The organism is Ruegeria sp. CG11 (assembly GCF_056537245.1).
On the sequence record NZ_JBQFRE010000006.1, the window covers coordinates 55,053 to 170,395 of the forward strand.

98 protein-coding genes and 5 pseudogenes (2 of these 103 cut by a window edge) are annotated in these 115,343 nt (G+C 55.2%); 68 read left to right on the top strand and 35 right to left on the bottom strand.

Features of this window, described 5'->3' with window-relative positions:
• The 18 genes from ACR0KW_RS14745 to ACR0KW_RS14830 all read left to right on the top strand — a co-directional run.
• On the top strand, nt 1-146 hold the final stretch of the coding sequence (locus ACR0KW_RS14745) for a helix-turn-helix domain-containing protein (RefSeq protein ID WP_480805662.1). Its footprint begins 769 nt before the window's first position; only the last 146 of its 915 coding nucleotides appear in the window; its start codon lies off the left edge, out of view; the stop codon is at nt 144-146.
• Nucleotides 146-796: a hypothetical protein gene (locus tag ACR0KW_RS14750; RefSeq protein WP_480805663.1), complete on the top strand. Its 651-nt coding sequence runs from the start codon at nt 146-148 to the stop codon at nt 794-796. The genes ACR0KW_RS14745 and ACR0KW_RS14750 overlap by 1 nt, the downstream gene beginning before the upstream one ends.
• Nucleotides 796-1,011, top strand: coding sequence for a hypothetical protein (locus tag ACR0KW_RS14755; protein ID WP_480805664.1), 216 nt, complete (start codon nt 796-798; stop codon nt 1,009-1,011). Before ACR0KW_RS14750 ends, ACR0KW_RS14755 begins: the two co-directional genes overlap by 1 nt.
• A complete protein-coding gene (locus ACR0KW_RS14760) occupies nt 1,008-1,682 on the top strand; it encodes a hypothetical protein (RefSeq protein WP_480805665.1) in 675 nt (224 codons plus the stop codon). The genes ACR0KW_RS14755 and ACR0KW_RS14760 overlap by 4 nt, the downstream gene beginning before the upstream one ends.
• A 2-nt stretch (nt 1,683-1,684) precedes the next feature.
• On the top strand, nt 1,685-2,056 hold the full coding sequence (locus ACR0KW_RS14765) for a helix-turn-helix domain-containing protein (RefSeq protein ID WP_480805666.1): 372 nt from the start codon (nt 1,685-1,687) through the stop codon (nt 2,054-2,056).
• Between the two features lie 360 nt (nt 2,057-2,416).
• A complete protein-coding gene (locus tag ACR0KW_RS14770; protein ID WP_480805667.1) occupies nt 2,417-2,812 on the top strand; it encodes a hypothetical protein in 396 nt (131 codons plus the stop codon).
• Nucleotides 2,813-3,831: 1,019 nt separating this feature from the next.
• A complete protein-coding gene (locus ACR0KW_RS14775; RefSeq protein ID WP_480805668.1) occupies nt 3,832-4,314 on the top strand; it encodes a hypothetical protein in 483 nt (160 codons plus the stop codon).
• 28 nt (nt 4,315-4,342) lie between these two features.
• Entirely contained in the window at nt 4,343-5,680 is a 1,338-nt protein-coding gene (gene terL, locus ACR0KW_RS14780) for a phage terminase large subunit (protein WP_480805669.1), read from the top strand.
• A 3-nt stretch (nt 5,681-5,683) separates the two neighbouring features.
• Nucleotides 5,684-7,144, top strand: coding sequence for a DUF4055 domain-containing protein (locus tag ACR0KW_RS14785; RefSeq protein ID WP_480805670.1), 1,461 nt, complete (start codon nt 5,684-5,686; stop codon nt 7,142-7,144).
• Between the two features lie 86 nt (nt 7,145-7,230).
• Complete coding sequence (locus ACR0KW_RS14790; RefSeq protein WP_480805671.1) at nt 7,231-8,007, top strand: DUF6651 domain-containing protein; 777 nt, start codon at nt 7,231-7,233, stop codon at nt 8,005-8,007.
• A 101-nt stretch (nt 8,008-8,108) separates the two neighbouring features.
• A complete protein-coding gene (locus ACR0KW_RS14795; protein ID WP_480805672.1) occupies nt 8,109-9,251 on the top strand; it encodes a major capsid protein in 1,143 nt (380 codons plus the stop codon).
• A gap of 68 nt (nt 9,252-9,319) precedes the next feature.
• Nucleotides 9,320-9,586, top strand: coding sequence for a hypothetical protein (locus ACR0KW_RS14800; protein ID WP_480805673.1), 267 nt, complete (start codon nt 9,320-9,322; stop codon nt 9,584-9,586).
• Between the two features lies 1 nt (nt 9,587).
• Nucleotides 9,588-10,115: a DnaT-like ssDNA-binding protein gene (locus ACR0KW_RS14805; RefSeq protein WP_480805674.1), complete on the top strand. Its 528-nt coding sequence runs from the start codon at nt 9,588-9,590 to the stop codon at nt 10,113-10,115.
• The gene (locus tag ACR0KW_RS14810; RefSeq protein WP_480805675.1) at nt 10,112-10,489 is read left to right on the top strand and encodes a hypothetical protein; all 378 of its coding nucleotides are present in this window, start codon (nt 10,112-10,114) and stop codon (nt 10,487-10,489) included. The genes ACR0KW_RS14805 and ACR0KW_RS14810 overlap by 4 nt, the downstream gene beginning before the upstream one ends.
• Nucleotides 10,482-10,856 (top strand): hypothetical protein, encoded by a 375-nt coding sequence (locus ACR0KW_RS14815; RefSeq protein ID WP_480805676.1) that lies wholly within the window; start codon nt 10,482-10,484, stop codon nt 10,854-10,856. Before ACR0KW_RS14810 ends, ACR0KW_RS14815 begins: the two co-directional genes overlap by 8 nt.
• Before the next feature lie 2 nt (nt 10,857-10,858).
• Nucleotides 10,859-11,890 carry a phage minor head protein gene (locus tag ACR0KW_RS14820; protein WP_480805677.1) on the top strand — a complete coding sequence of 344 codons (1,032 nt, stop codon included), beginning with the start codon at nt 10,859-10,861 and terminating at the stop codon, nt 11,888-11,890.
• Nucleotides 11,890-12,330, top strand: coding sequence for a hypothetical protein (locus ACR0KW_RS14825; RefSeq protein WP_480805678.1), 441 nt, complete (start codon nt 11,890-11,892; stop codon nt 12,328-12,330). Before ACR0KW_RS14820 ends, ACR0KW_RS14825 begins: the two co-directional genes overlap by 1 nt.
• Nucleotide 12,331: 1 nt before the next feature.
• Entirely contained in the window at nt 12,332-12,718 is a 387-nt protein-coding gene (locus ACR0KW_RS14830; RefSeq protein ID WP_480805679.1) for a hypothetical protein, read from the top strand.
• A gap of 72 nt (nt 12,719-12,790) precedes the next feature.
• Here the strand turns inward: ACR0KW_RS14830 and ACR0KW_RS14835 are convergent, their stop codons facing one another.
• Nucleotides 12,791-13,333 carry a PASTA domain-containing protein gene (locus ACR0KW_RS14835; protein ID WP_480805680.1) on the bottom strand — a complete coding sequence of 181 codons (543 nt, stop codon included), beginning with the start codon at nt 13,331-13,333 and terminating at the stop codon, nt 12,791-12,793.
• A 230-nt stretch (nt 13,334-13,563) separates the two neighbouring features.
• Nucleotides 13,564-14,061: a hypothetical protein gene (locus ACR0KW_RS14840; protein WP_480805681.1), complete on the bottom strand. Its 498-nt coding sequence runs from the start codon at nt 14,059-14,061 to the stop codon at nt 13,564-13,566.
• A gap of 75 nt (nt 14,062-14,136) precedes the next feature.
• Here ACR0KW_RS14840 and ACR0KW_RS14845 point away from each other — a divergent pair, with 75 nt between their 5' ends.
• The 16 genes from ACR0KW_RS14845 (at nt 14,137) to ACR0KW_RS14920 (ending at nt 26,843) form a co-directional block, all read left to right on the top strand.
• Nucleotides 14,137-14,595, top strand: coding sequence for a hypothetical protein (locus ACR0KW_RS14845; RefSeq protein WP_480805682.1), 459 nt, complete (start codon nt 14,137-14,139; stop codon nt 14,593-14,595).
• A gap of 2 nt (nt 14,596-14,597) precedes the next feature.
• Nucleotides 14,598-15,002: a hypothetical protein gene (locus ACR0KW_RS14850; protein WP_480805683.1), complete on the top strand. Its 405-nt coding sequence runs from the start codon at nt 14,598-14,600 to the stop codon at nt 15,000-15,002.
• 342 nt (nt 15,003-15,344) lie between these two features.
• Nucleotides 15,345-17,159, top strand: coding sequence for a hypothetical protein (locus tag ACR0KW_RS14855; RefSeq protein WP_480805684.1), 1,815 nt, complete (start codon nt 15,345-15,347; stop codon nt 17,157-17,159).
• Between the two features lie 25 nt (nt 17,160-17,184).
• A complete protein-coding gene (locus tag ACR0KW_RS14860) occupies nt 17,185-17,997 on the top strand; it encodes a hypothetical protein (RefSeq protein ID WP_480805685.1) in 813 nt (270 codons plus the stop codon).
• Nucleotides 17,998-18,191: 194 nt separating this feature from the next.
• Nucleotides 18,192-19,946, top strand: a complete 1,755-nt coding sequence (locus ACR0KW_RS14865; RefSeq protein WP_480805686.1) for a hypothetical protein — start codon at nt 18,192-18,194, stop codon at nt 19,944-19,946.
• Nucleotides 19,943-20,344 (top strand): hypothetical protein, encoded by a 402-nt coding sequence (locus tag ACR0KW_RS14870; protein WP_480805687.1) that lies wholly within the window; start codon nt 19,943-19,945, stop codon nt 20,342-20,344. The genes ACR0KW_RS14865 and ACR0KW_RS14870 overlap by 4 nt, the downstream gene beginning before the upstream one ends.
• Nucleotides 20,344-20,949, top strand: a complete 606-nt coding sequence (locus tag ACR0KW_RS14875; protein ID WP_480805688.1) for a hypothetical protein — start codon at nt 20,344-20,346, stop codon at nt 20,947-20,949. The genes ACR0KW_RS14870 and ACR0KW_RS14875 overlap by 1 nt, the downstream gene beginning before the upstream one ends.
• A gap of 304 nt (nt 20,950-21,253) precedes the next feature.
• Nucleotides 21,254-21,544: a thermonuclease family protein gene (locus ACR0KW_RS14880; RefSeq protein WP_480805689.1), complete on the top strand. Its 291-nt coding sequence runs from the start codon at nt 21,254-21,256 to the stop codon at nt 21,542-21,544.
• A gap of 27 nt (nt 21,545-21,571) precedes the next feature.
• Complete coding sequence (locus ACR0KW_RS14885; RefSeq protein ID WP_480805690.1) at nt 21,572-21,910, top strand: hypothetical protein; 339 nt, start codon at nt 21,572-21,574, stop codon at nt 21,908-21,910.
• A 61-nt stretch (nt 21,911-21,971) separates the two neighbouring features.
• A complete protein-coding gene (locus ACR0KW_RS14890) occupies nt 21,972-22,646 on the top strand; it encodes a glycoside hydrolase family 108 protein (protein WP_480805691.1) in 675 nt (224 codons plus the stop codon).
• Nucleotides 22,639-22,830, top strand: a complete 192-nt coding sequence (locus ACR0KW_RS14895; protein ID WP_480805692.1) for a hypothetical protein — start codon at nt 22,639-22,641, stop codon at nt 22,828-22,830. The genes ACR0KW_RS14890 and ACR0KW_RS14895 overlap by 8 nt, the downstream gene beginning before the upstream one ends.
• Complete coding sequence (locus ACR0KW_RS14900; protein WP_480805693.1) at nt 22,830-23,201, top strand: hypothetical protein; 372 nt, start codon at nt 22,830-22,832, stop codon at nt 23,199-23,201. Before ACR0KW_RS14895 ends, ACR0KW_RS14900 begins: the two co-directional genes overlap by 1 nt.
• Complete coding sequence (locus ACR0KW_RS14905; RefSeq protein ID WP_480805694.1) at nt 23,198-23,503, top strand: hypothetical protein; 306 nt, start codon at nt 23,198-23,200, stop codon at nt 23,501-23,503. The genes ACR0KW_RS14900 and ACR0KW_RS14905 overlap by 4 nt, the downstream gene beginning before the upstream one ends.
• A gap of 48 nt (nt 23,504-23,551) precedes the next feature.
• Entirely contained in the window at nt 23,552-23,794 is a 243-nt protein-coding gene (locus ACR0KW_RS14910) for a hypothetical protein (RefSeq protein WP_480805695.1), read from the top strand.
• Nucleotides 23,794-25,554, top strand: coding sequence for a SwmB domain-containing protein (locus tag ACR0KW_RS14915; RefSeq protein ID WP_480805696.1), 1,761 nt, complete (start codon nt 23,794-23,796; stop codon nt 25,552-25,554). The genes ACR0KW_RS14910 and ACR0KW_RS14915 overlap by 1 nt, the downstream gene beginning before the upstream one ends.
• Nucleotides 25,554-26,843 carry a right-handed parallel beta-helix repeat-containing protein gene (locus ACR0KW_RS14920; RefSeq protein ID WP_480805697.1) on the top strand — a complete coding sequence of 430 codons (1,290 nt, stop codon included), beginning with the start codon at nt 25,554-25,556 and terminating at the stop codon, nt 26,841-26,843. Before ACR0KW_RS14915 ends, ACR0KW_RS14920 begins: the two co-directional genes overlap by 1 nt.
• Nucleotides 26,844-27,597: 754 nt before the next feature.
• On the opposite strand, the gene ACR0KW_RS14925 is transcribed toward ACR0KW_RS14920, so the two are convergent.
• Nucleotides 27,598-28,185 (bottom strand): Arc family DNA-binding protein, encoded by a 588-nt coding sequence (locus ACR0KW_RS14925; protein WP_480805698.1) that lies wholly within the window; start codon nt 28,183-28,185, stop codon nt 27,598-27,600.
• Nucleotides 28,186-28,282: 97 nt separating this feature from the next.
• Here ACR0KW_RS14925 and ACR0KW_RS14930 point away from each other — a divergent pair, with 97 nt between their 5' ends.
• From ACR0KW_RS14930 to ACR0KW_RS14960, 7 genes are all read left to right on the top strand, one after another.
• Nucleotides 28,283-28,471 carry a hypothetical protein gene (locus ACR0KW_RS14930; RefSeq protein ID WP_480805699.1) on the top strand — a complete coding sequence of 63 codons (189 nt, stop codon included), beginning with the start codon at nt 28,283-28,285 and terminating at the stop codon, nt 28,469-28,471.
• A 197-nt stretch (nt 28,472-28,668) separates the two neighbouring features.
• On the top strand, nt 28,669-29,037 hold the full coding sequence (locus ACR0KW_RS14935; protein WP_480805700.1) for a hypothetical protein: 369 nt from the start codon (nt 28,669-28,671) through the stop codon (nt 29,035-29,037).
• Nucleotides 29,034-29,996, top strand: coding sequence for a ParB/RepB/Spo0J family partition protein (locus ACR0KW_RS14940; RefSeq protein ID WP_480805701.1), 963 nt, complete (start codon nt 29,034-29,036; stop codon nt 29,994-29,996). Before ACR0KW_RS14935 ends, ACR0KW_RS14940 begins: the two co-directional genes overlap by 4 nt.
• Entirely contained in the window at nt 29,980-30,462 is a 483-nt protein-coding gene (locus tag ACR0KW_RS14945; RefSeq protein ID WP_480805702.1) for a hypothetical protein, read from the top strand. Before ACR0KW_RS14940 ends, ACR0KW_RS14945 begins: the two co-directional genes overlap by 17 nt.
• A 307-nt stretch (nt 30,463-30,769) precedes the next feature.
• On the top strand, nt 30,770-31,087 hold the full coding sequence (locus tag ACR0KW_RS14950) for a hypothetical protein (protein WP_480805703.1): 318 nt from the start codon (nt 30,770-30,772) through the stop codon (nt 31,085-31,087).
• A 20-nt stretch (nt 31,088-31,107) separates the two neighbouring features.
• Complete coding sequence (locus tag ACR0KW_RS14955; protein ID WP_480805704.1) at nt 31,108-31,629, top strand: hypothetical protein; 522 nt, start codon at nt 31,108-31,110, stop codon at nt 31,627-31,629.
• Nucleotides 31,630-31,641: 12 nt separating this feature from the next.
• Nucleotides 31,642-32,049 carry a hypothetical protein gene (locus tag ACR0KW_RS14960; RefSeq protein WP_480805705.1) on the top strand — a complete coding sequence of 136 codons (408 nt, stop codon included), beginning with the start codon at nt 31,642-31,644 and terminating at the stop codon, nt 32,047-32,049.
• Between the two features lie 250 nt (nt 32,050-32,299).
• Here the strand turns inward: ACR0KW_RS14960 and ACR0KW_RS14965 are convergent, their stop codons facing one another.
• Nucleotides 32,300-32,995, bottom strand: coding sequence for a hypothetical protein (locus ACR0KW_RS14965; RefSeq protein WP_480805706.1), 696 nt, complete (start codon nt 32,993-32,995; stop codon nt 32,300-32,302).
• Nucleotides 32,996-33,196: 201 nt separating this feature from the next.
• Between ACR0KW_RS14965 and radC the strand changes: the two genes are divergently transcribed.
• Together radC and ACR0KW_RS14975 are read left to right on the top strand one after the other, a co-directional pair.
• Entirely contained in the window at nt 33,197-34,138 is a 942-nt protein-coding gene (gene radC / locus ACR0KW_RS14970) for a RadC family protein (RefSeq protein WP_480805707.1), read from the top strand.
• A gap of 48 nt (nt 34,139-34,186) precedes the next feature.
• On the top strand, nt 34,187-34,582 hold the full coding sequence (locus ACR0KW_RS14975) for a thermonuclease family protein (RefSeq protein ID WP_480805708.1): 396 nt from the start codon (nt 34,187-34,189) through the stop codon (nt 34,580-34,582).
• A 764-nt stretch (nt 34,583-35,346) separates the two neighbouring features.
• On the opposite strand, the gene ACR0KW_RS14980 is transcribed toward ACR0KW_RS14975, so the two are convergent.
• A complete protein-coding gene (locus tag ACR0KW_RS14980) occupies nt 35,347-36,549 on the bottom strand; it encodes a tyrosine-type recombinase/integrase (RefSeq protein ID WP_480805709.1) in 1,203 nt (400 codons plus the stop codon).
• A gap of 322 nt (nt 36,550-36,871) precedes the next feature.
• On the opposite strand from ACR0KW_RS14980, the gene ACR0KW_RS14985 reads away from it, so the two are divergent.
• Nucleotides 36,872-37,069: a hypothetical protein gene (locus ACR0KW_RS14985; RefSeq protein ID WP_170330484.1), complete on the top strand. Its 198-nt coding sequence runs from the start codon at nt 36,872-36,874 to the stop codon at nt 37,067-37,069.
• A gap of 52 nt (nt 37,070-37,121) precedes the next feature.
• On the opposite strand, the gene betI is transcribed toward ACR0KW_RS14985, so the two are convergent.
• Nucleotides 37,122-37,775 (bottom strand): transcriptional regulator BetI, encoded by a 654-nt coding sequence (gene betI / locus ACR0KW_RS14990; RefSeq protein WP_480805710.1) that lies wholly within the window; start codon nt 37,773-37,775, stop codon nt 37,122-37,124.
• 175 nt (nt 37,776-37,950) lie between these two features.
• On the opposite strand from betI, the gene ACR0KW_RS14995 reads away from it, so the two are divergent.
• The 4 genes from ACR0KW_RS14995 to ACR0KW_RS15010 are packed head-to-tail and all read left to right on the top strand — an operon-like array spanning nt 37,951 to nt 43,567.
• On the top strand, nt 37,951-38,886 hold the full coding sequence (locus tag ACR0KW_RS14995; RefSeq protein ID WP_170326519.1) for an ABC transporter substrate-binding protein: 936 nt from the start codon (nt 37,951-37,953) through the stop codon (nt 38,884-38,886).
• 59 nt (nt 38,887-38,945) lie between these two features.
• A complete protein-coding gene (locus ACR0KW_RS15000) occupies nt 38,946-40,025 on the top strand; it encodes a quaternary amine ABC transporter ATP-binding protein (RefSeq protein ID WP_480805711.1) in 1,080 nt (359 codons plus the stop codon).
• Nucleotides 40,026-40,029: 4 nt separating this feature from the next.
• Nucleotides 40,030-42,093 (top strand): ABC transporter permease, encoded by a 2,064-nt coding sequence (locus ACR0KW_RS15005; RefSeq protein ID WP_480805712.1) that lies wholly within the window; start codon nt 40,030-40,032, stop codon nt 42,091-42,093.
• A 16-nt stretch (nt 42,094-42,109) separates the two neighbouring features.
• A complete protein-coding gene (locus tag ACR0KW_RS15010) occupies nt 42,110-43,567 on the top strand; it encodes an amidase (RefSeq protein ID WP_480805713.1) in 1,458 nt (485 codons plus the stop codon).
• A gap of 280 nt (nt 43,568-43,847) precedes the next feature.
• On the opposite strand, the gene ACR0KW_RS15015 is transcribed toward ACR0KW_RS15010, so the two are convergent.
• Nucleotides 43,848-44,219 (bottom strand): very short patch repair endonuclease, encoded by a 372-nt coding sequence (locus ACR0KW_RS15015; protein WP_480805714.1) that lies wholly within the window; start codon nt 44,217-44,219, stop codon nt 43,848-43,850.
• 163 nt (nt 44,220-44,382) lie between these two features.
• Between ACR0KW_RS15015 and ACR0KW_RS15020 the strand changes: the two genes are divergently transcribed.
• Nucleotides 44,383-44,967, top strand: a complete 585-nt coding sequence (locus ACR0KW_RS15020; RefSeq protein ID WP_480805715.1) for a hypothetical protein — start codon at nt 44,383-44,385, stop codon at nt 44,965-44,967.
• 70 nt (nt 44,968-45,037) lie between these two features.
• Entirely contained in the window at nt 45,038-45,256 is a 219-nt protein-coding gene (locus ACR0KW_RS15025; protein WP_480805716.1) for a hypothetical protein, read from the top strand.
• Nucleotides 45,257-45,280: 24 nt separating this feature from the next.
• On the opposite strand, the gene ACR0KW_RS15030 is transcribed toward ACR0KW_RS15025, so the two are convergent.
• Nucleotides 45,281-46,195 (bottom strand): LysR family transcriptional regulator, encoded by a 915-nt coding sequence (locus ACR0KW_RS15030; protein ID WP_480805717.1) that lies wholly within the window; start codon nt 46,193-46,195, stop codon nt 45,281-45,283.
• A 110-nt stretch (nt 46,196-46,305) separates the two neighbouring features.
• Between ACR0KW_RS15030 and ACR0KW_RS15035 the strand changes: the two genes are divergently transcribed.
• From ACR0KW_RS15035 to ACR0KW_RS15050, 4 genes are all read left to right on the top strand, one after another.
• Nucleotides 46,306-47,001: an NAD(P)H-dependent oxidoreductase gene (locus ACR0KW_RS15035; protein ID WP_480805718.1), complete on the top strand. Its 696-nt coding sequence runs from the start codon at nt 46,306-46,308 to the stop codon at nt 46,999-47,001.
• Between the two features lie 134 nt (nt 47,002-47,135).
• Complete coding sequence (locus tag ACR0KW_RS15040) at nt 47,136-48,101, top strand: LLM class oxidoreductase (RefSeq protein ID WP_480805719.1); 966 nt, start codon at nt 47,136-47,138, stop codon at nt 48,099-48,101.
• A gap of 12 nt (nt 48,102-48,113) precedes the next feature.
• Nucleotides 48,114-48,902, top strand: coding sequence for an SDR family NAD(P)-dependent oxidoreductase (locus ACR0KW_RS15045; RefSeq protein ID WP_480805720.1), 789 nt, complete (start codon nt 48,114-48,116; stop codon nt 48,900-48,902).
• Nucleotides 48,903-48,978: 76 nt separating this feature from the next.
• Nucleotides 48,979-49,824 carry an enoyl-CoA hydratase/isomerase family protein gene (locus ACR0KW_RS15050; RefSeq protein ID WP_480805721.1) on the top strand — a complete coding sequence of 282 codons (846 nt, stop codon included), beginning with the start codon at nt 48,979-48,981 and terminating at the stop codon, nt 49,822-49,824.
• A gap of 589 nt (nt 49,825-50,413) precedes the next feature.
• Here the strand turns inward: ACR0KW_RS15050 and lpdA are convergent.
• The 5 genes from lpdA to ACR0KW_RS15075 are packed head-to-tail and all read right to left on the bottom strand — an operon-like array spanning nt 50,414 to nt 56,409.
• A complete protein-coding gene (lpdA, locus tag ACR0KW_RS15055; RefSeq protein WP_480805722.1) occupies nt 50,414-51,775 on the bottom strand; it encodes a dihydrolipoyl dehydrogenase in 1,362 nt (453 codons plus the stop codon).
• Entirely contained in the window at nt 51,776-53,026 is a 1,251-nt protein-coding gene (locus tag ACR0KW_RS15060) for a dihydrolipoamide acetyltransferase family protein (RefSeq protein WP_480805723.1), read from the bottom strand.
• A gap of 3 nt (nt 53,027-53,029) precedes the next feature.
• Nucleotides 53,030-54,043 carry an alpha-ketoacid dehydrogenase subunit beta gene (locus ACR0KW_RS15065; protein WP_480805724.1) on the bottom strand — a complete coding sequence of 338 codons (1,014 nt, stop codon included), beginning with the start codon at nt 54,041-54,043 and terminating at the stop codon, nt 53,030-53,032.
• A gap of 3 nt (nt 54,044-54,046) precedes the next feature.
• Nucleotides 54,047-55,282 (bottom strand): thiamine pyrophosphate-dependent enzyme, encoded by a 1,236-nt coding sequence (locus tag ACR0KW_RS15070; protein ID WP_480805725.1) that lies wholly within the window; start codon nt 55,280-55,282, stop codon nt 54,047-54,049.
• Nucleotides 55,279-56,409 carry a Leu/Phe/Val dehydrogenase gene (locus ACR0KW_RS15075; protein WP_480805726.1) on the bottom strand — a complete coding sequence of 377 codons (1,131 nt, stop codon included), beginning with the start codon at nt 56,407-56,409 and terminating at the stop codon, nt 55,279-55,281. Before ACR0KW_RS15075 ends, ACR0KW_RS15070 begins: the two co-directional genes overlap by 4 nt.
• Nucleotides 56,410-56,505: 96 nt before the next feature.
• Between ACR0KW_RS15075 and ACR0KW_RS15080 the strand changes: the two genes are divergently transcribed.
• The gene (locus ACR0KW_RS15080) at nt 56,506-56,973 is read left to right on the top strand and encodes an Lrp/AsnC family transcriptional regulator (RefSeq protein ID WP_480805769.1); all 468 of its coding nucleotides are present in this window, start codon (nt 56,506-56,508) and stop codon (nt 56,971-56,973) included.
• On the opposite strand, the gene ACR0KW_RS15085 is transcribed toward ACR0KW_RS15080, so the two are convergent.
• The 9 genes and pseudogenes from ACR0KW_RS15085 to aptA all read right to left on the bottom strand — a co-directional run bounded on the left by ACR0KW_RS15085 (nt 56,948) and on the right by aptA (nt 65,282).
• A complete protein-coding gene (locus ACR0KW_RS15085) occupies nt 56,948-57,121 on the bottom strand; it encodes an ATP-binding protein (protein WP_480805727.1) in 174 nt (57 codons plus the stop codon). The genes ACR0KW_RS15080 and ACR0KW_RS15085 overlap by 26 nt on opposite strands.
• Before the next feature lie 100 nt (nt 57,122-57,221).
• A pseudogene (locus ACR0KW_RS15090) lies at nt 57,222-57,332 on the bottom strand (integrase); the annotation flags it as partial.
• Between the two features lie 336 nt (nt 57,333-57,668).
• On the bottom strand, nt 57,669-58,079 hold the full coding sequence (locus ACR0KW_RS15095) for a universal stress protein (RefSeq protein WP_480805728.1): 411 nt from the start codon (nt 58,077-58,079) through the stop codon (nt 57,669-57,671).
• Nucleotides 58,080-58,222: 143 nt separating this feature from the next.
• Nucleotides 58,223-59,515 carry a TRAP transporter large permease gene (locus tag ACR0KW_RS15100; protein WP_480805729.1) on the bottom strand — a complete coding sequence of 431 codons (1,293 nt, stop codon included), beginning with the start codon at nt 59,513-59,515 and terminating at the stop codon, nt 58,223-58,225.
• Nucleotides 59,512-60,126, bottom strand: a complete 615-nt coding sequence (locus ACR0KW_RS15105; protein WP_480805730.1) for a TRAP transporter small permease — start codon at nt 60,124-60,126, stop codon at nt 59,512-59,514. The genes ACR0KW_RS15100 and ACR0KW_RS15105 overlap by 4 nt, the downstream gene beginning before the upstream one ends.
• A gap of 70 nt (nt 60,127-60,196) precedes the next feature.
• Nucleotides 60,197-61,207 (bottom strand): TRAP transporter substrate-binding protein DctP, encoded by a 1,011-nt coding sequence (dctP, locus tag ACR0KW_RS15110; protein WP_480805731.1) that lies wholly within the window; start codon nt 61,205-61,207, stop codon nt 60,197-60,199.
• A gap of 71 nt (nt 61,208-61,278) precedes the next feature.
• Nucleotides 61,279-62,388, bottom strand: coding sequence for an alanine dehydrogenase (gene ald, locus ACR0KW_RS15115; protein ID WP_480805732.1), 1,110 nt, complete (start codon nt 62,386-62,388; stop codon nt 61,279-61,281).
• Nucleotides 62,389-62,413: 25 nt separating this feature from the next.
• Nucleotides 62,414-63,925 carry a CoA-acylating methylmalonate-semialdehyde dehydrogenase gene (locus ACR0KW_RS15120; protein ID WP_480805733.1) on the bottom strand — a complete coding sequence of 504 codons (1,512 nt, stop codon included), beginning with the start codon at nt 63,923-63,925 and terminating at the stop codon, nt 62,414-62,416.
• A 34-nt stretch (nt 63,926-63,959) separates the two neighbouring features.
• Nucleotides 63,960-65,282: an omega-aminotransferase AptA gene (gene aptA, locus ACR0KW_RS15125; RefSeq protein WP_480805734.1), complete on the bottom strand. Its 1,323-nt coding sequence runs from the start codon at nt 65,280-65,282 to the stop codon at nt 63,960-63,962.
• Between the two features lie 144 nt (nt 65,283-65,426).
• On the opposite strand from aptA, the gene ACR0KW_RS15130 reads away from it, so the two are divergent.
• The 4 genes and pseudogenes from ACR0KW_RS15130 (at nt 65,427) to ACR0KW_RS15145 (ending at nt 68,327) form a co-directional block, all read left to right on the top strand.
• The gene (locus tag ACR0KW_RS15130; RefSeq protein WP_480805735.1) at nt 65,427-65,993 is read left to right on the top strand and encodes a cupin domain-containing protein; all 567 of its coding nucleotides are present in this window, start codon (nt 65,427-65,429) and stop codon (nt 65,991-65,993) included.
• A gap of 312 nt (nt 65,994-66,305) precedes the next feature.
• Nucleotides 66,306-66,560: pseudogene (locus tag ACR0KW_RS15135) on the top strand (integrase core domain-containing protein); the annotation flags it as partial.
• A gap of 127 nt (nt 66,561-66,687) precedes the next feature.
• Nucleotides 66,688-67,491 carry a hypothetical protein gene (locus ACR0KW_RS15140; RefSeq protein WP_480805736.1) on the top strand — a complete coding sequence of 268 codons (804 nt, stop codon included), beginning with the start codon at nt 66,688-66,690 and terminating at the stop codon, nt 67,489-67,491.
• 120 nt (nt 67,492-67,611) lie between these two features.
• Nucleotides 67,612-68,327: pseudogene (locus tag ACR0KW_RS15145) on the top strand (IS5 family transposase).
• Between the two features lie 9 nt (nt 68,328-68,336).
• On the opposite strand, the gene ACR0KW_RS15150 reads toward ACR0KW_RS15145, so the two are convergent.
• From ACR0KW_RS15150 to ACR0KW_RS15165, 4 genes and pseudogenes are all read right to left on the bottom strand, one after another.
• On the bottom strand, nt 68,337-69,077 hold the full coding sequence (locus ACR0KW_RS15150; protein WP_480805737.1) for a glycosyltransferase family 2 protein: 741 nt from the start codon (nt 69,075-69,077) through the stop codon (nt 68,337-68,339).
• Nucleotides 69,074-70,687 carry a phosphotransferase gene (locus tag ACR0KW_RS15155; RefSeq protein WP_480805738.1) on the bottom strand — a complete coding sequence of 538 codons (1,614 nt, stop codon included), beginning with the start codon at nt 70,685-70,687 and terminating at the stop codon, nt 69,074-69,076. Before ACR0KW_RS15155 ends, ACR0KW_RS15150 begins: the two co-directional genes overlap by 4 nt.
• Nucleotides 70,688-70,712: 25 nt before the next feature.
• Entirely contained in the window at nt 70,713-71,090 is a 378-nt protein-coding gene (locus tag ACR0KW_RS15160) for an HAD family hydrolase (protein ID WP_480805739.1), read from the bottom strand.
• Nucleotides 71,091-71,422: 332 nt separating this feature from the next.
• Nucleotides 71,423-71,888, bottom strand: a pseudogene (locus ACR0KW_RS15165) (integrase core domain-containing protein); the annotation flags it as partial.
• Nucleotides 71,889-71,987: 99 nt separating this feature from the next.
• Here ACR0KW_RS15165 and ACR0KW_RS15170 point away from each other — a divergent pair.
• Nucleotides 71,988-72,676: pseudogene (locus tag ACR0KW_RS15170) on the top strand (IS6 family transposase).
• A gap of 169 nt (nt 72,677-72,845) precedes the next feature.
• Here the strand turns inward: ACR0KW_RS15170 and ACR0KW_RS15175 are convergent.
• Both ACR0KW_RS15175 and ACR0KW_RS15180 read right to left on the bottom strand, forming a co-directional pair.
• A complete protein-coding gene (locus ACR0KW_RS15175; RefSeq protein WP_480805740.1) occupies nt 72,846-74,873 on the bottom strand; it encodes an oxidoreductase in 2,028 nt (675 codons plus the stop codon).
• Nucleotides 74,874-75,138: 265 nt separating this feature from the next.
• Nucleotides 75,139-76,086, bottom strand: coding sequence for a DMT family transporter (locus ACR0KW_RS15180; RefSeq protein WP_480805770.1), 948 nt, complete (start codon nt 76,084-76,086; stop codon nt 75,139-75,141).
• A gap of 1,044 nt (nt 76,087-77,130) precedes the next feature.
• On the opposite strand from ACR0KW_RS15180, the gene ACR0KW_RS15185 reads away from it, so the two are divergent.
• The 6 genes from ACR0KW_RS15185 to ACR0KW_RS15210 all read left to right on the top strand — a co-directional run bounded on the left by ACR0KW_RS15185 (nt 77,131) and on the right by ACR0KW_RS15210 (nt 107,347).
• The gene (locus tag ACR0KW_RS15185) at nt 77,131-77,721 is read left to right on the top strand and encodes a toxin-activating lysine-acyltransferase (RefSeq protein ID WP_480805741.1); all 591 of its coding nucleotides are present in this window, start codon (nt 77,131-77,133) and stop codon (nt 77,719-77,721) included.
• Between the two features lie 67 nt (nt 77,722-77,788).
• Nucleotides 77,789-78,457: a hypothetical protein gene (locus ACR0KW_RS15190; RefSeq protein ID WP_480805742.1), complete on the top strand. Its 669-nt coding sequence runs from the start codon at nt 77,789-77,791 to the stop codon at nt 78,455-78,457.
• Nucleotides 78,454-103,794, top strand: coding sequence for a tandem-95 repeat protein (locus ACR0KW_RS15195; RefSeq protein WP_480805743.1), 25,341 nt, complete (start codon nt 78,454-78,456; stop codon nt 103,792-103,794). Before ACR0KW_RS15190 ends, ACR0KW_RS15195 begins: the two co-directional genes overlap by 4 nt.
• Nucleotides 103,795-103,826: 32 nt before the next feature.
• A complete protein-coding gene (locus ACR0KW_RS15200) occupies nt 103,827-105,554 on the top strand; it encodes a type I secretion system permease/ATPase (protein WP_480805744.1) in 1,728 nt (575 codons plus the stop codon).
• 69 nt (nt 105,555-105,623) lie between these two features.
• The gene (locus ACR0KW_RS15205; protein WP_480805745.1) at nt 105,624-106,871 is read left to right on the top strand and encodes an HlyD family type I secretion periplasmic adaptor subunit; all 1,248 of its coding nucleotides are present in this window, start codon (nt 105,624-105,626) and stop codon (nt 106,869-106,871) included.
• Nucleotides 106,872-106,882: 11 nt separating this feature from the next.
• A complete protein-coding gene (locus ACR0KW_RS15210) occupies nt 106,883-107,347 on the top strand; it encodes a helix-turn-helix domain-containing protein (protein ID WP_480805746.1) in 465 nt (154 codons plus the stop codon).
• A 711-nt stretch (nt 107,348-108,058) separates the two neighbouring features.
• Here ACR0KW_RS15210 and ACR0KW_RS15215 read toward each other — a convergent pair.
• Nucleotides 108,059-108,238, bottom strand: coding sequence for a hypothetical protein (locus ACR0KW_RS15215; RefSeq protein ID WP_480805747.1), 180 nt, complete (start codon nt 108,236-108,238; stop codon nt 108,059-108,061).
• 170 nt (nt 108,239-108,408) lie between these two features.
• Between ACR0KW_RS15215 and ACR0KW_RS15220 the strand changes: the two genes are divergently transcribed.
• Nucleotides 108,409-108,843 (top strand): hypothetical protein, encoded by a 435-nt coding sequence (locus tag ACR0KW_RS15220; RefSeq protein WP_480805748.1) that lies wholly within the window; start codon nt 108,409-108,411, stop codon nt 108,841-108,843.
• Nucleotides 108,844-108,957: 114 nt separating this feature from the next.
• Here the strand turns inward: ACR0KW_RS15220 and ACR0KW_RS15225 are convergent, their stop codons facing one another.
• Together ACR0KW_RS15225 and ACR0KW_RS15230 are read right to left on the bottom strand one after the other, a co-directional pair.
• Complete coding sequence (locus tag ACR0KW_RS15225) at nt 108,958-109,254, bottom strand: DUF433 domain-containing protein (RefSeq protein ID WP_480805749.1); 297 nt, start codon at nt 109,252-109,254, stop codon at nt 108,958-108,960.
• Between the two features lie 39 nt (nt 109,255-109,293).
• Complete coding sequence (locus ACR0KW_RS15230) at nt 109,294-109,584, bottom strand: antitoxin VbhA family protein (RefSeq protein ID WP_480805750.1); 291 nt, start codon at nt 109,582-109,584, stop codon at nt 109,294-109,296.
• 36 nt (nt 109,585-109,620) lie between these two features.
• On the opposite strand from ACR0KW_RS15230, the gene ACR0KW_RS15235 reads away from it, so the two are divergent.
• Entirely contained in the window at nt 109,621-110,148 is a 528-nt protein-coding gene (locus tag ACR0KW_RS15235; RefSeq protein WP_480805751.1) for an RNA 2'-phosphotransferase, read from the top strand.
• A gap of 1,399 nt (nt 110,149-111,547) precedes the next feature.
• Here ACR0KW_RS15235 and ACR0KW_RS15240 read toward each other — a convergent pair.
• The 4 genes in view from ACR0KW_RS15240 to ACR0KW_RS15255 are tightly spaced (at most 54 nt apart) and all read right to left on the bottom strand, a layout consistent with a single transcriptional unit that may run on beyond the window.
• The gene (locus ACR0KW_RS15240; protein ID WP_480805752.1) at nt 111,548-112,288 is read right to left on the bottom strand and encodes an amino acid ABC transporter ATP-binding protein; all 741 of its coding nucleotides are present in this window, start codon (nt 112,286-112,288) and stop codon (nt 111,548-111,550) included.
• A gap of 11 nt (nt 112,289-112,299) precedes the next feature.
• Entirely contained in the window at nt 112,300-113,271 is a 972-nt protein-coding gene (locus ACR0KW_RS15245) for an amino acid ABC transporter permease (RefSeq protein ID WP_480805753.1), read from the bottom strand.
• A gap of 54 nt (nt 113,272-113,325) precedes the next feature.
• Nucleotides 113,326-114,159 carry a transporter substrate-binding domain-containing protein gene (locus ACR0KW_RS15250; protein ID WP_480805754.1) on the bottom strand — a complete coding sequence of 278 codons (834 nt, stop codon included), beginning with the start codon at nt 114,157-114,159 and terminating at the stop codon, nt 113,326-113,328.
• A gap of 23 nt (nt 114,160-114,182) precedes the next feature.
• Nucleotides 114,183-115,343, bottom strand: partial view of an oxidoreductase gene (locus tag ACR0KW_RS15255; RefSeq protein WP_480805755.1) — the 3' portion only. It continues 876 nt past the right edge of the window; only the last 1,161 of its 2,037 coding nucleotides appear in the window; the start codon falls outside the window, past its right edge; it ends in the stop codon at nt 114,183-114,185.

Below are 115,343 nucleotides of genomic sequence, written 5' to 3' on the forward strand. Positions count from 1 at the left end.
GCAACGCCGCGATGACCACGGACCAGCGTCTCGACAGTCTCATGCAGGGCGGGGACGCACCGCAAGTCACTTCCGACGATCGACTGAACAACCTGTTCCCACAGGGCAGTCAATCCTTCCTCGAACACCAGAAAGGGGGCGCGTGATGGCCTTGAAATGTGAAGACCGCGAAGCCCGGATTTTCAATTTCCTGTACAACGACGTCGACGGCATGCTGCGACAGTACGAGGTGCCGACGCATCTGTCCGACGTTCGGGTTCGGGATGAAATCAATCTGATGGTTGGCGATGTGAACCGGGAAATCCCGTCCTCGATCGGGGATGCCACCTTCGACATTCTGCTCACCCACATCGGCCAGCAGGTGCGCCGGCGACACGGGGCCCGGTCCTGGCCTTCGATCAAGATCCTGCTCACTGCCACCGGTGCGGCGCTGGAAGAGGTGAAGCTTGAGGACGAGGACATCATCACGCAGCCGCGGACGCCGCACAAAGTCAACGCCGATCGTATCAAGGATGGTGAGGCGGTCCCTGAGTTCTGGATTTACGGCCAGAACGCGGCCGAGCTTTTGCATCGTGGCCTGATCCGGGAAGTTGATCTGAACCGATATCGCGTCGGTTTGTTCGAGGCGGAGAAACGTCAATACGGCGAAGATTTCGCGCTCAAGCAAAGGGCCCGCAGAGAACGCATCCATGATGACGCTGCGCGCCGCCTGTCCGGGCAAGACGACTTGATCGACAGCGACAAGGCCAAGGCGGCTTCCGCCGGGTTCGATTTCGAAGAGAAGAAGGCCAGCTGATGCGCGGAGAACCCCGGATAAGCTCGGTCTACGGGATGGCGAACGCTGAGCCCCCAACGGGTGCCGAGGCGGATCGGCGCAATCAGGAAGCCTACAGGCAGGCATGGCAAAAGCTCGGGCTCATCGTGATCGACCCGGAAACCGTTCTGGATGACTGGACGCGTCAGGCCTTCATCAACGAGGCGAAGAAGCAGTACGGGGAGCGGCGGCGGTGACCAAAAAGCCAGGCAAACGAGAGGCAGAGTTCATGCGGCGGATGGCGGCCGGCGGCGCGCGTCGGTCTCTCGTGCCTGGTCAAGTGATCTATGAGCGCAAGCCCACCGCCAATGGCGACAAGGAAGAGCGTTTGACCTGGCTGGATCACGCCAATGACGCCCGGTTCCTCATGTCCTCCAAGCTGGTCATCAAGGATGAACTCCGTGCCGTGGGAAATCTCTACGGCGGGAGTGTTCAGTTGGCCGAACATGGCCACGGCAACAGCTTCGCGCAGGAATCCGTCGACGGGGGAAAGCACGGGGCAGGGGGCGGCGTCACCCCGGCGATGATCGAGGCCCGCCAGATCGCCAATGTTGCTCAACGCTGCATGAAAGACTTGCCCATCATCCGGCACCGCGCCAACAGTCGGAAATTCAGGGTCGGGGAGCATCGCAACCTCGCGGCACAGCAGCTGGTTGATCCGATCTGTGTCTACGGGTTCGATGTCACTGAGGTGGCCATGCGCTTCGGATGGTGGGCGCGGCGCAGCGACACCGGAACTCAATTTATCCCCAAGCAGCAGTCCCAGAAGCTGAAAGCGGCTCTGGTCGACGCGCTTGAAGCCATAGACGAAGCCTTTCAGGAGTACGGATTAGATGCCCAACGGATTGGCATCGTGAGAGTGAGGTAACGATGAACAAGAATCCCCTGACCACATGCGAAGCCATCCAAATGGCCACGTGCCTGGAATTCGACATTTCCTTGGATGATCTCACCGGGCCGGGTCGAACGCGCGACCAAACCCGCCCGCGCTTCATCGCCGTGAAGGTCATCCGGGACCGGACCGGAATGAGCCTTCCGGAGATCGGCCGCAGGTTCGGCAACCGCGACCACACCACCATCAAGTCAGCGATCGAGCGGGCCGATTATCTGATTTGCGTCGATGAGGAATTCCACCGCAGCTATGACATCGTCAAGCGCGCGGCAGATGAATACGTCTCACCGATCATGGTAAGTCGACGGGAACTGCTCGGGCACTTCAAAAGCTGGAGGACTGCCGCATGAGATCGCATGTCGTGAACCTTGAACTGTTTCTCGCCCGCAAATCGCCAAGCGCCATCATGATGAAGAGAACCTAGAGGACGGCAATTGCCGCTGACTTTTTTTCGATGGGTTCGGGTGGTTTTGTACACTGAGAGGCGATTGTTGAGAGGATGCCATGATGGGTTTTTTCGGCATTTTGTGGTAAAATGAGACTTCATTTTATTGCGAGAATTGGAGTGAGAAATGTTACGAATACGGATTGTGTTTCTATCAGCTCTGTTGGTCGGCCCAATGATTGCTATGCCAGTGTCCGCTAGTGGACACGAGCTACTCAATATAGTCCCTTCGAATATCGTTGAGCCGTTTTGCACAGAAACGACAATGCGAGCAAAGTCTATTACATTGGCTGGATGTCTTGAGCGCTGCAAATCTCTTGGATGCAGCGCTGGTGCATACAACCGAAATGAAGACGGTGTTCAATGTATTTTTCGTTATGACCCCTATGTCAAACCAGGATATGAGCCGATTGCACGCGGGGAAGCGAATGAGGAAAATACCCGTGAAGCTTGTACCGTTCCGATCGCTAGTTCAATTGATCAATTGTCGATTGCCCAAGAGCACGAGCTGGCTGAAGTAATTCATGATTGCACTTGGGGAAATGATAATCTCGCTCATTGCTTGTCAGATTTTTGCCTTCCGGTCGGAGATTCTGAAGAATGCTACTTTGATGTTCCGGCGTGTTTTGACAAATACGGTCGAGAAGTCATCTGTCCATAGCAAAGGTGTGCATTAGAGGGATGGTCTGATTTGATGCGCCTTCACGAAAATAGCGGACGTCCTTCAAAAAACTCTTGAAAGGAGTCCTCAGGTGCGATATCTGGGCATCATCGAAGAGGTGGGCCCAAAATGAGCCCGCCTCTTTCATTTTCGGCGAATGATATCTCTTTCACGCTCGCGATGGAGGCAGTCATGCGCCCGCGCCGGGGAAAGCCTGGCAATCCGAATACAAGGGGAAGATACCGCGCCCCGTAGTCAGCACTAGCGGCAATCTTGGTCAGATTAAAATATCGTGTACAGGTATTGAGGTTTTCACCTGCAGGGTCATATGGTGAGCTGATGGAGGGAGTGAGGTCGTCACCTCGATCTCCCTCGGTTGAAGTTAGGGTCTCCAGGGGCACGGTCTTCCAAACTTGTAGCCTCTGGGCCCGGCGATTTTGTCCCCTGCTAGAAAATCGTTAGCACGAGAACTAGGCTCAGAATTGAAGCCACCGCACCAATGATCATTAGTGCTTGGATCAATCTAGCCCTAAGCGACTGCTCTTGGTTCTTCATGTACCTAAAACTACGATGGTCTAGCTTGGGTTCAAGTGCGATGACGGAAAGTTAAGCAATATTAGTCGATGCGAGAGTCTCGCATTGCGCCGCTCTTTGGTGGTGTGCTGTCGTTAGGTGCAAAGCGTGCTTGCATCGTTGATCGGGGGCACACCTCCTGAGCGCGGCGGCGTGGAAGGACACGCAGGCAGGGGCCGATAATGATTAGCCGGAAGCCCAAGGGGCCGGTCGCGCCTTTTCTGTCGCGGGTAAACGGATGAAGCCGGTATCAAGCCCGGCCCGCGCTCAAAATGGTGATGTCACGGAAGGTACATCTTGAAGAGGACGCCGCCGTTCAGTCGGCCGGTCCACGCGCCATCGAGAATTCAAAGCCATCCTTAACCGGAACCTTCCCCCTCGGGTCAGCACTGGCTTTGGATAAGAGACGGGGGCGCAGGTGGCAGCAAGTGCCTCCGTCTCGCTAAATGAAAAAACGGGAGAATCCAAAATCCATGGCAGCCCGTAAAACCACAAAGGCAAAGCCGAAGACTTCGCGGAAAACGGCAGCCGCACCAAAGCGCGCAAAGACCAACGGAGGCGGGCGGCCCAAGGTCGAGATCGACATGGAACAGCTCAAGGCGATGGTCGAGATCCAGTGCACAGCGGAGGAATGCGCTCAGGTTCTCGGGGTTTCATCCGACACCATCGACCGCCGCTTGAAGGAGGAAACCGGGCAAGGTTTTGCGGAGTTCTATAAAAGGCACTCATCTGACGGCAAAGTCAGCCTTCGCCGCGCTCAGTGGAAGTCGGCTATAGGCGGCAACGTCACCATGCAGATATGGCTCGGAAAACAGATGCTCGCGCAGACTGACAAGTCAGAGACAGAAGTCACCTCGCCAGATGGGTCGATGACACCTCTGAATCAGGTGGTCACCTTCCAGCTTCCCGATAATGGGCGCGACAAGTAGGGTCATTCGCCCCCAAAATGGACCGCAGATGCAATTTCTGTCTTCAACGGCAGACATTGTCATTTACGGCGGCAGTGCCGGGGGCGGAAAAACATGGGGTCTTCTTATGGAGCCCCTACGGCACGTCAGCAATGGCAGGTTTGGCGCGGTGTTTTTTCGCCGGACCACAACACAGATCACAAACGAAGGCGGTCTTTGGGACGAGAGCGCTGAACTATTCCCGCTTCTTGGAGCTGCGCCCCGCACTCATGCCCTGCAGTGGGTGTTCCCGTCAGGCTCAAAGATCAAGTTCACGCATCTCGAGCATGAAAAGACGGTCAGGAACTATCAGGGATCGCAAATCCCGCTGATCTGCTTCGATGAGTTGACGCACTTCTCTGAAAAGCAGTTCTTCTACATGGTCAGCCGCAACCGCTCGATGTGCGGGGTTCGCCCCTATATCCGGGCAACCTGCAACCCGGACGCGGACAGCTGGGTCGCACGCTTCATCGCATGGTGGATCGATCAGGACACGGGCTACGCCATACCGGAACGGGCAGGGGTGCTGCGCTACTTTGTTCGGATCGGGGACGCCATTCATTGGGCAGACAATCCGCAAGACCTGGCTGAATACACGATGGTTGATGAGCATGGGAACACCGTGCCGATACCGCCCAAGTCGGTGACGTTCATACCGGCCAAGCTGACCGACAACAAAGCTCTGATGCAGGCGAACCCTGAATACATGGCGAACCTTCTGGCGCTGCCTCTGGTCGAGCGTGAGCGCCTTCTCGGGGGAAACTGGAAAATCCGGCCGGCGGCAGGGCTGTATTTCAGACGCGAATGGGTATCGCCCATCGATGTTATTCCCTCCGGCACGCGCTGGGTCAGAGGATGGGACCTCGCCAGCACACCAAAGACGGATGCAAATGATCCGGACTGGACCTGCGGCACAAAGGTCGGGATCACACCGGACGATCGAATAATAGTCGGCCACCACACCGCAGACCGGCAAGGACCAGCCGGGGTTGAACGGCTGATCAAAAACACCGCCGAGCAAGACGGAAAAGAGGTCATGATCGACCTCCCGCAAGATCCGGGGCAGGCGGGCAAATCGCAGGTCGCAGCGCTCAAGAAGATGCTGATGGGTTTCAATGTCAGATCCAGCCCGGAAACCGGGGACAAGATCACGAGATTCAGCGCCTTCTCGGCACAGGCTGAGGCCGGAAACGTTCACTATGTTCGCGGCCCATGGAACGAACGTTGGATGTCTGAGCTGGAAGGGTTTCCGGAGGCAGCGCATGACGATGACGCCGACAGCACAAGCCGGGCATTCAATGGACTTCTGAAAGCAGCACCAACCGCCCTTTTCGGAACATACGGGTAATCCATGACCACAGACCAACCGAACAACACGTCGTCTGACCACGACGCGATGAGAGATTATTGGGCCATGGTGGATGCCATTCTGGGCGGCGCCAAGTCCATGCGTGCGGCAGGTGAAACCAACCTGCCCAAGCACAAGGACGAGCCGAAGGAAAACTACGAACTCCGAAAGAAGAACGCCAAGTTCATCAACGTGTTTCGGGATATCACCGAGAACCTGGCGCAGCGGCCGTTTGGCAAGCAGGTGACGCTGGGCAACGACAGCGGGAACAAGGAATTCGAGGACTTCGCCGAAAACGTCGACAGCAAAGGCTCCAGCCTGCATGTCTTCAGCGCTGACCGCTTCTTTGCTGGTATCAACAACGGGATCGACTGGATACTGGTCGATTACACCAAGGACGTCCCGCAAGGCGCGACGGTTGCCGATGAAAAGCGCATCGGTGCCCGCCCGTATTGGGTGCACTACCCCGCGACAAGCGTTCTGGCCGCTTATTCCGCCCAGATCGAAGGCGATGAACAATTCATCCATGTCCGGTTGAATGAGCCGCAGAAAAAGCGGGTTGGGTTCAGCGAAGAGACAGTCGAGCGTGTAAGGGTTCTTGAGCGCCCCGAGCTTGAGGGCGGCGGTTACGGTCCCGCGCAGTTCGAAATCTGGGAAAAGCAGAAGGATGACAAAGGCAAAGAGGATTGGGTCTCGGTTGAAGGCCCAACGGCGCTGTCGATCGGTGTCATTCCTCTGGTTCCGTTCCTGACCGGTCGGCGCATCGGCAAGTCATGGCGTGTTCACCCGCCCATGCAGGACGCGGCCTATCTGCAGATCGAACTGTACCAGGAACTGAGCGGTTTGAAGCACGCCAAGGACCTGACGTGCTTCCCGATGCTCACGGCAAGTGGTGTTTCACCTGCGACGGACAGCAATGGGAACCCCGTCAAGGTTCCGGTCGGCCCCCATGCTGTCCTCTACGCCCCGACTTTTGATGGTGTCGCCGGTGAGTGGAAGTTCATTGAGCCAGGCGCGCAGTCGCTGGAATTCCTTGCCAAGGACATCAAGGAGACGATCAAGGAACTGCGGGAACTCGGTCGCCAACCGCTGACCGCACAATCCGGCAACCTCACTGTGATCACCACGGCTGTGGCCGCCAAGAAGGGTAATGCGGCCATTCAGGATTGGGCCCTGTCGCTGAAAGACGCGCTCGAAAATGCGTTCAAATTCACGGCCATGTGGCTGAAGGTCGAAGGTCAGGAACCTTCGGTCAACATCGATACCGACTTCGATCTCGGATGGGATGAGCAAGACGGGTTCGACTACCTGATCACCATGCACGACAATGGCGACATCAGCCATGCTGCGCTGATCAACGAGGCCAAGCGGCGCAACTACCTGCGGCCCGACTTCGATGCCGAAGAAGACATCAAGCAGATCCTCAACGAAATGTCAGGTGAAGACGAAGGCGACGCCGCCTGACGTTCACAGGCCCGCTGTGCGGATGCACGGGGCGTACCGAGCCGGATGGCTCACAGCAATGCGTGGAAGCGCAGAACGGAGAAACCATGAAGCTGAAGACGACGGAAATCGATGGCAAGACCTATGCGGAAGTTCAGGATGGCAAGCCTGTCTATGTGGACGAAGCCGGAAAGGATGTTGCATTTGATGCGCCGCACGCAACGTCGACGATCTCGCGCCTGAACGGTGAGGCGAAAGGCCACCGCGAAGCAAAGGAAGCCGCTGAGGCCAAGTTGAAAGGTTTCGATGGAATCGATGATCCTGCCGCAGCATTGGCAGCTTTGGCGACGGTCAAGAACCTGGATGACAAGAAACTTGTCGACGCGGGCGAGGTTGAAAAGGTCAAGGCCGAAGCAATCAAGGCCGTCGAGGAAAAATACAAACCCGTTGTCGAGGAAAACGACAGCCTGAAGAAAACGCTGAACAAGGAACTGATCGGCGGATCATTCTCCCGCTCTGAGTTCGTCAAGGACAAGATGGCTGTACCGCTCCAGATGGTTGAGGCTACGTTCTCGAACCACTTCTCGATCGATGACGGTAAGGTCATCGCCAAGGATGGCAGCGGCAATCAGATTTATTCGAAAGAACGCCCCGGTGAAGCGGCCACTTTCGATGAGGCGCTCGAAATTCTGGTCGATGCCTCGCCCTTCCGTGACAGCATCCTGAAAGGGCGCCAGCAAAGCGGTGGCGGCTCTGATGGTGGTGACGGTGGCGGAACCGGCAAGACCATGACCCGCAGCGAATACGACAAACTGGCGAAGGAAAACCCCTCGGCCGCCAAGAAAGCGGTGACCGAGGACAAGGTGACCATCGTCAACGACTGATCTTTGCCACGAGCAGGAAAGCAACTGGCGCAGAGGGCCGGATGGCCCGTTTTCGGACGAACCGTCCGGTTTCAACCCAACCCAAATGATGGAGCAGAATCATGGGTAACACTTTGACGGGGCTGATCCCCGACCTCTACGAAGCGCTGGATGTCATTTCCCGCGAATTGACCGGGTTTATCCCGGCTGTGTCCCGCAGTTCCAATGTCGAACGCGCGGCGCTGAATGAAAACGTACTGGTGCCGGTCACTGGTGCTGAATCCGCGGCTGACAACACCCCGAGCGTCAACGCGCCGGATACTGGTGACAACACCGTTGAAAACGTGGCCGTGACCATCAGCAAGAGCCGCCACGTTCCGGTGCGCTTCAATGGTGAAGAAACAAAGGGTCTGGAAAACTCGGGCACCTTCTCCACCATCATGGCCGGTCGCCTGTATCAGGGTATGCGCACTCTGGTGAACGAGATGGAGGGTGACCTGTATCTGGAAGCCTATCGCGCGGCCTCTCGTGCCTACGGCACCGCCGGGACCACGCCGTTCGCAACTGCGGGCGACATGAGCGACTTTGCGGGCATCCTGCGGATTCTGGAAGAGAACGGGGCGCCGACCAACGATCTGCAACTTGTTCTGGGTCACGCGGCCATCGGCAATATGCGCGGCAAGCAATCCAACCTGTTCAAGGTCAACGAGGCAGGTTCTGCGGATATGCTGCGTAACGGTATGACGGACCGTCTGATGAATTTCGCGCTGCGTCATTCTCACCAGATCGGCAGTCACACCAAGGGCACCGGCACTGGCTATCAGTTGAGCGGCGCGCTGGCGGCTGGTGACACCGCAATCGGCGTCGATACCGGTTCGAACACCATTCTGGCGGGCGACGTCGTGACGGTCGCAGGCGACAGCAACAAGTACGTCGTCAACTCCGATCTGTCCGGTGGTTCGTTCAACATCGGCAAGCCAGGCTTGATCGAGGCGGCGAACGACAACGCCGCGGTTACAGTCGGCAACAGCTACGCGCCGAACGTCGGCTTTGCCCGCTCGGCAATCGTGTTCGCGACCCGTGCGCCGGCACTGCCGAAGGATGGCGATATGGCTGCTGACATGACCACCATCGTGGATGATGTCTCGGGCCTGGCCTTCGAGATCGCGCTCTACAAGCAGTTCATGCAGAACGTGATCCACGTGCGTCTCGCATGGGGTCAGAAAGCGATCAAGAGCGAGCATATCGGTCTGCTGATCGGTTAAGCCGCTGATGCTTTGCAGAGGGGCCGGGGAGACTCGGCCTCTTCCACAGCATCAGAGAGGGAAAGCTCATGTCCAAACTGGAAACCGTGACGATTGTTAACGAAGCCGCCAAGAGCGGTTGCACCGTCATCAATGCATCGGACTTCGACGCTGACGTGCACGAGGTCTTTGAAGATGCAGACGGTGTATCGATTCCCGAGTCACCTGAAGAGATCGAGGAGATGGATCGGAATGACGTCATTGCGCTGCTGAAAGCCAATGGTGTTGAGGCGCCGAAAGGTAAGACCGTTGATCTTCGCGCTGCACTGAAGAAGATCATGTTCGTGGACGCATAACATGGCTTTGGAGGTCGAAGACGGCACCGGACGCGCGGATGCGGACGCGTTGGTCAGTCTGGCATTCGTTGACACGTACCATTCCAATATGGGCCGTTCAGGCTGGACCGGTGCGGATGTGGACAAGGAAACTGCCATCCGGCGCGCGTCTACCTTCATGGAGACGTCATTCGACTGGAAGGGCCGCAAGATCAATGGGCGCGATCAGGCAATGGCGTGGCCGCGCAGCGGCGTTGTTGATGATCAGGGTTATGCGGTGACCTCGAACGCTGTCCCGGCAGAGGTCCAGCGCGCGTGTGCTGAGATAGCCCTAAAGGAATTGACGAGCCCCGGTTCCATGACGCCGGAATACGTGCCCGCAGACCGCGTCAAATCCAAAAAGATTGGCCCAATCTCAAAAACCTTCGACCTGAGCCGCACGGATGCGCAGAGCGTGCGTCCTGTCCTTTTGGCAGTTCAGGATTTGATTTCAGGGCTGTTGGCAGGCGGCGGTGGGTCACACCTGTTTGGCGAGGCAACACGGGGATGAGTGATCCGCATGTTGTCAATTGCGACCACCTGATATGGGTTGGTTGGTTGCGCCAAACAGTGCTGGTGTTCAATGATCTGGATGAGTCCCGCTCCGAACTGGAGAGGTTCGGCGGCAATCCGGACGCCGCACTTGGGGGCGCCGGCTACTCGACCAATGAACTCGACGGCTCGGGCCTGTTTTGGATGGTGTTCCCGGGTGGAAACCCGTCAATCATCACCATCGTTCATGAGTGCATTCACGTAGTCGACTACCTGCTGGAATTCGCAGGCATTCCAATCGACGCGAACAACTCGGAGGTTCGTTGCTACATGACCGAGTGGCTGGTCGATCAGGTCATGCAAAAGTATGAGATGAAGGTGAAACATGCCTGAAGACTGGAACGCCCTAGCCGCAGAGGTGGCCGCGGATCTGGCCGAGGATGGCATACCCGCCACGCTCTACCGCCAAGGCGCAGCCTCCGGTTCAGAACACTCACCGGTGTTCGCCAATCCGACGCCCCACCCGGTCACGGTATTGATCGACAAGTTCACGTTGATGGAGCAGGCGCAGAACCACGTGGAGGTGGGAGACAAGAAAGTCTTCATGAGCGCAAGCGGGCTCGCAATCACACCATCTACAGAGGATTGGCTTGAGGTTGGTGGCACTGAATACACCATCAAAAACGTGGATTCCTTGGAACCTGGTGGCGTTCCTGTATTGTATACCATTCAAGCGCGTAGGCGCATTGACGAGGGTTAACGATGGCCAGAGACACCCGGCGGGCCTTCATGGCTCTACTCGACCAATTGGAGCCGCAAATTCGAGATGCATTCCTTGCGGCATTCGATGATATCCGCTCTCCGGCCCGATTGTCGGCGCTGGAAGCGGCAATTGAGCGCGGAGACTTGGGCGAAGTCCTTGCGGCTCTCAACCTGCGTGACGAGTTCTTTGCCCCGCTGGATCGTCAGATCGAAAACGCATTCTACCAAGGAGGCGTTTATCAACTAGCGGGCTTGCCAAAAAAGCCCTTGAGCGTAGGCGGGCCGCTTATAGTTCGCTTCTCACAGAGGAACCCGAGAGCAGAGGCTTGGGTGCGTCAGAGGTCAGCGAGCCTGATCACGGAGATCACAAGGGATCAGAGGGCGGGAATTCAACGGGTTCTGCAGACGGGGCTGGAAGCGGGGCGAAATCCCCGTGGAATCGCCCTTGATCTGGTCGGCCGGGTAAGCCGGGGGTCAAACAGACGCACAGGCGGCCTGATCGGGCTGACATCGGGGCAGATGGGATATGTCGAGGGGGCAGCCGCCGAACTGCGAGATCCCGCCCTCATGCGGGCTTATTTCAAGCGATCTTTGCGAGACGAGCGGTTTGACAGGACGGTAGCCAAGGCATTGCGCGAAGGTCGGCCGGTCCCGGAAGCGGATATCACAAAGATCACGGGGCGATATGCAGACAGGCTTCTGTTCTACCGCGGCGAGAAAATTGCCCGGACAGAGACGATACAGGCACTCAACGCCGGGCGAGACGAGGCAATCGAGCAGCTGATCGAAAGCGGCGAGGTGCCGCGCCAAGCGGTCAAGCACAAGTGGTCAGCCACGCTGGACGCGCGCACACGCGACATTCACCGATCGATGCACGGGCAGGAGGTCACCCAGGGGCAACCGTTTGCCAGCCCGACAGGCGCGCAGTTGCTGTTCCCGGGAGATACGTCACTTGGGGCAGCGGGCGGTGATGTAATCAACTGCCGCTGCTATGCGCAGGTCTCCGTAGACTGGCTGTCTCTGGCGCGCTGATGGCAGGCACATTCACGGCGCAGATCCGCAACTGGTCGGAGAAAGCCAAACGGAACATAGACCTCGTAGTCAAGCAATCGGCGCAGGACGTGTTTGAGATCGCGCAGACGACCACAGGGTCTTCGGCACAGAAGCCAAAGAAGGCAATCATCGGAACTGCACCGTTTATTGAAGGACGGATTCCTGTCGACACGGGGTTCCTGCGAAACAGCTTCGTGGCCACCCTGAACGGTTCAACAGCCTTGACCGGGCCGGACGCATATGTGCTGGCAATAAGTGGTTTTGAGTTGGGGGATGTCATCTTCGGGGGCTGGACGGCCGAATATGGCCCCGATGTCGAATATGGCGCCAACGGTGTGCCTCCGCGGTTCTACATGCGCGGCGCGGCCCAACAGTGGCAAAGCATCGTCAACGCCAACGCAGCAAAACTGAGGGAGTGATATGACCATCACGGCAGCACAAAAAGCGGCGCTTGACTATATCGAGGGCCTGTCCGACCGCCCGCAGACGGTTTTTCCGAATATCTCGGCAAAGGGCGAGGTGCCTCGCTGGGAAGTCATGGAAGGGCCGGTCAAGCCAAGTGTGAACACGCTGAAAGGTCAGGCCCATGCGGATCTTCTGTTGCAGATCGACGTGGTGACAGCAGGTGGCAAAGGCAGCGAGGACCAGCGCACACAGGTGCAAAAGGTGCTGGATGCATTCCAGCTACTCACCAATTTCGGCACTTGTCAGGTCATTCACCCGCCGTCTCTTGGCGGTTACCGCAAAGACAAGTCCGGAGCCTATCGCGTGTCCATCACCGTACCGTATCGGTTGCTGAGGGTTTGAAGGGGGATCACAGCTCAAGGCATTCCGACCGTGCGGGCAATGGTTGAGGAGTTTTGGGGTATGCAAAAGTGCCTAAAGACCTACACAGCTACTTCCATTCCAAACCCAAGTCTTGTCCACGTGAAAACTGTGGGTGCAGGTAGCAAACAATGACAATCTATCGCAAACTAATGTTCCCGGATTCAAGCTTTGCTCTGTTATCTCCGACCAAGAATCGACTATGTTGCACTTCTCTACCTTTTTTGGTGGCGGATTTTGTATTTCTGTCGTCTTTCCTCCGAGCTTGTGCTCAACGCGAAAGCTTTCCAGCGAAGCACAAGATTTACCGACAAACTGAGAAATCGTTCCCGTTGCAACTGCGGGCAGAAGAAAAGTTGCCGTGATGTCGGAATTCACTTTTTCACCTGGCGGTGGCTGCTGACCAAAAACAATGACATCGCCGGTGGTCTTTACACAAGACTGGCCCGGTAGCGCTCTGAACTTCAAACCCGCGTCATTCAGAATTTTTTCTGCTTCTGTCTGAGTTCGCCCAATGACGTTTGGCATCGTAATTTCGTTTGCAAACACCGGTAGTGCTAAAGAGAGGAGTATTGCAGAGGTCAACGAGAGTCTCATAGCGAATTCCTTTGGTTTAAATAAGTCAACCTTAACCAACGTGCCGAGATCGGGCAACAATTTCGGAAAGCTACCGTTTCGCTTACTGCTAAATCAGTCGTCAGAAGGGGGCTTGGGGCGGGTTGTGGCTAGTTCAGGCAGGCATGGCGGTTCGAGGTTTGTCCGGGCCATCCGAGGCAAGTTGGGCCAAGTTTTGGCAAGGCCATATAAGAGGCAGCCCTTCGGGGCTGTCATTCTTCGAAACCATGGGAAACGAACAATTCAACGCAAGCGTCAGCCGTAAGAGCGGTGAAAGCATCGTTCGAGAGTTTATCATAACAAGCTTTCCGAAGTCGCTTTTGGTATTCGACTCTGTTTTGTGTGCGTTCTTGACGAATTTTCTGTTGAAATTCGTCAAGAACCCTTTGGTTGGCTGCCTTTTTTTGAAGCCGTTTCTTCTCGTCTTCTTCTGAATAAAACGCGCCTCGTTCCGGATCAAAAAAGTAGCGTTTTCCGTAATAGGCCAGAAGGCACCGCATACCACGGAATCTCTCGTCCGGGTGCAGGCTAAGGTCTTTTCGGGAAAGCAGTTCCTCTGCCAGAGCCGAAACGTCGCCCTGACTATCTCTGAGAATGGTGATGCAGCTTTGAATAACATCTTCAGTTTCGGCATTCGAAAAGTCTGCTTGGTCTGCGTAAACAAAACTTGGTGCAGAGCTGATGATGGCCAACGCAGCAATGTATTTCATTGAAATACCTCTGTTTGAAAACGGATCAAATCTGAACGCCTTAAAGGCGAATATCAACCATGAAAGGAGCCTCAAATGGCTACTGGCGATACATATATCGAGCTTGGAACGAAACTGAAGATCGCGCCCGGTCGACCGGCAACGGAAGATCAGGCGGGCTATGCTGCGTTGTCGTGGACAGAAATCGAAGGGGTGATCAGCCTTCCCGAGCGCGGCGACACCATCAACGACGTGTCCGAACCGACCTTGAAAGACGGTCGTGTTGAACACTTCAACGGGTCCAAAGATGGTGGCGTCCTGACGATCCCGATCAAATACATCGAGGACGATGCAGGGCAGGCCGCGTTGGTTGCGGCAGCAGGCACGAACTCATCTTACAGCTTCCAAGAGGTGGACAGTGATGGCGTCCAGTCGCACTTCTACTATGGCCGCGTTCAGACGGTGATGCGCCGCGAAGCCACCCCCGACAGCTTCAAGGGGTATTCCTCCAACATCGCAATCAACTCCGGTCGCTTCACCGGTACGGAGGTCTGATTGTGGACCTGAGTAACTTCGACGTTCGGTCGGCCGCCGATGAAGGCGCCGACCTTCACCTCAAACACCCCGCAACAGGTGAAAAGCTGTTCGCAAAGGACAAGAAAACACCGTTCACCGTCCGGGTTCTGGGACGGGATGCCGAGATCGTTCAAGAGGCTGTGCGCAAGTCAAACGAACTTCGCGCCAAAGGGGATATGGACGAACAGGACGCGGCCCTAATGGTTCTCGCCTCTGCGGTCGCGGGCTGGCACGACGAAATGGAGATGGACGGAAAGCCTCTTCCGTACAACACAAAGAACGTAATGGTTCTGCTGTCCGATCCTCGTTCAGATTGGATCGCGGAGCAGATCACACCTTTTTCGCTGAGCCGCCGGAACTTCGCCAAGAACATGAAGAGCGTCTGACGCTCTGGGCAAAGACTTACGGGTACTACCACGCCAGACCCGGCAAGGAAAAGCGAACCCGGTGGCAGATTCACGAAAGAAACCACAAGAAGGAACCACCACTTCCCCCGACAGAGGCGGTTGAATACCTCGTTTTCGCCTTCATCGAAGCGGGGATGATGGAGAGTACTGGACACGGTCCAGTGGCCCTGTCTTGGCGGGAAATCCACGCATATGCCCAAGCCACGAGAGCCATTCGCGGCCCGTGGGAATGCAGAATGATCAAACGAATGTCAGCATCATACCTCGATGGAATCCGCATCGGCGGGAATGACTTAGGCATTCCACCCTGGAGTCCCTGATATGGATGTCGCCCGACTTGGAATTCAGATTGACAGTTCGGACGCCACCGGCGCTGCTGGCGATCTTGACCGGCTGACCGCTTCGGGGGCAAGAGCGGAAAAGCAAACCAACAAGCTGGGCGCCTCTACCAGCCTCGCGAGTGATGCAGCGCGTCGGGGGCGCACGGATTGGCGGCAGATCGGGCTGCAGTTCAATCAGGTGAGCCAGCAAACGGCCGCGACCGGGAATTTTATGCAGGCATTGTCAATTCAGATGCCGGATATCTTGCTGGGTTTTGGCTCAATTGGTGTCGCCGCTGGTATCGCCGCGCCTGCCATATTGAACCTTGGTGCCGCAATGCTTGGCACTTCGGGCGATGCTGAAAGGCTGGCGAAGGTGCTGGAAGACCTGAGCGAAGGTCTCAGCGAATTCCGGCGCGCTTCCCTTGAGGGTGCGGAACTTGCCGACTATCTGGCGGAACAGTTCGGTGTTGTCTCCACAGAAGCCCTTGATCTGGCCGAGCGCATCCAAGATTTGCGCATGGCGGAAATCCTCATCAATGCCGCAACTGCGGTAGATGAACTTACCGGGGCATTCCAGGGCGGCTTGCGATCAGAGCTCGCCCGCTTGGTCGATTTCTTCGAAGACTTTGACTACACCGGGGAACTGGCTGCTGATACCGCGCAGAAGTTTGCGCGCGGCCTTGAGAGCATCAGAACAGCAAAAGGGCCGCAGGATCAGTTAAACGCCGTAACTGGTCTTGCTGACATGCTGCTTGAAGCCGCCGGCAGTGTTGATGAAATGACGGCGGAGCAGCGCGAATACTATTCGCTGCTTCTGCAGACAGCGCAGCGCCTGAGTCTCGTGGTTTCACTGACCGGCGACGTTGCCAGCAACACGGGCAGCGCAGCGGACGAGGCCGCACGCTTGTCTGAAAACCTGATTGCGGCTGTGAACGCGCAGAACCGCATTGCTTCGGGTTTTGACGCCGAGGGTAGTGTTCAGGGTGGCCGGGGTTCAGTGGTTCCCAATGCTACGGACGGCATTCTTGCCGGAATGGGCGGCGAATTTGTTGACTTCGACAGGGGAGGCCGGGGTCGAAGATCGCGTGGCGGTGGTGGTGCTGACCGCTTTGAATCCGACCTTGACCGCTTGACACGGCAGTTGATGACCGAACGCAAAATTATCGACGAATGGTATTTCGAGGGGCAGGAAATCCTAGCCGACCGACGCGCGACCGAACTTCTGACGCAGGAAGAGCACAACGCCGCAAAGTTGGCTCTTGAGGCAGAGTATAACGAGAGAGTCGGACAGCTTCAGGAGGATCAGGCAGCGCACGCAAGGGACGCTCAGAAAACCGCAACCTCAGCTGCGGTTGGCTTTCTGAACACTCTGGCCCAGCACTCAAAGGGTGCAGCGGTGGCGTTGCTGGCGGTGAATACCGGACTCAGGATTTCTGAAGCTATCCAAAACACCGCTGTTGCTGCAACCCGCGCGCTTGCTGAATTGGGGCCGATCCTTGGCCCGCCCGCAGCAGCAAAGATCAAGGCTTTCGGCGCGGCGCAAGTTGGTTTGATCGGCGCAAACGCTGCCTTGCGCCTCGGCGCTGGGAGTGGTGGAGGGGGCGGCGTGGGCGGCTTCGCTTCTTCGAGCGCGGCATCGGGCGGCGCGAGCTTGGCCGGCCAATCCAATTCTCAGGATGCGTTGCCGATCGACCTTAGCATTCAGGCGATAGACCCGAACGGCACCTACCAGGGTCAGAGCATCATCGACTTGTTCGAAGAACTAAACGAGGAAGCCAAGCGGCGGGGCTTCCGTTCCATCGCATTCGTCTGATCAGAAACGGGCACGAGACCATAACATGACTGTTGTTTATCAAAGCGGGTACGCGCTGCCCGTTAACGATCAGCCTTTGATCCATGCCCGGGTTCTACATGCCCGTAACTGGCTGGATGGCGGCACCGCGACTGCCTCCAGCACGGATGCAGACTATTTCGAGGGCGCGCCTCTGAATCCGCTGACCTACGAAAAGTGGAAGCCGAACACCTCGGGAACCGAGACTTGGGAATATACCCATCCCAGTAGCGCACAAGCTGATTGCATTTGCATCGGCGGTCACACGCTCGGAACGGCGAATGTTCAGTTGGAGCTTCAGTATTGGAACGGCTCGACTTGGGTTGACCTGGTCGATGCCTTTGTCCCCATCGATGACAGTCCCATCATGGCGATTTTTGCACCGGTGTCTTCGGATCGCTGGCGGATGCGCCTGACGCCGCAAGGTTCTGATGTCGGGTATGTGGCAGTCTTTAAGGTTGGCCAGGCGTTGCAGTTCGAGCGCCCAATCAACGGCTCTCATGTGCCGGAGGTCTACAACCGCAACACGGTTTCAGAAACAAACCGGTCGGAAACCGGCGAAACAATGGGGCGGACCATTACCCGAACCACTCTGGAAGGGTCTTTCTCATGGAATCTGCTTACCGATTCATGGGTTGATGCAAACTGGCCCGATCTGCAGTTGGCGGTGGAAAAAGAGGCTTTCTTCATCGCGTGGCGGCCGGCAGACCGTCAGGAGTGCGCGCTTTGTGATGCAACAAATTCGCCCCGAGCAAACTACACGGGAGAGGCCGATTTCATGGCGGGTTCTCTGCGGGCTGAAGCGGTGGCGTGGTCTTAAAATGGTGTTGTTCTTTCCTCATGTTGAGTACCGCAACCGCGGGCATTCGATCTCCTTCAATCAACCGATGGGCGCCGGGGATGCACTTTCGTGCTCTTCAATCTCCCAATTGGACGGAAACGAACCCGATGAGGGTTCGATGATCCCGGATGGCCTGACTCAGTTGCTGGCGCCGAGCGAATGCGAGTGCCGCCATGACTGAAACCACTGTCGGCCGGGAGACGGTCCAACTGGTGGAGATCAAGCAATCTCTCTGCCAGCACACCTTTGGCGTTGCCCCGTGTACGGCCACGGGGACCGGTGATCAGAAGTGTTTCGAGACGCGCCCAACCTGCAAGGACACGCCCAATTTCGCGTTGGGAACGCCCTTGAGCCTGTTCTTTTCGAGAGGTCATCGCGCCGAGCAGGACATCCCCGGCGCACCCTATGTGATGCCGTTTCTTGTCAGTGTCTCGACGCGGCCCACACGGATCAATCTGGCCTCATCCAGCAAGACATCCACGGGCTTGGGGCAGCGCTCGGTTTGCAGAATTGTCCTGCGCGACAAGAAGCATTCCGACCGCGTCGTTGATCCGTATCGGGATGAACGGTCATGGGACACACTGAAGGACGACAGGGGAACCTTCTGGACGCGATGGTTGCCGCGGAACAAGTACCGCAACAACATGCAGATCGTTGTCTATGAGGGCTATGCCGGACAATCGCTCTCACAGATGACAAAGCGCACCTATTTCCTGTCCGAAATCAGTCAGGTTTCAAACGGTCAGGTTGTCATCGAGGGGAAAGACCCGCTTGCCCGGCTCGAAGAGCAGAAGACACAAATACCGCCTGTCAGTCCCGGTATTCTGTTTGCAGATATCAATGCGGTTCAAACATCGTTCTTTGTCGCCCAGGCTGTCGCCACGGACTATCCAGCGACCGGAACACTTCGGATCGGCGACGAAATTCTCACATATACCGGGCGTGCCGATTCAGGTGACTTGGTGGAGTTCACCGGTGTCACGCGCGGAACGGATAACAGTTCAGCAGACAATCACAGCGCGGATGATGCGGTGCAGGAGTGTCGACGCTTTACGGACGTTGCACCGAATGACGGACTTGAGAGCATCTGCCTTGAGGCCGGGATAGACCCGGCGTGGCTGGATACAGCCAATTGGGCCGATGAGATCACCACGCACCGACCTTTGTATCGGTTGAATACGCTGATCACCGAACCGGAGCCCGCTACCGATCTGGTATCGCAGATTCATGAGCAATGTGTTTTGTACATTTGGTGGGATGAACGGGACAGCCTGATCAAGCTGAAGGCCATCAGGGGCATCGAGGACCAGCCACCGGTTCTCAAGGATGATGAAAACATAATCGCCGGGTCGCTGCGTTTCAGGGAAAAGCCGGATCAAAGAGCATCCCAAGTCTGGATTTACTACAACCAGACGGATTTCACCAAAAAATGGGACGATCACGAGGCCTATCAGCCGCAGTTCGTGCGCGCGGATCTGGACAGTGAAAAGCCGGAGCGGAACGGCGAGCCAGCCATACGCAAAATATATGCACGGTGGCTCAACGCTGGCGCACTTGCCCAAAGTACAGCATCAAAGATCGGAACGCGTTACGTTGACACACCGATGGAGGTGGTCTTTCGGGTAGACGCGAAGGACCGGGGGTATTGGACCAGCGACGACTTCATTCTCGATCACTATCTCGATCGGGATGACTACGGCAATCGCCGCAAGCGGTTCTGGACCATCATTTCGGCCGAAGAGCGCGAGGCTGGAAAGGTCATCGAGTACGTGGCCGAGGACACGACGCTTAACGGTCGCATTCACTACGTCATGGCAGATAACTCGCCCGACTATCCCGGCGCAGAGAACGCACCATTCCGAAATTGTTACATCGGCGATGCCAACGGACTGCTGTCTGATGGCACTCCTTGCGGGAGAATTTCATGAGTTGGACGAACATCCTGCTGGCGGCCTATGACCAGGACAGCCCGGTCACAGAAACGCTCCTCACTGCAATCATCCAGAATATCTCAGCGATAATGAATGGTGACAGCGGCGCGCCGCGGCTGCTGGACGCCGCCCTTGGATCGACGGTGACAACCGCAGGTACGGACTGGACGCGATTGCGGTACGCAGGCGCTGCTGCTGGCAGCGTTGGTTCTCTGGTGTTTGGTAGAGGGTCATCGGGCAAAAGCTATGGTCAAACCGATAGTGGCTCCAACATTAGACCTACGAATGCAGCTGGTACGCCAATTGGGTCTACATTGAGCGGCACTTGGCGCTGCTTGGGGCACACTTCGGGGGGCAATGAACCACAATCAACGCTTTGGCTAAGGATTTCATAATGCTGGAATTTCGCAACCCAACAAGAAACGCGACTGGCGGCATTGATTGCGAGATCAACCACCCTGACTTCGGCTGGATACCATTCTCAGCGGATTCAACAGATGCGGAACAAGCAGGACGTGACCTGTTTGCCGTCATCGAAGCGGAAGACGCCGACGAAAACAGCCCCACCACTATCGCCGCGTATGTGTCCCCAGCTAAATACCCTGATCTCAAATCTGCACGTGCCGCAATGGTGGCCTTTGTTGATGAGTTTATGGAGTTGATCACAGGCAAAATCCCTGAATATGAGCGAGCCAGTTGGCCTTCGAAAGCAGAGGCGGCAAGGGCATACGAGGCAGGAACAGCTCGGCCAGATCAAGCGGCGATGATTGCAAATGAGGCTACTACATCGTCCCGAACGGAGTCCGAGGTGGCAGCCATCATTGTGGCTCGCGCGGACTTGTACCAAGAAATCATCGCTCACTCTGCGGGATTGAGAGTTGCCACGGAACAAAGTCTTGAGGCGGTTACAGACCCGCACGAGTACGAAACCGTTCTCGTTAACGCGAAAGCGCAGGCCATCGCTTTGGCTCAAAGCCTGGGGGTCACGGTGACGCCATGATGACTGCGATCTGGGAATTTCTTCTCGAGTTGGGTTCGGTTTTTTCTCGGCTTATCAACGTCCTCAGAGGGCGCACAGCGGATTTATCCACGTCGGCGCATTCCCACCGGGACAGCTTGCCCGAGGAACGGTGGATCGACCGGCTGTTTTTCTTTCAGAAGGCCCATTGCAAGTGGGCCTGGGAGAGAGAGGTTGAACGGTCGCGGGAAAATGTTCGCATCGCAGATGCGCGGGCGGGGAGATGAAGGTCCCTTACATCTACCGGGCGCGTGTTACGGACGTATACGACGCCGACACAATAACCGTGACCGTTGACCTCGGATTTCATGGTGCGCTGCAAAAAGTGAAGGTCCGGCTCTTTGGGATCAACGCGCCAGAAGTACGCGGCCCGGGGAAAGAAGAGGGGTTTGTGTCTCGCGATTGGCTGCGTGATCAGATCCTCGGCAAAGACGTCGTCATGCAAACGTTCAAGAACGGTCGTGGCAAGGGCAAGTACGGCCGCTGGCTTGCAAACATTTACCGCTCTGAAACTGAACCGCTCAGCCTGAACGATGAGATGGTCGAGCGGGGCTTGGCACAGCGCGCGCATTACTGAATGGCAACCAGGCAAGGGCAGGGCGGAATGATGCATTTCGGTGAACAAACTCACAACGACAGCGAGGGGAAAAGCATGGCGACAGGAAAAGAACCATGGCACCTCGACCGAAAGGTGCCGATTGCGTTGATCGTAACCATCCTCATTCAAAGCGCTGCTGCGGTTTGGTTTGCAGCCGTTTTGTACAGTCGGGTCAACGTGCTTGAACGAGATGTCGAGCGCCAACGCGTAGTGGACCAGACGCAAAACACCAACATCAACAGGCTGGTTTCTGACGCTGCGGCGCAGGACCAAAAGCTGGAATCCATACTCGACATCGTTGAGCGCATGGATCGCCGCCTAGAGCGGGTTATCGACGGGAACTGACCCCCACAGAATCCACCCACCTAGCCCCGCCTGCGGGGTTTTTGGCATTGGAGGAAGGCCCATGCGCCACAACTATCGGCAGATACAAGACTGGATCGGCCTTTCCGAGGGTGGCTATGTCAATCATCCGAAAGACCCGGGCGGTGCCACTGATCGGGGTATAACGCAGGCGACCTACGACGCCTGGAATAGACGTCTGGGTCGGACGCCAAAGTCAGTACGCGGAATCTCCAAGATAGAGGCCGAGCGGATCATCGAGTTCCAGTACATGGACGCGGTGCGCGCTGACGCGCTGCCCTCGGGGCTCGATTACGCGGTTTCGGACTACTCGGTGAATTCCGGCCCCGGCAGAGCAGCACGGGATCTGCAACGGGTTCTCGGCGTGAAAGCGGACGGGGTGATAGGAGCACACACACTTGCTGCAATTCAGGCGGCAGATACGCAGGACGTCATTCTGAAACTCTGCCGGCGACGCATGTCTTTCCTCAAAAGTCTGAAACACTGGCAGACATTCAAAGTCGGTTGGACGCGCCGTGTCATGGGCGACAAGCCGGGCGCGCAGACCGGCGATATCGGCGTGGTCGATCGAAGTTGGCGTATGGCGCGAAACAACGGCAGAGCGATACCGGCGCCGAAACAGGCTGCACCGGGCAAGGCGCTGGAAGGCGCGGAATCGATCGTCACCAAAATCCTGAACTTCATTCTCAATCTGTTTGGAGGAAGATCACATGTTTAAAGGATACCGAACGCGCCTTTTTGGTATGCTCGTTATTATCCTTGGTATTCTGGAACAATTCACGCCTGATATTATCAGTCAGATTGTACCAGCTCAGTATCAGGGCATTGCGGTGGCTGGCATCGGCATTCTCGTGATCATTCTCCGCGAAATCACTACGACGCCTCCGGGCCGATCGAACTGATGTTACGCTTTCTTTTGTCCTGGCTCACCTCGGGGCCGTTGGATCGGCTTCTGAACACGGTTGATAAAAAGATTGCAGCCGAAACCGACAAGGAAAAGATCAAGGGCGATTTGATCCAAGCCTATTATCGGACGCGGGCGGATTGGATGGAGAAGGGCGGTTTCGCTCTGATGCTGCTATTTGCCGTGCCGCTCGCGTTCTGGTTCGGATCGGTCGTGATCTACAGCGTGTTTTGGTGTCAGGACTGCGCTTATCCAAAGCAATGGTCAATCGCCGCGCTGCCACCGCCGCTGGATGAATGGGCGGCACTCATAGTCGCCAGTATCTTCGGTGTGATCGGGGTGACAACTTGGTCGCGGAGGCGGAAATGATGCGCATTCTGTTCGCTCTCTCCCTGACTCTGTTGGTTCCATCGATCGCATGGGCAAGCAGTTGCGCTCAGCGTGAGCATGTCATTGCTAGGCTTCAGGACAGTTATTCGGAAGAATTGCGCTTCGGTGGCCTGCAGAAAACGCGCGGGGCGCAGGCGGTCCTGGAGGTCTGGGTGTCGGAGGAAACTGCATCCTACACCGTCCTTGTGACCCAGGCCAACGGCATCAGCTGCATCGTCGCAGTCGGCGTTGACTTTTTCGAAGCGATCCCGGCGCAAGAACTGCCCGGCGATCCCCTGTAACCCCGCGCCGGGGTCCGGCGCATCTGCATACAATAGAAGGAGGCTCTCATGGCCGAGATTACTGACGCGGGCAGCGATTGGTCCGCGGGGACAGGCGCGCTTGCCACCGATGAAATCTGGCAGTGCCAGGAAGGGACTGTTCGCCTGACCACAGAAGGCAACCCCGGCACCAAGGATGGTATCATTCTTTCCAGCTTGAATCGCGACGCGTTGCGGATCAGTGCAGGTATGAGCGTCAAATACAAGCTGCTCAGTGGCGACGAAGCCCATATCACACGGACGGCTGTCTGATGCGTCTCGTCGGTGAGAGTTCCGCAATTTGGCGCGGCGGGCTGGGTCTTGGGGGTGAGAATGTAGCTTCATCGCCGAGCGCCGGCCCGACCATCACTGCCCCCGGCTCCATTGACGTCAGCACGTTCAAAATCGGGACGACGCAGACGATCACTGCGGGTACGGCAACGGCGTCAGGCGGCGGAGCAATCTCCTATGAGTTCCGGCACCTAGCCAATGGTGAGGTCAAAAGCATTTCCGCTGCCTATGCACACGTCGCAGCAGACGATACCGAGGAGGGCCTTGCGCAATGGCGCGCTGTCGAGACAGGCGGAACCAGCTTACCGGCAACCGCTTGGCAGACGGTAGCCAGTGGAACAATCACCTACACCGCCCCCGTGAATACAGTGGCCCCGGCAGTCTCCGGCAATACCGGGCTTGGGGATGTTCTGAGCGTCAGCCAAGGTACATGGACGGGAAGTGATATCTCTTTCACCTATCAGTGGAAACGTGACACCGTAGACATTAGCAACGCGACAGATCCGTTCTATACCATCACAGCTGCGGATGATAATGCCTCCATGACATGTGAAGTGACGGCCACCAACTCGGGTGGGTCCGCATCGGAGCTATCCAACGCAATTACCGTTGATAACTTTGCCATCCCATCTATCACCGGCGTTCCAACTATTTCGGGGGCAGAGACAGTTGGAAGCGTCCTTACAGCCACTGCTGCAAGCACTTCCGGCAATCCTGCACCCTCGCGAACATGGCAGTGGGAACGGAATGGTGCGCCAATATCCGGGGCTACAAACAGCACCTACACTCTTGTGGGGGCTGATGCGGGTGAGACTCTCACGGTGGTTCAGACAGAAACGAACGGCATTGGCTCTGACAGTGCGGAAAGCGTTGCAACTGGTGTTATCACTGGCACAGATACAACCGCCCCGGCATACCAATCGTCTACGGTTTCCGGTGACAGGTTGTCTGTCATTCTGACCTATGACGAAACCCTAGATGGTGCTCACGTCCCTGATCCGGGTGATTTCACAATTTCCCAGACAGGGTGGAGTGGGTCAATCACCGGCGTGTCTGTATCCGGAGCCCAAGTCACCCTGAGTCTAAGCACGGCCCTGTTGGCGGAAGCAGGGGCCACAACGCCGCTTGGCGATGTTGATATTTCGGGTGTCACAACCTCAACCGCTCTGCAGGCCATCATCGATGATCCCCAGTATGACAACAGCGATTATAACGACACTCTGACCAAGTGGGCGGCACAGGTCGTTACATCTGGTTTGGCCGCTGATTTTGGCGGTTCCGCACAATATGACCTGACCGGCTACACGAACCGGAAATCGCTCATTGATGACGATGGATGGACCATCACGGACGGCGGTGTAGATCCTTCTGCACTTGGCTCAGAATTGGCAACCAACGGAGACTTTGCGACAGGTGACTTGACCGGATGGTCCGATGCCGGCGGAACTGCGGCGGTTGTTAGTAATCAAGTAACCCTAACCGGTATGAGCGGCGCTAACCGCCTTAACTCCGATACGGCGTTCACAGTTGGGAGCTACTACAACGTAGAATTTGAAATCATCTCATCCTCGGGCGGGTCCGTGCGCCCCTATAGCGGAGCGCTTAACGGGGCAAACGAGAGCGCGCCGGGTGTGTACAACAGTGTTGTTGGGCCTCTTACGAGCGCAACAATCGGCTTCCGGAATGCCTCGGGAGCCTTTACCGGAACGCTCGACAATATCTCGATTAAAGAGCTGACCTGATGGCTGTTGTCTATTCCAGCGATCTTGGTTGGACTGCCGGACAGGACGTGTCTGCGGTGTTTCCCGCTCAGATCGCCGCAATGTCACCCGGTGATGTGCTTGTGCTGGATCACATGTACGAAATCACCGGGAGCGACATTGTCTTTCCGAGCAACTTCACCCTGGCCGGTGGCGCGACAGGGGCGGGGTTGGATGTCACCGACTCCGGGACAAACAGCGGAACCCTGATAACGCTTGGAGATAGCAATACACTGCTCGACCTGACTATTCAGCACAGCAACGCCCCAATAACTGTGGTGGGGTCTGCAAACGCGACGTCCGGAATTGATTATCACGCCAAGAACACGATCATTACTGATGGCGGCAAAAATATTACTCTGAAAAATTGTTACTTTGAGGGAAATGTTGCCATCCCTGTCGATATTAGAGGGGGTGACAATCTCCTTATAGAGGACTGCACGTTTGACGGAGGATATTATTCCAATCGCTGGTTAGGTCTGGTGACCAACCCCACGGTTCGCAGATGTGTCTATGTCAACTCAAGAGGGGACGGCATCAAGACCGGGGCGGGCGACAACGGCGATGGCACCCGCAACGCCAGGGTAGAGGGGTCGGTGTTTTTCTACTCTCTGCGAGACGGAATAGATACCACCGGGGGGTTTACGGATTCCACAATCGACCAGTGCTACTTCCGGCAGAACTTCACCGCCTTGGACATAAAGGAAATTCTGAACTCATCGGATGACCTGGTCCGGGTCAAGAACGACAACATTTCGATCACAAACTGTGAGTTTCTGAAACAAGGCAACAACATTGTTGTCACAACCTTGGATAATGGAGGATTTCTCACAACATCCAACGCAGCAGACCACGTCGCTCAAAACATCAATGTTGAAGATAGCATTTTCGAGAACCAGGGCGACACCAACAACGCCGCGTTCCTCGTGAAGGACAGCTACAACGTACACTGGAACAATATCCAGCTACTTGGCCCGTATAACCCGAATGTCGCCAAGCTGAGGTCTGATTATAACTTCGGTATGCCGCAAGATATTAATGGGACCAATGTCACATTTGGCGACCCGAGAACAGAACTTCCAGACAGCCATTACTATGCCCTCGCAGGGCATGACCACTCAACCTTGACATATGGAGAAGGAGCAGGAGCCGTGGCAAATCCCACCGTCACTGTAAGTTACACACCGTCTGCAACGCAGTCCAAGAGACTACAGGATGCAGCCGGAAATGAGGCGGCGACGCTGACCAACCAGACTGTGACGGATAACTAAGCGGGTTGCGCCCCTGCACCTGATCACGCCGTATCGGTCGCGTGACGTTCCTCAATCTGGACGTCGTCTTCCGCATCGGAAGATGCAAACTGCCAAATGACCACTGACATCACTCAATCCGCCGAACAAAAGGCAAATAATGATTCCAGGTATTGTAAGTGGCCCACCGACCAAGGCTCCCAATAGACAGGATAGTATTATTGCAATCATGAGTTTGCTGATGTCGGGAGCGTACGACCGTAGGCAGTTGGAAATGCAGTCAAGTATTCGCTTGATACCGCCAGATTGGCCTTTCACCGGTTCAGTTGGGAGAATTCCAATGCCTGACCGAACTGCACCTACTACCAAGAAGAAAACCATAAGTGCACGTAAGTGATCCTCTTCGGCCCAGACAAACAGAGAACCCCAAATTGTAGCTATGATCCCTAGTAAGACACCACCAGCAATATCGTCGTAAATCCTTCCGCGTCTATCCATATCAATATCCTGAATGTTTGTCTAAAATCGGCTGAACATAGTCAATTATACCAATTATTTACTGGTTTGACTATCTGACCCTAAAAGGCGCGGGGGCTGATTTCACGTTTGTCGATATGGAAGGCGTGGGTTTTACCAGGCGGCGATGAAAAACCAAAAACTGACCGGCTTTTCGCTGTCCGTTGCAGGCCGGCTAACCGCACTGACAATCGTCGCCATTCCCAATCGCGGCGACGAATGTTGACAGGGCTTGTGTCAGTAAGGGTTTACTTACAAGTCAGTCGTCAGAAAGATCGACCTTGCGAGTAAACTTCTTAGGAAGTTCTCTTCTAACGGGTTCATCTTCGGTCGAGAGATCAACTCGGCGGGTGCCTTTGATGAGTTTGTCGGCGTCTTCCTTCGCTCGCATCGCTTTGGCTAATCCGCCCAACTCGCGGCGTCGGTTTTCGACCGGTTTGGTTAGGTCCAAAGCGGTTTCATCACTAGAAGCTTGCAATGCGAGTGAAACAGACATCGACATTTGCATTAGTGAGTTGATGTATGCGGCTTTTCGCTGACTGTCCTTTTCGCGACGAAGATCAAACATAATACCTTCAACGGTCAGGGTTAGTGCTTCAAGTAGCGAGTGGCTTAACGATCCTTCTGCTTCCTTGGATCGCATGTGACTCAAAGCGCTAGTCATCTTTTGATAGGCGATTTCAATGTCGTCATCGATGGCGGGGAAGTGCTGCTCAAGGGCATCAATAATCTCTGCGTTCATCGAGCGATTATTATTGTCGGCAGCCTTTTTGATCCTGTCACGCATACCGTCGGGTAGGCGGAGCGGAAACTGATCAGATCCTCTGCCGGGTTTTGATTCTGCCATGTGGGTCCCTTTTTTATATCACTGTAATTTTTTTGGTTGACCGTCAATTAAATCACCGTAATATAAATCACAGTGATGTAGTCAAAATGGAGGCAAAATGGAAAGCGTCATTCAAACCCGAGCGGGTGAAGGCGTGAAGCAATATCCACTTCGTTTGCCCGTCGATCTGAGCCAAGCGCTCAAAGACATGGCGAAAGAGCGCGGTCAAAGCATGAACACACTTATTGTGTCGATGCTGAGCAAGGAAGTGGGGGAACCGCCAGAGGAAATGGAAAATGAGACCTGAGAAAAACGAAGGGCCACGCAGTTTGGCGACCCGTGACCCTTCAGAAAGCCATACCAAGTTAGTAAGGACTTATCAGCGATGAACATACCACCCAAAGTTGGAGCTTTCAACTTTCGAGTGAAATTCCAAGAAACAGCAAACATCAACCGGGCTCCGATTGCTCGTCCTTGCAACGTCGTCTTTGAGCGGAGGGCTGCATGATGGACCGGAGAGTATTTGTCACCGCAAGCGCGGTCGCGCTGACCGGGGCAGGGGCCATGCAGGTGCTTCCCAAAACTGCCGATCCGCACCCTGTCTTGTTTCGGGAGTGGGTCACGGTACGCGACCGGATCAACGGCACATCGCTTGATGAAGATGACCCGCTCTGGGCGCGTCTTTACGAATTGGAGCACGCACTAATCGAAACACCGGTGACAACGGTGGCTGGGCTGTTGGCAAGTCTCAAGTTTGCGGTCGCTGAAGGCTTCGATTTGGGTGAGCCCGATGGAAACAGAACCACGGACAGGTGCTTCACTGACAGTTTGATTGCCAATGTCGAGGCACTGGAAGGGGAGTTTGCTGTATGACAATGCTGAACATCAGCCAGATCAAGAGGGACGGGGCGATGCAGCCCCGTGCCGAGTTGTCCCGCGATGTTGTCGCTGAGTACGCTGAAGGCATGCTGAAAGGCGCTGACTTCCCGCCAGTCGACGTGTTTCACGATGGCAAGGAATACTGGCTTGCGGATGGGTATCACCGCGTCGCTGCTGCCAGTAAGACCCAACAGCGCCAGATCAAAGTCACGGTTCACAAAGGAACTCGGCGCGACGCGATCTTGTACTCGGTAGCGGCCAATTCTGATCACGGCTATCGGCGCACGAATGAAGACAAGCGTCGGGCAGTTGAGCGGCTACTAAAAGACCAAGAATGGGCAAAGTGGTCCAATCGCGAAATCGCAAGACAATGCAAGGTGTCAGCTTCGTTCGTTGACAATCTCAGGGCTTCTATCTGCCCACAAAAGGCAGATAACTCTGAACGCACCGTCATCCGAGGCGGCACGACCTACACGCAAAACACGGCCAATATCGGCCAAGCGAAGCAAGAAGTTACTCAACCGGCCCCAATGACAGCCCAGGAATCTGAGCCTGAAACGCACACTGTTTCGGCCGGTCTTCAAGAACCAGAAAGCCCGGCGATAGCCAGTGAAATGCGAAAGCTCCGCAAGGCAGCCGAACACTTGGACGCAGCGAAGAGGCTTTCCGAGGAAGTGGATTCACTACCCCCGGCCAAGCCGTTGACATCCGACCAGAGGAGAAACATCGCGGCCGATGTCGGAACGGTTGAGGATCGCTCTCTCTTTGGGACTGTTGTCGAGGTGGCAGAGGAATTGGCTGGGCTGCCGTCACCAGACTACGTGGTTCGACGCACTCCGCCCGCCATGTACCGAACCACCGACGTGTCAGAATTTCGGGTCGCGGCCAAATGGTTGGCCGAGTTTGTCGATCGCTGGGAACTGAGGGGTTTGGAAAATGACGCAACTAAGTGACCTCGTGAACAAAACAGTTACCGAAGCCTTGAAATCATCCGACGGGTTCTGTTCCCGGCAGGCTGCGTCTGACTTATGGTGGGAACTTGACGATGAAATGCAGGCCACGTGCGGAATCGCTGAACTTGCCCGGAAGATGCACGCCGCCGCAAAAAGAATCGGGCGCGAGGCGATTGAAAAGCTATCATCGTCTCAAGCGGAATTGCCGTTTCAGATCGATGGCGCGGTCGCGATCGATATAGAAGCCAGTTCTATTCGTCTGACTTCATCGCTGACAGAAGTCGAGTTCAGGCGCGCAATTGAGATACGCCAGAAACAGATCAAGGATGACACGGCGTCGTTGCGTGAGTGGAAACAGGCGGGACGGCTGATGGCTCCGTTCTGGCGCAAGAACCCTGATTGGACATTCGGCCAGTGTTACCAGGCTTACACGCTTGAAAACTCGGACGGAGGGCAGGCGTCATGAGCAACTAGTGCCACACGGCAGCCCTCCGGAACGGTTTCAAACAGCCGCAAGAACCCGGAGCAGGTTTAATGACGTCCGACTTTTACCCGCCCGGCCCATGTGGCCGGGCTTTTTCTTTTTTCGGGTTCGAACAAGCCAGCAGGTCCAAACCATTGTGTCATTGTGGCGCACACCTGAAATGAAGCGTAGCGCTGTCGTTGATCGGGTGCGAGAGCTTGTTGGGGCAAAAGTGCCGGACCACTGGGTTCGGGACCAGGTGATTAAAGCGACCGGTTTAGCCGCAAGAAAAACGAAATAGGAAAGCAAATTGTTCAAAAACATTAAATTGAAGTCATGGCCAGACTACGTCTTGGCAGTTTGCGGAACATCAATTGTCACCATGGTTGGCATTGATCAGCTAGCCAAGGAGCCATTGTCAGCCTCAATCCTATTCGTTGTGATCGGTGGTTTTATTGTCGGCGTTGCTGGCAAAATAGCAGTCTACCGGGTTCGCGATCCAGAACTCGGTGGAAATGTTTGGAGGGACGAGTGGAGGCGTAGTAAGACAGTTGATGCGGTCGCGTTTCTCGGGGCGGCAATTACAGGATTTGGATTGTTCAGCGCTGCACTACCGTTGATGCAGTAGCTCTTTCGAGGGGCCGAAAGGTGCTTTTGATAGAATCCAAGTTGCCGAAAGACTTGATATACAAAGTCGGGTGCTACGCGCAAATTTGTGCGCACATAGAGCACGCGCTGTGGCTTTACTATATTGATGAGCAGCAAGTTCGTGAAAACGATACTGATCAGGCAGACCACTTGATGAGTCTACGCTTGGAGATTTCTAGTCTTCTTAAGAAGCTTGAGAGACACGCAAAAAAAACTAAAGGAAAGTTGCCGAGCGCGGAGATCAACCTACTAGCGAGGATTGTTGGTGAGGTGAGGGAAGGTCTTCCTATCCGTAATCGGATTATTCATGGAGCGCTAATTTCAGATCTCAACGGCGATATTCGATTGCTGGGGCATTGGCGTGAGCGACCTAGGAGAAATCTGTATAGAATGCTCAAGGAACCCGTCACCAACGAGGAAATTGATGAGCCTCTGAGGGTCGCCAATGCAATCCACAATAGAGTTCTGGAATTGTTGCAAATGGCTGCGGATCGGCGAGCCAAAACTGTAGACGACAAATAGGAGTAATTTAAAATGCAAAAAATGCCTGAGGAAACTCCGCCTCTGTGGTACAGGAGATCGCCAAAAGAACTAACTGCAGCAATGATTTCCCACTTAAAGTTCGAGATCACTGTGGCAGGTGCCCCGATTGTGGTGTTTTCATTTGGTCAGGCTATATATGCGGATGACTTTTCAGATGCAGGAATTTACTGGGCGTCGATTTTCCTTATCCTATCCATGGTTTTGAATTACTTAGTGATATCAACAGCAATGCAGGCTCAACGTGCGGTCATGTTGTACGACGCGTTGGATGACAAGACTGATTTTGAGGATGTTGAGATATTGCCGTTGGCCCACCCGGTTGTTGGTTTTCTTGCGAAAAGCGCCAGTGCGTTGCTAACGCTTGGATATCTAATTCTCGGTTATGCCCTGCTGTTTTAAAAGTTCACAATAAGGAGCAGGCAGCTCTTGCGGGTGCCAAGCTCACAATAAGGGCGGGATCTGATGGAACTTTTATTGCTCTTAGTTTTCTGCGTTTTCATCGGAAACTTGATCGGCAAGGTGCTAACGTGGTGGGTGAATCGCAAGCTGGATCAACGTGCAGAACGTAGGGCAAACGGTCAACAATAAGGAGGCGACGTCCGCTATGCGGACAAAGCTGACTTTCAGGTTTTCCTGTCGCTGTTAAAACCTATTCTGGTACAACCTCGATCAAATAACGCACGTTTTGAAGAGTATTTTGACCGCCGTCCCATTTTGAAATAGCCAAAATTGACAAGTCGTAGGTGCCGACCGGAAGAGGTTTAAGCATGAACCAATAGCCATCAGTTGCGGATGGATAATAACTTGGCGGATTGTACTCACTGGGAATTCGGGCAAGAATATCAAAGCAATCTGACGATCCAACAAGATGCAATGCAGGATGTGGAAATGGCTTCCCGTTTAGTTTGACTTCGATAACGTCACTCGAAACTGGCTCAAAATCTACCCCCTCCTTAGCCTCGTCACAACTCTGTTTAACACCGGGAGGCGTCCAACCGATGTTGTTTATGACTGTAAAGAAAAGGCTTCTCCCAAAAGGTACCTGACACTTCCGTTCAATGAGTTCGCCGGGTTCGGCATCGGCAAGAAACCAGACTTCTCCTGATTGCATAGCAGCACAGTGTATTCCGGTGGGATCAAGTCTCGGGTTCTGTATCTTCGGAATACTATAAAACCACTGCCACCAACGGTTTGCCAAATCTGGCATATCGGCTTCATCTGGTTTTACAAAATAGTCCTGAGGATCGAAGCCGTCTTTCGATGCAGCGGGTAAAGCTATCAGAAGAATAAAGCAGGAAATTGCTACCCTTATTGATACCCCGGCTCTCACACATTTTAAGCCCATTTTCGCTCCAATCGAAAGCAGTCTCTGTGTGTGCATCTATAGACTATCGAGTGTTCCTCACAACTTGGAAAACCCTCAGGTTCAGATTGTTACTTTGGGCTCAAAACAGACATTCGAAGCTCAACAATAGGGAGACGTCGTTTACCGTCTATTAACCAAGCCGCCGTCATTGTCGTTCGGCACAGGAACGCGATGGGTGCGATGATGAAAAGTCAGATATTGGACCAACTGAAAGAGGTAATAGGCCGGGACAAAAAGAGGTTCGGCAAGTTGGTCAAATACGACGGGCAGAACGGCTTTTCAGAGGACGCGATGCAAGGGCTTAAGGATCTGGAAGCACGAACGCCACCACCTGAGGCAATCACCGAACCGGCTCACGCGCCCGGTTATGTTTACCGAGACCGACTGTCGCCAAAGAACGCAGCAGGGGGCGGCTTGGTCAAGGGCGATGACGGGGCAAAACGCCCGCACTATTGGGGCCACCGTGAGCGATTGCGGCAACGGTTCCTGAAAGGCGGTCATGACCCGATGCCCGAATATGAACTGCTGGAACTCCTTCTGTTCAACGCAATTCCGAGGATAGACGTCAAACCGCTGGCCAAACGGCTTCTGGCGGAGTTCGGTGACCTGAATGGAGTCATTGCGGCCTCCAAGCATCGGATACTGAAGGTGGAAGGGGCAAACGACTGGGTCTACTACCATCTTCGGGTTGTCGAAGCCTTCGGGCACCGGATGGCGCAAGCCCAAGTGATGAAGCGGGATGTTGTGTCGTCATGGGAAGCCCTGGTGACCTACTGCCGTACTGCAATGGCCCATCGTGAAATTGAGCAGTTCCGCGTTTTGTATCTCGACCGTAAGAATGTTCTGATTGCTGACGAGGAACAATCCAAGGGGACGGTTGACCACGTGCCAGTGTATCCTCGCGAGGTTGTCAAACGGGCACTGGAGCTGAACGCGAGCTCGCTGATCCTGGTTCACAATCACCCGTCAGGTGATCCGACCCCTAGCAACTCGGACATACTCATGACCGAACGTATTCAGGATGCCTGCAACACCATGGGCATTCTGATCCATGACCACGTGATCATTGGGAAGAAGGAGGAATACTCCTTCAGCTCTCATGGGTTGCTAACGAGAGTTTAGCCGCATACCTCAATAGCGAGCCCTTCTATTTGAGAGTTTCCCTGTTTGATGAAGTACCTTGTTGCCGCCGCTACCCTTTTTCTGGCCACCTCTGCCGCTGCTGGCTCCCTTCATGTCCGAGACGCTGACACCATCGTTGTTGATGGCACACCTGTTCGCCTGAACGGCATCGATGCCCCCGAGTTGGACACACGATCCGGTCAGGATGCAAAGCGCTGGATGGTGAACTACCTCCGGGGAAAATCCATCTCCTGTGAACTGAACGGTGAGCGCACTTATGACCGCTGGGTGGGGGTGTGCTACGCCGATGGTGAAGACGTAGGAGCGGCCGTTATCGCCGCTGGGCACGCTTTGGATTGCGCTAGGTACTCCGGTGGCCGGTACAGGCATTTGGAGACCCCAGCGGCCAAATCTCGGCTGCAGCGGGCTAGGTATTGTAGGTGAGATATGAAGCCAGCTATTTGCCAATCCTATGAGCGCTATATGGCAAAGATTGAGGTTGAACTTGCCGCCTGTACGGACGAAGAACGTCGCGCGGTGTTGCAGCGTGATATGGAAATAGAACGCGCGCTGCTGGCAAGGCTAGATCAACAATAGGACGCATATTTTGAGAAGTGTATATTTGGTTGCGGTTTCGGCATTAGTGCTTGGAGCCTGTACTGAACGTCAATCCGAACCAATTGTGACGGGTTTTAATGGGCATTCCGTAGAGGTTTATGTTGCCGGAAATGCAAGCTTCCCACCTGCGGAAATCGTCGCAAAGGCCCGAGAGACTTGCGCATTAGCCGGTAAAGAGTCGCGTTACCAATCGACCTCCCTAAAATGGGGAACCGATGCTTTTAAGCAAGATGAAACTCATCTGTTCATTTGCCAGTGAGTTTCACGCATAGGAGCGCTTGCCGCTTCCCCTTGTGTGCCTCATATCTGAGGCATGACATGGCCATCCGAATCCCGTTTGATCTCCACTAGGAACTTGAGGCCTGCCGGGTCGATAACTGGCAGACCGCATTGCGTGCCTGGGCGAAACGCCACGGGCTGAAACTCAAGATCCAGTGGTGGCGGCAGCTTGAGATAAAGATCGCTGACCTTCACCGCAAAGCCGCAGGACCATTGGGCCGCCATCAAGGAATGGCTGGAACGCCACGAAGTGCCAGCGCCTGTGAATTTGCCAGCGTGGCCAGAGCAAGATTCGGTGAGGTATTGAGCGCCTAGCCAGCCCCGCGTATCGGAACCACCTTAGCCTCGGTCCCGGTAACGTAGTCCGCCCACTTTTGCATCAGGACACGGCGTCGGTCGAGGAAGTCAGACCGGGCATAGCTGCGCTCCACCTTTCCCCCAACGATATGAGCCAACGCGGTTTCGGCCACGTCATACTGAAAATCAGTGGCTTCCTGCACCCATGTCCTGAAGCTGGTTCTGAGCCCGTGTGGTGTTCCGGTTGGGTCAATTTTTTTGAACACCTTGTTTATCGACACCTCAGAAATTCCGCTCACGGCTCTACCGCCGGGGAACAGGAACGACCCGCGCCGCCATTCTTCTGCGGTCCGAACGATTTCCAGCGCCGCTGAGGACAGAGGGACACGGAAGTCTTGTACCTCCCCTTCTTTGCCCTTCATGCGCTCTGCTGGCACCGTCCACACGTCATCATCTATCTCATCAAATCGAGCGCCACGGACACCGGCGGAACGAACAACCGTCAGAATCTTGAAGCGCAGGCAGAGGTGAGATGAGTCTGTCCGGTTCAGCGCCTGATAGATCCTCGGGATGTCACGCCAATCAGACGCGGGCGTTTTCACCGCTTGATGCCTGACTTCCCCAAGCATGTGCTTTGCCATGTCCACGACAAACGGGTCACACTCTACGCCAGAGAATCGCATGTGCTGGAAAATGATCTTGGTTCTCTGCAGTGCTTTCTCTGCTGTGGGGTGCTTGGAGCGCCATATGGGCATCAGGGCAGCGTGTATGTCTGCCTGATGAATCTGGGACATTCTCAGGTGTCCGATTTTGGGCTTCATGTAGAGAGTGATCGGGCTCATCCATCGCCCTGACGCACCATCCTGCCGCAAGCCAGACTTCTTTGCTTCAAAAGCAATGTCTGCGGCCTCAGAGAAGATCGGGTCCATGCGGGTTGAATTGAGGCGCTCCTCCTCTGCTTGGCGGTCCCGAACCGCGATAGGATCTTCGCCGGATTGGAGAACAGCAGCCCATTCGTCACGCGCCGCTCTGGCGTCAGCAAGGGAAGTGGAGGGATATGGACCCAAGCCCATCTCGCGGCTCTTACCCTGGAACTTGAAGCGGTATATCCAGCGCCCTTTGTCCGGCCCTCGTTTGAGAAGATACAGCCCCGCGCCGTCAAATAATTTGCCATCGCCTTTTTTGACTTCGATGGCTGTCAGCTTGCTCCTTGCCATATCTGGCCCCCACTCTGGCCCCCACTTTGAGCGTCGCTTCAATCGGATGGCAGCGGACGGAAGGGGACAATTTCTTTTCAAAGTGCCCGAAAAACAAAGCGCTAGTAAATAGTAAATGACAGCAGAAAACAGGTGGCTAGTGCGCTCCACCCGCACCATTCACTCATTGAAGAACTGATTGGATTTCCTTGTGGCCAGTTTTGGCCCGCAGCTTGTCACGCACTTGGTTTCCGTGTTTGCGGGTAAGTGACGCGCAGTTAAACAATGCTCCAAAAACGAAAAAATCGGCTATACTCCAAGCATCAGTAGACAGGAGATTGCCATGCTTTATCCACTTGCAACGCTTGAGGCCGACAAACTCAACGCAGTTCGGGCGCTTGAACAGGAAATCGGACGTCCAGTTGTCGCGCTGGCCGCTGTTGACGCCGAAACGGCCAACCTGCCGCAAGATGATCTGAAAAAGTTGCAGGCCCTTGAGGATGAGCTTGACGTCGTTCTTGTCGCGGTGCGGCCAAGCTAAGCGTTCTGAAGACCCAGATTCTTGCGTCTCGGGCGCCCCGACAGGGTTTTCCTCATATTTTGAACAGGATTCCGCTGACTTGCGCGATCTTTTCACGCGCGGTCTGTAGGCCTGTTCTGTCGACAGCCGTATCGTGGAATAACTGGCTCAAGGCAAATTCCATATGAGAAAGGGCTTCGGTCGAGGACATCGGCTGTGCCTGCAAGGCCGCCCGCATCCAGATCCCGTCGATCAGTGCTGTCAGGTTGAAAGCGATCTGTTCGACGAAGGCCGGTTCGACCATATGGCGCAGGGCGCTCATCAGGTTGCTGCGCATTCGGGAGTGGATGACGTTTTGTATGCGTAAATACCGGGCGTTTTGCGGCACCTCTGCGCACAGGCAAACCCAGGCGTTGCAGATTTCGTGCTGAAAAAGCGTCGGGGCGAAATTGCCGTAAATAATCGCGTAAAGCCGTTCAGCCGGTGTGGCACTATGCGCGAACAACGCAGTCACACAGCGGCGGGCCTCGGCATTGGATTCGCGCAAAACGGCCTCGAACAAAGCCTCTTTGCCGGGGAAGTAGTGTTGGACGACACCTTTGGACAATCCCGCCTCTTTGGCGACCTTGTCAAAGGTCGTCCCTGCAATTCCATGAGTTTTGAGAATTTCAAACGCCGCCTCGGTCAATTGCTTGCGACGCATGTTCTTGATGGTCTGCTTTCTCATGTTAGGATCGCTTTCATGCTCAGCGTAATGCATGCGAAAGTATCATTCGGGAAGGCAAAAAACAAACACTGTTGACAAAAAACGGTCCGATGCACCAAATTACCTGCAATCGTACTATTTTTTCGAAACGGACACTAAAGGTCGAAAACGGCCAACGCACCAACGGAGGTTAACCATGAATTTCTCACGTAAACTGAGGCCCGCTTTGCTGGCCTCTGCCACGCTTATGTTAACAACGGGCGCGGCTCTGGCCGAACCGATCAAGATTGCCGTCAACGAATGGACTGGCCAGCACATCTCGGCCCATTTCGCCGGCGCGCTGTTCGAAGAGCTGGGCCACGAAGTCGAATATGTCACCGCCGGTGCGGTGCCGCAGCTGGCCGCGATTGCCGAAGGCAGCCTGCATTATCAGCCCGAGCTGTGGACCAACAACGTGGGCGATATCTATCCCAAGGCCGTTGAAGCCGGGGATATCATCGTTGTCGGCGGACTGGGGCTCGAGCCGCAGGAAGGCTGGATTTATCCGCCGTACATGGCCGATCTGTGCCCCGGTCTGCCTGCTTATGAGGCGCTGTATGACTGCGCGCAGGCCTTTGCCGCTGCGGACACCTTCCCCGATGGCCGTCTGATCACCTATCCGGCGGACTGGGGAACCCGTTCGGCCGATCTGGTTGAACTGATCGACCTGCCGTTCAAACCAGTGCCCGGTGGTTCGGAAGGCGCGATGCTGGCCGAGCTTAAAAGCGCCGTTGCCGCCCAACAGCCGATTCTGATGATGATGTGGCAGCCGCATTGGGTGTTTGCGGATACCGAGGTTGAATGGGTCGAATGGGACACGCCACACGGTACCTGCGATGAGACCAGCCAGAAACGCGGTGAGGCCTGTGGCTTCCAGCAGGCGACTGTCGACAAGATCGTCGCTAAGGATTTCGCCTCGACCTATCCGGATGCGATGAAGATGGTCGAGCTGATGAGCCTGACCAACGACGTGCAGAACGCTCTGATCCTGGAAGTGGACCAGAACGGGCGCGAAGTGAAAGAGGTTGTGGCCGAGTGGATGGGTGCAAACCAGGACGTCTGGCAGCCTTGGGTTGAAGCCGCCAAGCAATAAACACCACTGACTCCGGTGGAGCGCCATTTGCGTGCTCCACCATTTTCAAGGCTGCCGAAATGACCACATCTTCCCCGACCACCACCCCGAAACTGTCCTGCAAACATGTCTGGAAGCTCTACGGCAAGGGGGCGGATCAGCATCTGAGCAACGTCGACGTCGCCGGGCAGGGGCCCGATGAGGCCAAAGCGCTTGCGCAACGCATTCGGGACGGCGGCGGTATCGTCGCCTCGACCGATGTCAGTTTTGACGTCATGCCGGGAGAGATCTTCGTGATTATGGGCCTGTCGGGCTCGGGCAAATCCACCATCGTGCGCTGCCTGTCCCGTCTGGTCGAACCCACCGCCGGAGAGATCCTGCTGGATGGTGAGGACCTTCTGAAAGTGTCCTCGAAAGAGCTGATCGACATTCGCCGCCACAAGATGGGGATGGTGTTCCAGAGCTTTGGCCTGATGCCGCATCTGAATGTTCTGGAGAACGTGGCCTTTCCGCTGAAACTGCAGGGGCTGGACGACAAGGAACGTCTGGAGCGGGCCGAGCGGGTGATCTCGCTGGTGGGCCTGGAAGGGCGGGAAGGTAGTTTCCCCAGCCAATTGTCCGGTGGACAGCAACAGCGTGTCGGTATTGCCCGGTCGCTGGCGGTGGAGCCCGAGGTCTGGTTCCTCGATGAACCCTTCAGCGCGCTGGACCCGCTGATCCGCCGCCAAATGCAGGACGAATTCCTGCGGCTGCAGCAAGAACTGCACAAATCCATCGTCTTTATCACTCATGATTTCCTTGAGGCACTGCGCATCGCCGACCGGATGGCGATCATGAAGGATGGCGCGGTTGTCCAGATCGGCCGTCCGGTGGATCTAATCCTGAACCCGGTTGATGACTACGTCCGCGAGTTCACTAATGACGTCCCGTGGGAGTTGATCCTGACTGCAGGCGATGTGGCCTCGGACAACTCGCCGCCTGCCGGGATCAAAGAAGTTCCGGCCTCGACCAACGTGGCCGACCTGCTGCCATATCTGGCCTCGCACGACACCGGCGTTGCTGTGCGTCGGGACGACAACGCGCTGGTGCACATGACCAGCCAGAACGTAATCGCCGCTTTGGCCAGCGGTGTCTCGGACGCCTCTGCGGTCAAGGACTGACGTCATGGATGCAGCTTCGAACAGATCGCTGGTGGTCTGGCTTGCGGTCACGGTTCTGGTGGCGATTTGCGTTGTTTTCGCAAAAAACCTCGGGCCGCTGGTGACATTTCCCGACGCTCTGGTCCTGCCGGTGACCGATCCGATGAACACCGCGATGCGGTGGTTTGTTGTTACGTTCGGGTGGTTCTTCAAGGCCATTTCCTGGCTGTTGGACTGGCCAATCCTGCTGGCCAAGACGGTTCTGCACGCGGTGCCCTGGGCGGCCTGGTTTGTGCTGTGGGTCTTTCTGGCCTTGCGCGCCGGAGGCAAAGGGTTGGCGGTCTTCACCGCGGCCAGCCTGCTCTACATGGTCACATTCGGGTTCTGGACCCAGTCGATGAACTCTTTCGCCCTGGTCTGTGTGTCAATCCCGATGGCTGTTGCCTTGGGCTTTGCGCTGGGAACATGGGGCTTCATGTCCGAGCGTGCCTATCGGATCATCATGCCGATCCTCGATCTGATGCAGACTGTGCCTGCGTTTGCCTACCTGCTGCCGATCCTACTGCTGTTCGGTTTTGGCACAACGGTGGGTCTGGTCGCTTCGATTCTGTTTGCCTTCCCGCCGATGGTGCGCAACACCATCGTCGGTCTGCGCGGTGTCCCGGATGAGGTGATCGAGTCCGGCCTGATGAGCGGCGCCACCCCGTCGCAACTGTTCTGGCGCGTGCGGGTGCCAACGGCGCAGCGGCAAGTTCTGCTGGGGGTGAACCAGACCACTATGGCGTCCCTGTCGATGGTCATCATCGCCTCGATCATCGGCGGCACCAACGATATCGGTTGGGAAGTGCTGTCGACCATGCGCAAGGCTCAGTTCGGAGAAAGCCTGCTGGCCGGGATCGTGATCGCGCTGATGGCGATGGTCCTGGACCGGATCACATGGGGATTTGCGGTACAGTCTAATTCGACGCAACGCAAAGCGACAGGCTGGATAACCTGCGCCGTTCTGTTTGGCGCGGCTTGGCTGCTGGCTCTGGTATTTTCGCCGCTCAAGGACTGGCCCGAGGCATGGGTTCTGAACCCGGCCCCGGCCATGAACGCAGGTCTGGAATGGGTCTTCGTCGAGTTTCGAACCGTGCTTGAAGCAATCAAGCGGGCGGCGCTGTTCTACCTAATGCTGCCTATCAAGATTGGCTTGGTAAAGGCCGTCAGCCCGTTTACCTGGGGCTTTGCCATGACCCCGGCTGTGACTGTTGGATATGCACTGATCGTTGCGGCGGTAGCGGGCTATTTGGCCTTCAAAGGACGGATACTGCCAGCACTCTGGGTGATCCTGTTTGCTCTGGTCCTGTATTCGGGCCTAACCGGTCTGGCCTGGATCGCGCTGTGCGCAATCATCATCGCTTTGGCCTGGCAGGCCGGTGGCACGAACCTCGCCCTTTGGGCGCTGGCCGGGGTCGCCTTCCTTTTGCTGACCGGGATATGGGAACCTTCGGTCATCTCGCTTTACCTTTGTGGGGTCGGGGTGCTGCTGTCCTTCCTGTTTGGCAGCGCCATCGGCATCTGGGCATCCGAGAATGATACCGTATCGCGCATTGTGCGGCCGGTGATCGACACGCTGCAAACAATGCCGCTGTTCGTGATCCTCATCCCCTTTGTGATGGTGTTCAAAATCGGAGAATTTACCGCGCTGCTGGCCATCATCGTCTATGCCATCGTTCCCGCGATCCGCTACACCGAGCACGGTTTGCGCAACCTGCCCCATGACGTGATCGAGGCAGCGACGGCCATCGGTACAACGCCTCGTCAGTTGCTGTGGCAAGTAAAGCTGCCGCTGGCGGTACCGTCGATCATGCTGGGGCTGAACCAGACGATCATGTTCGGCATTTCGATGCTGGTAATTACCGCGCTGGTGGGCACGGATGATCTGGGACAGCAGATCTATATCGGCCTGGGCGACGGTGATTTCGGGGTTGGCATGACCGCAGGGATCGGCATGGCCATCATCGCCATGATTGCCGACCGCATCACACAAGGGTTCAGCCAGCAGATCCAGGCGCGCCTTGGCGTGAAATTGGACAACGCAGTCTGACAACAAGGTAAGCCGCATGGAAACCGCAGCGCCCGAACCAACCGTCGACCTCGACCTGTGCTATATGTCAGCGACCGAAGCGCTTGCGGCGTTTCGCATGGGCCGACTGAAACCCAGCGCCCTGCTGCAGGCATTGATCGAACGGATCGAGCAGGTCAATCCGGTGGTCAACGCTCTGACCGACACCTATTTCGACGAGGCGCGGCAACAGGCTCTCGCAGCCGACGCGGCTTATGAGGATGGCTCGGCCAAAGGCGCGTTGTTGGGCGTTCCGGTACTGGTCAAAGATGCACAACGGGTCAAAGGCAAGCGCACGACGCACGGATCACTGCTGCACATGGATGCTGCACCGGACGAGATGTCGGACCCGATGATCGAACGCCTGCAGGATGCTGGGGCGATCATTCTGGCCCGAACGACGGTGCCTGAGTTTTGCATCTCGGGCGTCTGCCGCAGCCTCGCGTGGGGCAATACGGTCAACCCGTTCAACCCCGACTATGGCACTGGCGGATCGTCGGGCGGGTCCGGGGCAGGGCTGGCGGCAGGTTTTGCACCGATCGCAACCGGCACCGATATCGGCGGATCAATCCGAATTCCGGCCAGCTGTTGCGGCGTGGTGGGGTTCAAGCCGCCCCACGGGCGAAACCCGGACGGTCCGACTGCCAATTTTGACCGCTACAATCATTGTGGTCCGCTGGCCCGCTCGATTGCGGATCTGGCTCTGGTGCAGGACGTGGTGTCGGGCGCGCATCCGCGCGACCATGACAGCCTGCGGGAAACTGTCGTCCTGCCGCGCGAAGCCGGCAGGCTGGACGGCGTCAAAATCGCCTTTTCGATGGACCTTGGCTACTGTCCCGTCGACCCTGAGGTGCGCCGCAATACTCTTGCCGCGCTGGAGCACTTTCGCGCGCTGGGTGCCGAAATCACTGAGGTCGATGTCCCCTGGACCCGTGCCTGCGACGCGGCGGCGACCCATTGGTACAACACGATGCACTATCTCAGGCAGGCGTCCTGGGCGGCAAAGACTCACGCCGATCAACTGAACGATTACACGCTGGCCGCAGCAAAAGGTGTCGAGGCCACAACGCTGGACGATGTGTCCCGATCCTGGGAAACCCAGCACGACATGTATCAATTCTTCGGTGCGTTGATGGAGCGGTTCGACCTGTTCCTTTGTCCGACCACAACGATACCCGCGGTTGCGGCTGACCACGATGCAACCGCGGGAGATTTCGAAATTGACGGTGCTCAGGTCGATCCGGAATACGGCTGGATTCTGACGCATCATTTCAACATGCTGCACCATTGCCCGGTCATTGCCGTCCCCAGCGGCTTTGCAACGACAAGGGTTCCGACAGGTCTTCAGATTGTCGGCCGAACATTCGACGACCCGACCGTCTTCCGCGCCGCGCTGGCTTACGAAGCGCAAGTCGGAGGATGGTTCAAGAACCCCAAAGCGCGCCCGATGATTTAGCATCCATCCGGCAAAGTAGACACTGACCAAAGAGCACAACCAAGCGGCCGACGGAACTGTAAGGACTGACGACAACAAGTAACCTAGCCACCACAGATAGCTCCATTTTCTCTGAGAACATTGGTCGGAGTGAGAGGATTCCAACCTCCGCCCCGGTAAATGGTCTTAGACGGTGAAACTGTCATCACACTAAAGCCATATGGCTTGGCTCTCCATTTGCGATGAGCTCGGCGAGGTGTTCAACGAGGTTGGGCGTTGGCTCTCGCTCGATGGCTCACTCTCACACGGCACCCACTCTCCATCCAGCTTCTTGTGGGTTGTGAAGGTTGCACGCATCTCTTCCCACATTCTGGCGGAATTTCTTCGCCCAGAATTGGACGTTGCTGGAAGGGGTGGTGGCTTTTGGGCGCCCAGGGTGGCAGTGCCAGTAACACTCATTGGCTAATAGGACGGTCTTCCACTTTGGTAGTACAATGTTCGGCGAGCCCGGATATCTCTGGGGATGCAGCCGAAAACGAGACCCCTTTTTGTGAAGAGCTTTGCGTAAGGCGAGTTCCGGCTTTGTGTTTTTTCTCTGAACTTTTCGCATAATGTCGGAGCGAGCTTCAGGTTTTACCCTGTCTACCAAGGTGACCCCTCCATCACTCTTCATCCATTGACAACTCCTAAAATACCATTTGTGCCCTTCACTTGTATTAGTGGAAACTCGCCTGGAAGTTGGTTGACGTGAGCTCCCAATGGGTATCCAGAGGGCGCTAATGAGCCTCCTGAACAAAACTGGTCCACGGTTATGTTTAGGAAGCGGAGGGCTGAGAATGGCGAGCAAACGATCGAAGCCCGAAGTGATTGTCTCCAAGTTGCGGCCGGTTCAAGTTCTGATGGGGCAAGGCTTGTCCCGTCTCGATGCGATCAGGCAGATTGGCGTTGTGGAACAGACCTATTACCGCCGGCGAATACGGAATGGGCGTGGATCAGTTGAAAAAACCGAACCGGGTCGTAGCTTTATCTGCCTGGGGACCTCTGGCCAATTGTTCGCGACGGATCGCAATTACAAGCCAAACCCTGACCGCTATGTACATGCATTTGCGCACATGCTACCGGACAGTTGGTATCAAATGGCGGCGATGCAGAACGGTGCGAGGCCAATTTCTAGGATAGGTGATCAGCTGGGACTGTCTGCCGCCGAAGTTGTTGCGCTTGCCGAAACGGTAAGCGGTGATCGCGTGCCGATTTTCCTGCCCTATCTGGCTGGCGATCGCAGCCCCCTCGGGGGTCCACAAATTCGGGCCTGTTTTTTGGACTGGAAGATTCGACAACACGCGCGGACATCTGTCGTTCCATATCGGAGGCTATTGCTTTTTGCTTTGCTGATGCAGCGCAGAGTTTCGGCGACGCCATAGACAGTTTGGCGGAATTGGCCGCCATCGGGGGGGCAGCGAATCTGATCTGCTGCTGAGTCTGATCGCAACTGTGACCGACAAACCTATTGTGCGTTCGGAAGGGGCGGACACCGGTCCGGCCTATGGCGCGGCCCGGCTGGCAGCCTTTGGTGACGGTGCATTGGATAGAGTTGATCTCGCGTTGCAAAAGCCAACGACGGATAGGTTTGAGCCCGCTGATATGGCGTCAATGACCGAGCGGTTGATGCGATTTCGTGCACTCTACGCCTCAGTTAGCGCCGTCGAATAGCTGCCTTGGCGTTGTTAGCGGAGCCTAAGCCAATGGTTTTTCCCATGGCGGTTGCATTGCAATTTCGGCAATCAGGAAATCCATGAATACGCGAACCTTGGGCGACAGCACGTTTGATTTCGGGTAGATGAGCCATAAAACGCTCTCTTCTGCGGCTTCATAATTGGGGAGGACAAGCCTCAGTTTGCCCGATGCAAGCTCTTCGTGGACGCTCCATAGCGAATTCATCGAGATACCGGCACCAGCGACGGTTGCGAGCTTTTGGCTGAGGCCATCATCCATAATCAGCGGACATTTGGTTGCCCCCGGATCGAACGTCGCGGTGGCGCCACCCGCGGACTTCAGTGCGCGCGCGCGGATATGGCGAAATGCGATGAGTTTGTGGTTTGTCAGATCGTCCGGGGTTTCCGGTACGCCATGCTCGTCCAGATAGTGAGGTGCGGCGCATAAGATGCGTCTGTCATCCGCCAGCTTTCTTCCCTTGAGGCTGGTGTCGGCCAGCGGCGCGTTCCGCAATGCAAGATCATAGCTACCTTCGATCAGGTCGAACTGCGTATCCGACAGGCGCAAATCCAGCGTAACCCCCGGCTGTTGATCCTGAAACTTCGCAAGGATCGGCGCGATGTATAGCTGGGCAAAAGTGCTGGGTGCGGTAAAGCGTAGGGTGCCGGTCGCTTGCGCCGCACCTTGCCCCAAAGCCGCCATTGCAGCTTCTTCCTGCGCCAAAATCTCACGCGCATAGGGTAGGAACTCGGCACCTTCCAGTGACAGGGAAACTTTGCGCGTGGAGCGATGAAGAAGCTCAACGCCCAGTTGGTGCTCCAGTTTGGCAAGCCGTGCACTGGATACAGCCGGGACCAACCCCAGTTCACGTCCCGCGGCCGAGATGTTCAACTTGTCCGCGGCAAGCACGAAAAGACGAAGGGCTTGAGTATCCATTATTCAATTATATGCAAAACACGAAAACTGAAACTCATTTTCCCCAGTTTTATCGTTTTTAGCAAGTGCTATTTCAGGCTAAACGAGAAACACACCAAAAGGAGTCACAAATGCCCGTTCGTCCTAACGTCCAGTCACAGATCCTCGAAGCCTTCAATTTTCGGCACGCGACCAAGATCTTTGATCCCGAGAAGAAGATCAGCGATTCCGAATTCGAAACCATTCTTGAGGCCGGGCGCCTGTCTCCAACTTCCTTTGGGCACGAGCCGTTCAAAGTCCTGATCATCCAGTCGCCTGAGATGCGCGAGCACTTTCGTGAGTTTTCCTGGGGCGCGAACGGAATGATGAATGGAAGCACGGGTCAATTGGGCACCGCGAGCCATTTTGGTATCATCCTGGCCAGCACGGCAGAAATGATGACTGCGGGCTCGGATTATCTGCAGGAACACTATCGCTCGGTGAAGCAATTGCCTGATGATGTAATCGAGCTGTTCAATGGCGCCTACGGAAAATTCCAATCAACAGACCATCGCGTCACATCCGAGCGTGAAATTGCGGATTGGTCCGGCAAGCAGGCCTATATAGTCCTCGCCAACATGATGACAGCGGCTGCCTTGATGGGGATCGACTCCTGTCCGATCGAAGGGTTCGATATGGAACTGACCACCGAGGTGCTGTCCGAGCATTTCGGTGTGGATACGACCAAGTGGAAGCCAGCGGTCATGTTCGCGTTTGGACATCGGGCCAGCGATCCTCAATTCCCCAAAACCCGTCGTTCGATGGCTGAAACAGTGAGCTGGTTCTGAATCCCTCGCAAAAAACGCAAAGGCTACTTTCAGTCGCGCATAGCGCGCTAGATTTGGCCGAGGACCCGAAAGTCACAACCCCCGCAAAAGCATCGAGATCCGTATTTTGGTGCGTTATTGAGCGAGGAGCAATTATGTTAGACAAAAGTCAAAACCCGGCATTTGAACCCATCAACAAGGCCTTCAATCAAGTGTTTCGACCAAATCGGTTGAGCATAGGGCTGGTTTTGCCGTTGGAAGCCTACGCGGTTGGCTCCGAACCGACTATGAAAGACCACCTTGAAGCGGCTCAACTGGCCGAGCGTTTGGGATTCTCGGCGCTATGGCTTCGCGACGTGCCCTTCAACGTGCCAAGCTTTGGCGATGCTGGACAGATATATGACCCTTTCGTCTATCTGGGTGTTCTGGCGGCCGTGACGCAACAAATAGCGCTTGGATCGGCAAGCATCGTTTTGCCACTGCGTCATCCGGCACACGTCGCCAAAGCTGCGGCCTCGGCAGATGTTTTGTCTGGCGGGCGTCTGTTGTTGGGCGTGGCGTCAGGAGATCGACCCGAGGAATATCCGGCCTTAAATCAAACCTATCCGGATCGCGGAGAACGGTTTAGCGATAGTGTAAACTATATCCGCGCGGTTGGGACCTCCTATCCAAAGCATGAAAGCAGTCACGGCAATCTGTCCGGTGGCATTGATCTTTTGCCGAAACCCGCGGGCGGGCGTTTACCTCTGTTGATCACCGGAGGCAGCCAAAAATCCCCGGATTGGATTGCCCGAAACGGAGACGGCTGGATGACCTATCCCAGGGATGTTGCTTCACAGGCGCGGATCGTGGCGGAATACCGGGGCAGGCTTGCAGCGATGGGGCAGCCGAACAAACCGGTAATGCAATCTCTCTATGTTGATCTGCGCGAGGACCCTGACGCCCCGCCGCGCCCGATCCATCTGGGGTTCCAATCCGGTGCGAACTTCCTGCGTCGCTATCTCAGCGAGATTGAGGCCTTGGGGATCAACCACGTCGCCCTGAACCTGAGATTCAACCAGAAGTCCATCGAAAGAACTCTCATACGTCTGGCGGACGACCTCCTGCCCGACTTTTCCTAAAGGAATAATCTCATGGTCAAAACCATTCTTGTTACAGGTGCGACCGACGGCATCGGACTGCTCACTGCCAAAAAACTTGCGGCGGACGGCCATCGGGTACTTCTGCACGGCCGCAACCCCGCAAAGCTGGAGGCCGCCCGAAGAGACGCGGGAGGCGAAACAGAGACATACAGCGCTGATCTCTCTCAAATGTCAGCAGTTGTCGCGCTTGCCGCAAACATTCGCGCCAAACACGAGACATTGGATGTATTGATTAACAACGCGGGTGTTTTGAAAGCTCCGCAGCCGGTGCTCGAAAACGGGTTCGATGTCCGCTTTGTCGTCAACACGTTTTCGCCTTATCTGCTGACTGAACTGCTGTTACCCATCATGCCCAAATCCGGCCGTGTCGTGAACCTTTCATCGGCAGCACAAGCGCCGGTAAATATTGCCGCAATGCAGGGTAAAGAGCACCTGTCTGATATGGAAGCATATGCGCAAAGCAAGCTGGCAATTACGATCTGGACCCGTGAGTGGGCCAGGGAGTTGGCCAATGGACCGACATTGATTGCTGTAAACCCGGGCTCATTGCTCGCCTCAAAGATGGTTAAGGATGGCTTTGGGGTTGAGGGCAATGATCTCAACATCGGTGCAGATATCCTGATTGATGCAGCACTGAGCGAAGAGTTTTCAACTGCGTCGGGCCGCTATTTCGACAATGACAGTGGCGCGTTTTCCGACCCGCACCCTGCCGCTCTGAACGCTGAGCTTGCGAAGGATGTAATGACAATAATTCGAACCATAACTCGCCAGTTACGCTAGGCCACAAACCTAATCCACTACCGTCTAACCCTACCCTTCGCGTTATTAATGCAGAAGGCCAAGAAAGGATTGTTCGATGAAATATGAGAACTTCCAAACGTTCGACGTGCAGGTCGAAAACGCGATCGCCAAAGTGACCTTCAACTTCGGAACGGTGAACGTGCAAGGCCAGGAAATGTTGGCCGACCTCAACAGCCTTGCCATGCGGCTGGAACGGGACCGGGACACCAAGGTAGTTGTTTTCCAGTCCGCAAATCCAGAGATTTGGGTGTGCCATTACGATACTGAACTGCTCAAGGATATGTCGACCGAGGCAGTTTCTCGCGAAGACGCCCAGTTGCTGGACCTGCAATCAGTTTGCGAGCGTATCAGTAAGGTGCCTCAGGCAACGATTGCCAAGCTTGAGGGCTTCGCACGCGGTGGCGGGCATGAACTTGCGCTAGCTTTGGACATGCGCTTCGCGGCGCGCGGTAAATTCAAGTTCATGCAGATGGAAGTCGGCATGGGTATCCTGCCCTGCGGTGGCGGAGCGTCTCGTATGGCGCGTCAGACAGGCCTTGGCCGTGCGCTTGAAATCATCTTGAGCGCGCGGGACTATGATGCGGATGACGCCGAGCGAATGGGGACAATCAACAAGGCGCTGGAACCTGATGAGATCGGCCCCTACGTTGACGATCTGGCGAAACGCATCGCTCAGTTCCCAGCCGACTCTATCAATGCATGCAAACAAATGGTCTATGAATCTACCGATAAACCCATTGCTGACGCACTCAAGGCAGAAGCCTATTGGCTTTATCAAGCGACCAGTAAAACACCTGCGATCAAGCGGTTCACAATCGCCGACGAACAGGGTTTGGAGCATGAGATCCAGAACCAGCGCAATTGGAATGAGCTTGTCATGAAGGTGCAGGAGAACAAGTAGTTTCCACTTTTGCGTCGCTTGACCGGTTATCTTTATTTCGGGTGACCGGTCGTCTTGCCCAAACTTACGCTCGCAAACAGTGGCGCAAGTCGCAAGCGACAACGCGAGTGAACTTTCTATACGGAGGTTTTCGTAACCTAGTCAGCGAAAAGACAGCTATTCTGCTCTTTTTTCATCCAGTGAGCCATCGCTATGTGCCGAGCCTGGACATTCTCTGCATTCGTTAGGGCTCAATACTGGTATCGTATTAAGCAGACGTTCAAAAAGTCTATTGGTCATTCGCATTTCCGGGATGTAATCCAACGTCAGTTATGCGCAGAAACCGTGCGCTCAATGTGTAGTTAGCTGTCAATATTGTTGCGCATTACCTGACCCTCGCTTCGCTATTTCCGAAAACCGCTTGCAAAGCCACCCTTCAACCACGCAAGGACGGCGCAGAATGGTTGAAATCTCAAATCCTATAGCGTCCACAAAACCCAAGTCACTCACTCAGCAAGACCTCGGCGCCGAGTCAAGGAATGCCTGTTTCGGTTTCCATAGAATAGACCAGCCCAACCGATGCAGGGCTGATCGAGCTTCAACCTGAACTTCAGATATGCAGGGCTTGGCCCAGAGCCTTCAGACAAGCTTCCTGCAAGCTTTCAGACTGTGTCGGGTGGGCGTGGATGGTTGCGCCGATGTCCTCAAGACAGGCGCCCATTTCGATAGCCAGCGAGAAGGCCGCCGAGAGTTCCGACATCTGCGCGCCGACAGCCTGAATGCCCACCACAGCATGGTCGCTTTCGCGCCAGACTACGCGGACAAATCCATCTTCTCGTTCGCATGTCATGGCCCGACCATTGGCAGCCAACGGAAAATCGCTGGCTTTTGTGCCATCAATTTCGCCGGGCAGGGCGCCGCAGGTAACGATCTCGGGGTCGGTGAAACAGACTGCAGGGATCGCGCGTTTGTCCCACTCGACGGCGTGGCCAGCAATATGTTCGGCTACCATTTCGCCCTGTGCCATGGCGTGATGGGCGAGCATGGGTTCGCCTGTGACGTCACCGATTGCGTAGATACCGCGCATCGAGCTCTGACAGGTTTCGTCGATCTGGATGAACGGTCCGTCCATTGTGAGCGACAGTTCCTCAACTCCGATGCCATGGGTGCGCGGGCGGCGGCCGACGGTCACCAGTACCTTGTCAGCGACAACATTGCCCTGATCCGTGGCCAAAACACCTTCGGAATAACCCTGCGCCTTGGTGCCGGTCATGACCGTGACGTTCAGAGCCGACAGACGTTTCGCCACCGGTGCAGTCAGCTCTTTGTCATAGGTGGGCAGGATGCGGGATTCGGCCTCGACCACCGTGACCTTGGTGCCCAGTTTGGCAAAGGCCGTGCCCAATTCCAGCCCTATATAGCCGCCGCCGACAACGGCAAGGCTTTCAGGCACGTCACCCAGTGCCAGAGCTTCGGTCGAAGACAGGATATCACCGCCAAATGGCAGGAAGGGGAGTTCGACCGGGGCCGAACCCGATGCGATGACGATGTATTCAGCAGTAATTTCACGGCTCTCGCCATCAGTATCGCTGACCAACACGGTCTTTCCATCCAGAAACCGGGCACCGCCCGACACGAACCTGACGCCTGCCTTTTTCATCAGACCCGAGACACCGGTATTCAGCCGTTTGACAATACTGTCTTTCCAGGCAACAGTCTTGGCGAGGTCAATTTTCGGGGCCGGGGCGGTGATGCCCAGCGGGCCGTCATTGACCGCTGTGATCCGGTGAAACTCGTCGGCTGCGTGGATTAGCGCCTTGGAAGGGATACAGCCCACATTCAGACAGGTGCCGCCGGGCTTGGCCTCGTCCACTACGATCGTGTCGATGCCCAACTGCCCCGCACGAATGGCGCAAACATAGCCGCCGGGACCAGAGCCGATGATCAGCAACTTACATTTCAGGTCCGACATTCAGCCCTCCACAAACAGCATGGCCGGGGTTTCCAGCAAGGATTTCAGTTTCTGCACGAAGACCGCCGCATCCCAGCCGTCGACCACCCGGTGATCGAAGCTGCACGAGATGTTCATCATCTTGCGCGGCTGGAACTGCTGACCATCCCAAACCGGGCGGATCTGCATTTTGTTGACGCCGACAATAGCCACTTCGGGGTGGTTGATGATTGGCGTGGTGGCCAGCGCGCCCAAGGGGCCGAGCGAGGTAATGGTGATGGTGCCACCCTGCAATTCCTCGCGCTTGATCGTGCCGTCACGGGCGGCCTCGGCCAGACGGGTCAACTCAGCGGCATTGTCCCACAGGCTACCCGCTTCTGCGTGGCGGATAACCGGTACGTTCAACCCGTTTGGCGTCTGGGTGGCGATACCCACATGCACTCCACCATGGCGATGGATGACGCCGGCCTCGTCATCGAAACGCGCGTTCAGTCCGGGCTGTTCGCGCACCGCCTCAACAATCGCGCGCATCAGGAAAGGCAGCATAGTGAGTTTTGGCCTGTCGCCTTTGTGTTTATCGTTCAGCGCCACCCGCAGGGCGTCGAGCGCCTCGATTTCGACCTCTTCAACGATGGTGATATGCGGAATCTGGCGTTTCGAAAGCTGCATCTTTTCGGCGATCTTGCGACGCATGCCGATGACGCGCACCTCTTCGATGCCGGTATTGGCGCCACGGGTGATCTGACCCTGTTGAATGCCGCCCGAGGCAATCCACTGATCCAGATCGTTGTGGCTGATCCGCGAGGCCGGACCTGACCCCGGCACCTGGCGCAAGTCGATCCCTTCTTCACGAGCACGGGCACGTACCGAGGGTGAGGCCAACGGCTTGGTGCCTTGGGCGCGTGCCACGGCAGGCGCGGCCCGCTCGGGTGCCTTTGCAGGTTCGGGCTTGGGCTCGGCCTTTGGCTCTGGTTCCGGCTCAACATCGGTCGCCTCGGCCACAGCAGGCGCGTCACCTTCGTTGCCTTCGCCGTCGACCTCAATCCGGATCAGAGTAGCACCAACGGCCATCAACTCGCCGATCTCGCCACCCAGTTCCAGAACCTTGCCATCCACGGACGAAGGCACTTCGACCGCAGCCTTGTCGGTCATTACAACGGCTAGAATATCGTCTTCCCTGACGATATCTCCGGGTTTGACCTGCCATTCGGTCAACTCGGCCTCGGCGATGCCTTCGCCAATGTCCGGAAGGCGGATGATATGTACGCCCATGGCTCAGTCCTCCATGACGGTGTTGAGGGCGTCACCCACCCGCATTGGGCCCGGGAAATACTGCCATTCCTGAGCATGCGGGTAAGGTGTGTCCCAACCGGTGACCCGAATAATGGGCGCTTCGAGGTGATAGAAGCATTCCTCTTGCACGAGGCTAAGCAGCTCAGCGCCAAAGCCGCAGGTGCGCGTGGCTTCATGCACGATTACGCAGCGACCGGTTTTCTTCACCGAGGCGGTGATCGTGTCCAGATCCAATGGCATGAGTGTTCGCAGGTCGATCACCTCGGCGTCAATGCCGGTTTCCTTTGCGGCGGCCTCGGCCACGTAAACCATGGTCCCGTAGGCCAAGACGGTCACATCCGCCCCTTCGCGGGTGATCTTTGCCTTGCCCAGAGGCACGAGCTCATCGCCTTCGGGGACATCGCCCTGGGCATGCTTTTTCCAGGTTGTCAGCGGCCTGTCGTGGTGTCCGTCAAAAGGCCCGTTATAAAGCCGTTTGGGTTCCAGGAAAATCACCGGATCCGGGTCGGCAATCGAGGCAAGCAACAGCCCCTTGGCGTCCGCGGGGTTGGAAGGCATCACCACCTTGAGGCCAGACACATGGGTAAACAGCGCCTCCGGGCTCTGGCTGTGAGTCTGGCCGCCGAAAATTCCGCCGCCCGTGGGCATACGGATGACAAGCGGGCAGGTAAAATCGGCGTTCGAGCGGTGACGTAAACGCGCGGCCTCACTCACGATCTGGTCATAGGCAGGATAGACATAATCGGCGAACTGGATCTCGATCACCGGTTTCAACCCATAGGCGGCCATACCGATTGCTGTCCCGACGATGCCGCTTTCGTTGATCGGCGCATCGAAGCAGCGGCTTTTACCGTACTTCTCCTGCAAACCCGCGGTGCAGCGGAAAACCCCGCCGAAGAACCCTACATCCTCACCAAACACCACCACACGGTCGTCGGCCGCCATGGCCACGTCATGGGCATCGCGAATGGCTTCGATCATTGTCATTTGGGCCATCGCTTAATACCCCGCTTGCTGGCGTTGCCGGATCAGATGCGGTGGCATCGTTTCATAGACACCCTCGAACATGTCACGGGGCGATGGTGCCTTGCCGTCGCCCAGGGTGCCGACGCTCTCGGCCTGTTTCTGCGTTGCTATGACGCCATCCATAATTTCGGCCACGGCCTGTGTATGGCGTTCGTCGGACCATTCGCCGATCGTGATCAGATGCTGCTTCAGTCGTTCTATTGGATCGCCCAGCGGCCAGGCGCTGGCTTCCTCACCCGAGCGGTAGGCCGAGGGATCGTCAGACGAAGAATGCCCGCCCGCGCGGTAAGTCACATACTCGATCAAGGTCGGGCCCAGCCCGCGACGCGCGCGTTCGGCGGCCCATTTGGCGACCGCGTGAACGGCCAGATAGTCGTTGCCATCGACACGAAGCGAAGGGATGCCGAACCCATGGCCGCGCGCGGCAAATGTACCGACACCGCCCCGGGCGATCCCCTGAAAGGTCGAAATAGCCCATTGGTTGTTGACGATGTTCAGAACCACCGGCGCCTTGTAGGTTGAGGCAAACACCATCGCTGCGTGAAAATCGCTTTCCGCGGTTGAACCGTCGCCGATCCAGCCAGCGGCAATCTTGGTATCCCCCGAAATGGCCGAGGCCATGGCCCAGCCCACCGATTGCACGAACTGGGTGCCCAGATTGCCTGATATCGAAAAGAACCCATGTTCTTTCGAGGTATACATAATTGGCAACTGCCGTCCGTGCAGCGGGTCATCGGCATTGGAATAGATTTGGTTCATCATCGTCAGCATCGGATAGTCCACCGCGACCAGAAGACCGGCCTGACGATATGTCGGGAAGTTCATGTCACCGGGGCGCAACGCACGCGCAAAGGCACAGCTGATCGCCTCTTCGCCCAGATGCTGCATATAGAAACTTGTCTTGCCCTGGCGCTGCGCCATCAGCATACGCTTGTCAAAGGCGCGCAGGGTTAGCATGTGGCGCAAGCCGGTACGCAGCTCATCAGGCGTCATTGCCCCTGCCCATTCACCGACGGCCTGTCCCTCTTTGTTCAGAACCCGAACAATCGAAAAAGCCATGTCACGAATATCATCCGCGGCCACGTCGACCGGCGGGCGCAGGACCTCACCAGCGCGGGGGATCTCGAAGTCGGAAAAATCAGGCGTATCGCCTGGTCGGCAGCCCGGCTCAGGTACATTCAGCGAAAGCGGTTTGGTTGTATCGCTCATGCTGCCCCCTCCTGTTGATGGCCACGTGCACGGTCCAGAATGTCACCGACAATCTGATCGGCGACCCGTGTGGTCGATCGGCCGGTGCGGTTCGAGGTTTCCAGGATTTCGGCAATACGCGTCGCGATCTCCTTGAGCCTGGACTGGCGATATGTCTCACCCGCCTTGTGGATTTCACCTGCCACGCTGATGATGCCGCCTGCATTAACTACGTAATCTGGCAGATAGCGAATTCCGCGCGCACGAAGGGTTTCGGCAACGTCGTCTTCAGCCAATTGGTTGTTGGCCGCGCCACAGACCAATCGCGCCGACAGTTTCTGCGCGCTTTCATGGGTCAGTATACCGCCCAGAGCACAAGGTGCGAAAATGTCCATCTGCGCGTCAAAGACCTGATCCACGGGGCAGATATCCGCACGCAACCGGTCGCGGGCCAGATCCAGCGCCGCCTGATTTATGTCCGACACGATCAGCGACGCACCCGCAGCATACAGTTTTTCCGCCAGACTCATGCCTACGTGGCCCAGACCCTGAACCAGCACACGACGCCCGGTCAGATCGTCGCTTCCGAACACGTCGTGTGCGCCAACCTTCAGGCATTGGAATACCCCTTCGGAGGTAAAGGGTGACGGGTCGCCGCTGCCATGCTCGCCCCCTTCAAGGCCAACCGCGAATTCCGTTTCCTCAGCTACAATCTGTATGTCTTCCGGCGAGAACCCAACATCTTCGGCGGTATAATACTGCCCCTTAAGTGCATCGACTGCACGGCCAAAGGCGCGCAGCATTGCCGGAGTTTTGTCTTCGCAGGCATTGCCGATGATCACCGATTTGCCACCGCCCAACCCAAGTCCAGCCATGACGTTCTTGGCCGTCATGCCGCGTGCCAGTCGCAACACGTCCTCGCGCGCAGCTTCCCGACTGTCGTAAGCCCACATTCGGCAGCCACCCGCCGCCGGGCCGCAAACTGTCGAATGCAGGCAGATGTAAGCCTGCAACCCGTTGCTGGTGTCCTCGGCAAAGATCAGACGTTCATATCCGGGTGGCGGTGTTTCTTCTGTGAGGATCAGGGGCATGGTTTCACCATTCGTTTGCATGGCAGGAGTGTCGTCAATTCGATCCGTCGGGATCATCACTTCTAGCCTATGGTCCAGTAATGGGTTGAAAAACCGCTTTTCTAAGGTACTTTGAAACAAACTTAGTGGTATTCACTACAAATATAAGGATTCATAGTGCCTTACACTACTGATCAAGTGGATCGAGAGATTCTTCGCGCGCTGCAAGAGGATGGACGCATGTCATTGGTCCAACTGTCGGAACGCATTGGTCTGTCCGCCACACCTTGCAAGCGCCGGTTGGCACGCCTTGAGGATTCTGGGTTGATTTCGGGCTACAGCGCCCGAATTGACCGTAAAACGGCAGGCTTTCCGATCACAGCTTTTGTCTCGGTCGAATTGGAGAGGCAGGATGCCGAAAAAGTGGCCGACTTCCAACGCCAGGTCGCGCTGTTTGACGAAGTGGTGACTGGAACGTTGATGACCGGCGCACAGGACTTCCTGTTGGAAATTGCGGTTGAAAGCCTTGAAGAGTTTGAGACGTTCCTACAGACAAAACTAATGCGGCTGCCGGGACTACGAGTGGTGCGTTCACGGTTCGCTTTGCGCCAATTCATCAGTCGAACGCGCATCCCATATTGAGAGCATAGCCAGTTTCGATGATTTCGCGGTGTTGCGAAATGCGATCAAGCAGCGCTGTGGTCATCTTTTCATCGCCAAAGAAGTTGGGCCACTCTCCGTAGGCTAGCTCGGTGGAGAGGATGATGGCTGCGCCTTCTTCATCCAGCAACTAGGCCATGTTCATTGACCTTGATCTCCATTTGGAAATCTGGGGCATTTGTATGCGACGCCGCAGGTGATCATTCTTGCTGATCTGCCGCGGGGAGAGGGCGAGTTGCCCAGACATGCTTTGGTTTCAGTGGTCGCTTCTGCCCGACGATGCGACCTTTGTTCCAAGCTATGCGAAGCGTGCGAATGGCAGGTAAGTTTGGTGTCTCCATGATTGACCCTCCAATCCGCCATGCCCTCCCACACCGACAACAATGAACCATATCTTGGGATGAGGCGTTGCCTCTGAGATCTGGTAACCTATTCTTCCAGAAAACAATTGCACAAAAAGCAGCAGGAATTCGGCGATTTTTTAATAATTGATAGCGGTAGACTCGAAAGCCCAGCATATTGTCTCTAAACACAGTCAGACCGCACTTTGCCGAAGCCGGGAGAAGTTGAACTGATCTGACTGATTAGAGGTGTTTTCCTCAAGCGGGGGCCTGACACGTGCTTATCACCGTAGATTTTCACAGTACAAGTTGACTGATCTGGGGCGAACGCATGCATTATAGGCGGAGTACGTGCACCGAACATTGGGCATGGCGAACGACGAGAGCGGCAGTCGAGCCCAGAAAGAACTCCTTCATACCAGGTCTATGCGACGCTAGGACAATGCAGTCGATGCCGTGCTTGTTGGCGTACTCGGTAATTGCCCGACCTGCAGATTGGCTCTCAAGAAGGACAGAAGAGACCTGAGATTCGTCTTTCAGGCGCTCGGCCAGACGCGCCTTTGCTTTTTGGAGAGATTTTTCGGCAATCCCTTCATCCATATAGTACATTATTTGTCTATTTGGTGGTTCGTGAATATGTGCTGCTGTGATTTTTCCGCCTTCGGATACAAGGGCGTGCGCTGCCGAGAGCGCGTGTTCACTAATGCCGTGTTCAAGAGACAGCGCGACTAGGATATTCTTGTACATTTCAAACCTCTGTTTTCAGGTTTCCGGTTTTCTGCTGCGAACCCACTCTCCCGGTTCATTTTTGAGAGAGTGCTCATGCACCCCAATCGTTGGAATGGGGTGCGCGCTTCCCTGATTGCTTTGCAATTTTCACTTTCCCGCCGCTACCTGCTGAGCAGGAGGTCCGGCAAGAAGAGAGCCAATTCCGGTACGAAGGTTGTCAGCATCAGCGTGGGAAGCCAGGCAAAGACAATGAAGATCAAAGTCGGCCACAGCATGCGCGAAACCGGCTCATCGCAGACCTGAGCACCAAGATAGAGCAGCGGCGCTGTAGGAGGTGTAATGTTCGCCATTCCCAGGTTTACGCCAATCACAGCCGCAAAATGGATCGGATCCATACCAGTGCTCTGAGCAATAGGCAGCAAGATCGGTGTGGCCAGAAGCAGACCCGAGATGTCGTCCATCAGCATTCCGATCAGGATCATCACGACGTTGATCATTAAAAGGATAACGATCGGGTTGTCCGACACGGAATAGACCAGATCCTTGGCCAGCTGGGGCGCGCCCTGCGAAATCAAGTTGTCCGAAACGATCAGAACCATGAAGATCATGACCATGACAACGCCAATCGTAACGCCTGAGTTCTGGATGGTCTGAGCCAGCGTTTTCCACGTCAAGCCACGATAGAAGTAAATCGCGATCGGAATCGAGTAGACCACGGCGATCCCGGCGGCCTCGGTCGGCGTCATGATCCCGCCATAGATCCCACCTAGAATGATAAGCGGCATCATCAGAGCAGGTCCGGCCAACCGCGCCTGTACTCCGAATGTTGGCAGAAACGGTTTAGGGCGTTCCGTTAGGTTAATGCCGTCATACTTCCGCAGCATGAACTGATTAACCACGATCAAAAGTGTGATGAGGATGATCGCGGGAATGACTGTGGACAAGAAGCACTTCAGAACGTGCTGTTGTGCAACCCAGCCATAAAGGATGTGCGACGAACTCGGTGGGATCAACAGACCCAAGGGACTGGCCGCCACGATCAGAGCCGCCGATTGCCCTCCCGGGTAGTTGGCCTTTTTCAGGTGGGGCATCATGATGCCGCCGATACAGGTCAGCGTTGCATTGGCACTACCGGAAATGGAGCCGAACACACCGCAGGCCAGCACCCCAGCAGCGCTCAATCCTCCTTTGATATGGCCAATGAACATTTCAGCCAGCGAGACCAGAGGGGCGGCAATTTTTCCTTTTTCCATGATGCCGCCAGCGATCATGAAGAGCGGGATCGCCAAAAGCACCAATGAACGGATGCCCGTCGAGCCGGTCGGCAAATAGCCGGTGATGGATTGATCTCCAACAATTGCGATGAAAATCAAGACTGATCCGAATGCCACGTAAACGCTAACGCCCAACAGCAGCATAAAGCAGACAATAAGGAGACTTCCTCCGATGATCATTGGGTTTCTCCTTTTTGCATTTCTGATCTTAAGGGAAGGCCAAGCCCCTTGCGGATATGCACGTACAAATATGCCGCCGTGAACGTTGCCATGAGGCCAAAGGCAATCATGATCGCGATCCGCCAGGTCACAAATGGAATGCGCAGCACTGGCGTTGCGCGCAGTCGCGGGAATGAGAAGTCATCGAGCAGCGAAACGTAGCACGCATACATGAGAAAAAGGATCACCAGGATCTCGACGGTCAGGACGACAAAGCCGCGCCACCAGATCAACCGAGGGTTTTGGATCACAATGCCAAGAATGTCCGCGTTGATATGCAGGTTGCGGGCAGAGGCCAGCACTGCGCCTGCAAAAAAACCGATGATGCTGATGCCCAGAAGCCATTCTTCATAGGCAAAAAGATCGCCACCAAATCCGTACCGGATGACGACAACGGCCCCAAATGTGAAGGCCATCAGAAAGCCGGCAAACATGACGATCTGTCTCATGACAAAGGCCACTGCTTTCAGCGGATACCCAATTACAACCGGCAACTCGTCGGTGATTTTCTGCGAGCTCTTCTTCTCCGCGCTTTCTACGACCAGTAGATGCCCAGCTTCTGAAGCAGACATTTTCTCCCTCCCTTTGTTGAGCCAAAGACCAAAAAAGGGCCAACTGTTTTGCTGGCCCTTCTCTTGGAGTCTATTGTTGCGCTTTTGCGGCCAGCAGGCGGTCAATGATGTCCTGACCGACGTTTTGCGCCATCGCGGGCCAGACCGTTTCTTGAACATGCGTGGCCATTGCAGCCTGTTCTTCGTCGCTCAGGCGCAGGATGGTGTAACCTTTGTCGAGCAGTTTTTGACCGAACACTTCGTCGTTCTCACGGTTGTAGGCAAAGAAGTCCTCGGATGCTTTGGTCATAGCGGCCTGCAGTGCGGCACGCTGTTCGTCGTTCAACTTGTCGAGTGTCCGCTGCGACGCATAGAACGTTGTCAGTTCCGAGATCGAGTTGTACTCGACAAAGTGAGTGCCAACATCCGACTTTGCGAAGATCGAGTAGGTCGCGGTCTTGGTGCAGCAGATGGCCCCATCGACAATACCGGCCTGAAGTGCGGGGAAGATGTCGCCCCATGCCATGGTTGTCGCCTGGTAACCCAGTTCTTCAACCATCGATTTCACAACGCTGGACGACCAGACGCGAATGTTCATGCCCTTGTCGTCAAAGGTGTTCCAGTTTTCGGGCTCTTGCGAGGCAACGATGCCGATGAACCCTTCCGGGTTCTGTGCCATGACGCGGACACCGTATTCGTCGGTGATTTCCTGTAGGATGGTGTTGAACTCGGAATCCATGTTGAGCAGGGTGCTTTCCATGTCCTCCCATCCCCCAAGCAGGAACGGCATGGACAGGAACTCAAGACGCGGATCGGTGTCGGCATAGATGAAGGCCGAGGCCAGATCGATATTGCCGCGGGCAACGTCTTCGAACAGCGCCTCACCGGAACCTAACTGGTTTGCCGGAAAGACTTCAATCGTCAGGCCAACATCTGCAGCCGCTACGTCAGCTGCAACCTGTTCCATCATTTTTGTGCCCTGATGATCGATCGGGAACACGCCGGCAAAGCGCAGTGTCATGTCTTCCGCGAATGCCGCAGTCGACATCAGAGCACCCAGCGCGCCTGCCACCATACCTGTGGTAAACTTATTGAAACTCATCGAGATCTCCTCCTGTTTGACGAGTAACGCCCGCCCAGCGGCGTGCTGGAGCGGGCGTCGATTTGCTGGTGTCAGCAAAGTTCCGGGGCGATGAACTCGTATCCGAGGTCATCGGCCACAGCCTTGTATGTCACCTTGCCGTGGGCCACGTTCAGGCCGTTCATCAGGTGACGATTGTCCGCAAGCGCCTGCTTCCAGCCATTGTTGGCAATGGCCAGAGCGTGCGGCAGCGTGACGTTGTTGAGCGCGTAAGTCGACGTTCGGGCGACTGCGCCCGGCATGTTGGCGACACAGTAATGAACAACATCGTCGACAACGTAGGTGGGCTCTGCGTGGGTGGTGGCTTTGGACGTTTCAAAGCAGCCGCCCTGATCGATCGCCACGTCCACGACGACCGCACCGGGTTTCATTTTGGAGATCAGCTCGCGCGAGACCAGCTTGGGCGCAGCAGCGCCCGGGATCAGAACCGCGCCAACAACCAGATCCGCATTGGTGACTTCTTCCTCCAGTGCAGCTTTGGTTGAATAGACAACCTTGGCCGAAGCCTCGAAGTGGTTTTCCAGCTTCTCCAGAACTGCTGGATTGCGGTCAAGAATGGTTACGTCCGCGTGCAAGCCGACTGCCATCTGAGCCGCGTTGAAACCAACGACGCCGCCGCCGATGACCACAACTTTGCCGGGCTTTACACCAGGCACGCCGCCCAGCAATACGCCCAGACCACCCTTGGCCTTTTCCAACGCACTGGCCCCGGCCTGGATCGACATGCGACCGGCAACCTGGCTCATCGGTTTCAGCAGGGGCAGACCGCCATTGTCGTCGGTGACGGTTTCATAGGCGATGCAGACCGCGCCCGAGTTGACCAGATCTTTGGTCTGCTCCGGATCGGGGGCCAGATGCAGGTAGGTGTAAAGGATCTGACCTTCACGCAGCATGGCGCGTTCCACGGCCTGAGGTTCCTTCACCTTCACGATCATCTCGGCATTGGCGAATACATCGGCAGCAGTTGCAGCAATTTCGGCTCCGGCAGCTCGATAGGCATCGTCATCTGCGCCAATGCCAGACCCGGCATTGGTCTCTACGATAACGTTGTGGTCATGTGAAACCAGTTCCGCGACGCTTTCGGGGGTCAGGCCGACCCGATATTCATGGTTCTTGATTTCCTTGGGAACACCAATGAACATTTTCTTCACTCCTTGGACCGGATGATCATTTTGCAGTTGGCATGACGAATTCGGCACCTTCCGAGATGCTCTCGGGCCAGCGCTGCATGATGGATTTCTGCTTGGTGTAGAAACGCACACCCTCTTCGCCGTAGGCGTGCATGTCTCCGAACAGGCTCTTCTTCCAGCCGCCAAAGCCGTGCCAGGCCATCGGAACCGGGATCGGAACATTGACGCCGACCATGCCGACCTGAACCTGCTTGCCGAACTCACGCGCTACATTGCCGTCGCGGGTGAACAGCGACACGCCGTTGCCGAACTCGTGGTCGTTGATCAGTTGCAGGCCTTCCGCGAAACTCGAGACGCGGACGCAGGACAGAACCGGGCCGAAGATCTCTTCCTTGTAGATCTTCATGTCGGGGGTGACGTTGTCGAACAGGGTGCCGCCAAGGAAATAACCTTCCTCGTGCCCTTCGACGGTATAGTCGCGGCCATCGACCAGCAGATCCGCACCTTCTTCGACGCCAGAGTCGATGTACCCTTTGATCCGATCCCGCGCGGCTGCAGTGACAATCGGACCCATCTCAGCGTCCAGCTCAAGACCGTTTTTGACCTTCAAGGTTTCGGCTCGTTCTTTAAGGACAGGCATCAGCTTGTCGGCGGCATCACCAACCAGCAGGGCAACCGAAATCGCCATGCAGCGCTCTCCGGCCGAGCCATAGGCCGCGCCGATCAGTGCGTCGGCGGCTTTGTTCATATCGGCATCGGGCATCACCAGCATGTGGTTCTTTGCGCCACCCAGTGCCTGAACGCGCTTGCCGTGCCGCGCACCGACCTCGTAGATATAGTTGGCGATCGGTGTCGAGCCGACGAAGGACACAGCCTTTACGTCGTCATTTTCCAGCAACGCATCCACGGCGACCTTGTCACCCTGAACGACGTTGAACACACCGTCTGGGAAACCAGCCTTCTGCATCAGATCCGCATACAGCAGCGAAGCTGACGGATCGGTCGGCGACGGCTTCAGGATAAAGGTATTGCCTGCGGCGATGGCGATCGGGAACATCCACATCGGCACCATGACCGGGAAGTTGAAGGGAGTGATCCCGGCGACAACACCCAACGCCTGACGCGTGGTCCAGTTGTCCATGCCAGTGGAGACTTGTTCCGTGTAATCGCCCTTGAGGAGTTGCGGAATGCCGCAGGCAAACTCGATGATATCAATGCCGCGCTCAACTTCTCCTTGGGCGTCGGTGAACACCTTGCCGTGCTCGACCGTGATGGCGCGGGCAAGCTCGTCTTTATGCTCGCGCACCAGGGCCAGGAAGTTGTTCATCAGGCGGGCACGGCGGATCGGAGGCGTGTTCGACCACTTGGGGAACGCGGCTTTGGCAGCGGTCACCGCGTCGTTCACCGTCTGTACAGTCGCCAGCGACACCTCGCCGGTTTGCGCTCCGGTTGCGGGGTTGTGCACCGGCTGGGTCTTTTCGCCGGGCGTAACTGTGATTTGGCCATTAATGTAGTGGCCGATCAAAGCGATCGGGGATGCATCTTTCATGATGTCAGTCCTTTTTAGGGTTAGTGGTCAGAGGTTATGGCAGGTCAGCCAATACCTCTCCAAGCGTTTGACAGAGGGTCGCTATTTCAGGTTCAGAGATGATCAGCGGTGGCGACAGGGCAATGATGTCGCCAGTGACACGGATCATGATTCCAGCGTCCCAGGCGCGCTTCATGGCGTCATAGCCCCGAGCACCCGGAGCGCCGTCACGCGACGCGAGTTCGATGGCTCCGACTAGGCCCAGATTGCGAATATCAATGACATTCGGCAGGCCTTTGAGGCTGTGAAGCTGATCTTCCCAAGGCTGAGCCAGCAGAGCAGCGCGGCGGAACAAATCATTCTGTTTGTAACTTTCCAAAGCCGCCAGCGCTGCGGCACAAGATACAGGGTTGGCGGAATAGGTATAACCGTGGAACAGTTCGATCGGCGCATCGGCGTTTTCCATAGCCGATGCATAGATTTTGTCAGAAACGATCACGGCACCCATCGGGATGACACCGTTGGTCAGGCCTTTTGCCGTCGTGATGATGTCGGGCTTCACATCGAAATACTCCGATGCAGTCGCGGCCCCCAAACGACCAAAGGCGGTGATGACCTCGTCGAAAATCAGCAGAATGCCATAGCGGTCGCAGATTTCCCGCATTCGCTTCAGATATCCTTTTGGCGGCAGGAGAACACCGGTGGACCCGGCCATCGGCTCAACGATCACTGCTGCAATCGTCGACGCATCGTGAAGCGCAACCAGTCGTTCCAGATCATCCGCCAGTTCTGCACCGTATTCCGGGCAACCGCGGGAGAATGCGTTTTTCTCCAGATCATGCGTGTGACGCAAGTGATCAACGCCGGTCAGAAGCGTGCCGAAATGCATGCGGTTCTTGACGATACCGCCAACCGAGATGCCACCAAACCCTGTGCCATGATACCCGCGCTCGCGTCCGATCAAACGCGTACGCGCGCCATCGCCGCGCATCCGGTGGTAATGCAGCGCAATCTTGAGCGCCGTATCAACGGACTCGGATCCCGAGTTAGTAAAGAAGGCGTGGTTCATCCCTTCCGGCATCATTGCGGTCAGTTTCCCTGACAGTTCGAACGCCTGAGGGTGGGAGAACTGGAAGTTTGGCGCGTAATCCAGCTCGTGCACCTGTTTCTGTACCGCTTCAACGATAAGCGGATCACGATGACCGGCATTGACGCACCATAGCCCGGCGGTGCCGTCCATGACCTTGCGGCCGTCGGAACTGGTGTAATACATCCCCTCGGCCGACTGGATCATGCGGGGCTCGCGAAGGAAATCACGATTGGCCGAAAACGGCATCCAAAACGATGACATTGTGTTAGGTTGATCGAGCACGTTCATTCCTCGTGAAGCAGATTTTCATTTGGTGCCAAATCCTTGCAGAGTTCAGGCGTTCCGCACACCCGGCTTTGTGGGTTTCTGTAAGTCATTGAAAAACAGACCCGCCCCTCCTAAAGTGCTTTCGATCAAAAGCAGGAAATCACGATGGCTGACTCTTCGACATCTGATCTGGAAACTGCCCGGCGGCTACGATTGATTCGAACCTCAAAGGGCCTCAGCCAGCGCGAGATGGCCAAGCGCGCAGGAGTAGGTAGCGGGACGATTTCCCAGATCGAAAGCGGATCGACCCAGCCGTCGGTAGCGTTGCTCAAGAAGATCCTCGCTGGCGTTGAAGTCAATCTGGGGTTCTTCTTCAGCTTCGAACTGAAGAACGAGGACAGCTTCTATTTCCCTCAAAGCAGTATGCGCGATTTGGGGTCGCCCGGTGTTTCCTATCTGCTAGTTGCAGGAGAGCGTCGAAACCGAAAGTTGCAGATGCTGATTGAAGAGTACGATGTCGGCGCGGACTCAGGTCGATCCGAGTTGTCGCACGAAGGAGAGGAATGCGCGGTTGTCATAGAAGGCCGTCTTGAAGTGACAGTAGATGGGCAGTCAAGAGTGCTAGGTCCCGGAGACGCATATTATTTCTCGAGCATACTGCCACACAGGTTTAGGAATGCAGGGGATACGCCATGCAAAGTTATCAGCGCGTGCACCCCTTCGTCCTTCTGACTTAAACACAAGAGTTCTGTTATTGATGCGTTCAATATTTCGCACGAAGGGCACATCCGACGACCAATTCAAAATGAGAAATGAAGTCGACATTCACAGACTGAACCGAATGTCGAATTCTAAGTGTCCGGATGCCCAGCCCATTTCTGGTTTCGTGCTTGCCACGAAAGTCCGCATTGTGGGCTGGGGCTGCAGCGTTCTAAAGTAAGCATCGCAAGCGCACCCCAATCTGACTTCTTTCCGATCTGACCTACAACGCTTATGGTGGCGCTGCGCGCCACTAAGAAACACTGATACATGCGTTCCGCGCTGAACGGATACTGCGAAAGCTACAATGCCAGGTTCCGCAATGAGTTCCCGAATGGAGAAATCTTCTACAGTCTGCGCGAGGCACAAATCCTGATCGAAGAGTGGAGGAAGCACTAAAACGCAAAACGCCCTCACAGTGCTTTGGGCATTCGCCTACCAGCCCTGGAAACCATCGTCCAGATAGACCGGAGGCCGGTCATTCGCCAACAATCAAATTGGACCACTCAGGTGGGGCTGATCAAGACGAAAACCGCTTGACCACACGACCTCATCGGGTAGCGTCGACGTCAAATCTGCCGACCTTGGGGAGTGTCGGTAAAAAAAGAGCATATCAGATATGGGTGACTTATAGTGTTTTGTTGCTGCCCATAGGAGTTTGAAAATATTGGTGAATTTTCTATCACAGGTGACGGGATGGTTTTCTTCAGGGTCTAGGGCTGGGGCAAAACGAAACAACAACCGCGAACTGGAGGACCTTCGAGTCGCGGTGTGCGTCGGTGGGCAATTGCGAACCTTCAGAGAGTGTACTGATGCTTTGAAAGAACACCTAGTCGCGCCGTTAAATGCGGATGTTTTTGTGGCAACCTGGGCGCAGGTGGGAAACTCGCATAAGGAAGATTTAATCGTAACAGACTCTGTCAGCCGAGAAGAGGTGATCGAGGCCTTCGGCGCCAAAGATGCTATCGTTGAGAGTTTCGACACAGGTTACTTTGATGAGCTTTCAGGGGTCAAAAGACCGGCCAAGCTTGCAGAGGCTGAGCCCATCCATTCGAAAAGCGCATTGCCTAGTTTTTATATGATTGAACGCGCAAATGCGCTGAAAAAAAAGACCGAAAAGGAATTCGGCCGGCTGTATGATGTCGTTATTAGAATTCGCCCGGATCTGCTTTTGGAAGGTAGCCTAGACTTCATTAGAGATGCGGAATTTGATAGCAATACGATTTGGGCGTCAGACTATAATATCCAGACCAAAGTTCAGGTTAGCGACAAGTTTGTTTTTGGCTCTTCAAATGCGATGGACCGATATTCGAACCTGTTTGAGCGTTTGCCGCATTATTGGGAAGAGTGTTCCGGTGATCATACTTGGGAGGGGACTCCGGTCGGAGAGCGGCTGGTCAAGAGGTACTGCAAAGACGAAGGTCTTACCGTAAAGTTCTTTAGTACGCCTTGCAAAATCAATCGGTGGTAGGCGGTACTTTTTGGTTTGAGGATTGGATAGAATGGATAGGTGAGCAACCTTAGGCTCAAGACACATAGATTTCTGACTGATGGCTTGCTTCATGGTTAAAAAAACGAGCGGTGAGCATGTCTGAAGCCCTTCTTCCTAAAGTCCCATGGCAAACCGAGGGTTGATGACAGGCGTGTCCTAAGTGGCATTATATTCATTAATCGCAACGGGTTGCGCTGGAGCGACGCGCTGAAAGAATTCGGCCCGCATAAGACACCCAACAATCGCTGGAAGCGTTGGAGTGAGAAGGGTATCTTTGCACAGATAATAGTAGGTTTGGCTGCTGACCACGGCGAGCATACGACCATTATGATCGACGCCACTTGCCTCAAAGCCCGTCGAACGGCGTCCCAGACTGGGCGTCAATAAAAGGGGCATGGTCGCCTGATTGGTCGCACCAAGGGCCGTATAGACATCAAGTTGCACGCCAATTGCGATGGCAAGGGGCGACCGCTCAATCTGTTTGTCACCGCAGGACAGGTGAGTGACTACATCGGAGTGCGCGCGATGCTGAGCAGTCTGCCTGATGTCGATTGGCTACTTGGCGAATGAGATTATGACGCTGGTTGGTTCAGAGAAGCGTTGAAAACGAAGGAATAGGCTCCTGCATCCCTGGCGGAAAGCAACGCTAGAAGCCCGTGAGGTGCGGCCAGCACCGCTACAAACGCCGCAGTCGGATAGAGAATATGTTCGACAAGCTCGACGATTAGCAACGCGACGCGACAAGATACGACAGACGCCAGAAGGTCTTCTTCTCAGCCTTCGCCCTCGCAGCACTCGTCATCTATTGGCTATGAATCCTGAGCCTAGATTTCGTCGCGTTTCAAAGCCTCATATTCATCCGGTGTGCCGCAGAAGATGACCTCTTCGATCGAAATTGTGTGGTAATAGATCTTTGCTCCTTGCCGGATCGCGCGGTTGTAGAGTGGAGCAATGTATCGCTCGCCACCTTGCAGTTGTTTGGGATCTGTTGTTTCGATCTGGCTATATAAAGAAAAGAAAAACTCTGAGCTTTTGAAGTAGTAAAGGCCGGAACTGCACAGGTCAGAGATCCTAACTTTCTCAGCCACCTCGAGGGCTGCGTTCGGGGCTTTGTCGGGGCGCACGAACGACCAATGATCGCCTTCGCCTTTAAAAACCTCGATATACCCATCTGTAGCGGACAGATCGAACTCGGTCGGATAGCGGAAACCGGGGCGAAAGGTATCTATGTTGAAAATGGTTAGAGGCTCATCTGGGGAGATGTTGACCGCACGCAGTCCAAGAGCCACAGTTTCAGCCTGCCCACTGGTTTCATGGTCCAGTTCAACAAGGTCATACATGTCGGCAGTAAGACCCATTTCGCTAAGTTCATGTATGAGGAATGCCTTGGTGTCATCAATTTCACGGTAGACGAAAAGAAAACGCTCTTTTCCGAAGTAATGTTGGAAGCTTTGTATTGCATTGCGGAAAACACTGTAGCCGTTCACGTGCAACATATACTTTGGTTTTGTGTATCCGCTGCGGTAAAAGCGGCTGCTCATTCCAGCCATAGGAATAACGATCATGCCTTGGCTCCTTGCATTCGTTCGTAAGCCAGTAATCCAGAGCAAAGTAACATCTTTTGGCGAACCGGATCTTCTTCGTGCAGAGGGAGCATAGTGAAAAACAAAAGTCCCATATGCGCAATGAGTTCAGCTTTTTGCACTCCAAAAGACTCGGACACCTGCTGAAAGAAAATCTCTTCTACCTCGTGATCATACGAGCTGGATGCTACCGAGAAGAGCCAATCAAACTCTGAATTTTCTTCCAGTACGGACCGACCGAGTATGATTTTATCGTAATTGCCAAGAATTGAATGTGCGAGCTTGCCCAGATCATAGCGATAGTCGCCGTACATACTTTGATCCCCGGACGCCAGTTGACCGCGGGGGTCGATGCAGATCACACGACCTGCAGTGAAGTCATAGAAAATGTTTCCAAAAAAGAAGTCACCATGCCACATGCAAATGTCTTCTGGTGACGTCGCCAGGATTTCAGCAAGTAGCTCGGTCACAATTTGTTTTAAGCTCGGGAGCACGATGCCATTAACCGCAATCTGTTGATCCAGAGAGATGTCAGATGTTTCGCAAAAATGCCCGAGCCGGTCCCAGGTTTTTTGAACATACATGTCCTGAAAAAATGAGTTCGCGAATTGCTCAGAAGCTTCAGGGCTGAACGCCTGCGGGCGCAATTTGCGGCATTCCTGTAAGAAATCGACGCAGCTACGCAAGATTTCGAGCCAGTTTGCAAGAGAGAGCTCACCAAACACATGCAGATCTGCAAGTAAGGGATGATGAACATATTCAAGCGCGTACCCAGCCTGATAGTCACCTTCGGCCCGCCCGAGATATCGCGGTGTGTGGAGGCGCAGCCTGTTCGGGATATTTTCGTACCAATTGGCCTCGGCGCGAATTTTTGTGACATTTTTGGATCGCTTGACAGTGTAGCCATCCTCGAACTTAACCTCGTTAAACGAGCGTGCTGTCAGCATGTCTCGCTTTGACCGGAAATAAAGTGGCAAGTGGCCAAAGTCATACCACTCTTCAGGTTCAGCTAGTGAAAGGCCATTGCATCGGTGATAACTGTTGAGTGCGCCGGTGATTTTGTCTTCGACACAGGCGGCGTGCAGTTTATCGGGATCCGAGAAGTTGAAATAGCCTGATACGATCCTGCGGGTGCTTTGGTGGATGGGCGGATCTTCTGAAAAACGCACCAACGCGCCTTTGTCGTCGCATTCAGCGAAGGCCCACAGGTAGTTGGCTGTACTGTCCTTTATGGCGACAATGTCATCCCGGAGTAGATCTTCGTTTGACATACGGACTAACGTATCGCCATACAGGATTCTAACATTTTCCTGCGGTTTCAAAATATCAAGCGCGCCCGAAATTGCCCCTCTGATCGGCAAAGTTTCTGGTTGGCGGAGGACTTCGATGTTGCTGTGATCCAGCATTACCCTGTCAACGCCAGATATTTCGTAGTCATCGGGCAGCGTGAGAACGCAGCGTTCGCCCAGAGCGAGCTTGGCTTGGTGGGAGTACAACCTGTCTTGCCCCAGTGGCAAGAAACTGGGCGGAAGCATTCCAAATTGGTGAGCGATTTCAGGGCTGACTCGGCGACCCGACATGATAATCAGCACGATTGCGGTCTCCTCAAGGCGGGCGTCACGACTTGTCCATGTTTGTCAGCTTTCGTATTTCGTCGTAACTGAGCGAAACAAACTCATCCGGGCGAATTGCCTTGTCATCAATATAAAACCCTTCAAAACCGCACCAGGGTTTTCCAACCCAGATTTCATCGTGTGGGATATCGTGTTTCTCCAACCATGCTGCAATACCAGGCAGAGTTTGAACGTTTATTTTTCCAATGTTGCCTGCGTGGGTGCGCATGTTTCGGCTGGTGTGAATGACAATTTCAAACCCGCGCTTATGATAGTCCCGAAGGCGTTCTACTACGGCTTGGTTCGGGGCTTTTTCTGCATAGCTGGGAGAGCTTGAGCCGTCCGTAATGGTATCATCCAGATCGATAATCAATCGCTTCATTTAGCGCTCACATCGCCTCAATTTCGTGAATGTATCACAACTGACTATACGGATCCTGTCCGCTTAAACAGTGTGTCATTTTTCAAGGCATACCCATAGGTGGTTTCGAATATTTTGTCTATGCCGACTCGTGCGGGACGATCCTTGACTATACGGGCGCTCATACCTCAGCAGACGGTAATCTTCGAAGAAATGGACTGTCCGTCGTCAGAGTTTTTCGGAGACCGTGGACTGTGTTGTATCGGAGGTTCTGGTTCGATTTCTGTTTGAGTTTAGGCGGCAGCGGATTGGTGCTACAAGCGGCGTTTCTGGATTGTTTGTTTCTTGATCTCCTATCTCATCTTCAAGATCTTAGCGCCCCGGCCGTGATAGACATCGGCGGGAGTCAGGTTGTTGATGTTCTCGTGGTATCGGTCGTTGTTGTAGGGATCGACGAATGCGCCGATCTGACGTTCGAGATCGCCCGGCAGGAAGTAGTTTTCCAGGAGAACCTGGTTCGTCATCGTCTGATGCCAGCGCTCAACCTTGCCCTGTGTCTGCGGGTGATGTGGTGCGCCTCGAACGTGATCCACACCTTTGTCGTCGAGGTTCTTGGCCAGATCGGCTGCGACGTAAGACGAGCCGTTATCGCTGAGTAAACGGGGCTTCTGAGCAACTGTTGCCCAGTTGCAGCCTGACGCCCCCAGTTCCAGAGTGTCATTCGACCATTGTTCTTGAATCAATGGCGAATATGGTCTCGTCATCTCCAGCCTTCATCGTGGTGCAAAGCTTCCATGCAATGATATAGCAACTGTAATCGCCCGTTTGTTCAAGGCGGGGCCGGATGGGTTAAAGGGGGGCTGAGTGCCGAGAACTATAGCTCGATCATGGGAACGTCGCGCCACGGCGACGCGGGATCTGCAGGACCTAGTAGAGAAAGGTGTTCTGACCCGAACGGGCGAACTTTGGTATATACGCTATTGGCTAAAACTGGTCCGGGAAGCGCAAGGGGGGCTGCGGGTTGATCACGCGACCCTCAACAGGTGGGTTGTAAAGTATTCACCGTTGGCCGCTGCTCAGGAACAGTCGAAGAAGCGCTCAGCACAGAAATCCTGGCGCATGGACGAAACCTACATGCAAGTTCGTGGCAAGTGGATGTATCTCTATCGGGCGGTTGACAAAGCAGGAGACACCCTTGATTTCATGTTATATGAACCGAGGAATGGTACGGCAGTTACTGGGTTCTTTGCACGGGCTTTGTCTTCAAACGGCATCCCGGACAAAATCGTGATCGACAAGAGCGGGCCAATGGGGCAGGTGTCCGAGAGGTGGACCGAATCCTGAAGCGATTTGGCTGCCCGGTCAAAGTACTGACAGTCAGGTCAAAGTTATTGAATAACATGATCGAACAGGATCATCGGTTTATAAAGCGGCGTGTTCGCCAAATGTGTGGTTTCAAGCCTTTCGCATCTGACTCCGCTACTTTGGATGGCATCGAGGTTGCGAACATCATCCGAAATCGCCAATTCTCTAACGTGACGAATTCCGGCTTTCAGCAATTTGCCCAACTGGCAGGAAAAGTGTGCCCGGAAAGACGTGGCTTCTGATCGTCCAAAGAATTTGCTACAAAACCGAACTGGCTGCATAAGTGCGAACCGGTCGCTGAAATAACGCACCGCGTTCAAAGCTTTGCAACAAAGCCGCTTTCCTGTCATTCGCTGCGCGAGAACTGATAGTCCGCTCCCATCTTTGATCGGCGGAGGAGCATGGTTTCTTTCAGACCGGAGCACATAAGCGCAAGGCATCGAGAATTGCGGCGTGCATATTTCGGCTGGTAACTGCGTCACCTATGCGGGCCAAAAAGAATTGACCGTTCCGATTGATGTCAACGAATGGAAACGTTCCGTCAATGAGCGCCTTGTGTTCAACCTGCCCATGGTTGCGCGAGATTGGGTTGAGGTCGTGATAGAGTTCGGCCATCGGGGACAAGCCATGTTCTACCACCACGCAATCAACAAGGCGCTCAGTGACATCCCCCGTTAACACATGCCGCAGGCTGGCGCGAAGCCGACCACCTTCACGGGCGAGAGAGGCGACTTCCTGCAGGCAGGTGAAGGAAACTCCATTGGCGGCGAGATCACGCAAAGCAACGGCAGAGGTCGTCGGGCCAAGGTCATGCAGAAGGGTCCGGTCCGGGGTAACGAAATTGACGCTACACCCGGTGCTTGCCAGCGTGTCGGCTGTGACGGCCGCAGGGTGGTCGCCGACCTCGTCAAACAACAGCACTTCGCCTGAGACACGCGCCTCACCGGACAACACCTCCCAGCTGGAAATCGTCAGATCGCCACCGAGAATGGACAAAGGCTCGGGCCAGCCGCCAGTTGCAATAATCACGATATCTGGGGCTTCGGACAGCACGTCATCGGCTTCGGCATAAGTGTTTAAGCGGATATCGACCCCGAGCACGGTCACCTCGGAAATCAACCAGTCAGCGACGCACCATATCTGTCTGCGTATCATCCCCTTGGCGGCCAGAATCAACTGCCCGCCCAGCCGATCCGACGCCTCGAACAGCACAACCTCATGGCCGCGCAGGGCGCAGACCCGGGCGGCCTCCAGCCCGCCGGGTCCGCCACCGACAACAATCACTTTCTTGCGTGGGTCGCTGGGGGTGATGACGTGAGGCAAGGTCTGCTCACGCCCCGTGGCTGCATTGTGCCCGCACACGGCAGGTTTGCCCTGATTTACGCGGTCCACACAGTAGCCCAAGCCGACACAGGGGCGGATGCGTTCTTCATCCCCGCGTGCGAGTTTTTCTACCAGATAGGGATCAGCCATCTGTGCGCGGGTCATACCCACCAGATCAACATGGCCGCCAGAGACCGCGTGGCGGGCCGTGGCAATATCCGCAATCCCCCCGGCGTGCAGTATCGGCAGATCGACGGCATCACGGATGCGCCCGGCCACGGTGATATGTGGGGCCGCAGGCAGGCCCATGGGACGCACCCATTCGGCTAGGCCAAGATCATCATAAGGCGCACCCGCGAGGATGTTGAGCATGTCGACATGGCCGGAATTATCCAACATCCGTGCGGCGGCAATGCAATCTTCGGCGCTCAGTCCACCTTCGGTCAGTTCGTCGCCGGTAATGCGCATCGACAGGATGAACTCGGGGCCAACTTCAGCGCGTACCGCGTCAAGCACTTGCAGTGTCAGGCGCATTCGGTTCTCCAGCGTCCCGCCATAGTCATCGCCGCGCTTGTTCGTCAGCGGGGACAGGAATTGCCCCAGAAGGTGTGAGTGGGACAGGATCTCGATCCCGTCGAACCCGCCCTGCTGACAGCGGCGCGCAGCAGCGGTGAAATCGCTGATCACGCGGTCGATATCCTCTTGTTCCATCACTTTGGGAAAGGCGCGGTGCGCGCGTTCTCGGATGCTAGACGGAGCCAGAACCGGCAGCCAATGCCCATCATCCCAGGCTGTGCGCCGCCCCATATGGGTGATCTGGCACATGATGGCGGCACCATGTTCGTGTACGCCATCTGTAAGCTTCCGGAACCATGGGATAATACTGTCATCGCCGGCATAGAGCTGGCCGAACACTGATGGGCTGTCAGGGGCGATATTGGTTGACCCGCCGACCATGGTCAGGGCGACTCCGCCCTTGGCCTTTTCCTCGTGGTACAACCTGTAACGGTCCCGGGGATGGCCATCTTCGACAAAATTCGGTGCATGGGAAGTGCTTACGATACGGTTGCGCAAAGCTAGGTGTTTCAATTGAAACGGATCAAGTAGGTTTGCCACTTTCGTATCCCTTCGGCCAAATTCGCTGTTTGAAAACTGTCCAGAGCCGGGCCCGCCGGTCAGATTTCATGCCTGACGAGGTTCGTTGTCGAATGTATTTTATTTGGGAAGCAACGCGTGAGAATTCTCTGCTTCCGACATAGCTGTATGAAAAGACGACCCGACCACGAGATTCATATGTGGAAAATTCGTTGAGCAGAGACGGAGACCCGACAGGTGCCGTTCGATCCACCAAGGTCAGTCAACGGCCGCGACGCGTGTAGTCTTAGACTGGAGGCGCTGCGCGCGCTGTGACCAACTGTTTGGCTACGATCCTTTCGCGATGTATCATGTACAGTCCTGCACCGATGATGATGGCAATCCCAAGCAGGCTAAGCATGTTCGGAAAGTCACTGAATACAAGGTAGCCAAACAAGGTTGCTACCGGCAGCTCAAAGTACTGCAAAGGTGCCAATGTGGCGGACGGGGCAAACGAAAGTGCATAGGTCATCATCATGTGGCTCACCGTCGCAAAAAAACCGGTCCCCAGAAGCCACAACCACGCGATGTCTGTCGGCCAAACGGGATCGAAAAGCTCGGAGCCGGAACCGTGCGCAACTATTAAGATTGGAATGCAAAACAGACTGGCAATCAGGCCAGTGTGGAACTGCAGGGCCACGGGGTGCATCCGACGCGACAATCCCCGCGTCACAAGAATGTAGAAAGCGAAGGCAACAGCCGTGCCAAGCGGAATTATTGCAACCGCACCAAAGGCCGCGAAACTGGGTTGGATGACGAACAATACGCCAACAAACCCCACAAGAGCCGCCCCGACACGACGAGGGCCGACATCTTCGCCAAGATAAAACTTGCCGACCAATAGGACAATGAACGGGGCCACAAACACGATTGCCAACGCATCGGCAAGCGGCATCACGCGAATTGCTGCAATGAAGCAAAAAGTAGCGAACAGCAAAAGCAATGAGCGGAATATGAGTGCCAACACTTGAGCGCGCGCCACACGCAACGATAGCCCCATTATCCAGATAAACGGTGCCATCAACGCGCACTGCACTACAAAGCGAGCAGCCGTTATCTGTCCAACTGGAACACTGGCCGATGCGAGTTTTGCAGCTACATCCAGCAAAGGAGCAGTCAGGCAAAATCCAAGCATCAGCGCAACGCCAGCAAGGATGCGATCGGTGGATTGAGGTGTGGAATCAGCGGAGGTCATTCCATCATGAAGAACTGCCGCCAAATGCGTGTCTGTTCTCAATGCGACGCCTGATAAAAGTCCTGACACTCGCGAGTCCGGGGCGGGTTGAAATTTGTGCCCGCAGCGAAGGGCAGGTTTGACAGGTCGCACAGCAGCATCGGATGTCCGGATTCAGGGTCTGCTACGGGCCGCTCAAGACGGCCGGATTTGGTACGATCAGAGTGACGTTGCATGTATCAGGTGTCCGCTGTAAGCCCAAAATATGTTTGCAAAACTCATGCTGTAGGCGAAAAATAACGATATTTTTCAGCGCGCGCGTCAAAATTTTCTGTGGCGCGGCGGAGGTTGCCGCCATGCATACGACGTGCCGCAAATCCAAGTGATAATTTCACTCTACGCTACCTAATTGAAAAGTTGGCATGTTCACTTTTGAACAGCAATTTGGTTTTCAATCCATGGAGAAGAGCTTGTTCAACATTTGTTCACCGTTGCGCGAAATTGTTAAAACGCGGGTCTTTTGATCGGTTCTGTCGCAAATTTCTTTGAAGGCTGAGTAGATGGAGCAGGGAGGTCGGTTATCCGAGCACGCGTTACCATAAAGTACGCCCGACCTGACAAATTGGGGAAAGAGTTTGCGACAGAACCGCCGTGGGGGTTCAATTTTGCTTTAGCGACGTTTGTCTTAGTTGACCTCGAACCAGGAAACGTAATCCGCAAAAATCAGTCCACACCCCGGCGCGGATCGTTTTAACGCTTGGTTGAACTGACTGCACAAGTCCGATCCAATCCTTGAGATACAGCGATGCGTGCGGAACTTCACAACGGATCCCTAACGGACGAGTCAGTGATTAACATTAAGTGTGCGCATAAGAAGCTAGATTTGCAAAGAGATCAGACGAATGGATGTGCGAAGCTTTTGCATTGGTCAGGATATCCCTACCTGGATGCGAAAATTCAGCTGACTGCCTTGATTTTGACAGGGTAAGTCGATGACAAAGATACCGCGTTGGTTGAAATCCAAGTCAATACACTACTGTAGAATGCAGATTTTGAGGGGGAATAATGGCTAAGAAGAGCGACTCTAAGGTTTCAGATGAAGCAGCAAGTATTCAAGAGATTGATCCGGAAGTGATTAAGCAAATTGCGGAAGTGAGAACACACATCCGCGAGACCTTCGGAAAAATCGTAATGGCCATGATGGGTTTGCCACGATATCGAAACCAGACGATCGCTGATTTGCAGCATTTGGTGTTAGAACCCTTAATTCGTGATCGCGTTTCGATCGCATATCCTGCGGCTCAAAAAGATAATCCTATGACGGACGTTGCAGGCATGGCAATTTGGGCGAGTGTTTCTGAAGACGTCGATGCCAAGATTCGCGAGCAAATCAAAGCAGGCGTATTTCCAGTTCGCCTTAGCGCGGAGGAATGGAATAGCGGGCAAATAAACTGGCTTCTCGATGTCATCGCGCCCGATCAGAAAACTACCACCAATGTAATCGCTAATTTTAAGCAAGTGGTCAAAGACGGAGATCTTCGTCTGCACCCTATCATCGCACGATTGGTAGCTTCCGAAACGCTCGAGAAGCTGGGTGCGAAAATGCAGCCTGCTCAGCCTGAGGCAGTAAACACTGAAGAAAATATAGAAGCTTGAGCTTCTGCGCCAAAGAAACCTGAGCGAAAGAAGGTCTGTCTAATGGCGTATTGGAGAAGCTAGTTCAATGCGGTTCCTACTCTGTTTATTGCTGCCGCTGTTCCTTGCTGGGTGCAAGGAAACCTACAGCTGGCATCAGCGTATCCAAGTTGAGATTTCCACCCCCAATGGCCTGGTATCCGCGAGTGTCGTGCAGGGCATGAAGGTCAAGTACTACCCTAATGGTTTGTTCGCGACGGCGACCGAGACGGATAGCAAACTGACCGGGGAAGCGTTGGTGGTTGATCTAGGCGCTGAGCTTGGTCCGCGTCGGTATCTGTTTGCTTTGCTACCGGGACCGGGCCTTGCGCGTAGTGTCTTCTTTGATCTGCGCGAAAAGGGAATGAGTACGGGCCGCTATCTTGCTCTGATCGTAGATCAGAAGGGTAAGCCACCAAAGTCATTTGACGGTTTAAGGTGGGTGGGTTTCGCGGATTTCTCTGATCCAAAAAGCGTTTTTGCGGTGAACCCCGAAGACCTCGCGGCCAGTTATGGCGAGGGCTACGCGTTGACCGGTCTGACCCTGCAAATCACCGGTGCCCCATTGACCTCTGGCGAGGTGGAGAAGGTGTTGGGGTGGTGGTGCAATTTTACGCAACCATACAAGCGACTAAGCGGCCAATCCGGAGCAATTTCAGACAACCAGCTCGCGAACCGTCTTGGGCCTGGTGCATTTAAAACAGGTGGATGTAAATGACGATCTCGAAGGACTTATTCCTCTCTATTCTCTCTATGGATGTTTACAATCGTGGTTATGAAGCTGGAATTGCCGATGGTGGGGTGGGCGACCCAGATGGATTGGGAGACCGAATAGGCATCCAGGTAGGCGCCGCAACAATAGAGGCGTCAAGCGACTCAGATCCTGAAAGTCCCGAGGCATCTGCTGGTTTTTATGCGATTTCTTATAGCGTCGACGGTAGCAATATCGAAGGTTGGGACACTGACAAAACCAAGGTTCTGGCGTTTCGCGGCACGAATACATCTCTCGATTATCTACGCGGGTGGTTTGTTGGTGCAGGCGATATTCTTACCGGCACACAGGCCCAATTGGCATTGGATTTCTATGATCAGGTAGCTGCCTCTCCTTACGCTATCGGGGCAGACCCCAACTTGATCGTAACCGGCCATTCGCTTGGTGGTGGATTGGCTGGACTGGCGTCGGTGCTGTCTGGAACAGAAGGTGTTGGTTTCGACCACATGTCATATGCAGCTGCGGCGTGGATGCAGCAATATTTAGACGAACAGCGGGCAATTGATCCGAACTATACGCTGAGTGCAGATGAGATCGCATTAAAGATTACAGAATTTGCCGCTAGTCAGCCATTTGACGATCTCGATATGGATGCGTTCCGTGGTGTTCATGTCTCGAATGAAATCCTCGAGGGCTTGCGTGACGGCACGCTGGTTGGGATAACATCGCCGATATTGGCAGCGCTAGGTGGCAGCCTGCACCCTTCAATTGGCGCGCTTATTGCAACCTTCGGGGCTGCACAAACCGCTATTCTCAGCGCCACTCATGCTCTTGAAAGTGGTCGTCAGATAGAACTGGATCCTGTTGTGGATCAGATCGCCTTTGACCTAGCGGATCGAGCCCTGAAACTACACACGAACGAACTCCTCGTTGTGCTTCAATATTCGAAAGACGAGGCTCTAAGGTCGGGGAATCCTCTGGAGTTTGAAACGTGGCGCGAAATCGCGCGCCCATTCTGGGACGCGTTCTTTAGTGAGGATGTCGCTCAATCCGCTGGCTACGGGAATATGTTCGGCAAGGGGTACGATGGGGAGTCGGCAGACCGAAACCAGATGGGCCGTGCCATCGCCTATTCTGCACTTGATGGATCCGATGGGCTTGTTTTCGGAAATACTGGCATCCGTGCGATGTTCGACGATGCTAACGAACTGGGAGCATTGGTTGCGGCGGACGGTCTGCCAAACGCTACTGATAGATTGATAGGACGCTTTACTCAGGCAATAGTCCAATTTGCTGGGCAAATGGCTTTGCAAGAGGTCAACTATCTCGAAGCCGCCAGACCCGATGCTGCAGGTATTGATCCAAGCGAAGGGATCCTTTCGTTTTTCAAAGATGGTGCTCAAGTCCCTCAGGAAGCTGGAGGTCAAGACGATTTCACAGGTGCTGATTTCTTGGCCTTGGATGTGTCGCAAACACTATGGAACATTGATCACCGAGAGACGCCTCAACGTAGGTATGACGATGAGGTGGCGATCTACGGCTTGAAGGATTTGATCAGGGCGTATTACAGCGACGGGGACGAACAGCAACGCCGTATCGTCGAAGAGTTGCTGGGATTTGAAGAAACCGCACAAAAGGTAGGATTTGGTGGAGTTCTTGGGGCTATTTACTCCAATCCGATACCCTCGAATGACCCAACAGTTATCCCAAGCTACATTGACAAAATTTTCTTTGCTCTAAACGAAAATTTGGTGAATGCCGAAATTGGTGATCAGGATCAATCTGTTACGGGCATTGATCGAGCATCTTTGACGTTGTTGAATAGCGCAACAAAAGAAGTCTACGGCGATGACGGCCGCAACGTGATCGTTTCTGGCGAGGCAGAGCTGGACGTGTTTTCCGGTGGTCTCGGCTCGGATATCCTTTTTAGCGGTGATGGTAACGCCCATATATTGGACGCGATTGGCGAGCGGCCTGACTATGGAAGCAGCGAAGGCGAAACGGTTCTCGATGGCTTCTTCGATGACATCTATGTCGGCACTCGCGAACGGTCCGACTGGTTAGAGACGTTTCTGAACTGGTGGAATGGCGAAGATGCATCTGATGTAGTCGAATATTCCGTTCTGTCAGACGTTCAAGATGAGGATTCCCTGCAGCGTCAAGGTTTGGAAGTCCTCAGCCTGGGTTACAACGAACTCGAGACAGATGGGTTCGCCAAGACAGTTGATGTAGAAATTAGGGACCTGAATTCGAACCGTGAAAGTGCCGATAGGCTGCTTCACATTGAACGAGTTCTACTATCAAAACGTGCTGATCGGGCAGTGGTACAAGACGCGTGGCTTCAGGCGCCCATATTGCTCGACTTTAACGGGTTTGCGGCGGGTGAAGTAAACGAGACCGACTTCGATGAAGTTTCGTTCGCAGATTTGAACTTTGGTATTGATCTTGTAAATGGCGCAATGCGTGAGACAGACGCTAGTGCGGAAAGCGATCGACCCGGCAACTTAGCCTCTGTACTCACCGTGATATTTGCTCCTACGGAGCTGCCACTGCTGTTGACAGGATTCCAACCATCCGATGGGAAATCACCATTGAAGTTGGCTGGCTTTGAATCTGTTGAAGGAACTGATTTCGCCGATAATCTGATTTTTGGAGAAATAGGGGCGCTATCAAGGGCTTTTGGTGGTTGGCACGAGAACGACAACCCACTCCGTTTCGGTGAGATTGATGGTGGGAAAGGCGACGATAACATTGTCGTATACAATCCTTTGTTGGTCCGAGCGGGCGAGCAAGTCCCAGACACGTCGTTGGCAAGCCCCGATGAAAATGTTGTTGCGCAATCGGATCTAAACCTCACGATCTCTGGAGGAGAGGGCGACGACTGGCTTTTCGTGTCCAGAGGCGAAGGTGCAATAATAATTGGCGGCAATGGTCGCGATTGGATTTTCAATACGTCTTTTGGCGGTGAAATTTATGGCGATACTCAAGATGGCCGTAGCTCCGACGGTACCGACCTAGAAGGTTCGGAGAATAGCGATAACATCTGGTTCTGGCCCAACACAACCATGAGGGATCCGGCGCCAAATGACGTTCTGAAGTTCTTTGGTATTCCACTCGTGGGGGGTACCAATGACTTGCCTCTGTATTTCGGGCCTGGAGTGATGCTTGATGCGGTGACCGGCGTCAGTGGTTTGGCTACTTTTCAAAGCTCGGTCTATTTTGATTACTTTTTACCTTTCATAAACTACCAGCTAACCAGAGATGAGAATGGTAAGAGTACTCTCTATGTAATCAATATGTTTAGCGGCTTGGCTGATGAGCTCACGGGAGCTCAATCTGTTCATGAGCTGGCAGATGGCACTCCACTTTATGGTGCCATGAAGTTCGAGAACTATCAGGATCGGGCGACGTTTTGGAGTGCGGGATTCCGGAAGGGTGCAGAAGAAGATTTTCGGAACGCGAATAGCTTAGTTGATCTCGTTTTTGCAGGGGAAGGTTTCAATCCCGATGCAGCGGGCGACTTGGGCATGTTGTTCAAGAATGCCAACCCGTACCTTTCGATAAACGCTATGATCCCTGGGTTCCCGGGTGGCATCAATCGCTTCCTGCCAATGATCGACAAGTTGCTTACGCTTGCCGGTGCACTAAACCTCTTTGTCAAGGCAGCACGATGGGCAGATGGCGAAGACCCGTTGATCCTCGACCTCGACGGCGACGGCATTGAAACCATTGCCCGCGAAGAATCCGGCGTATTCTTTGACACGGACGGTGACTTCTTCGCTGAGCAGGTCGGCTGGGTTTCTCCCGATGACGGTTTCCTTGTGTTGGATCTGAACGGCAACGGCCAGATCGACGACATTTCGGAAATGTTCGGTGGCGTTGGCTTATCTGGCTTTGAAGAGCTCGCCCAACATGACGAAAACAATGACGGCATTGTCGATGCGAATGACAGCGTCTATTCGGAACTTCAAGTCTGGCAAGACCTGAATCAGGATGCTCAGACCACCGCTGATGAACTTTCCAGCCTGGCAGATCTGGGCATCGGGTCGGTCTCGCTGACAACAACTGAACTGGGCATCACTACGCCTCAGAACAACGAGTTGCTGCGCGAAGGGACATTCACCCGCACAGATGGCAGCACCGGTAATCTGTTTGATGCGGCACTGGCTGCTGATCAGGTGAACACGATTTTCCGCGGCGAACGTGGCGCGGCGTCTTGGATTCAGGATGACGCAATCTATTCGAGAGGCTTTGGGCAGGTCGTCAATTTCGACATTGTCATGTCGAATGACTTTCGCGTTGGAGAACTGGCACTGGCCGCTAGCGCGACCATGGATACGCCCAACCTGAACGCGCTGGTCGAAGCCGCTGGTGAGACCTTGGGTCAATGGGCGCTATCGCAACCGTTGACGCGTGAGCTTACGCCGGTGCTTCTCGATGACACAGGCGCGCTTATTGATCGCGCCATCTGGGTTGAAGATGAGGATAGTGGCTTCTGGCAACTGGCCAGCGGCAATGCCGTACAGGCAACTGACGGCTCGGTAATCGACCGCCCGCAGTTGTCCGACATCATGTCGCAAGCTGCGGGCGCTGGAACAAACTGGCAGATCGAACAGGTTTTCTCGCCTTCAGATCGTTCAGCGCCTTTGAGCCACCGCAATGAGACGGCTTATCTGGTCGAGGTCGTTGATGGGCGTGCGGTTGTTCTGGATTTTGCCGTCAAGGAAAGCGGTTTCTGGACGTTGGCGAGCGGCGCGGATGTGATTGCGCCGGACGGATCAATCATCGCCGAGCCGAGTATCGATGACATTGTAGCGATGTCTCCCGGCTCAGGCCGCGAATGGCGCGTGGAAGAATTTGGGCACCAGCCGCTTGCGGATCTGCCAGTGCCAACCATCGGGATCAATTTCATCGGCGGTGAAGCGGTTGATTATACCGTTCTGGTGACGGATGAAGATGGCAGCTTCTATGTCTGGGCCCGGAATCTGGATCGGGCGCTGGAACTGCAGTCGAAATACGGAACGGCCCAGGATTTCAATCTCCGCAACTACGAGATCGACTTCGATACGCTAGATGAAGTCGGTTCGGATGATGACAGCCAGTTTCGCGTTGAACTGCTGACGCCCGCACAATTCCACTTGGCCATGCTTCTGGCCGGGTTGGAATTCCAGCCAGAAATGCTGACGGCTTCGATTGAGAGGGACACAGGAGACCTCAGCTATACCGTCAGCCCTGAATTCGACACCGGTGTTGCTGGTCCGGACGGCTATGTCTCCGGCATTGAGATGATGCTGGACCTGCTGGGACCGGTTGCGGATCAATATGTGTCGTTCAGCCGCGCTTTTGCAGTGCGCATGGCGTTCCAGGGCGGTCTGTCTGAGTTCGCTCAAGGGATCGAATACCAACCGGATATCGACCGTTACACGGCGACGACCGACTACGAGTTGCAGCCGGTATTCGAAGCCATATTCCAGAGTATCCCAAGCGGGTATGACGCGGCCCGAGACTACTTGAGCGACTGGAACGAGATCCTGCTTCAGGTCTATCCCGACTATGTACCTTCGGGTGAGGGCAATGTTGCGGGCAGTTCCATCAGCGTGGATCAGGCCTTCATCATGCAGATGATGCTGCCGGCGTTTGAGACAATCCCAACGGATCTAGATTTGCGCAGCGTGATGTATGCATTGTCGCTGAACGAAAATCGCCTGCGGGATCACGATGCTGGCGCTACAGAAGTTCTGGGTACCTCAGGTGTCGATTACTTCCATATGACGGAAGGGGAGCAAGTATACAAAGGGGGTCGGGGAGCGGATTTTTATTTCCTCGGTCAGAATTCGGGGTCTGATGTCATCGATGACGTCGACACCGGTCAGAAGGACAGCCTGCGGTTGGCCGGTGTATTGTCATCTGATGTGACCGCTATGCGCGATGGAGAGGATTTGGTGCTCACCATCGCCGGGCGTGACGATGTTATCCGGATCAAGGATCAGTTCCTGGGCGAACTGAACCCGCTTCTGACTAATGGATCCCGGCTTGATTCAGGCGTGGATACGATTGCATTTGGCGACGGCGTACTCTGGAATCGGTTCCAGATGGCTATAGAGGTCAGCAATCCGCAAGACAGCAATGATGTCGTTGTCGGATCCGGCTCGGGAGACGTCCTGCGTGGCGGGAAGGGGAATGACGTCCTGCGTGGTGGAGCAGGAGGCGATTACTATTTCTACAACATTGGCGATGGTCAGGATGTCATTGGCGAAGAGCTGGACGGAGTTTCAGCGCTTTCGCAAGCGGGCTTTGGCCCGATCCAGGCCGGGCTTGATTTCCTGTTCTTCGGAGAAGGGATCACATCAGACTCTCTGCGGCTGCAAAGAGACGGGGAATCAGACGATCTGCAAATCTATCTGCTCGACGCGGATGGAGTAGAGACCGGCGACAGCCTCATTGTTGAGGATCAGTTCAACGGCGTTGCGCTGAACCTTGGCGCGATTGGGGCTGCTGCAGGATTCGACGAAGAATACATCTCACCCTACCTGATCGAACGGTTCGTGTTCGACAATGGCGAAACGCTGGATTTCGAGCAGATTGCGGCGCGGGTCATTGATGAGGCGGGGACATCGGGTGACGATGCAATCTATGGGCTGGTCAATGACAATACACTCGATGGTCGGGGTGGGGATGACTACCTGACTGGCCTTGAAGGATCCGACACCTATGTGTTTGGCCGTGGATACGGCCACGATGTTGTTGAAGACAATGATCTGAGTATCAAGATTTTCGGGGAGCCTACAGATCGACTGCAGTTCAAGGATGATCTGCGGTGGAGTGATTTTGACTTTGAACGTGATGGCGGCAGCGACACGCTGACGTTCCGAATTTCAGGCACTCAGGACAGGATAACTCTCACAGATTTCCTTAAAGCTGGACCTCCTTTTACCGGCCTCATTAACAAGATCGAAGAGATTGAATTTGGGGACGGCACGATCTGGTCCTGGACCAAGCTTCTCCAACATTATGTCGATATCGCCAAAACCGAAGGTGACGATGTCATCTATGGTTTCAGTGTTGCAGATCGCATTGATGGTGGTGCTGGTAATGACACCCTGATCGGGCAGGGCGGCAACGACACCTATGTGTTCGAACGGGGATACGGCGAAGATACTGTCGTATCCGACGGAGGTTTCGACCGGGTTGAATTCAACGGCGTGAATGTCGCAGATGTGACGTTCAGCCGGACCGATCTGGATCTGATCATTACCATCAACGACACAGGTGATCGCCTGATCCTGCGCGATCAATATGTGCGTGATGAACAGCAGATCCATGCGGTGGAAGAGTTCCACTTCGACGACCGCATCATGGTGTTCACCGACGTGAATGCGGAAGACATAGATCTGGTAGGAACCTCTGCAGATGAAACCATCACAGGTTCGAACCTGACAGAAACCCTGGACGGCCGAGGGGGAGATGATATCCTCATTGGCCGCGACGGCGGTGATACTTATAAGTTCGATGCCGGCTATGGCCAGGACGTGATCGTGGATGCGCAGGAGCGCGCCTCGTGGCAAGACCGGCGGTTTGTTCCGAATATCACCCCGGACACGGTTGAGTTTGGTGGTGATATCACGCGCGACAATGTGATCTTCACCAAAGATGGCAATGATCTTGTTGTCTCAATCGAAAACCGGTCAGATACGCTGCGCATTCGCGATCAGTTCGTGTCGCTGACCAAAGGTGTTGAACTGTTCAGGTTCGACGATCAAACAGTCATGTCGATTTCCGATGTCGAGGAATTGCTCCAGATTGCAGGCGGTAACCGGGGTGACAACGTTATTGAGGGCCTTCCGGACCAGGTCAATGAATTGGATGGCCGCCAGGGCGACGACATCCTGCGAGGAGGGGATCTGGGAGACCTCTATGCCTTTGGTGCGGGATATGACCTGGACCAGATTGAAGAGTATGAAGACAAAGCGGGTTCCATTGATCGCGTCATCTTTGGCGAGACAGTGCGTTCCGACAGTCTGATCGTACGGAGGAACGGCGACGATCTGCTCATCGATCTGGGGAATGGTGAAGACGTCCTGACCATTGTTGGCGGTCTGGCAACCACAACGATTGAAGAGTTTCTGTTTGCGGATGGTTCGATCCTGACGACGGATGATTTCCGGGGTCGTCTTCTTGAGGGGGATGACGGTGACAATCAGCTGCTCGGATTTGACGGCCGGAATGATACGCTGGCGGGTGGCGCGGGCTCTGACGCACTTGAAGGTGGGACCGGTGGTGACATCTATCGCTTTGGTTATGGCGATGGCGCAGATTCTGCACGCGACACTGGCGGAGACGATCGCATAGAGTTTGGCGCAGGCATTGCGCAGAACGATGTTTTATTTGCTCAGGTCGGTGAAGACTTCCTGATCACGTTGGAGCGGACCGGTGAATCCCTGGTCATCCTGAAGGGCGCATCGTCCGACAGCTCAGACTGGATTGAATCCTTTGTCTTTGCAGACGGCAGCGAACTGACCCTGCAGGACGCCCGTGTTCTGGCCCTGCAGGCGCGCCAGAACAGCGGCATGGACAACATCAATGCGCGCCATCTGCCCAGTGATTTTGCGATCACGCCGGGTGTTGGATTTGACAGCGTGATCATGGATGAGGATACGCAGTTGATCTTCCGCCCCGGCGATGGCATCGACCGTGTGGTTTTGCCGAGTAGCGCAGGTGATGCCGTCATAGCGTTGGATGATCTGACGGTTGCTGATGTCGAGGTACGGGTGACGCGCATCGGCGGCGATGATCTGACCTTGTCCTTCCCGGAAACCGGGGATCAGATCGTTCTTGTTGGCGCCCGGAGTGCGACCTTCGTGCCGGTGATTGCCTTCGCGGACGGAACTCAATGGAGCAAAGCCGATCTTCTGCGTGCTTTGATTGAGGGACAGCAGACCGACGGCGACGATGTTATCTTCGGGACAGGTCAAGCCGATCTGATCGAAGGTGGTTCCGGCAATGATGACATCCGCGGCGAGGCGTCGGATGATCGGTTCATATTCAAACGGGGTGATGGCCAAGACGTAATTGCAGACATTTCCGGAACGGATACGCTGGAAATTCGCGGCTACGACTCTGAACATTTGCAGGTCAGTTTGCCCGTCAATGGCTCGTCGGCCTATGGCGTTGACAATCGCCTGGAGCTTGTACTGCGATTTGATGGAACCGGGGATGAAATTGTTCTGCGTTATGATGCCGATCTGAACGGTGTTGACGTCGTTCGATTTGATGATGGCACCGAATTCACGCGTGATGCACTGATCAATATGGTGATCGGGCAGGGGAGTGATTTTGACGACGTCATAACCGGGACAGATGCAGACGATACCATCGAAGCCGGGCGCGGAGACGACTTTATCGACGGAGAAGGTGGAGACGATACTTATATTTTCCGCGCCGGGGACGGGCGTGACGTCATTCTTGAAGGTGGGTCGCGTTATGATCGCAATACCCTGCAGCTTCCTGACCACTCTGTCTCGGACCTGACGGCCATCGCGATTGAAGGTGGTACCGATGTGATCCTCCGTCTGCCCGACGGTGACGAGATTTATCTTCCTTACGCACTGGGAACTTACAGTCGCAAGGTGAACCGCATCGAATTCGGCGACGGCACGATATGGGGGACAAACGACATACAGGCTGCAACCGAGCGGTCGATTGTACCCGGTATCCCCCGCACAATAACCGGTTCCAATAGTTCAGAAACGCTGGAGAGCACCGCGCTGCCCGAAACGCTGAAGGGACTGGGTGGCAGCGATACTTATATCTTCAGTCGTGGTAGCGGAACAGACATCATCGATTCACAGCCCGCGGCGCGAACAGTAAACACCCTGATTTTGCAGGGATACGATTTTACTGACGCAATATTTGAGCGTTCGCTTACGAGATCCATTGATCTGGTTATCCGCTTCGAAGGGACAGAGGATAGGGTAACGATCCGCGATGCGTGGTACGACGGCACCTACTCGTCATCTTATGTCAACGGATCCTGGATTACGACCTATTGGCGCCCGGTCCAAACATTCACCTTTGATGATGAAACCATTTCTCTGGAAGAGCTTGGCGACCGCCTGCTCGCTCCACAGATCACTGCGGGCGATGACGTCGTGGATGCGACAGGCCTCACAGAAACCATCGAGGCGGGGACCGGTGATGACATAATCGGCGGTGATATCACCGGTGATACGATCATATTCAACCGCGGAGACGGACAGGACACGATCCAACCAAGCGTCACTGGTGGTCGCGCAACACTGGAAATCCGAGGTTACCTGACGTCTGAAGTAACTGTCAGTCGCGACCCCTATGCCCAAAAAGGCTACGTTCTGACATTTGAGGGTACGGACGACCAGATTGTGTTGCTCGGCGATGATCGAACCACGCTTGGTGGCGTGTATCGCGTTGAATTCGAAGACGGAACCTATTGGACATCTACCACACTGGACAATCAGGCGTCGTTGGCGTCAACGCGTCAAGGGACCGAAAAGTCTGACCATCTGTCCGGGAGCAGCTCAAATGATCGTTTTGAAGGTCTCGGTGGGGACGATTACATCGAAGCTGACGCTGGTGAAGACGTAATAGTTTTCCGCCGCGGAGATGGCGTCGATACCGTGCATGGTGACAGTTATCCAGGGATTCAGTTGGAGTTGCCGGATCTACTTCCGGGCGAAATCAGCCTGATGAGGGTGCCGGTGGGTTCGGATGCTGCAGGTGCGTACGATGCTTCTATCGAACTTCGTGTCATCGATAGCGATGACCGCATCTATATGTTTGATACCGAAAACGGGTTGGAAAAGATCACCTTCGCTGATGGTACCATATGGAATACATTGGAAATTCGTGATGCATTTGAGGATTTCCCGGCCCCGGAAGGCCAGACGAAGGTAATTGAAGTCGCACCTTGGGAGGGTGTTTATCAATCTACCGCTGCGGATGAGTTATTCGGCATTGAACCTTATAGATATGAGACTGATGGCCAGGTCGAATTTCAGTACAGTAGAGGTGGTGGACACGATCTGATCTCTGCCCCGGTGGAGATGGGAGACGCAGCAAACCGGGTGAAGTTCGCGGATATTACTTCAGATGACGCAAACCTGAGGTTGCTGCCGTTCAGTTCGCCGATGGCACGCGGCGAAGGCCAAGACCTCCTCATTACGTTTGGTTCTGAAACAGACAGTCTGCGAATTGTTAATGCGAGTGGTGGATACGAACCCAGCGGTGTGATTGAGGTTGAGTTCTCAGACGGCGTAATCATGACAATGGATCAACTGGTTGCACAGGCAGAAGCAGCCGAGGCGGCTGATCCGCGAATTGTATCGGGTGAATTCACTTTTGTTCGCGGAACGCATAGTGGGAACTATTGGGGCGATATTGGCGGTGGCGATGGCCCGTTTTTGGAAGGAGGAGACCCGTTGTTGCCTCCGTCCGGAGGCGGATATCTCGAACTGACATTAGAAAACGTGCTTCAAAGCGAGCTCTCAGCGGAGCTTCGCGCCGAAGAAATTATTCTGCATGTTGCGCCCAGATTACCCGATGGGAGCGATGCGTCGGCGATCTGGCTGGGTGGAATCGACATGCTGGGCTCGCTCGACGTCCTGCTGGATGATGGCACCTTGCTCTTCGGACCGGAATTGCAGGCTCTAATACCTATGCCGCAACCCACGGATGATAATGATACGATCACGGCCCGGGAAAGCGGTCCGGTCACGATTGAAGGGCAAGGTGGCGACGACCTTCTGACTTCCACTTCGAGTGAGACTACCTTTGTCTATACACGTGGTGATGGGTCTGACTTGATTTCCGCACCTCAAAACCGTTCCACTACGCTGCAAAGCAATGTTCTTGAGCTGCATGGGATTGATGTTGAAGACGTGCAAGTTCAGCAGCATGGTGTCGATCTTTTGGTCCGTATCGCCGAAACCGAAGAAGGTGCAGGTGATGGGGGCGTAATCCGATATATCAACGGGTATTGGCTCAATCCGTATAGCAGCTCAGCGCCCGATTATTACCCGCGCCTCGGAGCTATACGCTTCGATGATGGTACCGAATGGAATGGTGCCGAAATTGCGGATCGGGCTGCGTTTGATCTTGGGACGGACGGGGACGATTTTGTCGAAAATCTCGTTGGAGACCAAACCTATGAGATGAAGGGTGGCAATGATGTCGTTATATCCGAGGATGCTAACGACACCTATATTTATCGCAACGGTGACGGGTTTGATATTTATGCTGAATCGGGCGAAAATCCGGATACGCCGTCGGGGCAGCCTGGTGAAGATGTTCTGCAACTCCCTGATTTTCTGCGCGGTGACATAAGTATCCGTCGTGATAACGACGATCTGGTGATCGATATTGTCGCGGATCCGGTGCGAGGTATTCAAGCCGGCTCGATCACGCTCAAAGACGGCTATTTGAACTTCCCTACTCAGAATCGCCTGATCGAACGGATTGTATTCGCCGATGAGTCCGAGACGCTGATGGCGGATGAAATCCAAACGCTCCTGACATCGTCAGCGACGTCGGGTGATGATGTGCTGCGGTCTTCTGGCCTTCCAAGCCTCTTTGAAGGCGGTGGAGGAAGGGACATTCTTTTTGGCGGTGCAGCCGCAGATACCTATCGTTATTCACGGGGTGACGGGCACGACGAAATTCTCGAGAAGCGGCAGTCCGGCACATTGGTTGTCGATCGGCTCGAGTTCAATGGGATCAATGCCGACGCTGTAGATTACGAGATTACGCCGCTTGGCCTGCGCATTGTGATCGCTGAAAGTTCCGAAGGAGCCGGTGATCATGGTTCAATTCTTGTCCATGGCATGTTTGCCGGCAGCGACCTGAATTATGAGTCCGAAAATTCCGGAACGGGTCTTGAGTTGATTGTGTTTGGGGACGGAACAGAGCTCACTCTTGGCGAGCTGTCATCCAGACTTCTGGCCGCTCAAACAACACCGTTTGATGACCGTCTCGCGGGTTCGGCCGATGACGATACGTTGGAAGGCAAGGGCGGAAACGATCTGCTGATCGGGAACGGTGGCGACGATTCCTATATCTATAACCGTGGTGATGGCATTGATCGAATTTTGGACAACGGCGGCTCGTCATCCGACACGCTGTATCTCCATGGTATAGATCCGGCATCTGTCACTCTGAAGAGCGGTTATGATGATAGTCTGGAAATTGTTATCGCAGAATCCGCGCCTGGGGCGGGTGATGCCGGTCATATTACATCTGTTGGCTCAAACCGTTCATATGGCAGCTCAGGTGTCGACAGGATTATCTTTGACGATGGAACCAGTTGGTCTCGTGCAGATTTTGCGAACCTGTCCAGTAGCCGCACGGCAACGGATGGCGATGACCGTATTACCGGGACAAGCGATGCCGACGTCATCGAAGGGCTGGGCGGTAATGACCTGCTCCAGGGCGGATATGGGGCTGACATTTATCGGTTCAGCGCGGGCGATGGATCCGACATCATCGACGATCATCAGAGTGTTGCGAACCGGATAGAAATCTCGGGCTACACCGTTGATGAGGTCAGATTCGTGCGGCGCGGTATCGACGGGCGGGACCTGATTATTCAACTCGGGAATGCCGGGGACGAGATATTTGTCATAAATGGCGTTGATGACGGTTTCTCGGGGTCGTCGATCTCGGAGGTGACACTCACGGACAGCGGCACGCGCTTCACGGCGGCGCAAATTCAGGCCATCCTTGTGGAAGATCAAACGACATCTGGCGATGATATTGTCGTCGGAACAAATGAAGCGGATGCACTGTCTGGTGGGGCCGGAACTGACCTGATCGACGGCCGGGAAGGCGACGATAGCTATACGTATCGGTCCGGTGATGGCGATGACCGTATTGCCGATACAGGATACAGCCAAAACGATGTTTTGCACCTGCCGGATTTTCTGCCCGATGATCTGGCCTACGCTTTGCGTGCCGGGGCTGACAGTCTTGATTTGGTTCTTCTATTCAAGGACAGCCGCGATCGGATCATTCTGGAAAATGCGCTGTCCTCCGATGCGGAGGGCGTAGAGCGCATTGAGTTCTCTGATGGCACGATCTGGACCCGCGATGATATGCGGGCGGAAGCTATCAAACACGCTCAGACGGAGTATGCAGAGCCTGTCGAGGGCTTTGCCGGAAGCGATACGTTTGAAGGCAGTGCTGGTGATGACACGCTTTCCGGCGGCGCGGGGAGTGACACATATTACTTCCGACGCGGTCACGGCCAGGACACGATCGTGGAAACAGACCATCAGGATCTGAGTCTCGACAGGGTTGAATTCCCGGACTTTGTGTCTTCTGAAGTCTCTGTCGCCCGGTTGTTCAAAGGCAGTGACACAATCGTTCTCACCTTTGCCAGCTCACCTGAAGACAGCCTGACAATCACAGATGCCCTCGCAGGTGGTCGCGCAGGGATTGAACAATATGTCTTCTCGGATGGCATTTTGTGGACACCCGCAACACTGGAAACACTGTTGAGTAACAATGCTCCGGTTGTGACGGATGACGGGTATTTCACGGCGACCAGTGGTGAAGTGCTGTTGCTGGACGCCAATGCTCTTCTGAGGAACGATTTTGACGCAGATGGAGACGCGCTGACAATCATAGCGGTCAACGGGGGCGATGCTGGGTTTGCAGAGCTCGATGCAGACGGCAATGTCATGTTCACGCCGCACGCGGATTTCTACGGTCCGACGCGTTTTTCATACACTGTGTCTGACGGCCGCAATGGGATCAGTGTCGGATATGTCGATCTGAGGGTCCGTCCAGTTGCGGAAGCTCGAAATGATGATGGTTTTGAAGTCGATGAAGACGGTTTCCTGACCATTGATACAGTGCGTCTGCTGTCGAATGACCTTGATGGCGACCGCATGATTGTCAGCCAGGTCTTTGGCGCTGAAAACGGCAATGTCAGCCTGGCGAGTGACGGGCAGATCACCTACACGCCCAACGCCAATTTCAGCGGGATCGACAGTTTCAAATATGTTGCCAACACGCCGGAAGGCGGTAGGGCCGAGGCGGTAGTCACGATCAATGTGAAGCCGGTGAATGACGCACCGGTAGCACGAGATAATACCGGGTTCGAGACGGCCGAGGATGTTCCGTTCCAGATTCTGGCGGCTGCTCTGGCCGTCAATGATACGGATCCGGATAGCGATCCGTTGACGGTCACGTCAGTTACCAGCAGCGCTGATCTGAACGTTACCCTCACGGATGACGGCCAGATTCTTGTGACCCCCCGAGCTTATTTCTTCGGTGATACCTATTTTGAGTATACGGTCGAAGATCCCGATGGTTTGACGTCTTCGGCACGGGCGTATGTCACGGTTACGCCGGTCAACAATGCGCCCGAGCTCAGCCCGGATACCTTTAACACGACCGAGGACAATCCTCTTATTGTCAACACGGTTGATCTGCTGGCCAACGATATCGACCGCGATGGTGACGCGTTGACAGTCGTAGAGCTGCGTGGATTCAACAGTTACGGGGGACGGGCGGAACTGCTCGACAACGGTACGGTTCTGTTCACGCCATGGGCCAACTTCAACGGGACTGGTCGCTTCGAATATGTGGTCAGTGACGGGCAGGGTGGTACCGCGATTGGCGTCGCAAATATCGAGGTGGAAGCGGTCAATGACCGCCCGGTGACCCGTGCCGATCATTATACGGATTCCGCCTTCGAGAACATTCTGCGAGGCACTGAGGATGTTCCGCTGGAGATTGCAGTCTCTGAACTGATGAAGAATGACTACGACGTCGAAGGTTTGGCTTTGACGTTCGAGAATGTCTCGGAACCCGCGAACGGCTCTATTGAGATCACAGATCGCGGCACGATCATCTTCACTCCGGATGCGGATTTCTGGGGCGAGGCGACGTTCAACTATCTGATCTCGGATCCGGAAGGTGCAGTCAGCGATGCGACGGTCACGCTATTCTTTGAGAATGTTGGGGACGCGCCACCAGTCGCCGGTTCCGACAGCATCACAGTTTACGAAGACGTTCCGATCATCATCCCTGCTAATGTCCTGCTCGCGAATGACACAGATATCGACCGCGATCCCTTGGAAATCGTCGGTTGGCGCCCACTAAACCTGCAGGAGCAATTCCAACACGGATCATTCACGGGTTCACTGGAACGGCTCGCAAATGGCGACTTCCAATACAGGCCTGCATTGAACGAAACACATGAAGCGGGTTTTGTGTATTTCGTGAGCGACAATGCCGACGGCGTGTCGGAGGGTTTTGTCAATATCGATATCATACCGGTCAATGACCAGCCGAGCGCAGTTGCGGATGATGGCGGCAGCACACCGCTCGGAGTTCCGCTTGTGGTACGGATTTCGGACCTCATCGCGAACGACTTCGATGTTGATGACGAGCCCGATCAACCGAAATCGTTTCAGTTCTCAACCCTCGGAACCGCCTCTGTTGGTGAATTGGAACGGCGTGGTGACTTTATTATCCTCCGAGTTCCCGATGGCTATTCGGGACCTGTCGAGTTTACCTACACGATTATCGACAATGAGGGCGTCGAAGACACCACTGCCGTTACTGCTGTTGTCGAAGACAGCTATGGCCGCGTTCTCACGGGCACGAATGAGATCGATCTCCTGATCGGTACGGATTTTGCGGAAACCATCGAAGGTCTGGATGGCGGTGACATCATTGAAGCCCATGACGGTGCCGATGTTATTCGTGCGGGTGCCGGGGCCGACAATATCCTCGCAGGCGACGGGAACGACCTGATCGACGGCGGCGATGATGCTGATACGATTGATGGCGGCGAAGGCTTCGATACGGTCACCTACGCTGAGTCTGATGTCGCAGTGCGCGCCGACCTGGCCTCACGTCTGGGGCAGGGTGGTCACGCTGCCGGTGATATCCTGACCAATGTTGAAGGGCTGATTGGTTCGGATTGGAACGATACCCTGGCAGGTGGGCTTGCTGACAACCGTATTGAAGGCGGTCGTGGACACGACCTTCTGGAAGGGCGTGGCGGCTCTGACACACTGATTGGCGGTGCCGGAGATGACACCCTCGTCGGTGGCGAGGGTGGCGATGTGCTCGAGGGTGGTGAAGGTTCCGACACGGCGGATTACCGCGGCTCAAGCGCTGGTGTGACTGTGTCTCTGACTGACGGTCTGGCGTCTGGTGGGGACGCGGAAGGTGACACTCTGAGCAGTATCGAAAACCTCTTCGGATCTGATCAGGACGACGCGCTTACAGGGTCGGATGCGGAAAACAGGCTGTCCGGTGGCCGTGGCAATGACACGCTGCGCGGCCTTGGTGGCAACGACCTTTTGTCAGGCGGCCGGGGCGCGGATCAGTTGTTTGGCGGTCTGGGAATCGATACAGCAGACTATACTCTGTCGGCCGATGGTGTGACCGTTGACATGCAGGATGGCAGCGCCGGTGGCGGCGATGCCGAAGGTGATGTCTTCGACAGCATCGAAATCATCCAGGGCTCGTTCCATGACGACACGATCCGTGGTGATGAGAACAACAACACGCTACGCGGCGGTCGCGGCGCTGATGTGATTGACGGGCGTGGCGGGTTTGACATTGCAGACTTCTCGACCGCTGATGAAGGTGTCGGGGTCAATCTGGCAACCGGTCAGGGCACTGACGGTGAAGCTCTGGGCGACACCTACGCAAATATCGAGGCCCTGCGAGGTTCGGTCTGGGATGATACGTTTGTAGGAAGTGCGGCAGACGAGCAATTCGACGGCAACTGGGGCGATGACGAAATCTCGGGTGGTGCCGGATCGGACAGCTATGTCTTTGGCTATGACAGCGGCACCGATTTGGTGATTGAAGCGGGCGTTGCAGCGGATACCGACCGTGTCGTACTGGCGGCAGATATTGCTCCAAAAGACCTCTCGGTCATTCGTGAGGGAGACGACCTTCTTCTGGAACTGGAACGAGATGAAGGCTTCCTTATTGATACCTTGCGGGTGCGGGATCATTTCCTCAATGCGGAATCCGGCATTGAGGAAGTAGTCTTTGCCAATGGTACGATCTGGGATCGCGATCAGATAGAGGCGCTACAGAGAACCGGGCGTTTCAACGCAGCCGATGACATTTATCGCCTCGCCATTGAAGATGTCGAAGCGATCATTGATCCAGGCGTTCTGATTGCCAATGATGTCAGTGAAGGCACGGATGGCATTGAACTGATCGCTGTTTCCAATGCGGTGAACGGTACGGTTAGCATCAATTCAGACGGTCAGGTTTCCTTCCTGGGTGATCCGGACTTCAATGGAGATGCGTTCTTCGATTATACACTGCGCGATCAGTTCGGGCGCGAAAGCACCGCCCGGGTCGAAGTAAATGTAGCACCGGTCAACGACGCGCCGGTCGGAGTGAATGACGGCATCTTCACCGGAACGGAAGACACAGTTCTTCGTATTTCTTACGCTGACCTGCTCGGGAATGATTATGATGTCGACGGTGATCCGTTGACCGTTCTCGAGCTGACGCCGATCTACGATCAGGATGGCGACGCGCTCTATCAGACGCGGCCGGGCTTAGGTTCCGGACCGTTTGATTCTTCCGGCTCCAATGGCATTCTCTATGCAGACGGGACGCATGTGTATTTCCTGCCGAAATCGGATCACTTTGGATTTGCGGGCTTCCGTTATGTGGTCGTGGACCCGGATGGCGCGACATCAAGCGCGGATGTTGAGCTCTATATCGAGCCGGTCAATGATGCGCCTCGCAGCGGCCGGGACGAGTTCACGATCCGCCTTGAGCGCACGCATGAAATCACTGTCTCTGATCTGATGGAGAACGATTTCGACATCGAAGATGACGCTTTCTCATTCGATGGCGTACATTCCGCGATTGGCGGTTCTATGACATACGACGCAGACCGGGGTGTGATAGCCTTCACGCCTGACGCGCTTGGCGCAGCAGGGTTCTCCTATGATCTCGTCGATGACCGGGGGGAACGCAACACGATCTATGTCGATCTGACAGTTATTCCGCTCAATGATGCACCAGTCGCCAACGATGATGGTCCGTTCATTACCCTTGAAGATGAGGTCTTGATAATCGATCCAGCCGATCTTCTGGCTAATGACACCGACAACACCGATCCTCTGGACGAGGTTCTGTTCCTGTCCGGGCTCGACCGGTTCGCCGAAAATGGCAAGGTTGCACTCAACGACGACGGCATGATCGTCTTCACGCCGCGCTCGAACTACAATGGGGATGCGGGTTTCATTTATCAGGTTGCTGATGGCAATGGCGGTTTCGACGTTGCCTATGTGAGTGTCACCATCCTGCCTTCAAACGACGGTCCCGTGTTGCGTGATGATATCGCGCAAGGTCTGGAAGATCTGCCTATCACGGTTATTCCGGGTGAGGTGTTCGGCAATGACCTTGATCCCGAAGGCGACGTAATCTTCTTCGAAAGCGTGTCGGTTTTGGGTGTTATCCAGGAAGACTACACGCAGCGTGATCCGGTGGAGATTTCTTACGGCTTCGACCTGGATCGTCTGGATGAGACGGTTGTGGCGACAGTTGCTCTGGGCGATGGGTCAACATTGCCCGACGGCTTGCTGTTTGATGCGTCGACGCTTCTGCTCACCGGAAGCTGGCCGGCAGATGTCGTTGATCTTGTTGATCTGGTTTTGACGATGGCCAATCCCGCAGACGGCAGCATTTATGAATACTCCGTCACGGTGGACCCGGTCGCAGATTTCACAAGCGGTTTGTCACTTGCGCCTCAAATGGCTCTGTTCGATATCAGCGCAGGCACGTTCTCGTTGCAAGCTGCCGGGAATCAGCCGCTTCCATCTTGGTTGAACTTCGATGCCGATACGCTGGAACTGACACGGATCAGTGATGTTCCGGCAGAGGAAACAGACCTGCTGCGGCTGCAACTCCGTTTTGATCCGGAGCCGCAGGTCCTGCCGGACGGAACCATTGCCCATGGTCGCCGGGGCTTTGCGATCGAAGTGGTTATAGATCCGCAATCCGATATTGACCCTGCGCTGAACGCGTTGTTCAGAAACGAGGATTTCTTTGCAGGGCAAGGCCTTTACGCTCTGCCGATCGATCCAGTTGAGTCTCTCGAAGCCCAGACTGAGAATGGCGCGCCACTGGCAGATTGGCTTGGGTTTGATGCGTCATCCTTCACCTTCGATGGCACTCCGCCGCCGGTTTTTGTCGGCACGCCGCCGGTGCGCGTCAATGTGAGCGATGGTGCGATCAACTATTCGGTTCTCACAGAACTGCCGGTGGATGCAATTTACACTGTTGCACAGGAGAATGGCTTCTCAACCATCGTGAATGGGGATCGGTTCGAACTCGTCACACCGGAAGATTTCAACGGCCAGATCGTGCTGCGCTACCATGCCGCGGACGAAAAAGGAGGTGTGTCTGAATCGCCCGCCGAGATCGTTGTCAATATCTTGCCGATGCCGGAGCTTCCCACGGCGGTGAATGATCAGGTCTCGGCAACCGAAGACGTGGTGCGCCTATTCAACCTGTCGGATCTGCTCGCAAATGATTTTGACGAGGACGGCGACCCGATCCGCGTCATTAGGATCGAGCAGCCACAGAACGGCACACTGGATCTTCTTTTGTCGGAACTGACGCTTGTAACGCCGGTCGAACCGGCGCTCGCAGCAGGTGATACGGTTTCAGCGGTTCTGTCGAATGGTGATCCATTGCCATCCTGGCTGTCTCTGGACACCGCGACCGGCATCCTCAGCGGTCTGGTCCCGCTGGATGCAGCAGGTCTGCTCGAGATCGAAGTTACGGTCACGAGGGCTGATGGCGCGGTTGAAACCCCGATCGCAGTGCAGACAGTACTTGAAGGGAATCTGGGTGTTCAGCTTCGCTATACGCCGGATCCTGGTTTTAATGGCCCGGATAGCTTTGCCTATACCATCACAGATGATCAGCAGGGCACCGACAGGGCCGTTGTGACACTGGAAGTTGCACCGGTCAACGACCCGCCAACTGCGGTTGATGATCACGTCAGCGTACTTGAAGACGGTGTTCTGGTAATCGATCCGGCAACTCTGACCGCCAATGACACAGACCCCGACAATGATCCGTTGAGCGTCCTGTCTGTCAGCGATGCAGTCAACGGCACCGTGGAGTTTGAAAACGGCGTGATCACTTTCACGCCAACGGCCAACTACGATGGCAGTGCCAGCTTCACCTATGTCCTCTCCGATGGTACCGATGGAACGGACCAAGGACTTGTCAGGGTCAATGTGATCTCGACCAATCAGCGTCCAGAAGCAGGAACCGACAGGTTCGTGATCAACGAGGACACGCCTCTGACCATCACTGTTAGTGATCTGCTGTCAAATGACAGCGATGCAGATGGCGATCCGTTCTCCTTTGTCAGCATAGATCGTGACATTGATGGCGGGCGCACGTTTATTCTGCCCAATGGTGACATCCAGTTTGTTCCCGATGGCGATTTCAATGGCGAATTGACATTCACCTACCGGATTTCCGATGGGCGCCTGACGGGTACGGGCTCCGTGGTAATCGATGTTACACCGGTAAATGATGGCCCACGCCTGATTGACGACCCGGTTATTGCCGGAACGGAGGATACACCGCTTGTTATCGATATGGCAGACTTGCTGGCCAATGATGCAGATGTCGAAGGCGATGCGTTCTCTGTAACGCGAGTCTATGACGCGGATAACGGCACGGTGTCTTTGAACAATGGCATTGTCACCTTCACGCCGCGTGCAGATTATTTCGGCAACGCAGGCTTCCGCTATGTCGTCACCGATGCGCGCGGCGCTGAATCTGAAGGCTATGCACAAATCTCGTTAGCCCCGGCAAATGACCTACCCTTTGCTGTCTCAGATAGTCTCGACACCAATGAGGATACTCCGCTGGAGATTTCTGCCGCTGATCTGTTGGCCAACGATATCGATGCGGATGGAGATGCTCTGACGATCGTGTCGGTCTACACCCGAACCACGATCTTTGGTGGGGCGACGTTTGAGACCCCGCTGACCCAGTTGGAGAACGGGAACTGGCTGTTTGTTCCCGATGCGGATGATTTCGGCGAAAGCCGCATCTTCTACCAGATAACGGATGGTCACGGCATACCAGTTGAAGGGTCCATCACAATAGACCTGCTGCCCACGCCGGATGATCCTATCGCATCGGATGACAGTTTCTCAGGCGTGGAAGACCAACCCCTGACCATACTGGCATCAACCCTTCTGGCAAATGACCGAGATCCGGATCAGGAGGCGCTGACGATCACATCTGTCACCGCAGCACAGGGGGTCAGCGTTGACTACCGTCCCACGGGCGAAATCGTGGTTACTCCACGTGCCAATTTCAATGGAACCACCACATTTGACTATGTGGTCAGTGATAATACAGGCCGCAGCGACACCGGCACGGTAACCATTACCTTCGCCGCACGGAATGATGCGCCCACGATTGCGGATGTATCTCTGTCCGGAACGGAGGATACTGCGTTCTCGGCAACCCTTGATCCGGCGATCTTCTCGGATGTGGATGGAGACGCTCTGGCCGTCGGCCTGCGCGGCCCCGGTGGTGCGGCCCTGCCGGACTGGCTCGACTTTGATCTGTCGACATTGACGCTCTCGGGGACTCCGCCGCAGGACTTCTATGGGGACGTTTTGCTTGAATTGACGGCGTTCGATGGCTCGGAGGAGACGGTGGAACCTGTGACATTGACCATCGCTCCGGTCAATGATGCACCGACGATTGCGGATGTTCAGCTTCAGGGTGTTGAGGATCAACAGCTAAGCATCAATCTGGACCCTGCGATCTTTGGCGACGTCGATGGCGATGCCGTGTCAGTTACCCTGCAGTCTCGCGGCGGGGCGACCTTGCCGGCCTGGCTGATGTTTGATCCGGTCTCCCTTCATCTGACGGGGCAACCGCCCGCGAACTTCAACGGGGTCGTCGAATTGCAACTTGTCGCTAGTGATGGAGATCTTGCGTCCACGCGTGATATCAATCTGACGATTTCATCTGTCAATGACGCGCCTGAGATTGACGAAATCTCCCTGACAGGCGTCGAAGATCAGCCTTTGAACATCACCCTAGATCCGGCTGCGTTCAATGATGCGGATAGTGATGCGCTTGACATCTCTCTGCGGGGCGCTGGAAATACGGCTTTGCCGGATTGGATCAGTTTTAACCCTGCCGATCTGACACTCACGGGCGCCCCCCCGGCGGATATCAACGGTGATATCCAACTGGAGCTCGTTGCCAGCGATGGCACAACTGAGACAGTGCAGGCAGTCACGTTGACTCTGGCTCCAGTTAATGATGCACCAGTGGTGTTCAATGATCTGATCGACATGGGCACTGATCTTACGACCACTCTGACCATCGCGGACCTGTTGGGCAATGACGTGGATGTAGATGGCGATGTGCTTTCTCTGGTCTCAATCACGGGCGGCGATGGATTTGCTGCGGAAATCTCGGATGACGGCATCATCACCATTAACCGTGATCCGCGTCTGGGTGGACAGGTGGTGTTCGACTATGTCGTCACTGACGGTCTGCTGCAAAGCAACGGCCAACTGATTGTCGAGTTGGATGTTGCCAATCAGGCTCCTGAGATTGGCGTAATAGGCTCGCTACACAGTGACGAAGACACCGAGGTCGATATCGCGCTTCCAATGGAAGCGTTCAGCGATCCTGATGGAGACGCGCTGTCCTTCACACTTGCACGGGCCGGTGGAACCGCGCTGCCCGATTGGTTGGGCTTTGATGCCTCAACCATGCGGTTGATGGGTGTACCACCCGTGAACTTCACGGGTACGCTGTCGCTGCAAGTGACGGCCAGCGACGGGCAGCTTTCGTCGACGCGGACCTTCGATCTGGTCATCGACCCGGTTAACGATCTGCCGATATTGACCGTGCCACTGTCAGACAGGTCTGCGATCGAGGACACACCGTTTGAAATCCAACTGCAGCAGGGGATTTACGCTGATCCGGATGGCGATGCCCTCAGTTTTGCTCTGACCCAGAGCGATGGAAGCGACCTTCCGGACTGGATCAGTTTTGATGCCAATACCCTGACTCTGACGGGGCAGGCACCAGCCGATATGTTCGGGGATTTTGGCCTGCGTCTGGTGATTTCGGACGGTACAGCGTCGATTTCGGACGACTTCAATCTGATGATCGCCGGTACTCAGGATGCACCGATACTGGTCAATCCATTGCCGGATTTCGACACGGATGATACCGGGGCGCAGCTGCGCACCAATACCCCGTTTGCGATCTCGTTACCCGAAAACGTGTTCTCCGATCCGGACGACGAACCCTTGATGTTCGCTGCTCGATTGGCAGGTGGTAAGGAGCTCCCGGAATGGCTCGTGTTCAACGGCTCCAGTTTCTCTGGCATGGCGCCAAGCTCTGCCGCAGGTCTGATCGAGATTGAACTGATTGCGAATGACGGGACTGAGACCGTATCTGACGTATTCAGCCTGTCCTTCGAAAGCTTCAACACGGCGCCAATCGTGACGGATGACGCGTTCACTGTTGAGATTCCCTATGCGCTGAGGCTCGATCCTTCGGCGCTCTTGCAAAACGATGTTGATCCGGACGGTGACGCGCTTGAAATCGTCAACGTTGGATCGGCAGATCATGGGCAGGTCAGTTTCGAGAATGGTGTCGTCGAGTATCTCGCAGATTTCGACTACGAAGGGACTGACCAGTTCACCTATACTGTCAGCGATGGGCAGAACACGGCGACTGCAACTGTTTCGGTTACGGTTCAGAATGAGTTCGATGATACGCAACAGGGCGGTTCTGGAACGGATATTCTCTTCGGTTCCCGAGGGGATGACCTTCTGCTCGGTGGGGCCGGCGGTGATGTGCTGTTCGGAAGGAGCGGCGATGATCATCTGGATGGCGGAGACGGAAATGATCTGCTGTTCGGAGGCCGGGGTTCTGACACGCTTGTCGGCGGTGCCGGAGAGGATGTGCTCTTTGGTCAGGGTGGCGACGATGAGTTGATCGGGGGCACCGGCAATGACACCCTGCTCGCTGGCCGTGGACAGGACACTTTCCGTTTTGAAACCGGAGATGGGCGTGACACGATTTATGGCTTCCAGGGGTCTGTTTCGAGGACGGGAAGCTATATCGCGGGGGATAACCTGAAGCTTCGTGTTGAGGGTATCGACAGTTTCGATGACCTGCTGAATACCGCAAGTGAAACCGATGGTGGCGTCCTCTTTGATCTCGGCAACGGCGATGAAATATTCCTGACCGGAACCCGGCTGGCAGCTCTGGATAGTGACCAGTTCACCTTCTACTAAGCGATGGCCGTTGATACCGGAGATATTGCCTGATGAACGCAACTCATGCGGGAGAAAGCACCTACGAGGCTGCCGTGCGCAAGATGCGCGGCACCTTCCTGATTGTTGCCTCGTTTTCGGCAGTAGTGAACATACTCATGCTGACTGGTCCTATGTTCATGTTGCAGGTCTACGACCGGGTGTTGGCCAGCGGGTCGGTGGCGACACTGCAAGCCTTGTACCTGATCGTACTGGTACTATTCGTTTTCCTCGGGGTTTATGACTTCCTGCGGACACGCCAGATGTCGCGTGCGTCGTATCGCCTGGACCAGATGGTGGGTAAACCTGCTTATGACATCTGGGTGCGGTCAGCGCTGTCAGAGACACCGGCTTTGGGACGCCCTCTGAACGATCTGGCCGTCGTCAGAGGGTTTCTGCCCAGCCCGTCAATGCTTGGGTTCTTCGATCTGCCCTGGATTCCGTTTTATTTAGTTGTTGTTTTTTACATCCACTCTTGGCTGGGATGGCTGACAGTTGCCGGGCTGAGCGTCGTCCTTGTTCTCGCCCTTGCCAACCAATGGGCCACAAATCGCCACCACGCCAAAGCTATGCAGATGGATGGAACCGAGAGTTTCTTTGTCGAACAAAGTCGACGTAATGCCGAAGCGATTGTTCCCTTGGGCATGGCAAACCGCGTGGCCGGGAAATGGGCAGATATGCATCGCGAGGGGCTTGCGACCGGACAGGTCGGAGGCGATCGGGCGGAAGGCTTCGCGGCAGTCTCCAAGGCGTTCCGGATGCTACTGCAATCCACGATGCTGGGGATGGGTGGATATCTGGCGCTTCAGCAGGAAATCTCGGCCGGGATGATCGTGGCAACCTCTATCATTGCCGGGCGCGCATTGGCACCCGTCGATCAGGTTATCGGCCAGTGGCGCAACGTAGTGCGTGCGCGAGAAGCGCATAAGCGGTTGAAGGCGGTGTTTTCGGGTATCCCCGCGATGAAACCGATTATCGACTTGCCCCCGGCAAAGGGCCATCTGACCATGGCCGGCGTCACAAAACTGCCGGGCGACCGACGGGGTGATCGACCACCAATTCTGGATAATGTGAGTTTTCGGTTGGAACCGGGGGATGCCGTTGGCGTGATCGGGCCAAGCGCATCCGGAAAAAGCACGTTGGCTCGCATTCTTGTTGGAGCACTGCCTCCGGATCAGGGAGAGGTCAGGCTGGATGGGGCCACGCTTGATCAGTGGTCAGAGGAAGCGCTGGGGCGGCAGATCGGATATCTGCCGCAGAAACTGGAATTGCTGGCGGGCACTATTCGCGATAATATTGCCCGCTTTGACGCTGAAGCGCAGGACGAAGATGTCATCGAGGCCGCCCGCATTGCTGGTGTGCATGAGATGATCCTGCAACTTCCCGACGGCTACGCGACGCAACTCGGGTTTGGAGCGGCTCCACTTTCGGGTGGCCAGCTGCAACGCATTGGGCTTGCACGTGCGATCTTTGGAATGCCGCGCTACGTCATCCTCGACGAACCCAACTCAAATCTTGATGCGGCCGGAGACGATGCCCTTTCACAGGCAATTGCCACGCTTCGCGAACGTGGCAGTACCGTCGTGGTGATGGCACATCGCCCCAGTGCGATTTCCGCAGTCAACAAGGTGCTGGTGCTGCATTCCGGCCGCGTTGCTGAGTTTGGCGACAAGGAAGAGATCCTGCAAAAATCGGTGCGACCGTCCCGGAGCAAACCGGTGCCATCCGCGGAAGGTGTATAAGCGATGATTGCGATACAAGGGCAGGGGCCTCAGCTTAAGACGTCCACGCGTTGGCCGGGCCTGTTGGGAATGGCAGCGGCTGTGGCGCTTCTGGCGGGGGGAGCCTGGTGGGCCAATACCACCGAAATTAGCGGAGCAGTCATCGCCCAGGGGTCGGTAGAAGTTCAGGGACGCCCCAAGGCCATTCAGCATTTGGATGGCGGGATCATCGATACATTACACGTCCAAGATGGGGATCAGATCGAGCAAGGCGATGTGCTCATCGAGTTGGATGATACGTTGCTGAAAGCCAATATGGCGATCTACCGGACACGCCTGTCGGAAGCTCTGGCCCTCAGGGACCGGCTCCTCGCAGAACAATCGGAACTGACGGAGATATCTTTTTCCGATCCCGACCCGTTGCTGGCGGAAGAAGCTGTCCATGTCCATCAAGCGGGGCAGCGGCAGATTTTTCAGGCCCGTATCGATCTGGAGAACGGCCGCAAGGAGCAACTCGCCGAGAAGATCCGGCAGTTCCAGAACCAGACAACCGGTGTGAATGGGCTGATCGAGGCCAAGGAACGTCAGCTCACTTTCATCAATGAAGAAATCGCCGCGCAGACAACACTCACTGACAAAGGTCTCGCGCGGATAAGCCAACTCCGGTCGCTGCAACGTAACGAGGCCGATCTTCTGGGGCAGATTGCCGAACATCGCTCAGAGTTGGCGCGGATTCAGAATTCAATCCGCGACACTGAACTTGAGCTCTTACAAGGGCAGCGCCAAACCAAGGAAGAGGTGGTCACCCAGCTTCGGGAAACTACCACCTCGATTCAGGAATTGCATCAGCAAATCCTGACGACCAGCAAGCAGCTTGATCGGGTCGATATTCGAGCCCCAAACAGCGGTCGGATTCACGAGATGCAGTTCAGCACGATTGGCGGTGTCGTTCCGCCCGGAGGATTGATCCTCCAGATTGTTCCTCTGAACGAAGGGTTCGTTCTGCGCACCCGGATCGATCCGAGCGCTGTTGATCAGGTGTATATCGGCCAACCCACAAAGGTTCGCTTCCCGGCATTCAACCAGCAGACCACGCCTGAACTTGTTGGTTCGGTCGAAGATGTTTCTGCATCCACCTCGATAGACGAGGCGACAGGTCTTTCATTCTATTGGGTGACGGTATCTGTTGAGCCAGAGGAGCTGGAACGTCTGGGTGATCAGGAGCTCATCCCCGGAATGCCCGTGGAGGCTTATCTGACCACAACGGACCGAACCGTATTGAGCTACTTGTCAAAGCCGCTGTTGGATCAGGTGAATCAAGCATTCCGAGAAGAATGATAAGCTAAATTATGTTAAAGAGAGAGAGGAAGACAGGTGGCAGACCCGGACGAAAAAAGTTCAATCTTGGAGAGCACGATGGCGAATTCGGAACGCCTCCGAATTTCAATTCCAAGCAAGAGCAATGGCCGGGCAATCCTGAGTATCCGAGCAAAGAAATCGCGGCCGACGCGGCAGAGATGCTGGGACTGATGATTCAAGCCGTTCGACTTCAACAAAATATGTCTGTCGAAGAGCTCGCAAAGCTCACGGAGCTGTCAGCGTCGCAGATCGAACGGGTCGAGAGCGGCGACCTGAGCGTCCCAATCGGCCAGACCTTTGCTGTAGCGGCCAGGCTTGGCGTCCCTCTGTATGAGCGCACGGAATTTGATCCTCGTTTTGTCAATGCACGCGTGCATAAACAGCGACAAGAGAATGCGTTGCTGCAACAGAGGGCATTTCAAGCTCGACACCGGAAAGTGGATGACGATTTCTGAAGCTTTTCTTGCGGATTTTGTGCGACGGCCGGTGGCGGGACGTATATCTGTTGAGCAGAGGCTGCGTCTATTCGCAATAACGCGTTCAACCAGCTGTCATTCGCGGTCTCTGCGCCCTTCCGAAATCAAGAAAATGGCCAATATCGACTGCACGGAAAGGCTGCATATCCCGACCCTGGTTCTGCTTACCAACGCGGCGCGGCTTTTCCGTTATTTCTTCGGCATCCCGGTACGCCACGCGTATGCGAGATTAGCGGCATCGGGTCCAGTGCGGTGAGCAGCGGCCCGGTTCGCTTTCACTTTGTGGACACGAGATAGTCGCGACGATGCCGGATTACCGCCGTCCGAGAACTCATTCCAAACCGCTTGATCGAAATCCACAATCTTCGGGCCCGGTCGGCCGAGCAGACGGTCGAGCCATCTTTGATCAAATTCGGGCGCGTCCGATACCAAAATGTGCTCCCGAACGACGTCCAGCGGCCAATCGGAGACAATATCAGGATCCGACCCTCCACTGAGTACAGTCGAATACGGCAGTCCGTGGATTTCTTCTTACTTGGGATCCCAGTCGCTGACATCCCAACTTGCACGCGTGCATATCAATCTACTTTTCACGACGGCTTTGCGGCCTTCGACCCATGCAAGGCCAACTTCGATGGGCCAGCTCTGCAGGCTCAGAGATGATGCTTCGAAATCAATGAAGGTGTGCATTTAGTCTGCAACCAGGTTTTCGAGAAGGTGATAAGGCGCTGTTTTTCGAAACTCCGCGACAAGGTCGGGATCACCGATGCGACCTCGCCCGGCTGTCCTCAGGAGGTGACACACGTAGTAAATGCCGGCGATCGCCATGCTGGCGCCCGCAACGTTGCAGGCTATTTCAAATGCAGTCATCTGACCTCCTATTCAATTATGCACGCGTGCATAATTTGGTTCCTGAACTTTTATGCACGTGTGCATAATTCGTTGGTTGCGCTGTGCACGTATAGCGAAACCAAGCGGTTTCAGTAAATTATATACATATGACACGAGAACACAAAGCGAACAAAGTTGTCAGAGAGCGAGTGAAGGCGGCGCTTGAGGCCAAGCTATCGCCGGATGAGCTCACTGAAAAGGAGAACGAGATCTGGCTTGACGAGTTCTTCGAGAAAACCTCGACTCTGACCCCGGCGGCCAAAGCCTTCTATGAAGATCGGCGCCGACTCGGACTTGGCGTTGGCCTCGACAAAGACGGAAACCTCGTGCGCGGGTCAGATCTAAGAGCGCGCGCAATAGCTGCGCTGGACGGGATCATCGCACCCAGCGATCTGACCGAACTGGAATATGAAGTCTGGATCGATCTGTTCGAGAAAAAGTTAGAAACACCGACAGCTGACGCGGAAGAGTTCTTTGCTGAGCTGCGTGAGCGGGATGCCGACCGAGTTTCGGGCGAAGTTCGGTCGCAGCACATCGGAGGGCTGGATCGTAGTTTCCGACACAAGCGGGACTTGGTTCGATGACCGATAAAAAATGGATCTCTGAAGCCCAGGCGGGCGTTGAAGATGAGCGCCGGCGTCTCGAGCAGAATGGACCTTCACTTGAGAGGTATCGGTATCCGGTTGCTGAGATCCCTGTCACAGATCAGAAAAACGAACCTTCGCAGTCCGAACGAGTCGCTTAGCGTTTGCGCCGCGATCACTGACGCCACCCTCTTCACCCTCGGCGGCACCGTCGGCAACGACGCGACGGTGATATTCGATCGCAGCCTCAATCATCTCCTCAGTCAAGTTTGGAAATGCTTCGAATACATTCTCGGGTGGGTCATTCGCAGCAAAGTTCGCTATTTCCTGAGCGCCGATGCGTGTTCCCTTGATCGTTGGAATGCCGCCGCGGATTTTGGGGTCGCAGACGATGAGATCTATTCGTGCCATAAAATCGGTTCTCTCAAAATGCCGCTGGCTTTACCGGAACTACAACGTCTTGCTCGAGGTTAGCAGTTCCTCGATCCATTTCTTCACGTCTTCATTGCTGAATTCACCGGTTATGTGACGTTCTTGAACCGCCAAAAACTCCTCGCTGATCTTTCCGCCGGACAGTCGAACGGACGCATTCGCCTGACGCCACGCTTCGCGGCGCTTTGCTTGTTCGGGAGTATCAGACGACGGTTCTGGAGTATAATCCTCGAAGCTTTTGCCGAGCTCTATCAAGGCTTCGTTTGACTCAGCAAGGGTTCTCTCAGAGTTTTCGACTTTTTTGTTCATGTGCAGTAGCATAGCTCAGATTCAAGAGAATAATAGATGTCGAAGCAGAGCAAAACACTGTCCAAAATACTGAGGCACGAACCGGAAATAGCTGGGCTGTCGGTGATGCCGGGCGGCTGGGTTCGCATCGATGACTTGCTGAAGGGTATGAAGCGCGCTGGCATTCGGCTGAGCACCGAAGAACTGCACCTGATTGTTGCCGAAAACGACAAAAAGCGCTTCACGATCTCTGATGACGGAAAACTGATCCGTGCTGCTCAAGGTCATTCTGTCGACGTCGATCTCGGACTCGAAGCTGTTGAGCCGCCGGAGGTACTGTTTCACGGCACCGCTCGCGTAAATCTCGATAGCATTTTCAATGACGGGCTGAACCCTGGCCGACGCCAGCAAGTTCATCTGTCATCAGATCCGGAGGCGGCTGAAAGGGTTGGGCAGCGTCACGGAAAACCCGTCGTCCTCAGAATAGACACTGGCGGCATGCTTCGGGATGGCCATCTGTTCTATCGTGCTGACAATGGAGTCTGGTTGACCGACTATGTGCCTGCGACTGCTGTTGGGTTTTGAAGCAAAGTATGCGCAAAGCTAAACCGCTCTGCAACCTGAAGGGCCTTACTTGGATTTACCAGAGCGCGGGGGATTGTTTCCGCGACCACCGCCAGACTTGTTGCCGGTTGTCGAAGGTCCGTTTAAGGGCGTGGTTTTGCCATGCTTACTCTCCTTATGTTGTAGGTCTCTCCACTGAAGTGGATGGCCCATACGTAAGGAACTCCGAAACACCAAACCATGAAATCGACCTTACCTTGCCGGATTTAGCTACCCTTGGGACGCCGTAATTCATACTTTGAGGACAGTATTTACACGAGACGGTCATCTATTTTATCGAACCGGCAACGGCGTTCGGCTGACTGACAAAGTACCTTCAGCGATCGGGTTTGACAGAAAGGCAGATAGAAATAGGGCCGCCGAAGCGGCCCTCTTCCCAATGTGAACTGTCATCCGATCAGGTATATCTCGAAGCCATAGTTTCACGAGTGTCTTTCGGAAAGAACTTGTCTTCGATCATGCCAAAGCTGTGAAATTGATGCTCGGGGTTTTGACCGAACAAATCCCACATTTCCGCTTCGGCTGCCTCCCATTTTTGGCGGCTGGTCAATGCGCTGTCCAGGTTTTTGTCACCGGACTTGTTTCACCGCATGTAGACACCAAATTTGTCTTTCCCCAGATCTGTGACGAAGATGTAAGCACCCTCATTTCCAATCACATAGCCTGTTTCGAATACCCGTTTTGCCATGTCTCTGTCCCTGTTTCCGTTTCTACAGTTTAGGTGGGCTCTTTTGGCTCGGGTCCAAATCTCACGGCATTGAATGTGAACTGAATGCTTGGAGTTGTTCTGGGTCTTCAAACTACCGGTCGTGTACTTCACGAAAACTCTGGTGTAGAACCCTGCCCCGACCTGGCCCGGCGAGTTGAGGAAGTTGCGGCGGTCAGCGGATTTTGTTGAATACAGGTTCCGATCACCCCGTGCGGGTGATGTCCCCCCGTTTTCAACATGGTGCGGAAAATGCGGAAATTCCGGCGATCACAGGCGATCGGCGGGGCGACAAACGTTGCCCCGACAGGGATCTCTTGCAAACATGTGAAATCTTTGTCGGCTGCTTAGCAGCCGTTGACGCAGCGGGCAGCGAAGGTGTTGGAAGAGCCCAACCTGTTTGATGCTGCACAATGCACGAATGATCGGTTTGGTCGCAGGTGCCGCAATCGTCTGCCAAAGGCGAACTTGAAGCCAACTTGACCTAACGACGCCTCTGGAAAAACGGCAAACTGTCAGATCACATTGGAACTACTACACATTTTGTGAATCCAGAATTGTCGCATCTTTTACAAGAGCGTTCCTATCCAGTTAGTCGTACGACGAGGCACGTACTATAGCCCCGCAACCCAGAAAAACGCTTCTGTTCATGCCTCAATGCTGTAGGATCTGGCTCAGGAATGCTTTTGTGCGCTCGTTCTGCGGATTGTCGAAGAATGAATTTGGTGCGCCTTCTTCGATGATTTCACCAGCATCCATAAAGATCACCCGATCCGCCACAGCCTTGGCAAACCCCATTTCATGGGTGACGCAGATCATCGTCATACCGTCACGGGCGAGTTCGGTCATGACGTCCAGAACTTCGGACACCATTTCGGGATCCAGGGCCGAGGTCGGCTCGTCAAAAAGCATAACCTTGGGGTGCATGCACAACGCGCGCGCGATCGCCACACGTTGCTGTTGTCCGCCGGACAGCTGGCCCGGGTACTTCTCGGCGTGTTGCGGGATGTGAACCCGCTCAAGATATTCTATCGCCGTCTTGCGCGCCTCGGCTTCCGGCACGCCGCGCACCCACATCGGGGCTGCCATCAGATTTTGCAGCACGCTCAGGTGCGGGAACAGATTGAAGTGCTGGAACACCATTCCAACCTCCATCCGGACCTGATCGATGTCTTTCATGCGCGCATGCAATTCGATCCCATCGACGGTGATCGTGCCTTCCTGATGCGCCTCCAGCCAGTTGAGAGTACGGATCAGCGTGGATTTGCCGGACCCGGACGGACCGCACACAACGATCCGTTCACCCGAGCGTACCTCGAAATTGATGTTCCGCAGGGCATGGTAGCTGCCATACCACTTGTTCACGCCGCGCATTTCAATGATGGGTTGGGTCATGGCGGCGTTCCTCAGTGGCTTTTGGTGCGAAAGTGGCGCTCGATTCGGGATTGCACCAATTCAAGGCAGATCGACAGAATCCAGTAGATCAGGGCGGCGGTGATCAGCATCTCCATATGCTTGAAGTCCTTGGCCCCGGCGGTACGGGCGATAAACATCAATTCCCAAACGCCGATGACGGATACGAGCGAGCTGTCTTTCAGCATGGCAATGAACTGGTTGCCGGTGGGTGGAATGATGACCGACATGGATTGCGGCAGGATGATCCGGCGCATGGTCAGACCGAACTTGAACCCCAGAGCACGCGAGGCTTCCCATTGCCCTTTCGGGATCGACTGGATCCCGGCGCGGAAAATCTCGGTCATGTAAGCGCCATAACAAAGGGTCAACGCGAGAATACCGGCGGGTACCGCGTCGATCACATATCCCAGCTGCGGTAGGCCCAGATAGATCAGGTAAATCTGCATCAGCAGCGGCAGCCCCCGGAAAAACGAGGTGTAGAAGCTGGCAATCGCAAAAGCAAACCCGTTTGAGGACAACTTTGCGACCGCGCCGAAGATCGCCAGAATGGACGCCAGCGTGATGGAAATGGCCGAAACGTAAAGCGTGGTGAACACGCCTTGCGTGATCATGAACCACAGCTTGGAACGGATGAAGGCAAAATCCAGATCAAAGCCATAAAAGAACGCCAGGAACAGGATCAGCAATTCCAGCCAGACCACGATCACTTGCAGCCGGAATTTCAGAAATCCGATCAGAACGACGTTGAGGGTGAACAGAACCCCCAGAACAAGACCGATCGCAAAACGTCCGAACAGCCCCGATTCAAGCGGCTCGCCGATCACCGGCCGCATGAGTTCGCCAAAGACGGTTCCGGTCAGGTTGAATGCGGCAAAAACCAGCATCGAGACGATGACCATGACGGCCATGAACTTGGGTTTGTGAACTGCTGGATCGCTTTGGACCGTATCCGCATAAATCATCGGCCACCTCGTTGGTCTGTGCGGGCCGGGTCAGGTCCCGGCCCGTTTGGTTTCTTACTTCGTGGAGGTGTAGTCCACGCCGTACCATTTCTGAGAGAGGGCGGTCAGCGTGCCATCGGTCTTCATTTCGGCGACTGCTGCCGCGATCTTGTCACTCAACTCCTGATCGCCCTTGTCGATTGCAACGGCGAGAGGTTCGTAGAAGACCGGATCGCCCAGAACTTTGAACGGGTAACCATTTTCGGACGCGGTCAGAATGGCGGGCAAGGCGTCTACGGTTGCGTCCAGCCGCACACCGTCGCCCAGTCGCAGATCGTCAAACACTGCCGAGGACCCGGCATATGAGCGGATTTCTCCGGGTGTGACATCATAGGTGAACTCAGGCACGCCTTCGGCGTCGATCGTCAGATCGTGCTGCGCGTAGGATTCGTAGGTCGAAGAGCTGCCAACGCCGAACTTCTTGCCATCCAGATCCGCCAGACTTCCCGCGGCGCTGTCCTCGTGAACGGCCGCAACGGCGGGGGTGTAATAATAGACCGCCGGGAAATCCAACACTTCGGCGCGCGCCTTGGTTGGCGTCATCGAGCCGACCGAGACATCCCAGCGACCGGACCAGTTACCGGCGGTGATGATTTCCCATGCAGGGGTTACGAATTCGGCTTCGACGCCCAGACGTTTGGCGATTTCCTTGGCGACGTCGACGTCGAACCCATCCATTTCGTTATTGTCGTTCACAAAGCTTTGCGGCGCCCAGTCTGCCGAGGTGGCAATGGTCAGCACGCCATCGGACATGATGCGGTCCAGCGCTTCGCCCGCGAAGGCCGCAGTCGCTGTGGTGGTCAGAGCAGCTACGGCTACGGTAGTGAAAAATCGGCGGGTTAGGGTCATGATATCCTCCTGTTGGTGACCTGTCAGAGCCAGATTGTGAGGCGGTAGGCCTCAAGAAGTGCAGCGTGGATCGACCGGCTGGTCAGCGCATCTCCGATCCGGTGCAAAGTGAAGCCAGGCGTGTCGGGCCGGGGTTGCGCGCGCCATTCGGCCAGCGCATCCACATCGGTATGTCCGACGTTGGCGGACTGATACGCAAGCGCCTGCCAGACCTCGTCCAGCGGATCGGTCGCGGCCTCGATCAGCACCTGATCGGCCAGTATGTCCACGGCCTCGCCGGTCAGTTCATGACTCAGAGTGGCGCGCAGGCGATTGCCATCGCGATGCAGCGCGGCCAGACGCTGATAGGGCAAAACAGTCACGCCCTGTGCCGCCAGCCGTTTGTGAAAGATGATCCGGTCGGTGTAGCCCATCTCGGTCGCAACGTGATGGTCGATGGTGGCGACGGTGACCGAGTGGCCCTGTTCGCTCAGATGATCGGCGGTCGAGGCTGCTTCGTGCCGACCCGTATGATCGCAGATCAGAATTTCGCCTGCCGGTTTCACGTCGCCCGCCAGCACATCCCAGGAACTGACGGCCAGCTCTGCTCCGGGTATCCCGGTTTCGGCGGGCATACCGCCGGTGGCGACAAAGACGTGGTCGGGCTGTTCCGCCAGCACATCATCGGCGTCGGCATAGATGTTGCAACGCACATCCACGCCCAGATGCGTCAGCTCTGCCTCGCGCCAATCGACGATCGAGATCAGGTCCTTGCGCCAACCCGCCTTTGAGGCCAGCCGGATTTGCCCACCCAGTTGCGGAGCGGCTTCGAACAGGACCACATTGTGGCCGCGTTCGGCTGCCACTCGGGCGGCCTCCATCCCGGCGGGGCCGCCACCGATCACCACGACCTTTTTGCCCGGCATGTTCGAGCGTTCGACCTGCATCGGCAGATGCGTCTCGCGGCCCGAGGCGGGGTTATGAATGCAATGTGGTTTCTTGTAGATGCAGTGCGAGGCACCGATACAGGGCCGGATACGTTCCTCTTCTCCGCGCATGATTTTGTTCACGATCTGCGGATCGGCGATATGTGCGCGCGTCATCGCCAACATGTCCACCACGCCCTCGCGCACGGCATGGCGCGCATTGGCCACATCCGTAACCCGCGCGGCATGGAAAATCGGCACACCCGCGACGCGGCGGAA

What these genes read in the sequence shown, in the direction of transcription:
- ACR0KW_RS14750 (WP_480805663.1), top strand. Translation starts at nt 146, where the DNA reads ATGGCCTTGAAATGTGAAGACCGCGAAGCCCGGATTTTCAATTTCCTG.
- ACR0KW_RS14755 (WP_480805664.1), top strand. Translation starts at nt 796, where the DNA reads ATGCGCGGAGAACCCCGGATAAGCTCGGTCTACGGGATGGCGAACGCT.
- ACR0KW_RS14765 (WP_480805666.1), top strand. Translation starts at nt 1,685, where the DNA reads ATGAACAAGAATCCCCTGACCACATGCGAAGCCATCCAAATGGCCACG.
- ACR0KW_RS14770 (WP_480805667.1), top strand. Translation starts at nt 2,417, where the DNA reads ATGCGAGCAAAGTCTATTACATTGGCTGGATGTCTTGAGCGCTGCAAA.
- ACR0KW_RS14775 (WP_480805668.1), top strand. Translation starts at nt 3,832, where the DNA reads ATGAAAAAACGGGAGAATCCAAAATCCATGGCAGCCCGTAAAACCACA.
- terL (WP_480805669.1), top strand. Translation starts at nt 4,343, where the DNA reads ATGCAATTTCTGTCTTCAACGGCAGACATTGTCATTTACGGCGGCAGT.
- ACR0KW_RS14785 (WP_480805670.1), top strand. Translation starts at nt 5,684, where the DNA reads ATGACCACAGACCAACCGAACAACACGTCGTCTGACCACGACGCGATG.
- ACR0KW_RS14790 (WP_480805671.1), top strand. Translation starts at nt 7,231, where the DNA reads ATGAAGCTGAAGACGACGGAAATCGATGGCAAGACCTATGCGGAAGTT.
- ACR0KW_RS14795 (WP_480805672.1), top strand. Translation starts at nt 8,109, where the DNA reads ATGGGTAACACTTTGACGGGGCTGATCCCCGACCTCTACGAAGCGCTG.
- ACR0KW_RS14800 (WP_480805673.1), top strand. Translation starts at nt 9,320, where the DNA reads ATGTCCAAACTGGAAACCGTGACGATTGTTAACGAAGCCGCCAAGAGC.
- ACR0KW_RS14805 (WP_480805674.1), top strand. Translation starts at nt 9,588, where the DNA reads ATGGCTTTGGAGGTCGAAGACGGCACCGGACGCGCGGATGCGGACGCG.
- ACR0KW_RS14810 (WP_480805675.1), top strand. Translation starts at nt 10,112, where the DNA reads ATGAGTGATCCGCATGTTGTCAATTGCGACCACCTGATATGGGTTGGT.
- ACR0KW_RS14815 (WP_480805676.1), top strand. Translation starts at nt 10,482, where the DNA reads ATGCCTGAAGACTGGAACGCCCTAGCCGCAGAGGTGGCCGCGGATCTG.
- ACR0KW_RS14820 (WP_480805677.1), top strand. Translation starts at nt 10,859, where the DNA reads ATGGCCAGAGACACCCGGCGGGCCTTCATGGCTCTACTCGACCAATTG.
- ACR0KW_RS14825 (WP_480805678.1), top strand. Translation starts at nt 11,890, where the DNA reads ATGGCAGGCACATTCACGGCGCAGATCCGCAACTGGTCGGAGAAAGCC.
- ACR0KW_RS14830 (WP_480805679.1), top strand. Translation starts at nt 12,332, where the DNA reads ATGACCATCACGGCAGCACAAAAAGCGGCGCTTGACTATATCGAGGGC.
- ACR0KW_RS14835 (WP_480805680.1), bottom strand. Translation starts at nt 13,333, where the DNA reads ATGAGACTCTCGTTGACCTCTGCAATACTCCTCTCTTTAGCACTACCG.
- ACR0KW_RS14840 (WP_480805681.1), bottom strand. Translation starts at nt 14,061, where the DNA reads ATGAAATACATTGCTGCGTTGGCCATCATCAGCTCTGCACCAAGTTTT.
- ACR0KW_RS14845 (WP_480805682.1), top strand. Translation starts at nt 14,137, where the DNA reads ATGGCTACTGGCGATACATATATCGAGCTTGGAACGAAACTGAAGATC.
- ACR0KW_RS14855 (WP_480805684.1), top strand. Translation starts at nt 15,345, where the DNA reads ATGGATGTCGCCCGACTTGGAATTCAGATTGACAGTTCGGACGCCACC.
- ACR0KW_RS14860 (WP_480805685.1), top strand. Translation starts at nt 17,185, where the DNA reads ATGACTGTTGTTTATCAAAGCGGGTACGCGCTGCCCGTTAACGATCAG.
- ACR0KW_RS14865 (WP_480805686.1), top strand. Translation starts at nt 18,192, where the DNA reads ATGACTGAAACCACTGTCGGCCGGGAGACGGTCCAACTGGTGGAGATC.
- ACR0KW_RS14870 (WP_480805687.1), top strand. Translation starts at nt 19,943, where the DNA reads ATGAGTTGGACGAACATCCTGCTGGCGGCCTATGACCAGGACAGCCCG.
- ACR0KW_RS14875 (WP_480805688.1), top strand. Translation starts at nt 20,344, where the DNA reads ATGCTGGAATTTCGCAACCCAACAAGAAACGCGACTGGCGGCATTGAT.
- ACR0KW_RS14885 (WP_480805690.1), top strand. Translation starts at nt 21,572, where the DNA reads ATGATGCATTTCGGTGAACAAACTCACAACGACAGCGAGGGGAAAAGC.
- ACR0KW_RS14890 (WP_480805691.1), top strand. Translation starts at nt 21,972, where the DNA reads ATGCGCCACAACTATCGGCAGATACAAGACTGGATCGGCCTTTCCGAG.
- ACR0KW_RS14895 (WP_480805692.1), top strand. Translation starts at nt 22,639, where the DNA reads ATGTTTAAAGGATACCGAACGCGCCTTTTTGGTATGCTCGTTATTATC.
- ACR0KW_RS14900 (WP_480805693.1), top strand. Translation starts at nt 22,830, where the DNA reads ATGTTACGCTTTCTTTTGTCCTGGCTCACCTCGGGGCCGTTGGATCGG.
- ACR0KW_RS14905 (WP_480805694.1), top strand. Translation starts at nt 23,198, where the DNA reads ATGATGCGCATTCTGTTCGCTCTCTCCCTGACTCTGTTGGTTCCATCG.
- ACR0KW_RS14910 (WP_480805695.1), top strand. Translation starts at nt 23,552, where the DNA reads ATGGCCGAGATTACTGACGCGGGCAGCGATTGGTCCGCGGGGACAGGC.
- ACR0KW_RS14915 (WP_480805696.1), top strand. Translation starts at nt 23,794, where the DNA reads ATGCGTCTCGTCGGTGAGAGTTCCGCAATTTGGCGCGGCGGGCTGGGT.
- ACR0KW_RS14920 (WP_480805697.1), top strand. Translation starts at nt 25,554, where the DNA reads ATGGCTGTTGTCTATTCCAGCGATCTTGGTTGGACTGCCGGACAGGAC.
- ACR0KW_RS14925 (WP_480805698.1), bottom strand. Translation starts at nt 28,185, where the DNA reads ATGGCAGAATCAAAACCCGGCAGAGGATCTGATCAGTTTCCGCTCCGC.
- ACR0KW_RS14930 (WP_480805699.1), top strand. Translation starts at nt 28,283, where the DNA reads ATGGAAAGCGTCATTCAAACCCGAGCGGGTGAAGGCGTGAAGCAATAT.
- ACR0KW_RS14935 (WP_480805700.1), top strand. Translation starts at nt 28,669, where the DNA reads ATGATGGACCGGAGAGTATTTGTCACCGCAAGCGCGGTCGCGCTGACC.
- ACR0KW_RS14940 (WP_480805701.1), top strand. Translation starts at nt 29,034, where the DNA reads ATGACAATGCTGAACATCAGCCAGATCAAGAGGGACGGGGCGATGCAG.
- ACR0KW_RS14945 (WP_480805702.1), top strand. Translation starts at nt 29,980, where the DNA reads ATGACGCAACTAAGTGACCTCGTGAACAAAACAGTTACCGAAGCCTTG.
- ACR0KW_RS14960 (WP_480805705.1), top strand. Translation starts at nt 31,642, where the DNA reads ATGCAAAAAATGCCTGAGGAAACTCCGCCTCTGTGGTACAGGAGATCG.
- ACR0KW_RS14965 (WP_480805706.1), bottom strand. Translation starts at nt 32,995, where the DNA reads ATGGGCTTAAAATGTGTGAGAGCCGGGGTATCAATAAGGGTAGCAATT.
- radC (WP_480805707.1), top strand. Translation starts at nt 33,197, where the DNA reads ATGATGAAAAGTCAGATATTGGACCAACTGAAAGAGGTAATAGGCCGG.
- ACR0KW_RS14975 (WP_480805708.1), top strand. Translation starts at nt 34,187, where the DNA reads ATGAAGTACCTTGTTGCCGCCGCTACCCTTTTTCTGGCCACCTCTGCC.
- ACR0KW_RS14980 (WP_480805709.1), bottom strand. Translation starts at nt 36,549, where the DNA reads ATGGCAAGGAGCAAGCTGACAGCCATCGAAGTCAAAAAAGGCGATGGC.
- ACR0KW_RS14985 (WP_170330484.1), top strand. Translation starts at nt 36,872, where the DNA reads ATGCTTTATCCACTTGCAACGCTTGAGGCCGACAAACTCAACGCAGTT.
- betI (WP_480805710.1), bottom strand. Translation starts at nt 37,775, where the DNA reads ATGAGAAAGCAGACCATCAAGAACATGCGTCGCAAGCAATTGACCGAG.
- ACR0KW_RS14995 (WP_170326519.1), top strand. Translation starts at nt 37,951, where the DNA reads ATGAATTTCTCACGTAAACTGAGGCCCGCTTTGCTGGCCTCTGCCACG.
- ACR0KW_RS15000 (WP_480805711.1), top strand. Translation starts at nt 38,946, where the DNA reads ATGACCACATCTTCCCCGACCACCACCCCGAAACTGTCCTGCAAACAT.
- ACR0KW_RS15005 (WP_480805712.1), top strand. Translation starts at nt 40,030, where the DNA reads ATGGATGCAGCTTCGAACAGATCGCTGGTGGTCTGGCTTGCGGTCACG.
- ACR0KW_RS15010 (WP_480805713.1), top strand. Translation starts at nt 42,110, where the DNA reads ATGGAAACCGCAGCGCCCGAACCAACCGTCGACCTCGACCTGTGCTAT.
- ACR0KW_RS15015 (WP_480805714.1), bottom strand. Translation starts at nt 44,219, where the DNA reads ATGAAGAGTGATGGAGGGGTCACCTTGGTAGACAGGGTAAAACCTGAA.
- ACR0KW_RS15020 (WP_480805715.1), top strand. Translation starts at nt 44,383, where the DNA reads ATGGCGAGCAAACGATCGAAGCCCGAAGTGATTGTCTCCAAGTTGCGG.
- ACR0KW_RS15030 (WP_480805717.1), bottom strand. Translation starts at nt 46,195, where the DNA reads ATGGATACTCAAGCCCTTCGTCTTTTCGTGCTTGCCGCGGACAAGTTG.
- ACR0KW_RS15035 (WP_480805718.1), top strand. Translation starts at nt 46,306, where the DNA reads ATGCCCGTTCGTCCTAACGTCCAGTCACAGATCCTCGAAGCCTTCAAT.
- ACR0KW_RS15040 (WP_480805719.1), top strand. Translation starts at nt 47,136, where the DNA reads ATGTTAGACAAAAGTCAAAACCCGGCATTTGAACCCATCAACAAGGCC.
- ACR0KW_RS15045 (WP_480805720.1), top strand. Translation starts at nt 48,114, where the DNA reads ATGGTCAAAACCATTCTTGTTACAGGTGCGACCGACGGCATCGGACTG.
- ACR0KW_RS15050 (WP_480805721.1), top strand. Translation starts at nt 48,979, where the DNA reads ATGAAATATGAGAACTTCCAAACGTTCGACGTGCAGGTCGAAAACGCG.
- lpdA (WP_480805722.1), bottom strand. Translation starts at nt 51,775, where the DNA reads ATGTCGGACCTGAAATGTAAGTTGCTGATCATCGGCTCTGGTCCCGGC.
- ACR0KW_RS15060 (WP_480805723.1), bottom strand. Translation starts at nt 53,026, where the DNA reads ATGGGCGTACATATCATCCGCCTTCCGGACATTGGCGAAGGCATCGCC.
- ACR0KW_RS15065 (WP_480805724.1), bottom strand. Translation starts at nt 54,043, where the DNA reads ATGGCCCAAATGACAATGATCGAAGCCATTCGCGATGCCCATGACGTG.
- ACR0KW_RS15070 (WP_480805725.1), bottom strand. Translation starts at nt 55,282, where the DNA reads ATGAGCGATACAACCAAACCGCTTTCGCTGAATGTACCTGAGCCGGGC.
- ACR0KW_RS15075 (WP_480805726.1), bottom strand. Translation starts at nt 56,409, where the DNA reads ATGATCCCGACGGATCGAATTGACGACACTCCTGCCATGCAAACGAAT.
- ACR0KW_RS15095 (WP_480805728.1), bottom strand. Translation starts at nt 58,079, where the DNA reads ATGTACAAGAATATCCTAGTCGCGCTGTCTCTTGAACACGGCATTAGT.
- ACR0KW_RS15100 (WP_480805729.1), bottom strand. Translation starts at nt 59,515, where the DNA reads ATGATCATCGGAGGAAGTCTCCTTATTGTCTGCTTTATGCTGCTGTTG.
- ACR0KW_RS15105 (WP_480805730.1), bottom strand. Translation starts at nt 60,126, where the DNA reads ATGTCTGCTTCAGAAGCTGGGCATCTACTGGTCGTAGAAAGCGCGGAG.
- dctP (WP_480805731.1), bottom strand. Translation starts at nt 61,207, where the DNA reads ATGAGTTTCAATAAGTTTACCACAGGTATGGTGGCAGGCGCGCTGGGT.
- ald (WP_480805732.1), bottom strand. Translation starts at nt 62,388, where the DNA reads ATGTTCATTGGTGTTCCCAAGGAAATCAAGAACCATGAATATCGGGTC.
- ACR0KW_RS15120 (WP_480805733.1), bottom strand. Translation starts at nt 63,925, where the DNA reads ATGAAAGATGCATCCCCGATCGCTTTGATCGGCCACTACATTAATGGC.
- aptA (WP_480805734.1), bottom strand. Translation starts at nt 65,282, where the DNA reads ATGAACGTGCTCGATCAACCTAACACAATGTCATCGTTTTGGATGCCG.
- ACR0KW_RS15130 (WP_480805735.1), top strand. Translation starts at nt 65,427, where the DNA reads ATGGCTGACTCTTCGACATCTGATCTGGAAACTGCCCGGCGGCTACGA.
- ACR0KW_RS15150 (WP_480805737.1), bottom strand. Translation starts at nt 69,077, where the DNA reads ATGATCGTTATTCCTATGGCTGGAATGAGCAGCCGCTTTTACCGCAGC.
- ACR0KW_RS15160 (WP_480805739.1), bottom strand. Translation starts at nt 71,090, where the DNA reads ATGAAGCGATTGATTATCGATCTGGATGATACCATTACGGACGGCTCA.
- ACR0KW_RS15180 (WP_480805770.1), bottom strand. Translation starts at nt 76,086, where the DNA reads ATGACCTCCGCTGATTCCACACCTCAATCCACCGATCGCATCCTTGCT.
- ACR0KW_RS15185 (WP_480805741.1), top strand. Translation starts at nt 77,131, where the DNA reads ATGGCTAAGAAGAGCGACTCTAAGGTTTCAGATGAAGCAGCAAGTATT.
- ACR0KW_RS15190 (WP_480805742.1), top strand. Translation starts at nt 77,789, where the DNA reads ATGCGGTTCCTACTCTGTTTATTGCTGCCGCTGTTCCTTGCTGGGTGC.
- ACR0KW_RS15195 (WP_480805743.1), top strand. Translation starts at nt 78,454, where the DNA reads ATGACGATCTCGAAGGACTTATTCCTCTCTATTCTCTCTATGGATGTT.
- ACR0KW_RS15200 (WP_480805744.1), top strand. Translation starts at nt 103,827, where the DNA reads ATGAACGCAACTCATGCGGGAGAAAGCACCTACGAGGCTGCCGTGCGC.
- ACR0KW_RS15205 (WP_480805745.1), top strand. Translation starts at nt 105,624, where the DNA reads ATGGCAGCGGCTGTGGCGCTTCTGGCGGGGGGAGCCTGGTGGGCCAAT.
- ACR0KW_RS15210 (WP_480805746.1), top strand. Translation starts at nt 106,883, where the DNA reads ATGTTAAAGAGAGAGAGGAAGACAGGTGGCAGACCCGGACGAAAAAAG.
- ACR0KW_RS15215 (WP_480805747.1), bottom strand. Translation starts at nt 108,238, where the DNA reads ATGACTGCATTTGAAATAGCCTGCAACGTTGCGGGCGCCAGCATGGCG.
- ACR0KW_RS15225 (WP_480805749.1), bottom strand. Translation starts at nt 109,254, where the DNA reads ATGGCACGAATAGATCTCATCGTCTGCGACCCCAAAATCCGCGGCGGC.
- ACR0KW_RS15230 (WP_480805750.1), bottom strand. Translation starts at nt 109,584, where the DNA reads ATGAACAAAAAAGTCGAAAACTCTGAGAGAACCCTTGCTGAGTCAAAC.
- ACR0KW_RS15235 (WP_480805751.1), top strand. Translation starts at nt 109,621, where the DNA reads ATGTCGAAGCAGAGCAAAACACTGTCCAAAATACTGAGGCACGAACCG.
- ACR0KW_RS15240 (WP_480805752.1), bottom strand. Translation starts at nt 112,288, where the DNA reads ATGACCCAACCCATCATTGAAATGCGCGGCGTGAACAAGTGGTATGGC.
- ACR0KW_RS15245 (WP_480805753.1), bottom strand. Translation starts at nt 113,271, where the DNA reads ATGATTTATGCGGATACGGTCCAAAGCGATCCAGCAGTTCACAAACCC.
- ACR0KW_RS15250 (WP_480805754.1), bottom strand. Translation starts at nt 114,159, where the DNA reads ATGACCCTAACCCGCCGATTTTTCACTACCGTAGCCGTAGCTGCTCTG.